Origin of the sequence: Klebsiella grimontii (genome assembly GCF_900200035.1) — a bacterium.
GTDB classification, from domain to species: Bacteria; Pseudomonadota; Gammaproteobacteria; order Enterobacterales; family Enterobacteriaceae; genus Klebsiella; species Klebsiella grimontii.
This window is the reverse complement of sequence record NZ_FZTC01000023.1, coordinates 1-113,018: the sequence shown is the minus strand read 5'-3', so window position 1 is coordinate 113,018 and position 113,018 is coordinate 1. Positions and strand designations below refer to the sequence as shown.

107 protein-coding genes and 1 riboswitch (1 of these 108 running past the window's edge) are annotated in these 113,018 nt (G+C 58.2%); of the genes, 60 read left to right on the top strand and 47 right to left on the bottom strand.

All coding sequences use genetic code 11. The features are described from left to right. Together KOSB73_RS23640 and KOSB73_RS23635 are read right to left on the bottom strand one after the other, a co-directional pair. A protein-coding gene (locus tag KOSB73_RS23640; RefSeq protein WP_004134544.1) for a tyrosine-type DNA invertase crosses the window boundary here: on the bottom strand, positions 1 to 514 show its 5' portion. The gene continues 92 nt to the left of window position 1, outside the view; the window shows 514 of its 606 coding nt (coding positions 1-514); its start codon is at positions 512 to 514; its stop codon lies off the left edge, out of view. Between the two features lie 534 nt (positions 515 to 1,048). After that, positions 1,049 to 1,660 carry a LysE family translocator gene (locus KOSB73_RS23635; protein ID WP_024358575.1) on the bottom strand — a complete coding sequence of 204 codons (612 nt, stop codon included), beginning with the start codon at positions 1,658 to 1,660 and terminating at the stop codon, positions 1,049 to 1,051. A 149-nt stretch (positions 1,661 to 1,809) separates the two neighbouring features. On the opposite strand from KOSB73_RS23635, the gene KOSB73_RS23630 reads away from it, so the two are divergent. Continuing rightward, a complete protein-coding gene (locus tag KOSB73_RS23630; RefSeq protein ID WP_004134548.1) occupies positions 1,810 to 2,271 on the top strand; it encodes an Lrp/AsnC family transcriptional regulator in 462 nt (153 codons plus the stop codon). An 85-nt stretch (positions 2,272 to 2,356) separates the two neighbouring features. Here KOSB73_RS23630 and KOSB73_RS23625 read toward each other — a convergent pair whose 3' ends face one another. After that, positions 2,357 to 2,863 carry a MarR family winged helix-turn-helix transcriptional regulator gene (locus KOSB73_RS23625; protein ID WP_024358574.1) on the bottom strand — a complete coding sequence of 169 codons (507 nt, stop codon included), beginning with the start codon at positions 2,861 to 2,863 and terminating at the stop codon, positions 2,357 to 2,359. Between the two features lie 80 nt (positions 2,864 to 2,943). On the opposite strand from KOSB73_RS23625, the gene KOSB73_RS23620 reads away from it, so the two are divergent. After that, positions 2,944 to 3,834 carry an EamA family transporter gene (locus KOSB73_RS23620; RefSeq protein WP_004134552.1) on the top strand — a complete coding sequence of 297 codons (891 nt, stop codon included), beginning with the start codon at positions 2,944 to 2,946 and terminating at the stop codon, positions 3,832 to 3,834. Between the two features lie 394 nt (positions 3,835 to 4,228). Here KOSB73_RS23620 and KOSB73_RS23615 read toward each other — a convergent pair whose 3' ends face one another. Beyond that, entirely contained in the window at positions 4,229 to 4,438 is a 210-nt protein-coding gene (locus KOSB73_RS23615; RefSeq protein WP_014226701.1) for a YdgH/BhsA/McbA-like domain containing protein, read from the bottom strand. A 382-nt stretch (positions 4,439 to 4,820) separates the two neighbouring features. On the opposite strand from KOSB73_RS23615, the gene KOSB73_RS23610 reads away from it, so the two are divergent. The 7 genes from KOSB73_RS23610 to KOSB73_RS23580 all read left to right on the top strand — a co-directional run bounded on the left by KOSB73_RS23610 (position 4,821) and on the right by KOSB73_RS23580 (position 11,875). Next, positions 4,821 to 5,138, top strand: coding sequence for an antibiotic biosynthesis monooxygenase family protein (locus tag KOSB73_RS23610; protein ID WP_024358573.1), 318 nt, complete (start codon positions 4,821 to 4,823; stop codon positions 5,136 to 5,138). Between the two features lie 39 nt (positions 5,139 to 5,177). Then, positions 5,178 to 5,900, top strand: coding sequence for an ArsR/SmtB family transcription factor (locus KOSB73_RS23605; RefSeq protein ID WP_098141083.1), 723 nt, complete (start codon positions 5,178 to 5,180; stop codon positions 5,898 to 5,900). Between the two features lie 394 nt (positions 5,901 to 6,294). After that, positions 6,295 to 6,900 carry a type 3 fimbria major subunit MrkA gene (gene mrkA, locus KOSB73_RS23600; RefSeq protein ID WP_004124717.1) on the top strand — a complete coding sequence of 202 codons (606 nt, stop codon included), beginning with the start codon at positions 6,295 to 6,297 and terminating at the stop codon, positions 6,898 to 6,900. 124 nt (positions 6,901 to 7,024) lie between these two features. Next, entirely contained in the window at positions 7,025 to 7,726 is a 702-nt protein-coding gene (locus tag KOSB73_RS23595; protein WP_004135011.1) for a fimbrial biogenesis chaperone, read from the top strand. 11 nt (positions 7,727 to 7,737) lie between these two features. Then, a complete protein-coding gene (locus tag KOSB73_RS23590; protein ID WP_064343176.1) occupies positions 7,738 to 10,224 on the top strand; it encodes a fimbria/pilus outer membrane usher protein in 2,487 nt (828 codons plus the stop codon). After that, positions 10,215 to 11,210 carry a fimbrial protein gene (locus KOSB73_RS23585; protein ID WP_024358571.1) on the top strand — a complete coding sequence of 332 codons (996 nt, stop codon included), beginning with the start codon at positions 10,215 to 10,217 and terminating at the stop codon, positions 11,208 to 11,210. Before KOSB73_RS23590 ends, KOSB73_RS23585 begins: the two co-directional genes overlap by 10 nt. A 14-nt stretch (positions 11,211 to 11,224) precedes the next feature. Further along, positions 11,225 to 11,875: a fimbrial protein gene (locus KOSB73_RS23580; RefSeq protein ID WP_024358570.1), complete on the top strand. Its 651-nt coding sequence runs from the start codon at positions 11,225 to 11,227 to the stop codon at positions 11,873 to 11,875. A 57-nt stretch (positions 11,876 to 11,932) separates the two neighbouring features. Here KOSB73_RS23580 and mrkJ read toward each other — a convergent pair whose 3' ends face one another. The 6 genes from mrkJ to KOSB73_RS23550 all read right to left on the bottom strand — a co-directional run bounded on the left by mrkJ (position 11,933) and on the right by KOSB73_RS23550 (position 17,283). Next, a complete protein-coding gene (mrkJ, locus tag KOSB73_RS23575) occupies positions 11,933 to 12,649 on the bottom strand; it encodes a cyclic-di-GMP phosphodiesterase MrkJ (RefSeq protein ID WP_004135019.1) in 717 nt (238 codons plus the stop codon). Positions 12,650 to 12,786: 137 nt separating this feature from the next. Next, positions 12,787 to 13,371, bottom strand: coding sequence for a helix-turn-helix transcriptional regulator (locus KOSB73_RS23570; protein WP_024358568.1), 585 nt, complete (start codon positions 13,369 to 13,371; stop codon positions 12,787 to 12,789). Between the two features lie 4 nt (positions 13,372 to 13,375). After that, positions 13,376 to 14,077 (bottom strand): flagellar brake protein, encoded by a 702-nt coding sequence (locus KOSB73_RS23565; RefSeq protein WP_004135026.1) that lies wholly within the window; start codon positions 14,075 to 14,077, stop codon positions 13,376 to 13,378. A 388-nt stretch (positions 14,078 to 14,465) separates the two neighbouring features. Beyond that, complete coding sequence (locus tag KOSB73_RS23560; RefSeq protein ID WP_024358566.1) at positions 14,466 to 15,338, bottom strand: aldo/keto reductase family oxidoreductase; 873 nt, start codon at positions 15,336 to 15,338, stop codon at positions 14,466 to 14,468. Between the two features lie 116 nt (positions 15,339 to 15,454). Further along, entirely contained in the window at positions 15,455 to 16,684 is a 1,230-nt protein-coding gene (locus tag KOSB73_RS23555; RefSeq protein ID WP_024358565.1) for an amino acid permease, read from the bottom strand. A 110-nt stretch (positions 16,685 to 16,794) separates the two neighbouring features. Next, a complete protein-coding gene (locus KOSB73_RS23550) occupies positions 16,795 to 17,283 on the bottom strand; it encodes a multidrug/biocide efflux PACE transporter (RefSeq protein ID WP_049085593.1) in 489 nt (162 codons plus the stop codon). A 96-nt stretch (positions 17,284 to 17,379) separates the two neighbouring features. On the opposite strand from KOSB73_RS23550, the gene KOSB73_RS23545 reads away from it, so the two are divergent. The 3 genes from KOSB73_RS23545 to KOSB73_RS23535 all read left to right on the top strand — a co-directional run bounded on the left by KOSB73_RS23545 (position 17,380) and on the right by KOSB73_RS23535 (position 20,498). Beyond that, positions 17,380 to 18,252 (top strand): LysR family transcriptional regulator, encoded by an 873-nt coding sequence (locus KOSB73_RS23545; protein ID WP_004135031.1) that lies wholly within the window; start codon positions 17,380 to 17,382, stop codon positions 18,250 to 18,252. Positions 18,253 to 18,382: 130 nt separating this feature from the next. After that, the gene (locus KOSB73_RS23540) at positions 18,383 to 19,558 is read left to right on the top strand and encodes an acetyl-CoA C-acetyltransferase (RefSeq protein ID WP_098141081.1); all 1,176 of its coding nucleotides are present in this window, start codon (positions 18,383 to 18,385) and stop codon (positions 19,556 to 19,558) included. Positions 19,559 to 19,802: 244 nt separating this feature from the next. Next, a complete protein-coding gene (locus tag KOSB73_RS23535; protein ID WP_024358563.1) occupies positions 19,803 to 20,498 on the top strand; it encodes an oligogalacturonate-specific porin KdgM family protein in 696 nt (231 codons plus the stop codon). A gap of 231 nt (positions 20,499 to 20,729) precedes the next feature. Here the strand turns inward: KOSB73_RS23535 and KOSB73_RS23530 are convergent, their stop codons facing one another. Further along, complete coding sequence (locus KOSB73_RS23530) at positions 20,730 to 21,905, bottom strand: oligogalacturonate lyase family protein (RefSeq protein WP_049088221.1); 1,176 nt, start codon at positions 21,903 to 21,905, stop codon at positions 20,730 to 20,732. Between the two features lie 542 nt (positions 21,906 to 22,447). Between KOSB73_RS23530 and kduD the strand changes: the two genes are divergently transcribed. Together kduD and araE are read left to right on the top strand one after the other, a co-directional pair. Beyond that, positions 22,448 to 23,209 carry a 2-dehydro-3-deoxy-D-gluconate 5-dehydrogenase KduD gene (gene kduD, locus KOSB73_RS23525; protein WP_004124661.1) on the top strand — a complete coding sequence of 254 codons (762 nt, stop codon included), beginning with the start codon at positions 22,448 to 22,450 and terminating at the stop codon, positions 23,207 to 23,209. 311 nt (positions 23,210 to 23,520) lie between these two features. Then, positions 23,521 to 24,939 (top strand): arabinose-proton symporter AraE, encoded by a 1,419-nt coding sequence (araE, locus tag KOSB73_RS23520; RefSeq protein WP_004132105.1) that lies wholly within the window; start codon positions 23,521 to 23,523, stop codon positions 24,937 to 24,939. Here araE and KOSB73_RS23515 read toward each other — a convergent pair whose 3' ends face one another. Beyond that, entirely contained in the window at positions 24,940 to 25,935 is a 996-nt protein-coding gene (locus KOSB73_RS23515; RefSeq protein ID WP_004132104.1) for a LacI family DNA-binding transcriptional regulator, read from the bottom strand. A 240-nt stretch (positions 25,936 to 26,175) separates the two neighbouring features. Between KOSB73_RS23515 and KOSB73_RS23505 the strand changes: the two genes are divergently transcribed. The 3 genes from KOSB73_RS23505 (at position 26,176) to KOSB73_RS23495 (ending at position 30,325) form a co-directional block, all read left to right on the top strand. Continuing rightward, on the top strand, positions 26,176 to 27,417 hold the full coding sequence (locus KOSB73_RS23505) for an MFS transporter (protein ID WP_004124655.1): 1,242 nt from the start codon (positions 26,176 to 26,178) through the stop codon (positions 27,415 to 27,417). 18 nt (positions 27,418 to 27,435) lie between these two features. Continuing rightward, positions 27,436 to 28,869 (top strand): glycoside hydrolase family 32 protein, encoded by a 1,434-nt coding sequence (locus tag KOSB73_RS23500; RefSeq protein ID WP_165775028.1) that lies wholly within the window; start codon positions 27,436 to 27,438, stop codon positions 28,867 to 28,869. A 112-nt stretch (positions 28,870 to 28,981) separates the two neighbouring features. Continuing rightward, entirely contained in the window at positions 28,982 to 30,325 is a 1,344-nt protein-coding gene (locus KOSB73_RS23495) for a carbohydrate porin (RefSeq protein ID WP_049088219.1), read from the top strand. A gap of 322 nt (positions 30,326 to 30,647) precedes the next feature. Here the strand turns inward: KOSB73_RS23495 and KOSB73_RS23490 are convergent, their stop codons facing one another. The 6 genes from KOSB73_RS23490 to KOSB73_RS23465 form a co-directional block, all read right to left on the bottom strand. Then, positions 30,648 to 31,775: an oligogalacturonate lyase family protein gene (locus KOSB73_RS23490; protein ID WP_098141077.1), complete on the bottom strand. Its 1,128-nt coding sequence runs from the start codon at positions 31,773 to 31,775 to the stop codon at positions 30,648 to 30,650. 71 nt (positions 31,776 to 31,846) lie between these two features. Next, complete coding sequence (locus tag KOSB73_RS23485; protein ID WP_098141075.1) at positions 31,847 to 33,133, bottom strand: ABC transporter substrate-binding protein; 1,287 nt, start codon at positions 33,131 to 33,133, stop codon at positions 31,847 to 31,849. A gap of 16 nt (positions 33,134 to 33,149) precedes the next feature. Beyond that, entirely contained in the window at positions 33,150 to 34,277 is a 1,128-nt protein-coding gene (locus KOSB73_RS23480; protein WP_004132950.1) for an ABC transporter ATP-binding protein, read from the bottom strand. Between the two features lie 12 nt (positions 34,278 to 34,289). Next, complete coding sequence (locus tag KOSB73_RS23475) at positions 34,290 to 35,192, bottom strand: carbohydrate ABC transporter permease (protein ID WP_024358558.1); 903 nt, start codon at positions 35,190 to 35,192, stop codon at positions 34,290 to 34,292. Continuing rightward, the gene (locus tag KOSB73_RS23470) at positions 35,185 to 36,075 is read right to left on the bottom strand and encodes a carbohydrate ABC transporter permease (RefSeq protein WP_004115132.1); all 891 of its coding nucleotides are present in this window, start codon (positions 36,073 to 36,075) and stop codon (positions 35,185 to 35,187) included. Before KOSB73_RS23470 ends, KOSB73_RS23475 begins: the two co-directional genes overlap by 8 nt. 493 nt (positions 36,076 to 36,568) lie before the next feature. Further along, a complete protein-coding gene (locus tag KOSB73_RS23465) occupies positions 36,569 to 36,895 on the bottom strand; it encodes a cupin domain-containing protein (protein WP_049131162.1) in 327 nt (108 codons plus the stop codon). A 135-nt stretch (positions 36,896 to 37,030) separates the two neighbouring features. On the opposite strand from KOSB73_RS23465, the gene KOSB73_RS23460 reads away from it, so the two are divergent. Beyond that, positions 37,031 to 37,723, top strand: coding sequence for an aspartate/glutamate racemase (locus tag KOSB73_RS23460; protein WP_024358557.1), 693 nt, complete (start codon positions 37,031 to 37,033; stop codon positions 37,721 to 37,723). Here the strand turns inward: KOSB73_RS23460 and KOSB73_RS23455 are convergent. Beyond that, positions 37,710 to 38,636 (bottom strand): LysR family transcriptional regulator, encoded by a 927-nt coding sequence (locus tag KOSB73_RS23455; protein WP_004132958.1) that lies wholly within the window; start codon positions 38,634 to 38,636, stop codon positions 37,710 to 37,712. The genes KOSB73_RS23460 and KOSB73_RS23455 overlap by 14 nt on opposite strands. Before the next feature lie 135 nt (positions 38,637 to 38,771). Here KOSB73_RS23455 and lysA point away from each other — a divergent pair, with 135 nt between their 5' ends. Next, positions 38,772 to 40,034, top strand: coding sequence for a diaminopimelate decarboxylase (gene lysA / locus KOSB73_RS23450; RefSeq protein ID WP_098141073.1), 1,263 nt, complete (start codon positions 38,772 to 38,774; stop codon positions 40,032 to 40,034). 125 nt (positions 40,035 to 40,159) lie between these two features. Here lysA and KOSB73_RS23445 read toward each other — a convergent pair whose 3' ends face one another. Next, the gene (locus KOSB73_RS23445) at positions 40,160 to 41,161 is read right to left on the bottom strand and encodes a LacI family DNA-binding transcriptional regulator (protein ID WP_162685340.1); all 1,002 of its coding nucleotides are present in this window, start codon (positions 41,159 to 41,161) and stop codon (positions 40,160 to 40,162) included. Between the two features lie 304 nt (positions 41,162 to 41,465). Between KOSB73_RS23445 and KOSB73_RS23440 the strand changes: the two genes are divergently transcribed. The 4 genes from KOSB73_RS23440 (at position 41,466) to KOSB73_RS23425 (ending at position 45,556) form a co-directional block, all read left to right on the top strand. Next, positions 41,466 to 42,803, top strand: a complete 1,338-nt coding sequence (locus tag KOSB73_RS23440) for a PTS sugar transporter subunit IIC (protein WP_098141071.1) — start codon at positions 41,466 to 41,468, stop codon at positions 42,801 to 42,803. Positions 42,804 to 42,810: 7 nt separating this feature from the next. Beyond that, positions 42,811 to 44,238 (top strand): glycoside hydrolase family 1 protein, encoded by a 1,428-nt coding sequence (locus KOSB73_RS23435; protein ID WP_024358554.1) that lies wholly within the window; start codon positions 42,811 to 42,813, stop codon positions 44,236 to 44,238. 68 nt (positions 44,239 to 44,306) lie between these two features. Continuing rightward, positions 44,307 to 45,080: a GntR family transcriptional regulator gene (locus KOSB73_RS23430; RefSeq protein ID WP_004105268.1), complete on the top strand. Its 774-nt coding sequence runs from the start codon at positions 44,307 to 44,309 to the stop codon at positions 45,078 to 45,080. Continuing rightward, positions 45,077 to 45,556 (top strand): GNAT family N-acetyltransferase, encoded by a 480-nt coding sequence (locus KOSB73_RS23425; RefSeq protein WP_098141069.1) that lies wholly within the window; start codon positions 45,077 to 45,079, stop codon positions 45,554 to 45,556. The genes KOSB73_RS23430 and KOSB73_RS23425 overlap by 4 nt, the downstream gene beginning before the upstream one ends. On the opposite strand, the gene galR is transcribed toward KOSB73_RS23425, so the two are convergent. Continuing rightward, positions 45,517 to 46,533 (bottom strand): HTH-type transcriptional regulator GalR, encoded by a 1,017-nt coding sequence (gene galR / locus KOSB73_RS23420; RefSeq protein ID WP_049090132.1) that lies wholly within the window; start codon positions 46,531 to 46,533, stop codon positions 45,517 to 45,519. The two genes, KOSB73_RS23425 and galR, sit on opposite strands and share 40 nt — an antisense overlap. Before the next feature lie 622 nt (positions 46,534 to 47,155). Between galR and aas the strand changes: the two genes are divergently transcribed. Further along, positions 47,156 to 49,315, top strand: a complete 2,160-nt coding sequence (gene aas / locus KOSB73_RS23405) for a bifunctional acyl-ACP--phospholipid O-acyltransferase/long-chain-fatty-acid--ACP ligase (protein ID WP_098141067.1) — start codon at positions 47,156 to 47,158, stop codon at positions 49,313 to 49,315. Next, on the top strand, positions 49,308 to 50,501 hold the full coding sequence (gene lplT / locus KOSB73_RS23400; protein WP_024358551.1) for a lysophospholipid transporter LplT: 1,194 nt from the start codon (positions 49,308 to 49,310) through the stop codon (positions 50,499 to 50,501). The genes aas and lplT overlap by 8 nt, the downstream gene beginning before the upstream one ends. A gap of 204 nt (positions 50,502 to 50,705) precedes the next feature. Here lplT and KOSB73_RS23395 read toward each other — a convergent pair whose 3' ends face one another. The 4 genes from KOSB73_RS23395 to mutH form a co-directional block, all read right to left on the bottom strand. Continuing rightward, complete coding sequence (locus KOSB73_RS23395) at positions 50,706 to 51,746, bottom strand: NADP(H)-dependent aldo-keto reductase (protein ID WP_024358550.1); 1,041 nt, start codon at positions 51,744 to 51,746, stop codon at positions 50,706 to 50,708. A 236-nt stretch (positions 51,747 to 51,982) separates the two neighbouring features. Beyond that, positions 51,983 to 52,201 carry a YgdI/YgdR family lipoprotein gene (locus tag KOSB73_RS23390; protein WP_004105255.1) on the bottom strand — a complete coding sequence of 73 codons (219 nt, stop codon included), beginning with the start codon at positions 52,199 to 52,201 and terminating at the stop codon, positions 51,983 to 51,985. A gap of 124 nt (positions 52,202 to 52,325) precedes the next feature. After that, positions 52,326 to 53,039: a TerC family protein gene (locus KOSB73_RS23385; protein WP_004132983.1), complete on the bottom strand. Its 714-nt coding sequence runs from the start codon at positions 53,037 to 53,039 to the stop codon at positions 52,326 to 52,328. 85 nt (positions 53,040 to 53,124) lie between these two features. Next, complete coding sequence (mutH, locus tag KOSB73_RS23380) at positions 53,125 to 53,817, bottom strand: DNA mismatch repair endonuclease MutH (RefSeq protein ID WP_098141065.1); 693 nt, start codon at positions 53,815 to 53,817, stop codon at positions 53,125 to 53,127. A gap of 682 nt (positions 53,818 to 54,499) precedes the next feature. Between mutH and rppH the strand changes: the two genes are divergently transcribed. The 12 genes from rppH to recD all read left to right on the top strand — a co-directional run bounded on the left by rppH (position 54,500) and on the right by recD (position 72,920). Then, positions 54,500 to 55,030: an RNA pyrophosphohydrolase gene (gene rppH, locus KOSB73_RS23365; RefSeq protein ID WP_004124593.1), complete on the top strand. Its 531-nt coding sequence runs from the start codon at positions 54,500 to 54,502 to the stop codon at positions 55,028 to 55,030. 12 nt (positions 55,031 to 55,042) lie between these two features. Next, positions 55,043 to 57,289 carry a phosphoenolpyruvate--protein phosphotransferase gene (ptsP, locus tag KOSB73_RS23360; protein ID WP_024358549.1) on the top strand — a complete coding sequence of 749 codons (2,247 nt, stop codon included), beginning with the start codon at positions 55,043 to 55,045 and terminating at the stop codon, positions 57,287 to 57,289. Positions 57,290 to 57,516: 227 nt separating this feature from the next. Further along, positions 57,517 to 58,392 (top strand): prolipoprotein diacylglyceryl transferase, encoded by an 876-nt coding sequence (gene lgt / locus KOSB73_RS23355; RefSeq protein WP_004124587.1) that lies wholly within the window; start codon positions 57,517 to 57,519, stop codon positions 58,390 to 58,392. A 6-nt stretch (positions 58,393 to 58,398) separates the two neighbouring features. Next, on the top strand, positions 58,399 to 59,193 hold the full coding sequence (gene thyA, locus KOSB73_RS23350; RefSeq protein WP_004124584.1) for a thymidylate synthase: 795 nt from the start codon (positions 58,399 to 58,401) through the stop codon (positions 59,191 to 59,193). A gap of 218 nt (positions 59,194 to 59,411) precedes the next feature. Further along, entirely contained in the window at positions 59,412 to 59,879 is a 468-nt protein-coding gene (locus tag KOSB73_RS23345) for a prepilin peptidase-dependent protein (RefSeq protein ID WP_049099731.1), read from the top strand. Beyond that, the gene (locus KOSB73_RS23340; protein ID WP_004132688.1) at positions 59,870 to 60,433 is read left to right on the top strand and encodes a prepilin peptidase-dependent protein; all 564 of its coding nucleotides are present in this window, start codon (positions 59,870 to 59,872) and stop codon (positions 60,431 to 60,433) included. The genes KOSB73_RS23345 and KOSB73_RS23340 overlap by 10 nt, the downstream gene beginning before the upstream one ends. Then, the gene (locus tag KOSB73_RS23335; RefSeq protein ID WP_024358547.1) at positions 60,430 to 60,837 is read left to right on the top strand and encodes a DUF2509 family protein; all 408 of its coding nucleotides are present in this window, start codon (positions 60,430 to 60,432) and stop codon (positions 60,835 to 60,837) included. Before KOSB73_RS23340 ends, KOSB73_RS23335 begins: the two co-directional genes overlap by 4 nt. Continuing rightward, positions 60,822 to 61,145 (top strand): prepilin-type N-terminal cleavage/methylation domain-containing protein, encoded by a 324-nt coding sequence (locus KOSB73_RS23330; RefSeq protein WP_004132691.1) that lies wholly within the window; start codon positions 60,822 to 60,824, stop codon positions 61,143 to 61,145. The genes KOSB73_RS23335 and KOSB73_RS23330 overlap by 16 nt, the downstream gene beginning before the upstream one ends. A 12-nt stretch (positions 61,146 to 61,157) precedes the next feature. Next, a complete protein-coding gene (recC, locus tag KOSB73_RS23325) occupies positions 61,158 to 64,532 on the top strand; it encodes an exodeoxyribonuclease V subunit gamma (protein WP_004132693.1) in 3,375 nt (1,124 codons plus the stop codon). A 128-nt stretch (positions 64,533 to 64,660) separates the two neighbouring features. Further along, positions 64,661 to 67,546, top strand: a complete 2,886-nt coding sequence (gene ptrA, locus KOSB73_RS23320) for a pitrilysin (RefSeq protein ID WP_098141063.1) — start codon at positions 64,661 to 64,663, stop codon at positions 67,544 to 67,546. Further along, on the top strand, positions 67,543 to 71,088 hold the full coding sequence (gene recB, locus KOSB73_RS23315; protein ID WP_098141061.1) for an exodeoxyribonuclease V subunit beta: 3,546 nt from the start codon (positions 67,543 to 67,545) through the stop codon (positions 71,086 to 71,088). The genes ptrA and recB overlap by 4 nt, the downstream gene beginning before the upstream one ends. Continuing rightward, entirely contained in the window at positions 71,085 to 72,920 is a 1,836-nt protein-coding gene (gene recD / locus KOSB73_RS23310) for an exodeoxyribonuclease V subunit alpha (protein WP_098141059.1), read from the top strand. The genes recB and recD overlap by 4 nt, the downstream gene beginning before the upstream one ends. Positions 72,921 to 72,960: 40 nt before the next feature. Here the strand turns inward: recD and argA are convergent, their stop codons facing one another. After that, complete coding sequence (argA, locus tag KOSB73_RS23305; protein ID WP_004105227.1) at positions 72,961 to 74,292, bottom strand: amino-acid N-acetyltransferase; 1,332 nt, start codon at positions 74,290 to 74,292, stop codon at positions 72,961 to 72,963. Positions 74,293 to 74,519: 227 nt separating this feature from the next. Between argA and amiC the strand changes: the two genes are divergently transcribed. Next, entirely contained in the window at positions 74,520 to 75,773 is a 1,254-nt protein-coding gene (amiC, locus tag KOSB73_RS23300) for an N-acetylmuramoyl-L-alanine amidase AmiC (RefSeq protein ID WP_004124560.1), read from the top strand. Positions 75,774 to 75,790: 17 nt separating this feature from the next. Next, the gene (cobD, locus tag KOSB73_RS23295; RefSeq protein ID WP_098141057.1) at positions 75,791 to 76,870 is read left to right on the top strand and encodes a threonine-phosphate decarboxylase CobD; all 1,080 of its coding nucleotides are present in this window, start codon (positions 75,791 to 75,793) and stop codon (positions 76,868 to 76,870) included. Positions 76,871 to 77,390: 520 nt separating this feature from the next. Here the strand turns inward: cobD and KOSB73_RS23290 are convergent. The 21 genes from KOSB73_RS23290 to pduA form a co-directional block, all read right to left on the bottom strand. Next, the gene (locus KOSB73_RS23290; protein WP_004133635.1) at positions 77,391 to 78,257 is read right to left on the bottom strand and encodes a GHMP family kinase ATP-binding protein; all 867 of its coding nucleotides are present in this window, start codon (positions 78,255 to 78,257) and stop codon (positions 77,391 to 77,393) included. A 91-nt stretch (positions 78,258 to 78,348) separates the two neighbouring features. Then, entirely contained in the window at positions 78,349 to 79,563 is a 1,215-nt protein-coding gene (locus KOSB73_RS23285) for an acetate/propionate family kinase (protein ID WP_004133637.1), read from the bottom strand. Beyond that, complete coding sequence (gene pduV / locus KOSB73_RS23280; RefSeq protein ID WP_004133638.1) at positions 79,548 to 80,000, bottom strand: propanediol utilization protein PduV; 453 nt, start codon at positions 79,998 to 80,000, stop codon at positions 79,548 to 79,550. The genes KOSB73_RS23285 and pduV overlap by 16 nt, the downstream gene beginning before the upstream one ends. A 4-nt stretch (positions 80,001 to 80,004) precedes the next feature. Further along, positions 80,005 to 80,355: a propanediol utilization microcompartment protein PduU gene (gene pduU / locus KOSB73_RS23275; protein WP_000441103.1), complete on the bottom strand. Its 351-nt coding sequence runs from the start codon at positions 80,353 to 80,355 to the stop codon at positions 80,005 to 80,007. Continuing rightward, the gene (gene pduT / locus KOSB73_RS23270) at positions 80,355 to 80,909 is read right to left on the bottom strand and encodes a propanediol utilization microcompartment protein PduT (protein ID WP_004124543.1); all 555 of its coding nucleotides are present in this window, start codon (positions 80,907 to 80,909) and stop codon (positions 80,355 to 80,357) included. The genes pduU and pduT overlap by 1 nt, the downstream gene beginning before the upstream one ends. Before the next feature lie 2 nt (positions 80,910 to 80,911). Continuing rightward, positions 80,912 to 82,267, bottom strand: coding sequence for a cobalamin reductase PduS (gene pduS, locus KOSB73_RS23265; RefSeq protein ID WP_064343163.1), 1,356 nt, complete (start codon positions 82,265 to 82,267; stop codon positions 80,912 to 80,914). After that, positions 82,264 to 83,376: a 1-propanol dehydrogenase PduQ gene (gene pduQ, locus KOSB73_RS23260; RefSeq protein ID WP_024358540.1), complete on the bottom strand. Its 1,113-nt coding sequence runs from the start codon at positions 83,374 to 83,376 to the stop codon at positions 82,264 to 82,266. Before pduQ ends, pduS begins: the two co-directional genes overlap by 4 nt. A gap of 11 nt (positions 83,377 to 83,387) precedes the next feature. After that, complete coding sequence (gene pduP / locus KOSB73_RS23255; protein WP_004133639.1) at positions 83,388 to 84,779, bottom strand: CoA-acylating propionaldehyde dehydrogenase PduP; 1,392 nt, start codon at positions 84,777 to 84,779, stop codon at positions 83,388 to 83,390. Further along, positions 84,776 to 85,786 (bottom strand): two-domain cob(I)yrinic acid a,c-diamide adenosyltransferase PduO, encoded by a 1,011-nt coding sequence (gene pduO / locus KOSB73_RS23250; protein ID WP_064343162.1) that lies wholly within the window; start codon positions 85,784 to 85,786, stop codon positions 84,776 to 84,778. The genes pduP and pduO overlap by 4 nt, the downstream gene beginning before the upstream one ends. 9 nt (positions 85,787 to 85,795) lie before the next feature. After that, positions 85,796 to 86,071, bottom strand: a complete 276-nt coding sequence (pduN, locus tag KOSB73_RS23245; RefSeq protein WP_004133641.1) for a propanediol utilization microcompartment protein PduN — start codon at positions 86,069 to 86,071, stop codon at positions 85,796 to 85,798. A 3-nt stretch (positions 86,072 to 86,074) separates the two neighbouring features. Continuing rightward, on the bottom strand, positions 86,075 to 86,566 hold the full coding sequence (gene pduM / locus KOSB73_RS23240) for a microcompartment protein PduM (RefSeq protein ID WP_064410863.1): 492 nt from the start codon (positions 86,564 to 86,566) through the stop codon (positions 86,075 to 86,077). Then, positions 86,563 to 87,195 (bottom strand): phosphate propanoyltransferase, encoded by a 633-nt coding sequence (locus KOSB73_RS23235; protein ID WP_049090121.1) that lies wholly within the window; start codon positions 87,193 to 87,195, stop codon positions 86,563 to 86,565. Before KOSB73_RS23235 ends, pduM begins: the two co-directional genes overlap by 4 nt. After that, positions 87,195 to 87,677 carry a BMC domain-containing protein gene (locus KOSB73_RS23230; protein WP_098141055.1) on the bottom strand — a complete coding sequence of 161 codons (483 nt, stop codon included), beginning with the start codon at positions 87,675 to 87,677 and terminating at the stop codon, positions 87,195 to 87,197. Before KOSB73_RS23230 ends, KOSB73_RS23235 begins: the two co-directional genes overlap by 1 nt. A 3-nt stretch (positions 87,678 to 87,680) precedes the next feature. Further along, positions 87,681 to 87,956 carry a propanediol utilization microcompartment protein PduJ gene (gene pduJ / locus KOSB73_RS23225; protein WP_001057755.1) on the bottom strand — a complete coding sequence of 92 codons (276 nt, stop codon included), beginning with the start codon at positions 87,954 to 87,956 and terminating at the stop codon, positions 87,681 to 87,683. 19 nt (positions 87,957 to 87,975) lie between these two features. Beyond that, the gene (gene pduH, locus KOSB73_RS23220) at positions 87,976 to 88,326 is read right to left on the bottom strand and encodes a propanediol dehydratase reactivase beta subunit PduH (RefSeq protein WP_029669736.1); all 351 of its coding nucleotides are present in this window, start codon (positions 88,324 to 88,326) and stop codon (positions 87,976 to 87,978) included. Then, positions 88,316 to 90,148, bottom strand: coding sequence for a propanediol dehydratase reactivase alpha subunit PduG (gene pduG / locus KOSB73_RS23215; RefSeq protein WP_049087289.1), 1,833 nt, complete (start codon positions 90,146 to 90,148; stop codon positions 88,316 to 88,318). The genes pduH and pduG overlap by 11 nt, the downstream gene beginning before the upstream one ends. Before the next feature lie 15 nt (positions 90,149 to 90,163). Next, the gene (gene pduE / locus KOSB73_RS23210) at positions 90,164 to 90,685 is read right to left on the bottom strand and encodes a propanediol dehydratase small subunit PduE (protein ID WP_004133648.1); all 522 of its coding nucleotides are present in this window, start codon (positions 90,683 to 90,685) and stop codon (positions 90,164 to 90,166) included. A gap of 14 nt (positions 90,686 to 90,699) precedes the next feature. Then, positions 90,700 to 91,359, bottom strand: coding sequence for a propanediol dehydratase medium subunit PduD (pduD, locus tag KOSB73_RS23205; RefSeq protein ID WP_004124509.1), 660 nt, complete (start codon positions 91,357 to 91,359; stop codon positions 90,700 to 90,702). Between the two features lie 10 nt (positions 91,360 to 91,369). After that, entirely contained in the window at positions 91,370 to 93,034 is a 1,665-nt protein-coding gene (pduC, locus tag KOSB73_RS23200) for a propanediol dehydratase large subunit PduC (protein ID WP_024358534.1), read from the bottom strand. Between the two features lie 18 nt (positions 93,035 to 93,052). Then, complete coding sequence (gene pduB, locus KOSB73_RS23195) at positions 93,053 to 93,865, bottom strand: propanediol utilization microcompartment protein PduB (protein WP_004133650.1); 813 nt, start codon at positions 93,863 to 93,865, stop codon at positions 93,053 to 93,055. After that, positions 93,862 to 94,146 carry a propanediol utilization microcompartment protein PduA gene (gene pduA / locus KOSB73_RS23190; RefSeq protein WP_001183618.1) on the bottom strand — a complete coding sequence of 95 codons (285 nt, stop codon included), beginning with the start codon at positions 94,144 to 94,146 and terminating at the stop codon, positions 93,862 to 93,864. Before pduA ends, pduB begins: the two co-directional genes overlap by 4 nt. A 524-nt stretch (positions 94,147 to 94,670) precedes the next feature. Between pduA and pduF the strand changes: the two genes are divergently transcribed. The 21 genes from pduF (at position 94,671) to cobT (ending at position 112,899) form a co-directional block, all read left to right on the top strand. After that, a complete protein-coding gene (pduF, locus tag KOSB73_RS23185) occupies positions 94,671 to 95,471 on the top strand; it encodes a propanediol diffusion facilitator PduF (protein ID WP_004105118.1) in 801 nt (266 codons plus the stop codon). A 188-nt stretch (positions 95,472 to 95,659) separates the two neighbouring features. Further along, on the top strand, positions 95,660 to 96,571 hold the full coding sequence (gene pocR, locus KOSB73_RS23180) for a transcriptional regulator PocR (RefSeq protein ID WP_004133653.1): 912 nt from the start codon (positions 95,660 to 95,662) through the stop codon (positions 96,569 to 96,571). Between the two features lie 250 nt (positions 96,572 to 96,821). Then, a riboswitch (cobalamin riboswitch) is annotated at positions 96,822 to 97,026 on the top strand. Between the two features lie 88 nt (positions 97,027 to 97,114). Next, the gene (locus KOSB73_RS23175; protein WP_049085269.1) at positions 97,115 to 98,494 is read left to right on the top strand and encodes a cobyrinic acid a,c-diamide synthase CobB; all 1,380 of its coding nucleotides are present in this window, start codon (positions 97,115 to 97,117) and stop codon (positions 98,492 to 98,494) included. After that, positions 98,491 to 99,450, top strand: a complete 960-nt coding sequence (gene cbiB / locus KOSB73_RS23170; protein WP_004133656.1) for an adenosylcobinamide-phosphate synthase CbiB — start codon at positions 98,491 to 98,493, stop codon at positions 99,448 to 99,450. Before KOSB73_RS23175 ends, cbiB begins: the two co-directional genes overlap by 4 nt. 10 nt (positions 99,451 to 99,460) lie before the next feature. Continuing rightward, positions 99,461 to 100,093: a cobalt-precorrin-8 methylmutase gene (locus KOSB73_RS23165; RefSeq protein WP_004133657.1), complete on the top strand. Its 633-nt coding sequence runs from the start codon at positions 99,461 to 99,463 to the stop codon at positions 100,091 to 100,093. Next, complete coding sequence (cbiD, locus tag KOSB73_RS23160) at positions 100,090 to 101,229, top strand: cobalt-precorrin-5B (C(1))-methyltransferase CbiD (RefSeq protein ID WP_098141053.1); 1,140 nt, start codon at positions 100,090 to 100,092, stop codon at positions 101,227 to 101,229. Before KOSB73_RS23165 ends, cbiD begins: the two co-directional genes overlap by 4 nt. Continuing rightward, entirely contained in the window at positions 101,223 to 101,828 is a 606-nt protein-coding gene (locus KOSB73_RS23155) for a cobalt-precorrin-7 (C(5))-methyltransferase (RefSeq protein ID WP_004133663.1), read from the top strand. The genes cbiD and KOSB73_RS23155 overlap by 7 nt, the downstream gene beginning before the upstream one ends. Beyond that, positions 101,818 to 102,387: a decarboxylating cobalt-precorrin-6B (C(15))-methyltransferase gene (locus KOSB73_RS23150; protein WP_004133665.1), complete on the top strand. Its 570-nt coding sequence runs from the start codon at positions 101,818 to 101,820 to the stop codon at positions 102,385 to 102,387. Before KOSB73_RS23155 ends, KOSB73_RS23150 begins: the two co-directional genes overlap by 11 nt. Beyond that, positions 102,380 to 103,153, top strand: a complete 774-nt coding sequence (locus KOSB73_RS23145; RefSeq protein ID WP_004124472.1) for a cobalt-precorrin-4 methyltransferase — start codon at positions 102,380 to 102,382, stop codon at positions 103,151 to 103,153. The genes KOSB73_RS23150 and KOSB73_RS23145 overlap by 8 nt, the downstream gene beginning before the upstream one ends. Beyond that, complete coding sequence (gene cbiG / locus KOSB73_RS23140) at positions 103,134 to 104,189, top strand: cobalt-precorrin 5A hydrolase (RefSeq protein WP_004133670.1); 1,056 nt, start codon at positions 103,134 to 103,136, stop codon at positions 104,187 to 104,189. The genes KOSB73_RS23145 and cbiG overlap by 20 nt, the downstream gene beginning before the upstream one ends. Continuing rightward, positions 104,189 to 104,914: a precorrin-3B C(17)-methyltransferase gene (locus tag KOSB73_RS23135; RefSeq protein ID WP_004124467.1), complete on the top strand. Its 726-nt coding sequence runs from the start codon at positions 104,189 to 104,191 to the stop codon at positions 104,912 to 104,914. Before cbiG ends, KOSB73_RS23135 begins: the two co-directional genes overlap by 1 nt. Beyond that, positions 104,911 to 105,690 carry a cobalt-precorrin-6A reductase gene (locus KOSB73_RS23130; protein ID WP_004133679.1) on the top strand — a complete coding sequence of 260 codons (780 nt, stop codon included), beginning with the start codon at positions 104,911 to 104,913 and terminating at the stop codon, positions 105,688 to 105,690. The genes KOSB73_RS23135 and KOSB73_RS23130 overlap by 4 nt, the downstream gene beginning before the upstream one ends. 10 nt (positions 105,691 to 105,700) lie before the next feature. Beyond that, positions 105,701 to 106,495, top strand: coding sequence for a sirohydrochlorin cobaltochelatase (gene cbiK / locus KOSB73_RS23125; protein WP_004133681.1), 795 nt, complete (start codon positions 105,701 to 105,703; stop codon positions 106,493 to 106,495). After that, positions 106,492 to 107,205, top strand: a complete 714-nt coding sequence (locus tag KOSB73_RS23120; protein ID WP_004133682.1) for a cobalt-factor II C(20)-methyltransferase — start codon at positions 106,492 to 106,494, stop codon at positions 107,203 to 107,205. Before cbiK ends, KOSB73_RS23120 begins: the two co-directional genes overlap by 4 nt. Beyond that, positions 107,202 to 107,939 (top strand): cobalt ECF transporter S component CbiM, encoded by a 738-nt coding sequence (gene cbiM / locus KOSB73_RS23115; RefSeq protein WP_004124457.1) that lies wholly within the window; start codon positions 107,202 to 107,204, stop codon positions 107,937 to 107,939. The genes KOSB73_RS23120 and cbiM overlap by 4 nt, the downstream gene beginning before the upstream one ends. Before the next feature lies 1 nt (position 107,940). Next, positions 107,941 to 108,222 carry an energy-coupling factor ABC transporter substrate-binding protein gene (locus KOSB73_RS23110; protein ID WP_004133685.1) on the top strand — a complete coding sequence of 94 codons (282 nt, stop codon included), beginning with the start codon at positions 107,941 to 107,943 and terminating at the stop codon, positions 108,220 to 108,222. Next, entirely contained in the window at positions 108,209 to 108,886 is a 678-nt protein-coding gene (locus KOSB73_RS23105) for an energy-coupling factor ABC transporter transmembrane protein (protein ID WP_049085251.1), read from the top strand. Before KOSB73_RS23110 ends, KOSB73_RS23105 begins: the two co-directional genes overlap by 14 nt. Before the next feature lie 8 nt (positions 108,887 to 108,894). Next, complete coding sequence (locus tag KOSB73_RS23100; protein ID WP_004133686.1) at positions 108,895 to 109,710, top strand: energy-coupling factor ABC transporter ATP-binding protein; 816 nt, start codon at positions 108,895 to 108,897, stop codon at positions 109,708 to 109,710. Beyond that, positions 109,707 to 111,230: a cobyric acid synthase gene (locus tag KOSB73_RS23095; RefSeq protein WP_098141051.1), complete on the top strand. Its 1,524-nt coding sequence runs from the start codon at positions 109,707 to 109,709 to the stop codon at positions 111,228 to 111,230. Before KOSB73_RS23100 ends, KOSB73_RS23095 begins: the two co-directional genes overlap by 4 nt. After that, positions 111,224 to 111,769, top strand: coding sequence for a bifunctional adenosylcobinamide kinase/adenosylcobinamide-phosphate guanylyltransferase (gene cobU, locus KOSB73_RS23090; protein WP_024358522.1), 546 nt, complete (start codon positions 111,224 to 111,226; stop codon positions 111,767 to 111,769). Before KOSB73_RS23095 ends, cobU begins: the two co-directional genes overlap by 7 nt. A gap of 74 nt (positions 111,770 to 111,843) precedes the next feature. Continuing rightward, positions 111,844 to 112,899: a nicotinate-nucleotide--dimethylbenzimidazole phosphoribosyltransferase gene (gene cobT, locus KOSB73_RS23085; protein WP_049085253.1), complete on the top strand. Its 1,056-nt coding sequence runs from the start codon at positions 111,844 to 111,846 to the stop codon at positions 112,897 to 112,899. Positions 112,900 to 113,018 lie beyond the last annotated feature (119 nt).

Sequence of the window (113,018 nt, the reverse complement as noted above, 5' to 3'; positions counted from 1 at the left end):
GGCGGATGTTGCGGTGACCCAGGTAGTCCTGGATAAGACGAGTATCAATGCCCATATTGGCCAGGGCGAAGCCACATGAATGGCGGAGCATATGCGGGTGAATTTCGAGCGATAGCCCGGCATTATCGCCAGATGCGGAAATAATCTGATAAAACTGCTGGCGAGACAGAGGATTACCTTTTCGCGAAAGAAATAGCCATTCACTGTCGGATTGCGGGTATGCGGCGCGGACCTGTAGCCAGTTTTTTAATGCACGGATTTCTTTATTCAACAAAGGATGCGTTGTCGAAAATCCATTTTTGAGGCGGTGAATATAGATGCATTTAGAACTGAGGTCGATATCGGAAATTTGCAGGCGGCATATTTCACTGGCGCGTAATCCGTGAATAAAACACAATAATGTCAAACAATAATTACGCGTGGCATGTGCGCCACTGTTGGCCGCTTTGAGTAATGACTCAATTTCGTTGTGAGTCAGGAAGTTCCTTTTTTTTAAAATAGCATTGCTTTTCATTGAGTTCCCTTTATTATGCAGTCGGCTAACGCATTTTTTGGCCGTTATCAGGTAATGATTAAGCTCGTCTGCATGTGCATTATTTATTGCTGCTGCGGGCAATATTTAAGCGATGTGACTTCTTTTGGATAGGCAGTTTTTATATTTATATTTTTGTTTGGCGTTACTCTTTGGGATAGGGCCCATATCCTGCTCATTGTTTTCTCCTTAAGTGGGTATACAGCAGTATATAACTTCTAATATTGTTAACCATACTGCAAAAACCTTCTTATGAATAGGGGAAACAGGAAGCACAAGAATTCTGGCGGATGGTAAGAGTTATTTTATTTAAAGTGAGATAAACCTTAGCTGCTGCTAAGAGGATTATATCGGAAGGGCGCATAATCAAAAATGAGGCTGATAAGGATCCCGGAGTCGCGTGTGGGCTAATTTAAAGTGAGGTTATGGCTGATGAAAAAATAGCCGTGAAGCGGGGCGTTTTTTTAATAACGCAGTGGCGAGAGCAGACCGGCCGCTCACGCCTTATACTTCCCCCTACCTCAACTGCTCCACGAACAGCAGGGCGGCTACGGCGACCATCATCACGCCGGAAGCCATACTGACCTTTCGTGCGATTTGAGGCCGGGTCGCCAACAGCGCTCTGGCGCCGTAGCCGACCAGTAAATAGACCAGCGTGCAGGTCACCAGATGTATACCGCCCAGCGCCGACATCTGCTGGGCCAGAGACCAGCTCCCCTGGGGGTCGGTAAACTGCGGCAGCAGGGCCAGAAACAGAAGAAAGACTTTTGGGTTCAGACCGCTAATGCATAGCCCCTTAATCGCCCAGCGATTCCAGCTATCCGCGCTGTATTGCTGGCTGCCTGGCGTTGGCGGATGGCGCAAAACAGCGATCCCCAGCCACATCAGATAGCCTGCGCCCAGCAGGGTAATCGTCGACAGCGCCAGCGGGTGGCCGGCGATTAACACGCCGATTCCGGCGACGACGATCAGCGTGGCCAGCAGGTGGCCAGACATGAGTCCCGCGACGGCGGGTATCACGCGGCGTCCGTTGATTCCCGCGCTGATGGTATAGGCCCAGTCAGCGCCCGGCGTGATGATCAGCAGAAAGGAGACCAGCCAAAAGCTGGCGATAAAGCTCATTTCCATGGTCAGCGCACCTCTGCGTGGTAACGGCAGTTTCTCATCATTTTCCCTCGTTAAGCGGCGGTTGTTTGAGGGAAAGAATATCGAGTTTATTGCGCAATGAGCTTTCAATGTTATGCTCTTAAGCGGTCTTCTGAGGGAAAATATTCCAAATGGATAGCATCGATCGAAAAATTCTTGCTGAGCTCCAGGCCGACGGGCGACTGTCGATAACCGAGCTGGCCGAGCGGGTGAATCTCAGCCTTTCGCCCTGTCATCGACGGCTGCGGACGCTGGAGCAGGAAGGCGTCATTACCGGCTACCGGGCCAATCTGGATCCGGCCAAAATGGGCTTCAACTTCCTGGCGATTGTCTTCGCGACGTTAAAAGAAGGCGATAAGAAAGCGGTGAGCGCGTTTGAGGACGCGGTAGAAGAGATCCCGCAGATCGTGCTGGCGCAGCGCCTGTTTGGCGATCCGGACTACCTGATGCACGTGGTGACGCGCGATCTCCCGGCGTTCCAGAAACTGTATGATGACAAGCTCTCGGCGATGCCGGGCGTGCAGCACCTGCGCTCTACGCTGGTGATGAAGACGGTTGTGCAGGATCGCCCATTTCCGCTCGGTAAGGGGTGAGCGTAACACGGAGGACAGATGCGCAGCATCGCCTCCGGGAAAGTAATGGCAACAATGTCAGCGACTTATTCCAGGCCGGCGTGGGTTAACCCTTTTCCAGCAGGCGCATAAAAACCGTCAGCGCTTCATCCAGCTGCTGGCGCTGCGTTGCGGAAAGCCCGCTCAGCAGCTGCCGCTCATTCTCCACGTGGCTTTCCACCGCCTTATCGATAAGCTCTCGTCCCGCTGGCGTTAGCGCCACCAGCATACTGCGGGCATCTTCCGGGTTCGGCTGGCGGCTTATCAAGCCCCGTTTTTCCAGCGCCTTCAGACGATGGGTCATGGTGCCGGAGGTGATCATTAACGTTGAAAAGAGCTGGGTTGGCGACAGCATGAACGGATCGCCCGCCCGGCGTAACGTCGCCAGCATATCAAACTCCCAGCGCACCAGATCGTGGCGCACAAAGGCCGCTTCGATGCGCGGCTCCAGCAGCATCGTGCAGCGTTTCAGGCGGCCGATCGGCCCCATCGGGCTGCAATCGAGATCGGGGCGCTCCCGTTTCCACTGTTCAAGAATGCGATCCACGGCGTCGGTCTGCGGTGATTTGTCCATTAATGCTCACTTGTCTTGATATCAAGATAATTGTCGGTACATACTTAGTCCACAATTTACCTTGATGTGAAGATAAAATCATGGCCTTTGTTTCACGTAATTTGATCGTTGATTTACTGCTGACCGCGCTGGCGCCCGTCATCTGGGGCAGCACCTATATTGTGACCTCGCAGTTTCTGCCGCCCGATCGGCCGTTTATCGCCGCGCTGCTGCGGGTTCTGCCGGCCGGGATCGCTCTGCTGATCTGGAGCCGCCGTCTCCCGCTGCGCGCCGAGTGGTGGAAGCTGATCGTCACCGGGATCCTCAATATCGGCGCGTTTCAGGCGCTGCTGTTTATTGCCGCCTATCGGCTGCCGGGCGGTCTGGCGGCGGTGATCGGCGCCATTCAGCCGCTGCTGGTGATGCTGCTGGCCTGGTGCGTCGATCGTCAGCGATCGCCCTGGCTGGCGGTGCTCTCGGCATTGATGGGGATCGCAGGGATGGCGATGCTGCTGCTGTCACCGCAAACCACCCTTGAACCGCTGGGGATTACCGCCGCATTTCTGGGGGCGATGAGTATGGCGCTGGGAACCTGGCTATCGCGCCGCTGGGCGATCGCTTTGCCGGTCGTCGCGCTAACCGGCTGGCAGCTGCTGATTGGCGGTATCGTACTGGCGCCGATGGCGTTTCTGGTCGATCCGCCGCTGCACCATGTGACGCTGACTCAGGCGGCGGGCTATCTCTGGCTGTGCGTTGCCGGGGCGATGCTGGCATACGGCCTGTGGTTTCGCGGCATCGGCCGCCTTTCCCCGGTGGCGGTGTCGGCGATGAGCCTGCTGAGTCCGGTGACGGCGGTGCTATTAGGCTGGATCTTCCTTGGACAAAAAATTGAGGGAATGGCGCTGGTAGGGTTGGTGATTGTGCTGCTCAGCGTGCTGTCGATTCAGCGTGCGTTATCGAATAAGAGAGCCGTAGTGGATCGCAGACGGTAATGAACCTGTAGCCCGGGCAAGGCGCGTCAAGCGCCGCCCCCGGGTTCAAAGCGCAGAGTCGCTGAATTTCCCGGAGGCGATGCTGCGCATCTGTCCGGGCTACCGGACTGCAGACGGTAATAAACCTGTAGCCCGGGCAAGGCGCGTCAAGCGCCGCCCCCGGGAGCAGAGCGCAGAGTCGCTGAATTTCCCGCAGGCGATGCTGCGCATCTGTCCGGGCTACCGGACTGCAGACGGCGGCGAACTCGCCGCCCGGGCTGTGGGTTCACTGTTCGCCAGCAACAAAAAAAGCCCCATTAAGGGGCTCGACATTGCTGCGTGCTTATTATGTGGCGGGAGCCAGACCAGCCGCCGTCAGGCGACCTGTCCGGCAGCTCCCTCTGCAACCATTCGGTTATTTAGACAGCTCGGCGGTCATATGAACCTGATTACCGGTATACGCTTCGGTAATGTGGTATGACTGGCCCTGATCTTTAGCAATGGCGGCGATTTTGGCTTCGGCGTTGTCCAGAGTGTCTGCGGTTACGCTAACAGGCTGAGCGAAGCTAGCGAAAGAGACCAGAGACAGCATACCGGCAGCGGCAAGTAATTTTACGTTTTTCATGGTGTTTATCCTTTTAACTTTTATGGTGGAAAGCGTGTTTGCTTTCGATGGACTTATAATAAGGCTGCTAACTATAACGTGCGTTGCAAAAAGTGCGATTAAGATCACATTTTTATGACAACACGATGACGGGTGACTAAACTTTTGTTTTTTATTTTCAATAAAAACAAATGGATGAGTTAGCATGAACGTGTTTTTCGTCACGGAAAATAATCTGACCAGAAACGCAATTTTCCTGCTTCGGCTCATTAATCATTGTTTTTGTGAATGCAATGGGCGCTTTTTGAGCAAATAGGGCGGCTATATTTCGCCCGTCAACGAAGCATTGGGCTCGGGTAAAAAGCTACTGTGACTCTCACACTGATTGCGTGAGGACGACGAAATGATTGCAGTACTCTTTGAAGCCGAGGTCACTCCGGCGAGCCAGGAGCGTTACCTGGCGCTGGCGGCAGAGCTGAAGCCGCTGCTGAGCAACATTGACGGCTTTATCGCCATTGAGCGTTTTCAAAGTCTGAGCACGGCGGGGAAAATTCTGTCGCTCTCCTGGTGGCGGGATGAGGACGCGGTGCTGGCATGGAAACGCAACCTTTGCCATCAGGCTGCGCAGAAAGAGGGGCGGGAGAGTATTTTCGCCTGTTATCACATTCGGGTGGCTCAGATGCTGCGCGAATACCGTTCTTCCCATTCCGATCCCCTGTAATATGGCTACGGTTTGCGGGGGGAAAATAAGCGAGGCGCTATGTTAAAACCTGTTGAGCTGATTGAAGACGACGAGTCGCTGGCCGAGGCGATGGCGACAGTGGCGTCGGCGATGGCCGATGCCTCGCGGCTAAAGATCCTTTGCGCCTTAATGGATGGCCGGGCGTGGACGGCCACCGAGCTTTCCGCCGTGGCGGATATTTCCCCCTCGACCGCCAGCGCGCATCTTAGCCGCCTGGTCAACAGCGATTTATTGATTTGCCTGGCCCAGGGCCGCCATCGCTACTACCGTCTGGCCGGTAGCGACGTCGCCGGTTTGCTGGAGAATATGATGACCATGGCCGGCAAGCGCGCGGTGACGCTCTCAACCAGCACGTCGGTGAATTTGCGCGTTGCGCGCACCTGTTACGATCATCTGGCCGGAGAAGTGGCGGTATCGCTATATGATTTTATGCTGCGCGAAGCGTGGATAGCGCCTGACGGTACGGCCCTGACGCCCGCCGGAGAAACGCATTTTGCCCGCCTGGGGGTGACGGTGAAGCGCACCTCGCGGCGTAAAGCGTGCTGCGGCTGTCTGGACTGGAGCGAACGCCGCCTTCACCTTGGCGGGGCGGCTGGGGCGGCGCTGCTGCAGCACGGTCTGCAGAAAGGCTGGTTTACCACCACCGCGGGATTTCGCGAAGTGACGATTACGCCGGCAGGGTGGCGCGCGTTGCATCTGCATTTTCAGCTGGCGGAAAGATCGTCGCGGATGATTAATTAAGCGTGTTCTCTATGGGGAGAAATAGCCTTTTATGGCAAGATAGGTTGCTGTTTTGTTAATTCCATATCGCCTTTCCCCGTTCAATGTAAATAACAATGCCTTTGTTTCTTGCTATCAATCCCCCGCAATTAATAGTTGTGAGCTATCTGTTACATTGATTAACAGCTCGTGAACATATGTATATTTGTCAGCGAAAAATAGCATTCTTTGACGCCGACAGCCTCGACGAATTCTTTCATTGAATTCGTTCCTGACGCCTTAAATATTGCGGCTTCCGGTCAGTCGAAGTTTCTATTAACAGTTGCACAAGTGAGCATCGCAAATCGCTTCTGACTTTTGTGCGAATTAACTGTTTGCTCATTGATACTTAATTCACTCTGACAAGGAAATGGCAATGAAAAAGGTTCTTCTCTCTGCTGCAATGGCGACTGCGTTTTTTGGTATGGCTGCAAATGCTGCTGATACCAATGTAGGCGGCGGTCAGGTTAATTTCTTCGGTAAAGTTACCGACGTATCTTGTACTGTTTCCGTAAACGGCCAGGGCAGCGATGCGAACGTATACCTGTCTCCGGTTACTTTAACTGAAGTTAAAGCCGCCGCGGCGGATACCTATCTGAAACCGAAATCTTTCACCATCGATGTTTCTGACTGCCAGGCTGCTGATGGTACTAAACAGGATGATGTGAGCAAACTGGGCGTGAACTGGACCGGCGGTAACCTGCTGGCTGGCGCAACCGCTAAACAGCAGGGCTACCTGGCTAACACTGAAGCCGCTGGCGCGAAGAATATCCAGCTGGTTCTGTCTACCGACAACGCGACCGCGCTGACCAAAAAAATCATCCCGGGCGACAGCACTCAGCCTAAAGCGGTCGGCGACGCATCTGCCGTTCAGGATGGCGCGCGCTTCACTTACTACGTCGGCTACGCGACCAGCACCCCGACGACTGTTACCACCGGTGTGGTTAACAGCTATGCGACTTACGAAATTACCTACCAGTAATATCGACTGAGAGATAAAGCCGCCTCGCGCCGGGGCGGTTTATACCCGTCATTCAAATTATTCAGGGTATACAACAATAATAAAGCGGCCACTGCTGCCGCTTATTTTTTATTCTGAGGTCAGCATGAAGCGTATTGCCCTTTTTTTCTGTTTCATTTTTAGTTTTGCGGCCCACGCCAATAATATTATTGTCAACGGCACCCGCTTTATTTATCCAGGAAATGAAAAAGAAATAACGGTGCAGCTCTCTAACACCGCCGACCGTCCGGCGCTGGCGCAAGCCTGGCTGGACAACGGTAATGCCGACGCGACGCCGGATACCATTACCACGCCATTTATTATCACGCCGCCTATTTCCCGCGTAGATGCGAAAAGCGGTCAGACTCTGCGTATTAAACTCGGCAGCAGCGCGGGTCTCGCGAAAGATAAAGAGACGCTGTGGTGGCTGAACCTTCTGGAAATACCGCCGGTTGAGGCCAGCCAGAAGAATGAAGGGCAAAATATTCTGCAGCTGGCGATTCGTTCGCGCTTTAAGTTTATCTATCGTCCCAGCGGATTAGGCAATCGCGACGCCGCGGCAGAGAAATTAGCGCTCTCCGCTAACGGCAGCAGCCTGTCCGTCAGTAACCCGACGCCCTTTTATATCACCGTAAGCCGTATCTCCCGTAACGGCGGCAAAGCGCTCAACAGCAAAACGGTCATGTTTGCCCCACAGTCCAGCCAGACCATCGCCCTCTCTTCCGCAGTGAGCAAAGGCGAGATCCTGACCGTTAACAACATTAATGATTATGGCGCAGATGTCGCAGTGAAAGTTACCGTCAAATAAGGGAAACGATCATGAAGCAGAGGTCAATCTGCCCGGGAAGATTAAGCACGGCTATCGCGGTTGCGCTGTGCTGCTTTCCGCCATTTTCCAGCGGACAGGAAAACCCGGGAACGATCTATCAGTTTAACGATGGTTTTATCGTCGGCAGTCGCGAAAAGGTCGACCTGTCGCGTTTCTCGACCAGCGCGATTAGCGAAGGCGTCTACTCCCTTGATGTGTATACCAACGGCGAGTGGAAAGGGCGCTACGATCTGAAAATCACCGCCGGTAAAGATGGCAAAATGGGCATCTGCTACACCAAAGCGATGCTGATGCAATATGGGATCTCGCCGGAAAAGTTTAACCCGCAGCTCAGCGAAAAAGCGGGATTCTGCGGACGCCTGCAGGAGTGGCGCAACGAGGCCAACGTCAAAGACACGCTGATTCAGTCCTCCCTGAGACTGGATATTGCCGTACCGCAAATCTACGAAGATCAGCGCCTGAAAAACTTTGTCAGCCCGGAATTCTGGGATAAAGGCGTTGCGGCGCTGAATTTAGGCTGGATGGCCAACGCCTGGAACAGCCATATCTCCTCGGCCAACGGCTCCGATAACAGCAGCGCGTATCTTGGCGTTAACGCGGGCCTGTCGTGGGACGGCTGGCTGCTCAAGCATATCGGTAACCTGAACTGGCAGCAGCAGCAGGGGAAAGCGCACTGGAATAGCAACCAGACCTATCTGCAGCGGCCGATTCCGCAGATTAACTCGATAGTCAGCGGCGGGCAGATTTTTACCAACGGCGAATTCTTTGACACCATCGGCCTGCGCGGGGTTAACCTGGCGACCGATGACAATATGTTCCCCGACGGGATGCGCTCCTACGCCCCTGAAATTCGCGGCGTGGCGCAAAGCAACGCCCTGGTGACGGTGCGTCAGGGCAGCAATATTATCTATCAGACCACGGTGCCGCCGGGGCCGTTTACCCTGCAGGATGTCTATCCTTCCGGCTACGGTAGCGACCTTGAAGTGTCGGTTAAAGAGGCCGATGGCTCGGTCGAGGTATTCAGCGTGCCTTACGCCTCGGTGGCGCAGCTGCTGCGTCCGGGGATGACCCGCTATGCGCTCTCCGCCGGTAAAGTCGACGATAGTTCGCTGCGTAATAAACCGATGCTCTACCAGGGAACCTGGCAGCACGGTATCAATAACCTGTTCACCGGCTATACCGGCGTCACCGGATTTGATGACTATCAGGCGTTCCTGCTGGGGACCGGGATGAATACCGGCATCGGCGCGCTGTCATTCGACGTCACCCATTCGCGGCTGAAGAGCGATACCCTCGACGAGCACGGCCAGAGCTATCGCGCCACCTTTAACCGCATGTTTACCGAAACCCAGACCAGCATCGTGCTGGCGGCGTATCGCTACTCCACCAAAGGCTACTACAACCTGAACGACGCTCTGTACGCCGTCGATCAGGAGAAGAACTACAGCAGCAACTACACCGTATGGCGGCAGAAAAACGGGATGACGTTTACCGTCAACCAGAACCTGCCGGACGGCTGGGGCGGCTTTTACCTGAGCGGTCGGGTAGCGGATTACTGGAACCGTTCGGGGACGGAAAAGCAGTATCAGTTTAGTTACAACAACATGTACGGTCGGCTCTCGTGGTCGGTCAGCGCCCAGCGCGTCTATACCCCGGATAGTTCCGGCCACCGCCGCGACGATCGCGTTTCTCTCAACTTTAGCTACCCGCTGTGGTTCGGTGAAAACCGCACCGCTAACCTGACGTCGAATACCTCGTTTAATAATTCGCGTTTCGCTAGTTCGCAGATTGGCGTCAACGGTTCGCTGGATAGCGAAAACAACCTCAACTACGGCGTGTCGACGACCACCTCCACCGGCGGCCAGCACGATGTGGCGCTGAACGGCAGCTACCGTACCCCATGGACGACGCTGAACGGCAGCTATAGCCAGGGTGAAGGCTATCGCCAGAGCGGCGTGGGCGCCAGCGGGACGCTGATCGCGCATCAGCACGGCGTCGTATTCTCGCCGGAAAGCGGCACCACCATGGCGCTGATCGAAGCGAAAGACGCCGCGGGCGCGATGCTGCCAGGTTCGCCGGGGACCCGTATCGATAGCAACGGCTACGCCATTCTGCCGTATCTGCGGCCTTACCGGATTAACGCCGTTGAGATTGACCCGAAAGGCAGCAACGACGATGTCGCCTTCGGCAGTACCGTGGCGCAGGTTGTGCCGTGGGAAGGCAGCGTGGTCAAGGTCTCCTTCGATACTACGCTGCAGAACAACATCACTCTGCAGGCGCGCCAGGCAAACGGCCTGCCGCTACCGTTCGCCGCGACGATTTACAACCCGTCCGGGAAAGAGATCGGCGTGGTGGGGCAGGGCAGCATGATGTTTATCAGCGACGCCAGCGCGCCGAAGGCCACGGTTAAGTGGAGCGGCGGACAGTGCTCGGTGGAATTAAGTCAGGAAAAAACAAAGGAAACGCTATGTCGCTAATGAAAAAAATGACGCTTTTTATTGGCTTAATGGCGATGGGGACCACGTCGGCATGGGCGTACTGTACGCGCCTGTCGCAGCCGACGGTAAGCCTCGACATGGTAGTGGGCCGGGTGGTGGTTCCACCGGATCTGCCGGTAGGGTCGGTGATCGTTTCCCGCGACTGGACAATGTCGGCGCCGGGCGGGGCCAGCTATAGCTGTAGCAGCGGCACTAACCGCTTTGTGGCCAAAATCGTCGCCCCCGGGGCGACCGATCTGGGCAATAAAATTTATTCCACCAACGTGCCAGGTATCGGCCTGCGGTTTAGCCGCGGCGGGGCGACGGTCAATATCATCTATCCTGGCGCTTACTCGAGCTACGTTAGCAGGACCACGAATTATTCGCTGGAAGGCTCCCGCTTTACGCTGGAGGTGATTAAAACCGCGAGCGTGACCGGCAGCGGTACCCTGGCGGCAGGTAAGTACACCTCTTATGACTGGGAGAACGGCAATAACCCGATCCTCGAAACCCGCCTGAGCGCCAACGCCATCACCGTGGTATCGCCCTCATGTACCATCCTGAGCGGCAAAAATATGAACGTCGATGTCGGCACCATCAAGCGCAGCGATCTTAACGGCGTCGGCACCACCGCGGGCGGGAAGGATTTTAATATTGAGCTGCAGTGCAGCGGCGGGCTAAGCGAGTCGGGATACGCCAATATCCAGACCTCTTTCTCCGGTACGCTGGCGAGCGGCACTACGGTGAGCCGGGGCGCGCTACTGAACGAAAAAGCCGGCTCCTCGCTGGCGAAAGGGATTGGTATTCAGGTTCTGAAGGATGGCGTACCGCTGGAGTTCAATAAGAAATACAGCGCCGGGACGCTGCGCACGCAAGAAACGCGCTATATCACCCTGCCTCTGCACGCGCGCTTCTATCAATATGCGCCGACCACCAGTACCGGTGAGGTGGAGTCGCATATGATCTTTAACCTGACGTACGATTAATTCGGGAGGCGGGTATGCGTGATTCAGCACAATTGAAAAATAGCAAACGACTCATTCAACTGGCCCTGATAAGCGGGATGCTGATTGCCTCCCCGGCGTCGGCTTTTGAGACCAACTACGATCGGGGACGGGTGGATTTTGCCGGACGGGTTACCGATATCTCATGCAGCGTGGCCCTTAACGGCGGCAACAACGCCGGGAGCGGCAGCGTCTGGCTGGCGCCGGTCAGCCTGGCGGAAGTCCACGAACGGGGCGCCGGGGCATTTATGAAACCGCAGCCCTTCACGCTGGAGCTCTCGAACTGCCAGCTGCGACACGACGGCGGCGCGGCGGATAAAAACGCGATCCGCCTGGTTAACGTCCGCTGGGTTGACGGATTTACGGTCAATGCGGTCAGCAATGAAAATGCTGGTTATCTGAGGAATACGCGGGCGGACGGCGCCAGCCATATTTTCCTCGCGCTGTCGACTAATGACAATAATACGCTGGATAAAAGCAATAAAATTGTTCCCGCCGACCCCTTACAAAACCGGGTGCCGCTGGTAGAAAAAGCGGTGGATGGCGGCGTATTTACCTATTACATTGGCTACGTTACGCCAGCGCCGGAAAAAGCAACCAGCGGTCCGTTGACCAGCTGGGCGACCTGGGAACTTGTTTATAATTGAAGGGTTGATGGTCTTGCGCAAATGTTACAATAAATGCCGGAATCATCCGGCATTTATTTAAACGGTGAGACCTTCTTTAACCAGTTGTTCAATGCTGACTTCTTTCCAGTAGTGTCCCTGAATAGCAAACCACTCCATCCCCTGTAACCACGCCTTATGCGCTTCGCTTTCTACGCCTTCAATAATTACGTTATGGTGGTTGCGGGCAAGAAAGGTGACCAGCGCATCCATTAACGGTCGGCCGGAATCTTTTTGCATTAAAAGCCAGAAGAAGTCTTTATCGATTTTGACATAATCGAAATGATAGTCGCGAATGGCGCTAATACCGGCGTTGCCAGAACCGAAATCATCAAGCCAGAGCGTGGTGCTTTGCGGATTGCTCCAGGCGGCGAGTGCATTATTTAATAATTTATTGGAGTTCTCGGTAACTTCAAAATGGACGCAGCCGATATGGTTGACGAGCGCTTTAATCTCCGGGCGTAGCAATACGTTAAGTATATGGTCATCAACGTTGATAGTCGCCGAGATGCGATTTTGCTTAAACCACTGTTTATGTTTTTCAATGAGTGCCAGCTGTTCCATAAAAATGCTTTCACGTAATCCGGTATTGGCGTAGCGAAAGAAGTTTTCCGGCGATATGGACATGCGGTCAAAACGGCTCAGGCATTCCACGGCGACGAGCGTACCTTCTGGGGAAAACATTTTTTGAAAGACATAACGAACGGATATATCGCTACGTGATAAATTATGGTCGGAAAACAGAGTGGCGTTCATTATCTCTCGTCAAAAATATGGTCAGAGGTAAAGAGAGGAGGATATTATAGGTGACCTTTCTGCCGATGGGAATGATTATTAATGGCTTGTTGCCAATAAATTATCGGCTTTGATTGGTCACCCACATATTTTTAGTTTTAACACTGATACATATTGACTATGCTTTTGTTCATTATCCGCGAACTATTCATTCCTAGTTTTTTCATAATATGTACCTTATGGCTGTGGACCGTTTTATGATCGATGTCGAGAAGCACTGCAATCCTTTTATTGTTGTTGCAGGCAATTATTAACTCCAGCACCTGAAGCTCCCTGGCGGTTAGCTTTCTGCGGGTGCACAGACCCTGGCAGCCCTCGGCGGTTAAGGGCCTGCTGAGGATGGCTGAATACGCTGACAAAGAGGATTTTTCTGTGAGAATCAATAGGTTTTCCAGATCAAGCAGTTCCCGGAACAGGCTGGAAAGCTCGCTTTTGACTATCAGAACCAGCATGGCGCAATGCGCGAGGCGATTGCGCAAAGTGTTCAGTAAGGCAACCGTTGTGGCCGCTGAGATATCTTTATGGATGATATTGATAATAACGGTCGCTGTCGGGGGAGCGCAGACTCCTTTCACTATATCCTGAAAGTTCAGGGTCGTGATGTCCGTGGCGTGATCGATCAAGTAATCATGAACTGATTGTCCGATGATATTATCATCAGTGTAAAGCAATATACTGTCCAATGGTTCAGACTCTCTTTTTTCTCTTGGCTTCCATAATCAAGTCGAGCAGCACTTTCTCTATTCTCTTCTTGTTATCAAGATGACGAAATTTAAACTGGCAGGAAATTTGGTAGTAGCTATCCGACTCCTCGTTATCATCTAACGTCACCATGACAACGTTTTTTATAACTAAATCTACGGTCACTTCGCCATATTCAGCGAGGGCCAGAATGGCGTTCTTAAGGATGGCGTTATGGCTGAGGAATTTCAGATTGGGGCTCTTGGTCATCAGAGCACAACCGCCATCCGAAATGTCTTTGATTTCGAATAGATAGTTTTCTCCATTTTTATGTCGACCGTGACAGAAGAATTCGTGCTCGTGGCGCAAACGGAATCGGGGATCGCGCCGACGTTGTACCACCTGGATACATTCCGGCAAGGTAAAAGCGACCTTGCGGCATTTTCCTTCGCCGCCGGCGTAGCTTTTCTTTAGCGTGGAGCAAAACTCGATTTTTCCTGAATCGCTATGCAGAATAAATTTAACTTTATGCCCGGTGGGGATTTTGCTGGTAGTTAAGATATGAAACTCGGCAAAATCCACCCGCGCTAGCTGGGTTATAGTGCTTTTGTTATTAACAAAAACTTCTATCTCCGCCTGCTTTCGGAGCTCTTCCCTGAAAATAGCAATGATTTCATACTTACTGGTCTTTATCGTTCCCTCTGTCATGTGCAATCCTTGTAAATTGTTATTGTGTGTGGTTGATTTTTTATATAGCAATGCAAACATTCTGATTGTGTTAACCAGATGTTTTTATGAGCGTTTGATGTTGTTAGCTATCTTTGCAGCTAAATTGATTTGTATAATCTTTGAATGAGATATTGTTTTTCCTGTAATCAAGACTCCGAAAATTTGGGCGAGACAAAAACGACAGAAGCCTCCAATTAGGAGGCCAGTCGGAAAAGTATAAAGCTATGCTTTGCATAGGGTTATCCGCAAGAGAATAAAGCAGATAACGCCTAATTTGTAGGATGTATAGTGCCAGCGGCGTTAAGGTAATTCCAGGCAAATATTGAGATGAAGGCTTCTGCGAATATCCATCCGCAGAAGCCTGAAATCAGGCGTGGGGCTGGAGATTATCGAGGGTGGCCAGCGCTTCAGGCGGAAGCGTTAATTGCGCGGCGGCGAGATTTTCATGCAGATGCGCTAGCGAAGAGGTGCCCGGAATGAGCAGGATATTCGGCGAGCGCTGAAGCAACCATGCCAGCGCCACCTGCATCGGGGTCGCGTCCAGCGAAGCGGCGACATCGTTAAGCTCCCGGGCCTGTAGCGGCGTAAAGCCGCCGAGCGGGAAAAAGGGCACCCAGGCGATATGCTGCGCCGCCAGCTCGTCGATAAGCGGGTCATCCTGACGGTTCGCCACGTTGTATTGGTTCTGAACGCAGACGATGGGCGTCATTTTTTGCGCATCGCTCACCTGTCTGGCGGTAACGTTGCTCAGCCCGATATGGCGAATCAACCCGCGCTCTTTAAGCTCCAGCAGGGTGGATAAAGGCTCCTCCAGCGACCCTTCTGCCGGGCCGTGAGTGCCGAGCATACTGCGTAGATTCACCACCTCGAGCACGTCAAGGCCCAGATTGCGCAGATTATCTTCCACCGCCTGAGTGAGCTCCGCGGGAGACATCGCGGGGAGCCAGTTGCCTTTTTCATCGCGGCGAGCGCTGACTTTGGTCACGATGCACAGATTGTCGGCATAGGGATGCAGCGCCTGGCGAATGAGCTGATTCGTGACGTGCGGGCCATAAAAATCGGAGGTATCGATATGATTGACGCCCGACTCGACCGCTTCCTGCAGGACGCGGATAGCGGTTTGCGGATCTTTTGGCGGGCCGAAGACGCCGGGCCCCGCAAGCTGCATCGCCCCGTATCCCAGACGATAAACCTGACGATCGCCTAACGTTGCGGTACCGGATAATTTTACGCTGGACATATAAACCCCTGCTCTAATGGTATGCAAGGGATCAGTGTATGTCCGTCAGGGAGATTGGGGGGATGAGAATGTTGGCAGAACGTGCGGCGAGCAAGACACTCGCCGCAGAGAAAGGATCAGCTAAAAAACATCACCGATACGCAGAGCAAACCGACAACCAGGGTAATGAAGTTACCCACCGAGCGGTAGGGCTTCAGCGTCGGAATAAGGTACGTGGAGAGGGTCGGCATGATGAACAGGATCATCGCAATAAGCGGGCCGCTAATGGCGTAAATCATTGAAATGGCATTGGGATTGATAAAGCACACCACGAAGGTCAGCGTCGATACCAGCAGGATCGACATCGCCCGGTTGAACGCGCGGCTTTTACGAATACCCGCCTGGGCGAGCGAAGTTTTGACGATTTCGCTGGCCCCTTCAATCACGCCAAAATAGGTACCGAGGAACGATTTTGACATCGCCACCACCGCTACAATAATTCCGGTGACCGCCAACCACGCCGGCGACCCCGGCATCATCGACAGGGCGGAAAGAATGGTGACCCCCTGATTGCGCGCGGTTTCGATATAGCCCGCCGGTATCGACAGCAGGCAGCTGAAGACGAAAAACAGCACGCTGGCGCAGATGAGGGTGTAGGCCACCTTCATGATTTTTTTGCATTTACCCATGGCCTGCTCGCCGTATTTTTCCTGCTGATCGATAGCAAAAGTCGAGATGATCGGCGTATGGCTAAAGGCGAAAACCATCACGGGAATGGAGATCCAGATTTGGTGGAACGTGTGCGGGGTCAGCTGCATCTGGCTGGTCAGGTAAGCCGGCTGCCAGCTACCCATTAAATAGATGGAGAGGAACAGGAAACAGGCGATCAGCGGGAAGACTAAAAAGCCCATCACCTTGATGGTGACGTGGCGGCCCATTAAAAAGATCAGATTCAGCACCAGCACGACGGCCAGGCTGAGCAGCGCCCGTACCTGCGAGGTGATGGGGACATGCCGGGATAGCTGCTCCGCGAGCGAGTTAGTAATGGCGACCGCGTAGATCAGCACGACCACGAAAAAGGCGAGGAAATAGAGACCGGTAATCAGGCTGCCGATCTTTTTACCGTAGTAGTGGTTAACGGCGCCGGTAATCCCCTCGCCCGGGGCGATGTTGGCGGAGAGAATAAACTGGCTCAGCGCTTTATGCGGCCAGTAGGTCAACGGCCAGGCGACCAGCGCGGTGATGAAAAGAACAATGGCGCCCGCGGATCCCAGTTGGATCGGCAAGAATAACGTGCCAGCGCCTACAGCAGTGCCATATAAGGCGAAACTCCAGAGAGTTTCTTCTTTAGACCAAATTTTAGACATTATGCGACTTTATCAACCAGAAAACGAACAAAAAGGAGTGCAATTTATCACATTTATGAATGGGCTGCGGCGATAGTTTCTGGCTAATAAGTGAAGCGGCGGGGCGCCCGTCAATCAATCGGGCGATCCGTGCAGGATGAGCGGCGGGCGGCGATTCGCTGCTGGCGAACCTTCATCACGCGCTCGCGCAGCGTATCCCACGCCCAGTTGAAGGCCATGGTATAGGGCAGGAAGAACAGCATAAAGCCGATTTCCAGCATAAACGCCTGCATCAGCGAGACGCCCAGCACCAGCGCGACCATGGTGACGCCAATAAGAATAAAGCCTGACTCAAAGCCGATCGCGTGCAGCGCGCGGACCCGCAGGTTGCGGACGACACGGGAAACCGGCCACAGGCGGTCAAACAGGGCGTTATAGATAATGTTCCAGACCATCGCCAGCGTCGCGAGCAGGATACTGAGCCCGCCCATTTCGACCACCGAACGCTGCATTAGCCATGCGGCGGTCGGGGCGAGGATCAGCGTCGCCAGACCTTCAAAGCTGATAGCGTGAATGACCCGTTCCGTCAGCGTTTTGCGCTGGGCGTTGACTTGTTGCATGGCTTGTTGCCTCCGGACTTTATAAGAAATTACCCGGCATTTTATGGATAAATATGATAAACAAAAGATAGTATCCATCGATAAAGTAGATAGTTCATGCGCTATTCTCCCGAAGCTTTAACCGCTTTTGTCGAATCCGTGGCCTGCGGTTCGTTCTCTGGCGCGGCGCGGCGGCTGCGTAAAAGCCAGTCCACCATCAGCACCGCAATCGCCAACCTGGAAGCCGATCTTGGCGTGACGCTGTTCGATCGCACCTCCAGGCAACCGACGCTGACGCCGCAGGGCGAACAGGTGTTGAGCTATGTGAAGGCGATTCTGGCGGCCAGCGACAGGCTGGATGAACTGGCCATTTCGCTGTCTGGCAACACCGAAGCGCGCCTGACCTTTGTGCTCTCCGATACGCTGCATCCCGATGTGCTAGAAGATCTGCTGGCGCAGTTCGATCGCCGTTTTCCGCATACCGAATTTGAGTGCCTGATTGGCGAAGATGACGACGTTATCGACCTGCTGCAAAAGGAGCGGGCGCAGGTAGGGCTGATTGAGGCCAGGGAGAGCTACCCGACAGAAATAGGCAGCATCCGCCTGCCGATGCAAACCGAAATGGCTATTTTCGTGGCGCCCCGGCACCCGCTGGCGGCTCAGGGTAGAGTCACCCGTGACGAGCTGTTCAGCTGGCGCGAACTGCGCCTGAGCACCTATCTGGACAATTCGGCTGAACCGGCGCGCGGCCTGGTCTGGTCAGCGCCAAACTATCTGCTGCTGTTCAGCATGGCGGCTCAGGGGCTGGGATGGTGTATTTTGCCCAGCGCGCTGGTGGAGGAGTTTGCCGGCAGCGGAAGCCTGGTGGCGCTGGATATTGCCGGCTGGCCGCGGACGATCTCTACCGATTTGCTGTGGAATAAAAAAGCGCCGCCGGGCGAAGCCGGAAGCTGGTTGCGTCAGCATCTGCAGGGGCATGGGCGCAAATAGGGGCCATTTTTGCCATCGCCGACGATCTTTGTGATTCCCCTCACTTTTTTTAAACAATTGCGAAATTTTTTGATAACAATTCACTACTATGATGCTGTTTCTTTGCGCAGAGGCGGAGCAGAGGTAGAGGATGAAAGATGTCGTAATCGTCGGCGCGTTGCGAACGCCAATCGGCTGTTTTCAGGGCACGCTATCGCGTCATTCTGCGGTGGAGCTGGGCAGCGTGGTGGTAAAGGCGTTAGTGGAGCGCAGCGGCGTCGATCCGCAGAGTATTGATGAGGTGATCCTCGGCCAGGTTCTGACGGCAGGAACCGGACAGAATCCGGCGCGTCAGTCGGCGATACGCGGCGGGCTGCCTAATACCGTTTCTGCCATTACCATCAACGACGTCTGCGGTTCCGGGCTGAAAGCGCTGCACCTGGCGACTCAGGCGATTCAGTGCGGCGAAGCGGATGTGGTGATCGCCGGAGGGCAGGAGAATATGAGCCGCGCCCCGCATGTGCTGACCGATAGCCGGACCGGCGCGCAGCTGGGCAATAGCCAGCTTATCGACAGCCTGGTCCACGATGGCCTGGGGGATGCGTTTAATGACTACCATATGGGCGTGACGGCGGAGAACCTGGCGCGCGAGTACGGTATTAGCCGTGAATTGCAGGACGCGTGGGCGCTTAGCTCGCAGCACAAAGCGCGGCGGGCGATTGACTCCGGCCGTTTTCGCGATGAAATCGTTCCGGTGACCAGCGAACTCAACGGTATTCCGCGGCTGGTGGATACCGATGAGCAGCCGCGCGTCGACCCCAGCGCTGAAGCGCTGGCCAGCCTGCTGCCGACTTTTGACCAGCAGGGCTCGGTCACCGCGGGCAATGCCTCAAGCATTAACGATGGCGCGGCGGCGGTGATGATGATGAGCGAGACCAAAGCCGAGGCGCTGGGGCTGCCGATTCTGGCGCGGATCCGCGCCTTTGCCAGCGTGGGCGTCGATCCGGCGCTGATGGGCATCGCCCCGGTCCATGCTACCCGCCGCTGCCTTGAGCGCGCGGGCTGGAAGCTGGATGAAGTCGATCTTATCGAAGCCAACGAAGCCTTTGCCGCCCAGGCCATTTCGGTGGGTAGGGTGCTGGAATGGGACGAGCGGCGGGTGAACGTCAACGGCGGCGCCATTGCGCTGGGCCACCCGATCGGCGCTTCCGGCTGCCGGATCCTGGTTTCCCTGGTGCATGAGATGATCAAACGCGACGCCCGCAAAGGGCTGGCCACGCTGTGTATCGGCGGCGGCCAGGGCGTGGCGCTGGCGGTTGAACGTTAATAAGCCCTTTCTGATATCAGTTTAGTGAGCCTCCGCGCGGAGGCTTTTTTGTTTTTGTCGCCTGGCCTTTTTCCCTCACAAAATCCCTCCCTGGCGCGCTATTTTGTTGAGCGTTGTCACGTCTTTCTGTGCCACCTTTTTTGAAACAAATAATTACGATCGCGATCACTAAAACATTATTGCCTAAAAAATAAAATACGGTTTTATAAAAACGAAACGATATTTTAATTATGAGGGGTAATTTATGTTCGCAAGATCTCTGGCCCTTGCTGCACTCTGCGGCATGTCTTTCGCGGCTTCAGCTGTCACGGTAGATTTACGTCACGAATTCATCGATGGGGGGAAGTCGGACAAGAGCAACGCCGACCGCGTTTCCGTCTCCCATCGTTTTGATAACGGCTTTGGCTTCTCCGTTGAAGCGAAGTGGAAATCGGGTGGCGATAACGCCAGTCAGCCTTATTCGGATGTTGTCGGTAATGGTCATGAAGAGACCATTAGCTGGCGCTGGAAGGCGGATAAGAACTTCGCGGTAACGCCGGGATTTGTTATTGAAAGTAACGATAGCCGTTCAATCTATAAGCCTAATCTGCATGTGCAGTACAGTTTCGATAATGGTTTCTACGTTGCCGCCCGCTATCGTTATGAATACACGCGCTATCCGGCGAGTGCAGGAAAAGATGACGATAAGGTTAACCGTGGTGATGCCTGGGCCGGTTTTGTTTTAGGCGACTGGCGTACCGAGCTGAACTATGTTTATGCGCGGAGTTCGGAAGGGGTTAATCGTAACGACAATAAACCGTACTCGCAGGAGTACAACCTTAAGGTTGCCTATAAGCTGGATAAAAACTGGGCGCCGTACGGCGAGCTCGGCAACGTTGGCGTCAACGATCGCAGCGACCGCCAGACCCGTTTCCGCGTAGGTGTCGCCTACTCGTTCTAACTTAAAAAATATCCTCATCGTTTTCCCCCGGAGCGGTCAGCCGGGGTTTTCTGTTGGTATGAATCCCTCTTCCCGGAGGCGGCGCAATGCGCCTCTCCGGGCTACCCCCTATGCACGTCATGTAGCCCGGATAAGCGCAGCGCAATCCGGGGAAAACGGCGGGCACAAAAAAGCCCTCCAAAAGGAGGGCAAGGCCAGTTACAGAAACACTAACTCAAACAGTGGCTAACGCTATGCCTTCAGCATCTCAGGCTGTGACGGCAGCTTCGCGATATACACGGCAGGTTTACCGTCTTTATCGGAACTGAACAAAATGGCGCTATCGTCCGGCGTAAAGGACGGGTGCGGGTGGGTCACCTGGCGACTATTGGCTACCGTTGCCCAGGAGGTATCGTGACGCGCGACGCGGAAATAGGCCTGCTTCGCGACATCGAAAGCGTACAGATACGGGTCGTTATCAATGGTGTAGCCGCTGGTGTCTTTGACGTCCACCGGGGTACCGGAGCCATCGCCAACCAGCATCGTGCCGTCAAAATTACTCATCAGATGCGAACAGGCCGGCATCTGCATCACCGCTTCATTGACGCCGGTATCGGGGTTGAAGCTATAGATAGTTCGCCCCTGCTGGCCCTTCAGATAAGAGACGTACACCAGCGCGGAGCCGTTCGGGACCCAGAATTCGTGGGTGCAGCTTTCGCCCTCAGCATGCGCTTTGACTTTACGCACGTTGCTGCCGTCTTCATTCACCATCCACATCCGCGCATCGACCAGGTCGTGCGGGCCTTCATGGCAGAAGGCGACGGTATTGTCATCGAACGGACGATAGATCGGGTGGCCCAGCCATTTTTTCTCTTCGTGGATCACGCGGCTTTCGCCGGTTTGCAGATCGACGCGCAGCAGGCGGCAGCGGGGGCCTTTGTGGAAGAAATCGTGGAAAATCTGCCAGTCGTTAAGCGGCGTCCAGTCGCTTTTGGCAATCTCGATGCCGACCAGCTTGGTGCAATCGCTGTTGGCCACCCAGGTGCCGTAGCCAACCCAGTCATCGGCGACGCGATACACTTCGCGCTCTTGCAGCGTCGTGAGGTTAACTTCCAGCAGCGTCCGGTCGTTCTTCACGTAATAAAGGGATTTATCATCCGGGGAAAGGAAACCGCCAAACGTGTTATCACCGGCGCCTTCCGTTAGCTGCACCGCCTCGGCTTTTTCGAGGTCCAGCAGATAATAGTTCCAGTTGCCGTCGAACTCGCCGGCGAACAGCAAATGGCTGCCATCGTTAAAAAAACACTTCTGATAGAAATAGTTACGATGACAGGTCACTTCCGGTGGGGTTAAACGGGTGATCTCCGCGCCGGTGTCCGGATCGCGGCTGACTTCATAATTCAGTTTAACCCGCATGCCTTTAGCCATGATGTACTCCTTTGCCTTCCTGAGATGCCGCTCGCCTGCGTTGACCGGCCAGTGGAAGTAGAATTAAAAGATAGGTGTTAATTTATCAAAACATCGTTTCATTATTTGTGATGGCGGACGCAATTCGCAACAACTTCTTGCTGCAGATCGCGTTTTTTGCGCGACGTGCGGCACGCATCCCGGCGGTCTTTGATTTCTTGTCGATTTTCTTCAATCTATGGTCTTTTTTTAAAGTTAACTATAACTGACTGTATTTTAATGAATTAAATCAACATTTCCGGATTAATCCTCCGGCGCTTCGTGATCTGTTTTGCATTTTTAACATTTATCAGTCTTAAAATTGAAACGATGTTTTAATAATAATTGAAAATGACTTTAGCCGGGGCTAAGATGTGCTCACAGTAAAACGGAACTCTGTTTTATTTTTAGAAGGGTCAATCCCTGAGAGTTCTTCAAACCATAAGGGTCTGCACAAGCAGCAGGCTGGACTATCAGAACCTTGCCTGTACCTACACAGGCTCTGAAAGATTAAGGAACCAAGTATGATTCTCGACGCATTCTCCCTGCAGGGCAAAGTGGCCGTGGTCAGCGGCTGTGATACGGGTCTGGGCCAGGGTATGGCGGTGGGCCTGGCGGAAGCCGGCTGCGATATCGTGGGTATCAATATTGTTGAACCGACGGAAACCATTGAGCGCGTCACGGCGCTGGGCCGCCGTTTTCTCAGCCTGACCGCCGATCTGCGCCAGATTGACGGCATTCCACAGCTGCTGGAGCGTGCGGTAGCGGAGTTCGGGCATATCGATATCCTGGTTAACAACGCCGGTCTGATCCGTCGCGAAGACGCGATTGAATTCAGCGAGAAAAACTGGGACGACGTGATGAACCTGAATATTAAGAGCGTATTCTTTATGTCTCAGGCGGCGGCGAAGCACTTTATCGCTCAGGGTACCGGCGGCAAGATTATCAATATCGCCTCGATGCTCTCTTTCCAGGGCGGGATCCGCGTACCGTCCTACACGGCGTCTAAAAGCGCGGTGATGGGCGTGACCCGCCTGCTGGCGAACGAGTGGGCGAAGCACGGCATCAACGTCAACGCGCTGGCGCCGGGCTATATGGCGACCAACAATACCCAGCAGCTGCGCGCCGACGAACAGCGCAGCAGCGAGATCCTCGACCGTATCCCGGCGGGACGCTGGGGTCTGCCGAGCGACCTGATGGGGCCGGTAGTCTTCCTGGCCTCCAGCGCTTCTGACTACATCAATGGCTACACCGTGGCGGTGGATGGCGGCTGGCTGGCGCGCTAACGTTTGCCGCGTTATCAGCGCAAAATGGAACCCTGCTGCGGCAGGGTTTTTTTATGGCTCAATATCAATTGTCCATATGATGAAATTGAAATAGTCCATATGGTTTACTTGTTTCCTGGCAGAGTATCTATGTTTAGCAAGGGCCGATGAAGTTGAAATGCTTATTTTCTGTTCTTTGGAAAGTTGAATGTCCATCACAAAACCATTGCCTGTAGCAACTTAATCCATATCTTTGGCTTGTCACGCCTGACACCTTGCGCCGCCGATCCCGTAGTTTCATCGTATCTCTTACTTCGTCTGGCGGGAAAAAAATGACCTCAATCAGTCACGACTCTACAACCATGCCGCGTACGCAGCGCGATACCCGGCGCATGAATCAGTTTGTCTCGGTTGCCGCCGCGGTGGCAGGATTGCTGTTTGGCCTTGATATCGGCGTAATTGCCGGGGCGCTGCCCTTTATTACCGATCATTTCGTTTTATCCAGCCGCCTGCAGGAGTGGGTGGTGAGCAGCATGATGCTGGGAGCCGCTATCGGCGCGTTATTTAACGGCTGGCTCTCTTTTCGCCTCGGGCGCAAATACAGCCTGATGGTGGGCGCAGTGCTGTTCGTGGCCGGTTCCGTGGGCTCCGCTTTTGCCGGCAGCGTCGAAATGCTGCTGGCGGCGAGGATCGTTCTCGGGGTCGCTGTGGGGATCGCCTCTTATACCGCGCCGCTGTATCTGTCGGAAATGGCGAGCGAAAACGTACGCGGCAAGATGATCAGCATGTATCAGCTGATGGTGACGTTGGGGATCGTGATGGCGTTTCTCTCCGATACCGCGTTCAGCTACAGCGGCAACTGGCGAGCGATGCTTGGCGTACTGGCGCTGCCGGCGCTGGTGCTGATTATTCTGGTGATCTTCCTGCCGAACAGCCCGCGCTGGCTGGCGGAAAAAGGGCGTCACGTAGAAGCGGAAGAGGTGCTGCGGATGCTGCGCGACACGTCCGAAAAAGCCCGCGACGAGCTGAATGAGATCCGTGAAAGCCTCAAGCTGAAGCAGGGCGGCTGGGCGCTGTTTAAGGTCAACCGCAACGTGCGGCGGGCGGTATTCCTTGGCATGCTGCTGCAGGCGATGCAGCAATTTACCGGGATGAATATCATCATGTACTACGCGCCGCGCATCTTCAAAATGGCCGGCTTCACCACTACCGAGCAGCAGATGGTGGCGACCCTGGTGGTCGGGTTAACCTTTATGTTCGCCACCTTTATCGCCGTCTTTACCGTCGATAAGGCCGGGCGTAAACCGGCGCTGAAAATCGGCTTTAGCGTGATGGCCATCGGCACGCTGGTGCTGGGCTACTGCCTGATGCAGTTTGATAACGGCACCGCCTCCAGCGGTCTCTCCTGGCTGTCGGTGGGGATGACCATGATGTGTATCGCCGGCTATGCGATGAGCGCCGCGCCGGTGGTGTGGATCCTGTGTTCGGAAATTCAGCCGCTGAAGTGCCGCGATTTCGGTATCACCTGCTCAACCACCACCAACTGGGTGTCGAACATGATTATCGGCGCGACCTTCCTGACGCTGCTGGACGCTATCGGCGCGGCGGGAACCTTCTGGCTATATACCGCGCTGAACGTCGCCTTTATCGGCGTGACTTTCTGGCTGATCCCGGAAACCAAAAACGTCACCCTTGAGCATATTGAACGCAAGCTGATGTCCGGCGAGAAGCTGCGCAATATCGGCAATTAACTATAAGGACTCGCGCGGCAGCCACGGGCTGGCAACCCGTACCGTCTCCCGGTGGCTGTCGCCGTTAATAATGTGCAGGGCGCTCAGGCGCCCAATATCATAGTGCGGGAGCTGCACCGTTGAGAGCGGCGGAAAAAACAGATCGCCGATCCCCACCATATTGTCGTAACCCACCACCGCCACATCCTGCGGAATGCGCAGCCCTTGCGCCAGTAGCGTCTGATAGACCATAAACGCGATGCGGTCGTTGCCGCAAATCACCGAGTCGAATGGCAGCGTGGGTTGCTGAATATGCGCCAGCACGACAGCGGGAATATCGCGATAGTGCTCATCGCCATAGGCCATATAGCTGTGGTCGAGCGTATCCGGGTCAATCCCCGCTTCCCGGCAGGCGCGTTCCAGCCCCTGACGGCGGCGGACGGTCGCCAGATGATTCGCCGGCAGATGCAGGCACAGCGGACGGCGGTAGCCCGCGGCCAGCAGGGCCTGCACCGCCGTATACTGACCCTGTTCGTCGTCCGGGATATAGCTGGCCACCGGATCGTGCAGGCTTTCGCAGTTGGCCAGCACGCAGGGGAGGGTTAACAGCTTGGCCGGAAGCGGCACCTGGCGCAGGCCCATCGTGGTATAAATAATCCCGTCCGGACGGTGGGAGAGCAGCAGGTCGACAATGGTTTCCGGGCTATCGTCAGAGAACATGTTGACCACGAAGCTGTTCCAGCCGTGCGCCCGCGCGGTCTCTTCGATGGAGAGCGTAATCTCCACCGAGAACGGCGTGGTGACGGTATCCAGCGCCAGCACCCCGATGGTGTTTGGCGTCGCGTGGGCGCCGCGAATTTTCTTCGCCGACAGGTCGGGGACGTAGTTAGTCTCTTCGATAGCCGCCTGGACCCGAGCCAGGGTTTCTGGCTTGAGTCTTTCTGGGCTGTTTAGCGCCCGGGAGACCGTCATCAGCGACACATTCGCCAGCTTTGCCACATCTTTCAGAGATGCCATATTAAGTGCTCCACCCCTGCCGTCGGCAACGGGTTTTACTAAGTTACTGATGTAAAAGGATCATACGATATTCTATCGTACACCCGGTGCCGATGCAGACGAGGAATATTTGATCGCGATCGCACTCTCGTTATGTTAACGTTAACTTTTGTGATTAACATCATGAATCTCAGCAAAACGACATGAGATTCGTTTTTTGTTAACGTTACCATATCAGCATTACTCCTACATGAGAATGTCATGATGAAAGCGCACCCCTCACAAAGCTATCCGTTACTCAGCGCGTTACTGTTTTTCTTTTTCGTGACCTGGTCCTCTTCAGGTTCGCTGCTCTCGATCTGGCTGCACCAGGAAGTGGGCCTTAAACCGGGGGATACCGGGATTATCTTCTCGGTGCTTTCCGTCTCGGCGCTTTTCGCGCAGGTGTGTTATGGCTTTATACAGGACAAACTCGGCCTGCGTAAAAATCTGCTCTGGTACATTACCGTTCTGCTGATCCTCTCCGGCCCGGCCTATATGCTGTTTGGCTATCTGCTCAAAATTAACGTCTTGCTCGGCAGCATCTTCGGCGGGATTTATATCGGACTGACCTTCAACGGCGGTATCGGCGTACTGGAGTCCTACACCGAGCGCGTCGCGCGCCAGAGCCAGTTTGAATTCGGCAAAGCGCGGATGTGGGGCTCGCTGGGCTGGGCGGTGGCGACATTCTTCGCCGGTTTGCTGTTCAATATTAACCCGCATTTAAACTTCGCGGTGGCCAGCTGCTCCGGACTGGTCTTTTTTATACTACTGGCGCGACTGCGGGTCTCTTCCGCGCCGCACGCCATGCAGGAGGCGGTATCGGGCGGTAAAGTGACGCTGGAGGATGCTCTGCGTCTGCTGACCCTGCCGCGCTTTTGGGCGCTGGTGTTCTTCGTCATCGGCACCTGTATCTACGGCGTTTACGATCAGCAGTTCCCGGTCTACTTCTCTTCCCAGTTCCCGACCTTACAGGAAGGCAACGAGATGTACGGCTACCTGAACTCGTTCCAGGTGTTCCTGGAAGCCGCCGGTATGTTCTGCGCGCCGTGGCTGGTTAACCGTATTGGCGCGAAAAACGGTCTGATCTTCGCCGGGATGGTGATGGCGATGCGGATGGTGGCGTCCGGGCTGGTGGAAGGGCCGCTGCTTATCTCCATTACTAAACTGCTGCACGCGGTCGAGCTGCCGGTGCTGCTGGTCTCCATCTTTAAATACAACAGCCTGAACTTCGACAAACGTCTCTCCTCAACGCTGTATCTGGTGGGCTTTGCCTGCACCAGCTCGGTTATCGCGACGGTGCTGTCGCCGCTGGCTGGCTATAGCTATGAGAAATACGGCTTCGCCCAGTCCTATCTGATTATGGGACTGCTGGTGTTCTGCACCACCTTTATCTCCATCTTCTTGTTGCGTTCCAGTAAGTCCTCTTCGGACCCGCTGATGCCGCAAACTTCCGCTATCTGAATCAAAAGAGTAATCAATATGACGTATTCCATTCCCCGGGCCGAGCAAGAACTGCAGGCCAAACATGAAGAGCTGAACCTGCGCTGGTATCCGCGCTATCACCTGGCCGCCCGCGCGGGTTGGATCAACGATCCCAATGGCCTGGTCTGGTTCGACGGCTGGTATCACGCTTTTTACCAGCACCATCCGTATTCCACCCAATGGGGACCGATGCACTGGGGTCACGCGCGCAGTAAGGATCTGGTGCACTGGGAGCATCTGCCGGTAGCGCTGGCCCCGGAAGGCCCGGAGGATAAAGACGGCTGCTTCTCCGGCTCCGCGGTGGTGGATGGCGATACGCTGGCGCTGATTTATACCGGGCATAAATTCCACGGCGATCCCAGTGATGAAGCCAACCTGTATCAGGTGCAGTGTCTGGCGACCAGTCGCGACGGGATTCACTTCGAGCGCCAGGGGATCGTGGTCGACACCCCGCCGGGCATGCACCATTTCCGCGACCCGAAAGTGTGGCGAGAAGGGGACAGCTGGTACATGATCGTCGGCGCTCGCGATGGCGATACCGGCCAGGTGCGGCTGTATCGCTCAGCCGATCTGCGCCAGTGGCAGGACGCGGGCGTGCTTGATGAAGCGGAAAAAGAGATGGGCTATATGTGGGAATGCCCGGATTTCTTCGCCCTCAATGGCAAACATATCCTGATGTTCTCCCCTCAGGGGCTGGCGGCGAAAGGCTATCGCAACCGCAACCTGTTCCAGAGCGGCTATCTGCTCGGTGAGTGGCAGCCGGGGCAGGCGTTTGTACGCGAGGGGGAGTTTGTCGAAATGGATCACGGGCACGATTTCTACGCCCCGCAGAGCTTCCTCACGCCCGATGGTCGCCGCATTGTCATCGGCTGGCTGGATATGTGGGAATCGCCGCTGCCGGAGCAGCAGGACGGCTGGGCGGGCATGCTTTCGCTGCCGCGGGAGCTGAGCCTGAGCGCCGATAACCGTCTGCAGATGCGTCCGGCGAAAGAGGTTGAGAGTATGCGCGGCGCCAGCTTCCCGTGGCCGGTCACGACGCTGAAGAACCAGCAGACCACGACGGTGGAAAACTGCGAGGCGATGGAGGTGATCCTGCACTGGGACTGCGCCAGCAGCAGCGCTGAACAGTATGGCCTGAGCTTCGGCGATGGTCTGCGCGTTTACGTGGATGCGCAGATGCAGCGCCTGGTGCTTGAGCGACACTATCCGCAGTATGGCCTCTGCGGCACCCGCAGCGTCCCGTTGACCGAAGGCGCCGATCTGAAGCTGAGGATATTCTTCGATAGCTCTTCGGTAGAGGTGTTTGTGAATGATGGCGAGGCCTGTCTCAGCAGTCGTATATATCCTGACGCCGCTCGCCGTGAATTAGCGTTATTTTCCTGGAGCGGCTCTGCATATTTAAAAGAAGCAGGAGCCTGGCAGCTGGGATAAGTTTTACTGAATAGTTGTTAATAACCCGTCTTCGACGGTGGACGGGTTATTATTGTCGAGCTTTACCCATAAATAAAAAATACTATTTAACTAAATAATAAAGGGTTTTCCGATGAATAAAATCTGGGTCGGTTGTGTTCTGACGTCTTTATTTACCCCTCTGGCTAATGCTCAGGCGCCGTTATCCCTTGAGGAGCGGCTGGCACAAATGGAACAACGCCTGAAGGCGACCGAACAGCGGGCGGCCAGCGCGGAGGCGGAGATTCGCGCGTTGAAAAACCAGGAGGCGCCGGCGACGGTGGCGAGCGTCGTGCCGGCTAAGCCCGCTTTGCAGCTTAATGATTATGGTGAGTTAAAATTCTATGGCGACGTTGAGTTTAATATGGACGGCGCCAGCCGTACCGGTAGCCTGACGTCGGTAAAAACCAGCGCCAATAAAAACTGGGCGCCGGGGGATAAAGAGCGCTGGGATATTAACGGACGTATTCTTCTCGGCTTTGATGGATTACGCAAAGGGGCTAACGGTAAATATGCCGGATTCAGCGTGCAGCCGCTGGCGGATATGAATGGCAAAATGAATCTTGATGACGCGGCCTTTTTCTTTGGTCAGCAGGATGACTGGAAAATTAAAATCGGTCGCTTCGAAGCCTACGATATGTTCCCGCTTAATCAGGATACGTTTATTGAATATTCCGGTAATACGGCGAACGACCTGTATAGCGACGGCTACGGCTATATTTATATGATGAAAGAGGGGCGCGGACGCAGCAGCAGCGGCGGCAACTTCCTGCTCAGTAAAAATCTTGATAACTGGTACTTTGAGGTCAATACGCTGGTGGAGGACGGCAGTTCGCTGTTTGTGGATCAGCGCTATCACGGCAACGCGCTGGATAACAGCAAAAACGTGGTTTATGTGCGCCCGGTCGCTGCCTGGCAATCCGGTCCCTGGTCGGTGGCCGCGGCGATGGAGAGCAACCTCGTCAATAACGCTTATGGCTATCAGACTCAGAACGGGCGCTGGGTCGATCAGTCCAGCCGTACCGGCTACGGTATGACAATGAGCTGGAATACGCTGAAAACTGATGCCGAGGACGGGGCGGTGGTGAACGTAAGCACCGCGTATCTGGATGCGGCGGACGAAAAGGATTTCAGCGCCGGTATCAATGCGTTATGGCATCGCGTGGAGCTGGGCTACATTTACGCGCATAACAAAATCGACCAGTTTAATATGTCCGGCGTCAACGCGGAGTGCGATGGCGACTGCGCCATTCTGGCGCCGGGGCGCTACGACATTCACACCCTTCATACCTCATGGCATCTGCCGAATATTATGGATATGCCGAACTTTAATATCTATCTCGGGGCCTATGCGTCATGGCTCGATTCATCGGCGGCGAAAAGCGGCAATACTGATGAACGCTACGGCGCGCGGGTGCGGTTTAAATATTTCTTCTGACGATTTTTCCCGGGTCGCGGCGTAAACGCCTTACCCGGGCTACGGGATCGCAGGCTGCGGTGAACTCGTAGCCCGGGCAGGCGCTTTGCGCCGCCCCCGGGGAAGCCGGGGGATAAGTCCCGGAGGCGATGCCGCGCATCTGTCCGGGCTACCTGTCCGCAGACGGCAGTGAACCTGTAGCCCGAGCAGGCGCTTTGCGCCGCCCCCGGGGAAGCAGGGTGATAATTCCCGGAGGCGATGCCGCGTATTTGTCAGGGGCTAGGGGATCGCACACGGCGGTAGCCCGGCTAAGCACCGCGCGAGCCGGGACGTTGCCGAATCACTACACCTCCGCCAGATACAGCGCGGGCATGCCCTCTTTATCGGAGGTAAACAGCACCCAGCGGTTGTCCGGTGAAAATGACGGATGCGGATGCGTCGCCTGGCGCTCGCCCTCAATCACTTTCCAGGTGGAGTCGTGGCGGCACACCGCGGTCTGCTTATCGGCGGCAATATCAAACATCCAGATAAACGGATCGTTAAACTGGATATCGCCGGTGCTGTGCGGCGCGCCGTCACCGACCACCAGCGAGCCATCGTGATTGCTCATCAAATGTGAACAGGGAGGAATGGCCATCAGCTGGCGGTTCTCCAGGGTTGCCGGGTCGGCGCGATACAGATAGCGATGCGGATCGTTTTCCTGATGCGCGACATAGTAAAGCGCGGAGCCATCCGGTACCCAGAATTCGTGCGTAAAGCTCTCACCCGGCTGGTGCTGGCGCACCTTGCGCATGTTGCTGCCGTCAGCGTCGATCAGCCACATTCTGGCATCGATAGCATCGCGCGGACCTTCATGGCAGAAGGCGATGGTGCTGTCGTCAAACGGGCGGTAAATCGGGTGGCCGAGCCAGCGTTTTTCCTGCGATACCACGCGCTGTTCGCCGCTGCGCAGATCGATATTAATCAACCGGCACTCCGGCTCGGTGAAGTAGAATGCGCGGAACTTGCCCCAGTCGGTCAACGGCTGCCAGTCGCTTTTTTTGATTTCGATTCCGACCATCTGACTGCAATCGCTATTGGCGACCCAGGTTCCGTAGGCTACCCATTGGTCATCCACCTGATATACGACCTGTTCCTCCAGCGAGGCCAGATCCACGCGGCGCAGCTGCTGGTTGTTTTTCACATACCACAGCGACCGGTCGTCGGCGGAAAGGAAACCGCCAAAGGTGTTATCGCCCGGCCCGTCGGTGAGCTGGGTCGCCTGCTGGCCGGCGATATCGAGTAAATAGTAGTTCCAGTGGCCTTCAAACGCGCCGCCGAAAATCAGCTTGCCGCCATCCCGGGTAAAGCATTTTTGATAGAAATAGTTGCGATGGCAGATAACATGCGGTGGCGTCATCCGGATCACCTGGTGACCGGTTTCGCTGTCCTGCGTGTGCAGAAAGCTCAGCGGGATGATTTTGCCTTTCATGATTCGATTCACTCCTTGCTAAAAAAATACCCCGCAGCCGGAGCTGCGGGGTAGATACGGATAGCGGTCAATTAGCGCATCGCGCGGCGCAGGATACGGTCAGACTGACGCTGGAAGTCAATTGCCGTCTCTTCCACGGTTTTCTGCCCGTAGTCGATGTACTGCAGAGAGGTACCGAACTGGGCGACGATCTGCGGGTCGTCAAAGTACGGCGACACCGAGAGTTTGGCCGGCAGGGACTGCGCCAGACGCAGGCCAGATACCGCCGGATCGTCCTCTTTGATCGTGCCGTTTTCGGTCAGGTACTGCACCGCGACTTTGCTCAACGGCACGCCGCGCTCCAGGCCCAGCGTCTCAACCCCTTCTTTGCTGTTCAGCAGGAAGTTGATCACCTTCGCCGCCGCTTCCGGGTTTTTAGTCGATTTACCAATCGAGAGCATTTGCGCAGGTTTAAAGAACAGACCCGCGTCGGTGGCGCCCGGCAGCATCGGATAGCTGCCCAGTTCCAGCTTCGCCGGCGGCTTCAGGTTGTCGGAGTATTTGTTAATAGTGGAGTTCCACATATAGGTCCCCGCCCACTCACCCTGAATCCACGGCTTCATTTCATACATGTTGCTCTTACCGAACGAGGCATAGTACTTGGTGTCCGGCATCACGTGGCTGTCGATAAGCTTTTTATACATCTGGAAAAATTCGACCCACTGCTCTTTGCTGTAGGAGAATTTTTTGGTTTTTTCATCGATAGCCGGCTGGTTGTACTTCTGAATCATATATGAATTCAGCAGCGCCAGGGTATCCTGGTGCTCCAGCACGACCGGGTAATACTGTTTACCCAGCTTGCTCTCGAAGGTTTTACCCGCCGCCATCAGCTCGTCCCAGGTTTTCGGGTACTCGACGCCCGCTTTTTTCCAGGTCTCGTCGTTGAAGTAGAACACGCGCGCGGTGACGGAGATCGGAATACCGTTAAGCTTGCCGTCCACCGTAGTGGACTGCAGCTCTTTGGCGTCAAACTGGCTCAGGTCGATCACGTCCTTCATCTTATTCAGATCGTAGAAGCCTTCGCCGTTTTTCGAGAAGATCGGCAGCCAGTTCCAGTTGGTTTGCATCACGTCCGGCTCGGTGCCGCCGGCGATTTGCGTGGTCAGACGCGAAAGGTGACCGTCCCAGCCGGTATATTCCGCCTTCACGTTGATATCCGGATTGAGTTTATGGAACTCTTCCAGCGCCTTCAGGGTCACCTGGTGGCGGCCGTTGCCGCCCCACCATGACATACGCAGGTCGACATCCTTCGCCATGGAAGGTAACGCGGTAAGGGCCAAAGTTGCGGAGATTGCGGCGCTTAAAAGCACTTTTTTCATTTTAATACTCCAGGGTTCACAGAGAGATGTTCTGTTCAGTTTTGGCGTCAAAGATATGACACTTGTTGAGATCGAATTTGAAATGCACCTTGCGATGCAGCCCTTTCTCAATCATGGGCTTCGCTTCATCTGACGGCACGCGGGCGGTCAGTTCATAATCGGCGACCTTCAGATAGACGAAGAATTCATGGCCCATGTTTTCCACGCGTACCATTTCGCCGGTGCATGAACCTTCGGCGAACGGTTCATCGGAAATGGAGACAAACTCCGGGCGCACGCCGAAGAACACCTGCTGGTTCTTGTGGGTGTCGACCTTGCTCTGCAGCCTGTCGTTGAGCGGCAGCAGGCCATCGCCAACGGTCAGATGCAGGCGTCCCGCTTGCTCAACCAGCTGGCTGGGACGAATATTCATCTCCGGCGCGCCGATAAACCCGGCCACAAACATGTTTTTCGGCTTGTGGTAGAGGTTGTCCGGGGTATCCACCTGCATGATATGGCCCAGCTTCATCACGCAGATGCGGTCGCCCATGGTCATCGCTTCGGTCTGATCGTGGGTAACGTAAACGGTGGTCGCCGGTTTACCGGATTTCTTCAGCTGCTTGTGCAGGTCGGAAATACGGATACGCATCGAAGCGCGCAGCTTGGCGTCGAGGTTGGACAACGGTTCATCGAACAGGAACACATCCGGCTTCTTCACAATTGCGCGGCCAACCGCCACGCGCTGGGCCTGGCCGCCGGAAAGCTGGCGCGGCAGGCGGTCCAGCAGCTCTTCCAGCTCAAGGATTTTCGCCGCTTCGTTAACCTGGGCTTCAATTTGATCCTTCGGCAGCTTGCTCAGCTTGAGGCCGAAGGCGAGGTTCTCGCGCACCGTCATATGCGGATAGAGCGCGTAGTTCTGGAACACCATCGCGATACCGCGCGCTTTTGGCGCGAGGTTGTTCACGATTTTCTCGCCGATCCGCACTTCGCCGCCGCTGATGGTTTCCAGACCGGCCAGCATGCGCAGGGTGGTGGATTTGGCGCAGCCGGACGGCCCAACGATAACCATAAACTCGCCGTCCGCGATTTTCAGATCGATACCATGTACCGCCTTGAAGCCGTTGGAGTAGACCTTTTCCAGTTTGTTGAAAATAACTTCAGCCATGATATTTCCCTCTTAACCTTTAATTCCGCTGCTGGTAACGCCCTGTACGAAGTAGCGTTGTGCCAGGAAGAACACGATGATGGACGGCAGAATGGAGATGCTCGCCATTGCCAGAATTTCGTTCCACGGAGCGCCTTCCGTGACGTCGATGGACATTTTCAGCGCCAGCGCGATCGGATATTTATCCACGCTGTAGACGTAAATCAGCGGACCGATAAAGTCGTTCATCGACCACATGAACTGGAACAGCGCCACCGAGATAATCGCCGGTTTCAGAATCGGCACCACCACGTACCACAGCACCTGAATGGAGTTACAGCCGTCGATCTGCGCCGCTTCTTCCATGTCGCGCGGAACGCCGCGCAGGAACTGAATCAGCATGAAGACGAAGAACCCCTGGGTGGCGAAGGCCAGCGGCAGGTACAGCGGCAGATAGCTATTCAGCATGCCCATTTCACGGAACATCAGGTACTGCGGGATCAGCAGTACGGTGCTCGGCAGGAGCATGGTGGTGATCAGCGTGGCGAACCAGAATTTCTTCCACGGAATTTCGAAGCGGGCAAAGCCGTAGGCCACGATGGTAGAGGAGATAATGGTCAGCAGCACTTTCGGGATCACATACTTGAAGGTGTTCAGCATGTAGTGGCCGAAGTTGTACTCGGTGCCGGTTTTCCAGCCGTTGATAAAGCCATCCCAGGTCGCGTGGGCAGGCCACAGGCTCAGGGTGGTGAAGATCTCGTGGTTCGGTTTGAACGACGCCGAGAACATCCAGACCAGCGGGTAGAGCATCAGCAGGCCGACGAACAGCAGGATCACATAGCGGATACTGGCGTTGATTTTCTCACGACGCAGCGTCCTCGCGACTTCGCGTTCGGCGATGTCCCTTGCTTCAGACATGTGTTGGATATCAGCCATTTTTGCCTCCCTTATCGGCGGAGTAGAACACCCAATATTTCGAAGACTTAAACGCGATGGCGGCAAAAACTGCGACCACCAGGAACAGCACCCACGCCAGCGCCGCGCCGTAGCCCATATCGAAGTACTTAAAGGCGGTGTCGTAGATATAGAGCGAGAACAGATAGGTGGAGTAGGTCGGGCCGCCGCCGGTAATGACGTACGGGCCGGTAAACTCCTGGAACGCCTGAGTGGTCTGCATGATGAAGTTGAAGAAAATCACCGGCGTGATCAGCGGCACCGTGACCTTCATAAACATCTGCCATTTTGACGCGCCATCGATCATCGCCGCTTCATATTGTGATTGCGGAACGTTCTGCAGCGCCGCGAGGAAGATAACCATGGCCGAACCGAACTGCCAAACGCGCAGCAGGGTAACGGACATCAGCGCCAGCGAGGGCTCGCCGAGCCAGTTGACCGGATCGAAGCCGAGCACGCCAATAAAGCTGTTCAGCAGGCCATCGATAGCAAACAGCGCTCGCCACAGAACGGCAATCGCCACCGAGCTACCGAGGATGGACGGGATATAGTAGGCGGTACGGAAAAAACCGATGCCGCGCAGCTTAAAGTTGAGGACAAAAGCGATCCCCAGGGCGAAAGCCAGTTTTAACGGGATGGTTAAAAAGACATACGCGAACGTCACGCCCATGGATTTCCAGAAGAGGCCATCTTCGGTCAGCATGTAGCGATAGTTTTCGATGCCGTTAAACACCGGTGGACTCATCAAATCGTACTCAGTGAAACTGAGGAAGAAAGATGAAACAAAGGGAAAGGCGGTAAAGACTATCAGCCCTATGATATAGGGCGATATCCATGCCAATCCCAGCATTTTGTTTTCATTCATACATACCTACCTGGCTTGCGAGTTTGTAATACGGATTCGGGGTTACTGCCTTTCCCGCGGCCCGTGCCGCCGGAAAGTTAATGCGTTCCTGGTATGTCAGCGGTAAATCCTTCCCTGGCGATGGTTGATTGGTTGAAACTTTTCTTTCTTCTTATCCCTGAAGAACATGTGTTTTTTGATTTTGTCTTACCCGGCGTCCTGATTTTGTAAAACGCCGTTTTAATTTTATTTTATTGCTATTTATTACGGAGTCATTCGGTTGATCGCGGAAATGTGATCAAAGTCGAAACGATGTTTCAAAAAGGTGCTGGAGCGCGCATTTTGCAGAGATGAGAGGTCAGAGATACGGATGAGAGTCCGACGGAGAGAGGCTAGTCAGGCGAGATTGCTTGCGCTGCTAATCATTGCGGTGCGACATACTTTATGACAATTATTTGTAGCGGAAAAGTTCAGAAAATGGTGGGCATGCGCGGCATGCCCCGGGGAGGAGAGATTACTGTTGCAGAAAATCCTGACGAACGGGGGTAAAGGTATCAAGCAGCGTACCCGGCTTCAGGCACACGCAGCCGTGCATAATGTTCGGTTTCTTGTAGAGCGTATCGCCGGCGCTGACCACGTGCTTTTCATCGCCGATGGTGAACTCAAATTCGCCGGAGAGCACATAGGTGAGCTGCTCATGCGGGTGATTGTGCATCGGCCCGATAGCGCCCGCTTCAAAGTTCACTTCAACCGCCATCATCTTGCCATCGTGCGCAAGGATGCGGCGGGTGACGCCATTGCCCAGATCTTCAAGGGTGGTCTCTTTATGAAAAATAAACATCCGCTGGTCCTGTAATTAAATGAAACAATGTTTCATTTAATCTATCGCATAATCTTCTAAAAGGAAACGATCGCCTGGAGAAGTGGAAAGTCGATCACAACTTTGTTTTACTGAAACTTCACGCACGGAGGGATGATGAAAACGATTGGTCTGTTAGGCGGCATGAGCTGGGAATCGACGATTCCTTACTATCGTCTTATTAACGAAGGGATTAAAACGCGCCTCGGCGGGCTGCACTCCGCCAGCCTGCTGCTGCATAGCGTGGATTTCCACGAAATTGAAGTCTGCCAGTCCAGCGGCGACTGGGAGCGGGCGGGTGAGATCCTCGCCCGGGCGGCGCTCGGGCTACAGCAGGCGGGCGCCGAGGGGATTGTCCTGTGCACCAACACCATGCATAAGGTCGCGCAGGCCATTGAAACGCGCTGCGATGTGCCGTTCCTGCATATTGCCGATGCGACCGGCCGGGCGATTACCGCGAAGGGCCAGCGCCGCGTGGCTCTGCTGGGGACGCGCTATACCATGGAGCAGGATTTTTATCGCGGCCGCCTGCAGCAGCAGTTCGCTATCGACACGCTGATTCCAGAGGCGGAAGATCGTGAACGTATCAACCAGATCATCTTCGACGAACTGTGTCTGGGAACCTTTAGCGCAGACTCGCGCGACTACTATCTTCAGGTTATTGAGCTGCTGGCGGAGCAGGGGGCGGAAGGGGTGATTTTCGGCTGTACCGAAATCGGCCTGCTGGTGCCGGAAGAGAGCAGCCCGCTGCCGGTATTTGATACGGCCGCGATTCATGCGGCGGACGCGGTGGAATTTATGCTGTCGTAAGTACCGCTTCGAGCGGGGTGAGGATGCGCGGCATGCTCTCTTGCAGATGGCGAGCGAAAGCATCGACCAGCGCGGAGCCGGGACGGTGCAGCGGGCGCACCAGGCTAACGGTAAAAGGCACTTCAACGCTAAAACGGCGTACCACCACGCCGTTCCCGGCATAATCGAGGGCGGTGAGCGGGTTAACCACCGAAATGCCGACCCCGGCCCGCACCATCGCGCAAATGGAGGCGGCGCTGTGCGTCTCCACCACCATCCGCCGTTTGACCTGATGTTCGACAAACAGGGCATCGAGCAGCTGGCGATAGCTATCGGTGCGCGACAGGCTAATATAGTTTTCGCCGTGAAAATCCACCGGCGTCAGCGCTGGCTTTGCCGCCAGCGAATGGCCCTGCGGCAGTACGCACACTTCATTGAGGGTCAGCAGCGGCGTACGCTCGGTTCCGGCGGGGGTATGCAGGGTTTCCGTTAATCCCAGATCGTGGCGCTGGGCCGATAGCCACTCCTCCAGCAGCGGTGACTCCTGAGGGACGATTTGCAGGCTGACGTCAGGGTAGCGGGCTAAAAACGGCGCCAGCAGTAGCGGCAATAGCGATTGGGAGAAGACCGGCAGACAGGCTATCGACAGCTCCCCCTGGCGGAACTCGCGCAGGCTTTCCGCGGCGCTGACGATTCTGTCCAGGCCATACCAGGAGCGCTGGACCTCTTCAAACAGACGTAATCCCTGAACCGTAGGCTGCAGGCGCCCGCGGGTACGGGAGAATAGCGTCAACCCCAGCACCTTTTCAAAACGCGCCAGCTCGCGGCTAACGGTGGGCTGCGAGGTATGCAGCATGCGCGCGGCCTCGGTCAGATTGCCGGTGGTCATCACCGCATGGAAGATTTCAATATGGCGCAGGTTGACGGCGGGCATGGGTGTTCCTTAAGTGGCGCAAGCCATATCATTTTTGCATAGACTGGTAATAAAACGATATTTTTTATTACGTACGCGCTGTGGCGTAATCGTAAAAAACAGAGATAACGCACACACACAGCACCGGAGTTCTTTATGCCACACTCGCTTTACGCCACCGATACCGACCTGAGCGCAGAAAACCTGCTGCGTCTGCCCGCCGAGTTCGGCTGCCCGGTTTGGGTTTACGACGCGCAGATTATCCGCCGCCAGATTGCCCAGTTGAGCAAGTTCGACGTGGTGCGTTTTGCGCAGAAGGCCTGCTCCAATATCCACATTCTGCGCCTGATGTGCGAGCAGGGCGTGAAGGTCGATTCGGTGTCGCTGGGCGAGATCGAGCGCGCGCTGGCGGCGGGGTACGATCCGCATCAGCATCCGGACGATGTCGTCTTTACCGCTGACCTGATCGACGACGCGACGCTGGCGCGGGTTAAAGAACTGCAGATCCCGGTCAACGCCGGATCTATCGATATGCTGAGCCAGCTGGGCGAAGTTTCTCCTGGCCATCGCGTCTGGCTGCGCGTTAACCCGGGCTTCGGCCACGGCCATAGCCAAAAAACCAATACCGGCGGCGAAAACAGCAAGCACGGGATCTGGCACAGCCATTTAACGGCGGCGCTGGAAGTGATGCGCCGTTACCAGCTCCAGCTGGTGGGTATTCATATGCATATCGGTTCTGGGGTCGACTATGGCCACCTGGAACAGGTTTGCGGCGCGATGGTGCGACAGGTGGTTGAATTCGGCCAGGATCTGCAGGCGATCTCCGCCGGCGGTGGGCTGTCGATCCCGTATCACGAAGATGAAGAGGCGATCGACACCGATCACTACTTCGGCTTGTGGAACGCCGCGCGCGAGCAGATCGCTAAACATCTGGGTCATCCGGTGAAGCTTGAGATCGAGCCGGGTCGTTTCCTGGTGGCGGAATCCGGGGTGCTGGTTTCTCAGGTTCGCAGCGTGAAGGAGATGGGCAGCCGCCACTTCGTGCTGATTGACGCCGGGTTTAATGATTTGATGCGCCCGGCGATGTACGGCAGCTATCACCATATTACCGCTCTCGCTGCGGATGGTCGCGATCTGCGCGCCGCGGCGCAGATTGAAACCGTGGTGGCCGGGCCGCTGTGCGAATCGGGCGATGTCTTTACCCAGCAGGAAGGGGGGAAAGTGGAAACCCGCCTGCTGCCTGCGGTGGCGCCGGGGGATTATCTGGTGCTGCACGATACCGGCGCTTACGGCGCGTCGATGTCTTCTAACTACAACAGCCGTCCGCTGCTGCCGGAGGTGCTGTTCGACAACGGCAAAGCGCGGCTGATTCGTCGTCGCCAGACCATTGAAGAGCTGCTGGCGCTTGAGCTGCTGTAAAGTGGTACCCGAAGGCCTTTTGCGTTTCTGTCGGGTGGCGGCTGGCTCCTTACCCGCCCTACAGGGGATTGCGGATTTTTGTAGGCCCGGTAAGGCGTTAACCGCCACCGGGCGATTCCAGCTAATTATGTGTAATACGGGCCGGTTGTCACCGACTCGCGCAGCACCAGCTTGCCGGTAAACGGCGGTATGGTCTCGATCGGCTGACCGTTGGCAAGCTTAATGGCCTGATCGATAGCGGTGGTGATCATGTTGTCGATCGGCAAATAGACCGTCGATAGCCCCGGCTCCAGCCATTTCGCGCTCGGCGCGTCATCAAAACCAAACAGCGAAATATCCTGCGGGATCCGCAGCCCTGCCTGATGCAGCGCTTTCGACGCGCCCAGCGCCATATCATCGTTACAGGAAAACAGCGCGCTAAACGGCGTCTTCTCTTCCAGCAGCTCGCAGCACAGCTCATAGCCGCGGCTCATGGTGGAGTCACCGTATTTCACCTTCGCCGGATCCCACTTGATGCCGTGCTTTTTCAGCGCGTTACGATACCCTTCCAGGCGGGCTTTGCCCGTCGGCGTGTGCATCGGCACGGTTAAACAGGCAATATCGCGATGGCCCTGGGTAATCAGGTACTCCACCGCCTGGAACGCCGCATCCTGCTGTTCGAAGAACACGCAGCGCTCCCGCGCCTGGCTAACGTCGCGGTTAATCACCACCAGCGGCATGGCGATGGACTCAATCAGCGACATGATCTTCTTTTCGCTCATATGGCGGGTGTAGAGCACGATGGCGTCGCACTGGCGATCGGCCAGCATCTGCACCGCCTCTTCTTCACGCTCCGGCGCATCGTGGCCGTCGGTGACGATCAGCTGTTTGCCCCAGGCTTCCGTCTGGCGGGAGGCCTGCTGCAGCAGGCGACCAAAATAGAAGCCGTCAAAGGTGGAAACCACCAGACCGATGCTGTTGCTGGTGCGGTTCGCCAGCGAGCGGGCGAGAAAGTTAGGCCGATAGCCCAGCTCTTCCATCGCCTTAAAAACCTGTTGGCGGGTGCTCTCTTTCACCTGACCCGTGCCGTTCAACACGCGGGAAACCGTCGCTTTAGAGACGCCTGCGCGAATTGAGACATCCAGCATTGTAGCCATTCATCCGATTCCTGATATCACGTGGTAACCCGCAGTTTATCACAGACATTCAGGGGGATATGGCCTCATGGCGCGGCAAAAAAACCATCGCGATCACGCTTTTACAGGAATTGATCGGGTGGAAAGTAAAACCGCCAATGCGGTATGCCAATTATCGCCTTTCTGGAATACCAATGAGCGGGTTGGGAGCTTAATCACAGAACTTATTTTCACCAGTCGCTATTTTTTGGTATGCCAATAGGTGTTTGGCTGTACACCTGGTGCGCTATAAGCCCTTAAACCTGAGGTATCCTCTATGGCATTGCAGGACAAACTGATCGACTCACTGGGGAGTTTCGCCACGAAATTCAACAGCTACCGCTATATCATGGCGATAAAATCCGCTTTTATTACCCTGATGCCGGTGATCATCGTTGGCGCCTTTTCGGTGCTGATTTCCAATATGGTGCTGGATCCGAAAAACGGGCTCGCCAGCTTTCAGGCGCTCTCGTTTCTGGCGGCGCTGAAACCCATTACCAGCGCCATCAATTACGCCACCCTTAACTTTCTCAATATTGGCGCGGTCTTTCTTATCGGCATCGAACTGGGGCGGATTAACGGCATCAAGAGCCTGTTCCCCGGTCTGCTGGCGGTGATCTGCTTTATCTGCGTCACGCCGACCACCGTCGAGATGATGGTCGACGGCCAAATGCATGAAGTGAAAGATGTGCTGCTGCGCCAGTTTTCTGATACCCGCAGCCTGTTCCTCGGCATGTTTATCGCCATTCTGTCGGTGGAGATCTACTGCTGGCTGGAGGGCCGCAAGGGGCTGAAGATCAAGATGCCGGATACCGTGCCGCCCAACGTCTCGGCGTCATTTTCCGCGCTGATCCCGGCCATTATCACCACCACGGTGATTGCCACCTTTGGCTTTATTTTCCATCAGGCCACCGGCATGTACCTGTATGACGCGGTCTATCAGGTGGTGCAGCAGCCGCTGGAACGCGTGGTGCAAAGCCTGCCGGGGATCCTGCTGCTGATGTTTGTCGCGCAGCTGTTCTGGGTTATCGGCATCCACGGCAACCAGATGATCAAACCGATCCGCGAACCGCTGCTGCTGGGAGCGATCACCGTCAATATGAGCGCCTTTGAGCAGGGCAAAGAGGTGCCGAATATCATCACCATGCCGTTCTGGGATGTTTATATGAGCATTGGCGGATCGGGACTGACGATTGGCCTGCTGATCGCGGTGATGATTGCCACCAAACGTAAAGAGATGAAAGAGATCGCCAAGCTGTCGATTGGACCGGGCCTGTTCAACATCAACGAACCGGTGATTTTCGGCATGCCGATCATGCTCAACCCGATCCTCGCGATCCCCTTTATTATCACGCCGCTGGTGACCGGCAGCATCGGCTACTTCGCAACCGCCGCCGGTTTTGCCGGTAAAGCGGTGGTGATGGTGCCGTGGACCACCCCGCCGCTGATCAACGCCTGGCTCTCCACGGCGGGTTCGATGGGCGCGGTGGTGACGCAGCTTATCTGCATTCTGACCGCGGTGCTGATCTATCTGCCGTTCGTCAAAATTGCCTCCCGACGCGCGGAAAACGCCCAGCGCCAGGCGGAAAACACTCCCACCAGCCAACAGATATGAGGACACGATGACGACAGTAAGGATGGCGATCCCCCACGACTTTATCCTCGGCGCCGCCGCTTCGGCGTGGCAAACCGAGGGCTGGAGCGGCAAAAAAGAGGGCCAGGACTCCTGGCCGGATCTGTGGTACAAAAACGACCGCCACGTCTGGCATAACGGCTACGGCCCGGCGGTGGCGACCGATTTTATAAACCGCTTTCGCGAAGACGTGCAGTTGATGAAGCTGGCGGGGCTGACCCACTACCGCACGTCGATTAACTGGTCGCGCTTTCTCACCGACTATGAAAACGTCACGGTCGATGAAGACTATGCGGCGTACTACGACCAGCTCTTCGATGAACTGCTGGCCAACGGCATCGAGCCGATGATCTGCCTTGAGCATTATGAACTTCCCGGCTATTTGCTGGAGCAGTACGGCGGCTGGGCGTCGAAAAAGGTGGTTGAGCTGTTTGTGCAGTACGCGGAGAAAGTGTTCGCCCGCTATCACCACCAAGTCACGCGCTGGTTTACCTTCAATGAACCGATCGTCGTGCAGACCCGCGTTTATCTGGATGCGCTGCGCTGGCCTTACGAGCAGAACACCGGCACCTGGATGCAGTGGAATCACCACAAGGTGCTGGCGACGGCAAAAGTGGTCCGGCTGTTTCGCGAGAAAGGCTATCGCGGCACGGTCGGCTGCATTCTTAACCCGGAGGTCACCTACCCGCGTTCAAACGCGCCGCACGACGTTCGCGCCGCCGAACGCTACGATCTGTTTTATAACCGGGTTTTCCTCGATCCGCTGGTCCACGGCGTCTACCCGCCCGAGCTGTTGACCCTGCTCGAACAGCACCACGTCTCATGGGATTATGACGCGCAAGAGCTGGCGCTTATCCGCGAAAACACCGTCGATGAGCTGGGGATTAACCTTTACTACCCGCATCGCGTCAAAGCCCCCTCGCGCGCCTGGCATCCGCAGACGCCGTTCCACCCGGCTTACTATTATGAGCCCTTTGAGCTACCGGGGCGGCGGATGAATAGCTCTCGCGGCTGGGAAATTTATCCGCAAATCGTTTTTGATATGGCGATGCGGATCAAGCAGGACTATCGCAATATTCCGTGGTTTGTGGCGGAAAGCGGCATGGGCGTGGAAAACGAAGGGCAGTTTCGCAATCGCGAAGGCGCCATCGCCGACGACTACCGGATCCGTTTTATCAGCGAGCATCTGTGGCAAACGCTGCGCGCGAGGGAAGCGGGGGCCAACTGTCACGGCTACATGCTGTGGGCCTTTACCGACAACGTTTCGCCGATGAACGCGTTTAAAAATCGCTACGGGCTGATTGAAATCGATTTACAAAATAATCGTGCCCGGCGGCCCAAGGCTTCCGCCAGCTGGTTCCGTAAGCTAGGCGAGAGTCGCGAATTGACGCTGGATATTGACGATGAGTGGCGCTAGGCGGACGGAAATTTTGCTAAGATAGCGGCCGATATTGACTCGCAGGTTCATAACGCACAGGTGATATTGTGGAGAAGGCTATCATTCCGCCGGAAAAGAAACCCTACCAGGAAATAGGTGATGATTTACGCGCACAGATTGCGCAGGGGCGCTACCCCATCGGGTCGCGCCTGCCGCCGGAACGCAATATCGCCGAGACCTACGGCGTGAGCCGGACCATCGTCCGCGAAGCGCTGCTGATGCTGGAGCTGCAGGGGACGGTCGATATTCGCCAGGGCTCCGGGGTGTATGTCATGCGCATCCCGCACGAGGACGATAGCGAGGAAGAACAGATGCTGAGTAGCGACGTCGGGCCGTTCGAAATCCTGCAGGCCCGCCAGCTGCTGGAGAGCAATATCGCCGCCTTTGCTGCCAAAATGGCGACCCGCGCCGATATCGATAACCTGAAGCGCATTATCGAGCAGGAGCAGCGGGCCATTGCCGCCAACGATACCAGCCAGGATAACGCCCGTCTGTTTCACCTGGTGCTGGCCGGGGCGACGCAAAATCAGATGCTGCTGGCGACGGTCGAGCGTATCTGGCTGCAGATGGACAGCAGCCCGCTGTGGCAGCAGTTCAACGTGCATATCGCCAGCCGGGCGTACCGGCTGAAGTGGCTCGGCGACCGGCAAACGCTCCTCGCCGCTCTGCGCCGACGCGATGTGATGGGGGCCTGGCAGGCAATGTGGCAGCATCTTGAAAACGTCAAAAACAGCCTGCTGGAGCTCTCCGATGAAGACGCGCCGGACTTTGACGGCTATCTGTTTGAATCGGTCCCAATTTTTCAGGGGAAGCTGGTGTGATCATTCAGCCCCTCCACGCCGCGCCGCAGCACGCTTCACGGGTGACGGAATGGCTATGGCAGGCTTTTGGCGGTGAAACGCTGCCGCAGGCGTTCTTCGCCAGCATTGTCGGGCATAGCCAGACCCCGGGGGCGCTGCCGATAACCTTTATTGCCGCTGAAGGGGAGATGCTGCTGGGCACCGTCGGCCTGTGGCGCTGCGATTTAATCAGCCGTCAGGATCTCTATCCGTGGATGGCGGCGCTCTACGTGGCTCCTGAAGCGCGCGGGCGGGGGGTGGCGGGGAAACTACAGCAGCACGTTATCGGCTATGCCCGAACGCAGGGCTATAGCGAGCTGTTTCTCTACTCCGCCTGCCGCGATTTTTATGAACGTTTCGGCTGGCAGTATATCGGCGAAGGCCTGGATTATCCGGCCGTCGCCGTCAGTTTATACCGCTACGATTTATCGCTCTCGAGAGGCGCAATCACCGAGTGACGGCGGACCAGCGTGGGGCTGAAAAGGTGGGTAATCTCCGGCGGCGGGCGATGTTCCGCCAGCGCTAACGCCAGCTCCGCGGCCTGCGTCGCCATGGTGACAATCGGATAGCGTACGGTGGTCAAACGCGGGCGCACGTAGCGCGAAATCAGCACATCATCAAAGCCAATCAGCGAAATCTCGCGCGGCACATCAATCCCGTTATCGTTTAATACGCCCATTGCGCCGGCGGCCATTGAGTCGTTATAGCAGGCGACGGCGCTGAAGTTTCTGCCGCGGCCCAGCAGCTCGGTTATGGCCTGTTCTCCGCCGCTCTCATCGGGTTCGGCAAAGGTCACCAGGCGATCGTTACACGGCAGATCGCTCTCTTTTAACGCCGCGTAGTAGCCCTGCAGGCGGTCTTCGGCATCGGAAATAGCGTGGTTTGAGCAGAGATAGCCGATGCGGGTGTGCCCCTGCTGAATCAGGTGGCGGGTCGCGAGCCATGCGCCGTAGCGGTCATCCAGCGCAACGCAGCGCTGCTCGAAGCCGGGGAGGATGCGGTTAATCAGCACCATGCCGGGAATTTGCTTCATCAGCGAGGCCAGTTCGTCATCGGGGATGATTTTGGCGTGGACCACCAGCGCGGCGCAGCGGTGGCGAATCAGCTGTTCGATCGCCTGGCGCTCTTTATGGAGGTTGTGATAGCCGTTACCGATCAGCAAAAAATTACCGGTATTGTAGGCGACCTGCTCGACGGCTTTCACCATCGCGCCGAAGAAGGGGTCGGAGACATCACCTACCACCAGGCCGACGGTTTCCGTTGACTGCTGCGCCAGCGCGCGGGCGTTGGCGTTGGGATGATAATTTAGCGTTTCCATCGCGGCGCCTACCGACTGGCGCGACGCTTCGCTGGCTTTCGGTGAATTGTTGATAACGCGGGAGACGGTAGCGACGGAAACTCCTGCGAGCCGGGCTACATCCTTAATAGTCGCCATACCAGGCCTTTTTTAGGGTAAGCGTTTACATAACGTTTATGTTACGGGAAAGCGCGGCAGATTCAAGGCTTGCGACTTTTGGGTTCATGCAATTGTGACGCAGATTAGCGTTGCGGGTGAAATAGTTACCCACAGGCGAGCGGAGAATGATTCCGGGAAACGACAATTCACACCTTTGCTTACACTTTGCGATTGGCTGTTGCGAATGTTCGCTGGTTTACCCATTCATTGCATTGATACTCTGGCTATCCCAGAGGTATTGATAGGTGGAGTCAACTTCAGGTTGACCACTTAATTACACCAGCCTGCGCAGATGCGCAGGTTTTTTTTTGCCCGCCGTTGGCCATTGTTACAGTTCGCGAAAAAAGTAATAACTGGTTGCACTTAGGCTCATTCACTTGCGTTTTATGGCTGGCGCCAGCGGCGGAAAAAACGAGACAATCAGGATCCCAGAGGTATTGATTGGTGAGTTTTTTAAGTACGCTTTTCGTACTGATTATCTTGCACCGACCTGCGCGGATGCGCAGGTTTTTTTTGTCCTGAATTCCGCTCCTCCTGGTGCATTTTCCGCCCCTTCTCATGTAACCTGCTTTGACTGATTAACCGGTCAAACGGAGTTGTTATGCTTTTGGGATTTTTTAGACTGCTTTTCAAAGGATTGTATCGGGTAAGGCTTACCGGTGACACGCAGGCGTTGTACCAGCAAAAGGTACTGATCACCCCAAACCATGTCTCTTTTATTGACGGCGTACTGCTGGCGCTTTTCCTGCCGGTGCGCCCGGTCTTCGCGGTCTATTCCTCAATCAGCGATCGCTGGTTTATGCGCGCGCTAAAGCCGATTATTGATTTTGTGCCGCTGGACCCGACCAAACCGATGTCGATAAAGCATCTGGTCCGCCTGATTGAGCAGGGGCGTCCGGTGGTGATTTTCCCGGAAGGGCGAATCTCGGTGAGCGGTTCACTGATGAAAATTTACGACGGCGCCGCCTTTGTGGCGGCGAAGTCACAGGCGACTATTGTGCCGCTGAGAATCGAAGGTGCTGAATTAACTCCCTTCAGCCGCCTGAAAGGGCTGGTCAAACGCCGTCTGTTCCCGCGCATTCAGCTGCACCTGCTGCCGCCGACGCATCTGCCAATGCCCGATGCGCCTCGCGCCCGCGAGCGGCGTAAAATTGCCGGTGAAATGCTGCATCAGATCATGATGGAAGCGCGGATGGCGGTGCGCCCGCGCGAAACGCTGTATGAGTCGCTGCTGGCGGCCCAGGACCGCTTCGGCGCGCGCAAAAACTGCGTGGAAGATATCAATTTTCAGCCGGACACCTACCGTAAGCTGCTGACCAAAACCCTCTTCGTGGCGCGCATTCTGGAAAAATACAGCGCCCAGGGCGAAAAAATCGGCCTGATGTTGCCGAACGCCGGAATTAGCGCGGCGGTGATTTTCGGCGCGATTGCCCGCGGGCGGATCCCAGCGATGATGAACTATACCGCCGGGGTCAAAGGCCTGAGCAGCGCCATTACCGCCGCGGAAATCAAAACCATCTTTACCTCACGCACCTTCCTCGATAAAGGCAAACTCTGGCACCTGCCGGAGCAGCTGACCCAGGTGCGCTGGGTGTTCCTCGAAGATTTAAAAGGCGACGTCACCGCCGTCGATAAGCTGTGGATTTTTGCTCACCTGATGATGCCGAAGCTGGCTCAGGTTAAGCAGCAGCCGGAAGACGCGGCGATGATCCTCTTTACCTCCGGCTCGGAAGGCAATCCGAAAGGGGTGGTGCATAGCCATAAAAGCCTGCTGGCCAACGTCGAACAAATTAAAACCATTGCCGACTTTACCGCGAACGACCGCTTTATGTCGGCGCTGCCGCTGTTTCACTCCTTTGGCCTGACGGTTGGCCTACTGACGCCGCTGTTTACCGGCGCGGAAGTGTTCCTCTATCCCAGCCCGCTGCATTATCGCGTGGTGCCGGAGCTGGTGTACGACCGAAACTGTACCGTGCTGTTCGGCACCTCCACCTTCCTTGCCAACTACGCCCGCTTCGCGAATCCGTATGATTTTTACCGCCTGCGCTACGTTGTCGCCGGGGCGGAGAAGCTGCAGGAGAGCACGAAGCAGATCTGGCAGGACAAGTTTGGTCTGCGCATTCTTGAAGGCTACGGCGTCACCGAATGCGCGCCGGTAGTCTCGATCAACGTGCCGATGGCGGCGAAAGTGGGCACCGTTGGCCGCATTCTGCCGGGGATGGATGCGCGTCTGCTGGCGATGCCGGGAATTGAAGAAGGGGGCCGTTTGCAGCTTAAAGGGCCAAACATTATGAACGGCTATCTGCGGGTGGAAAATCCTGGGGTACTGGAAGCGCCAGCGGCGGAAAATCAGCACGGCGAAGTTGAGGCCGGCTGGTACGACACCGGAGATATCGTCAGCTTTGACGAGCAGGGCTACGTGCGGATTCAGGGCCGCGCGAAGCGCTTTGCCAAAATCGCCGGTGAGATGGTGTCGCTGGAGATGGTCGAACAGGTGGCGCTGGCGGTTTCGCCGGACAAAATGCACGCTACGGCGATTAAACAGGATGCCAGCAAAGGCGAGGCGCTGGTGCTGTTTACTACCGATAATGAAATGAATCGTGAAAAACTGCTGCGCTATGCCCGTGAACACGGCGTACCGGAGCTGGCGGTACCGCGCGACATTCGCTGGCTCAAGCAGCTCCCGGTTCTGGGCAGCGGCAAGCCGGACTTTGTCACCCTTAAAGGCATGGTTGAACAGACGGAAGATTCGGATGAGTGAGTCAGTACACACTAACGGTTCGCTGTATTCGAAAGGGATGATGGCGGTTATCTGCGCCCAGTTTCTTTCGGCGTTTGGCGATAACGCGCTGCTGTTCGCTACCCTGGCGCTGATGAAGCAGCTGTTCTATCCGGAGTGGAGCCAGCCGGTATTACAGATGTTGTTTGTGGGCGCTTACATTCTCTTCGCGCCGTTTGTCGGACAGTTTGCCGATAGCTTTGCCAAAGGGCGGGTAATGATGGCGGCTAACGGCCTGAAGCTGGTCGGCGCGGGCTGTATCTGCTTCGGCGTGAATCCGTTTATTGGCTATACGCTGGTGGGTATCGGCGCCGCCGCCTATTCTCCGGCTAAATACGGCATTCTCGGCGAGCTGACCACCGGCGATAAGTTAGTGAAAGCGAACGGCCTGATGGAGTCATCGACCATTGCGGCGATCCTGCTCGGCTCAATGGCGGGCGGTATCCTCGCCGACTGGCACGTCGTGGCGGCGCTCAGCGTCTGCGCGGTGGTGTACGCCGGGGCGGTGGTCGCCAACCTGTGGATCCCGAAGCTGCCGGCGGCTCGCCCCGGACAGTCGTGGCGCTTCAGGCCGATGACCCACAGCTTCTTTAGCGCCTGTACGACGCTATGGCGCAACGGTGAGACGCGCTTTTCGTTAGTCGGCACCAGCCTGTTCTGGGGGGCGGGCGTGACGCTGCGCTTTCTGCTGGTGCTGTGGGTCCCGGTGGCGCTGGGCATTACCAGCAACGCCATGCCGACTTACCTTAACGCGATGGTGGCGGTGGGGATCGTACTGGGGGCCGGCGCGGCGGCGAAGCTGGTGACGCTGGAAACGGTGTCGCGCTGTATGCCTGCCGGGATATTGATTGGCGTGGCGGTTATCTTTTTCGCCATCCAGCAGGCGCTGCTGCCGGCGTTTGCTCTGCTGCTGCTGCTCGGGGCGTTCGGGGGCTTCTTTATCGTGCCGCTGAACGCGCTGCTTCAGGAGCGCGGCAAACATACGGTCGGCGCGGGTAACGCTATCGCGGTGCAAAACCTCGGTGAAAACGTGGCGATGCTGCTGATGCTGGGCCTCTATTCGCTGGCGGTGAGCATCGGCATTCCTGTCGTCGGCGTGGGGATTGGCTTTGGTACGGTGTTTGCTCTGGCGATCGCCGCCCTGTGGATTTGGGGACGGCGTAAATAATCTCCCGGAGGCGGCGCGTTGCGCCTGCCCGGGCTACAAAACCGCACGAACGTGTAGCCCGGACAGATGCGCAGCATCGCCTCCGGGAAAGCGGCCAGCGCGGTTGCGCAATTTCGTCGCCCGGGTACGGGAAATATCCCCGGCTAAGCGCAGAGGGAGTAGCCCGGATAAGGAGTTAGCCGCAATCCGGGCGCTTTTACGGCCTTACGGCGCCGGGTAGGTATAAACCTGATGCACCGCTTCAATCTCGGCTAAAACCTCTGCGCTCAGATCCAGATGCAGGCTTTCGACATTGGTCTTAAGCTGCTCCATGGTCGTTGCGCCGAGCAGGGTGCTGGCGACAAAAGGCTGACGACGCACGAAGGCCAGCGCCATCTGCGCCGGATCAAGATTGTGCCGCCTGGCGATATCGACATAGGCCGCCACTGCTTTTTGCGTTTGCTCGCCGCTGTAGCGCGTAAAACGGCTGAACAGCGTATTGCGCGCGCCCGCCGGTTTCGCGCCGTTGAGGTATTTCCCGGTCAGCGTACCGAACGCCAGACAGGAATAGGCCAGCAGCTCAACGCCCTCATACTGGCTGACTTCCGCCAGCCCCACTTCATAGCTGCGGTTCACCAGGCTGTACGGGTTCTGAATCGTCACGATGCGCGGCAGATCGTGCTTATCCGCCAGATGGAGATAGCGCATCACGCCAAACGCCGTTTCGTTGGAGACGCCAATATAGCGAATCTTACCGGCGCGCTGGAATTCGGCCAGCGCGTCCAGCGTATCCAGCAGGGTGACGACCGGCGCGGAATCGGCCCAGGTGTAGCCCAGCTTGCCGAAACAGTTGGTCGGGCGCTGCGGCCAGTGGACCTGATAGAGGTCGAGATAATCGGTCTGCAGACGCTTCAGGCTGTCGTGCAGCGCATCGCGGATGTTTTTGCGATCCAGCTTGTGGTCAGGACGAATGCTGCTGTCGTTATTGCGGGCAGGGCCGCTGACTTTAGAGGCGACAACCAGCTTTTCGCGATTGCCGCGCTTCGCCAGCCAGTTGCCGACGTAGGTTTCCGTCAGGCCCTGGGTTTCCGGGCGCGGCGGGACGGGATACATTTCAGCGACATCAATCAGGTTAATGCCCTGACTAACCGCGTAATCAAGCTGCTCGTGCGCGTCTGCCTCGCTATTCTGCTCACCAAACGTCATTGTGCCCAGCCCCAGCGTGCTGATCTCAAGAGAACTGTGTGGGATACGGTGATACTGCATAGCCGGCTTCCTTTTTTTATCAACAAGGTCAGGCGTTCCCCGACAAAGGAATATAAAAATGGCAGAGGGGGAGAAAAAGGGGAAGTAAAAAATCAAAAAAGCCGGGTTGACGCGCTCCGGCCCGCTTAATCCTGGCGGGCAGATCCGGTATGTCCCGACTCTTTTCTTAAATCTGAAGAATAATGAAAGCTGCTCAACCCGGCGATAAAGGAGACATCGCTGCCTGTCGGCGGGTCTTAACGTTTAATAATCTGCGAAACGTCGTCACGATTGATCTGCATTTTATTACCCTGCTGATCTTCGTAGCTGATAAGGCCGGTATCGTCATCTATGGCGGGCTTACCGTCGGTCAGAATCATGCGACCATCTTTGGTTGCCATGACGTAATCGCTGCTGCAACCGGAAACCGAGAACGCCAGTCCTACGGCGGAAATCAATACTGCCCATTTTTTCATCGTTATCACCCCTATTATAGCCGCACCTCGTACCAGTATATTAATAGCCTGATTTATGAGACATAAAAAGCAGTTAAGTCTTAAAAAAGGATTGCAGCCCGTTTCAGGGCTGCATTTTAGCGGGCTACAGCGGATTTTTTTTATTGCGCAGCAGGTTGAGACTTTCAACCGCAATCGAAAAGAACATCGCGAAATAGATGTAGCCTTTCGGCACGTGCACGTCGAAACTTTCGAGCATCAGCGTGAAGCCGACGAGGATCAAAAACGACAGCGCCAGCATTTTCACCGACGGATGGCGGTCAACAAAATCGCCTATCGGACGGGCGGCGACCATCATCACCAGCACCGCGATGACCACTGCCGCCATCATGATAAACAGATGGTCTGATAGCCCGACGGCGGTGATCACCGAATCAAGACTGAAAATAATATCCAGCAGCATAATCTGCACGATGGCGCCCATAAAGGAATGGACGTTGGTTTTCAGCCCTTCTTCTTCACCTTCGATCGATTCGTGAATCTCTTTACTCGCCTTCCAGATCAGGAACAGCCCGCCCAGCAGGAGGATCAGATCGCGAAACGAGATCTCCTGGCCTAGCACGGTAAAGAGCGGATTGGTGAGCTTGACGACCCACGCGATTGACGCCAGCAGCGCCAGACGCATGATCATCGCACCCATTAGCCCAATGCGGCGAGCGTGAGCCCGTTGCGCCGTGGGCAGCTTAGCGACCACCAGAGAGAGGAAAATAATATTATCGATCCCGAGCACTATCTCCAGCAGCGTCAGCGTACCAAGCGCCAGCCAGGCGTTAGGATCGGTTACCCATGCAAATAACATCGTTCAAAGTCCTGCAAAATAGAAAGATGCGATTATATGCAACCGTCACGACAGAACAAAAAAATAATCATCTGCAGGCCGTTATTTAGGAGGAGAGAAGAAAATGGCGGGCCAGCAGGGCGGCGGTAAAGTTTTTCTTCAGGTAGAAACCGCGCGGTAAGGTGAGGATCGGCTCGCCGCGGGCGCCTACGGCCTCGGTCAGCGCTTTGCTGTTTGCCGCTTTCGGGCGCAGCTGCAGCACTTCGCCGTGGCGGGCGGTAATGCGTTCGACCTGGCCAAGCACGATCAGATCCATCAGCTCTTCCCAGTCCATCCGCAGTTGGCGATCTTCTTCTTCGCTGGGGCTCCACAGCAGCGGAGCGCCGACGCGGCGATCGGCCAAAGGGATCGTACGCTCGCCCTCTACCGGCACCCACAGCACGCGCTTGAGCTTATGGCGCACGTGGCTGCTCTCCCAGGTCACGCCGCTGTTGCCGGTGAGCGGCGCGACGCAGACGAAGGTGGTTTCCAGCGGGCGGCCTGAAGAATCGATGGGGATCGTTTTCAGCTCGACGCCGAGGGCGGCGAAATCCTGCTCCGGCTTGCTGCCTGCGCTGGCGCCCAGCCATATCTCCAGCAGAATGCCGATCCAGCCTTTATCGCGTTTTAAATCGAGCGGAATCGGAATCCCGGCAAGCTGGGCCAGTTCACCCAGCGAATAGCCTGCCAGCTGCTGCGCCTGAGCCAGAAGCTGCTCCTGGCTTTGCGGAGGGGATAAGAGCGGCGCGATGGTCGGCATAACGTAAAACCTCTGACTAAAAAGTGAGCAGTAATTTCATCCGTTGTGGATAGAGTTTACCTTTTCTTGAGTAAGTATGACAATTTGATGATTCGTATGACTTTTTTTTCGTTTTTTTGCCGCGGTGAAAATGGTGAAACGGGGTTTTCCAGAACTGGTCACCGACAATGAACAGGATCTTACACCCTGTTATCCACAGAAAAATGGGATAACTGGGGAAAAGCCCCACTACTGTTTCCATTTACAGCCTTGACGTGAGAGGAAAATCGAGTTTTTAGACAAAATATGCCCAGCTCGCTTGCGTAATCTGTGGATAAAACCAACATTGCTCGATCTTTCATCAGTTCCAGGATCGCTTATGTGATGATCATCACGTTATACTGTGAATTATGAAATTTAAACATGCTAACATAATGAAAATTAGGTCATTATTATTAAGGGTTATGACTACGCCGTTCGGATGATTCCGGGTTTTCCCTGGTTAATTCCATACTTCTTCACAACTCTATCCACAGAAAAAGTGAATAAAATCGTCCGGGTATGGCTTTCGCTGTTTATAACTCTGGGTATTACTGTGAGTTATTCAAATGTTATTCGAACTCATCGCTCTCACAGAGTGGTTTACCGTTTCCAGCGAGTGTGAAACAATCATTCACATTGAAGCTTATTTTGAGGTAGTCCGGTGATTGATGACGATGGCTACCGCCCAAATGTCGGTATTGTAATCTGTAATCGCCAGGGCCAGGTTATGTGGGCCAGGCGCTATGGTCAGCACTCGTGGCAGTTCCCGCAAGGGGGCATAAATCCAGGAGAATCAGCAGAGCAGGCGATGTATCGGGAATTGTTCGAAGAAGTGGGGTTAAGCCGTAAAGATGTGCGGATCCTTGCTTCAACCCGTAACTGGTTGCGTTACAAATTGCCTAAACGTTTGGTGCGTTGGGACACAAAGCCGGTATGTATCGGCCAGAAACAGAAGTGGTTTCTCCTGCAATTGATCGGCAGCGATGCGGATGTCAATATGCAAACCAGCAGTACACCTGAGTTTGATGGCTGGCGATGGGTAAGCTACTGGTACCCGGTGCGCCAGGTGGTGTCGTTTAAGCGCGACGTATACCGCAGGGTGATGAAAGAGTTCGCCAGCGTCACAATGGCGCTGGCGGAAAGCACGCCTAAGCCGCAAAGCGCGCCTGCATATCGACGTAAAAGAGGTTAAGCCACGCACATTATGCTCACTCGGTTGCGAGAAATAGTCGAGAAGGTCGCGAGTGCGCCGCGTTTAAACGAGGCGCTGGATATCCTGGTCACCGATATCTGCGCCGCGATGGAGACGGAAGTCTGTTCGGTTTATCTGGCTGACAATGACCGACGCTGTTATTACCTGATGGCGACGCGCGGGTTGAAAAAGCCCCGCGGGCGCATCGTTGCGCTCGCTTTTGACGAAGGTCTGGTGGGCCTGGTGGGCCGCCTGGCGGAACCCATTAACCTCGCCGACGCGCAAAAGCACCCCAGCTTTAAATACATTCCCGCAGTAAAAGAGGGCCGTTTTCGCGCCTTCCTCGGCGTGCCGATTATCCAGCGGCGTCAGCTGCTCGGCGTGCTGGTCGTACAGCAGCGCGAACTGCGCCAGTTTGATGAAAGCGAAGAGTCATTTCTGGTCACCCTGGCTACGCAAATCGCCGGCATTCTCTCTCAGTCCCAGCTAAACGCGCTGTTTGGTCAATATCGTCAGACCCGCATCCGCGCGCTGCCCGCTTCGTCAGGCGTGGCGATTGCCGAAGGCTGGATGGACGTCAGCCTGCCGCTGATGGAGCAGGTGTATGAAGCCTCGACGCTCGATACCGCTTCCGAGCGCGAGCGGCTGACTGGCGCGCTGGAAGAGGCGGCGAACGAATTTCGCCGCTACAGCAAGCGCTACGCTGCCGGCGCGCAAAAAGAGACGGCGGCCATCTTTGACCTCTATTCGCACCTGCTTTCCGACGCGCGTCTGCGCCGCGAACTGTTCGCCGAAGTCGATAAAGGCGCGGTGGCCGAATGGGCGGTGAAGAAGATTATCGAGAAGTTTGCCGAACAGTTTGCCGCGCTCAGCGACGGCTATCTGAAAGAGCGCGCGGGCGATCTGCGCACGCTGGGCCAGCGGCTGCTTTTCCATCTTGATGATAGTATTCAGGGGCCAAACACCTGGCCGGAGCGTATCGTACTGGTGGCGGATGAACTGTCGGCCACCACCTTAGCGGAGGTTCCTCAGGATCGTTTAGCCGGCGTGGTGGTGCGCGATGGCGCGGCCAACTCGCATGCCGCGATTATGGTGCGCGCGCTGGGGATCCCGACGGTAATGGGCGCGGATATTCAGCCTTCGCTGCTGCACGGGCATACCCTGATTGTCGACGGCTATCGCGGCGAGCTATTGGTCGACCCGGAGCCGGTGCTGCTGCAAGAGTATCAGCGCCTGATCAGCGAAGAGAACGAGCTTAGTCGCCTGGCTGAGGACGATCTTGAACGCGCTTCTGAACTGAAAAGCGGCGAGCGGGTAAAAGTGATGCTCAACGCGGGCCTCAGCCCTGAGCACGAAGAAAAGCTCGGCAATTTCGTCGACGGTATCGGCCTTTACCGTACCGAAATCCCCTTTATGCTGCAAAGCGGCTTCCCGTCTGAAGAGGAGCAGGTTGCCCAGTATCAGGGCATGCTGCAGATGTTCAACGAGAAATCGGTCACCCTGCGCACGCTGGATATCGGGGCGGATAAACAGCTGCCGTATATGCCGATCAGCGAAGAGAATCCGTGCCTTGGCTGGCGCGGAATTCGGATCACGCTCGATCAGCCGGAGATCTTTCTGGTGCAGGTCCGCGCGATGCTGCGCGCCAACGCGGCGACCGGAAACCTCAGTATCCTGCTGCCGATGGTCACCAGTCTCGATGAAGTGGATGAGGCCCGTCGCCTGATCGATCGCGCCAGCCGCGAAGTGGAAGAGATGATCGGCTACGCCATTCCCCGTCCGCGTCTCGGCGTGATGCTGGAAGTGCCGTCGATGGTGTTTATGCTGCCGCAGCTGGCGAATCGCGTCGATTTTATCTCCGTTGGCACCAACGACCTGACCCAGTACATTCTGGCGGTGGATCGCAACAATACCCGGGTCGCCAGTATGTACGACAGCCTGCATCCGGGCGTTTTGCGGGCGCTGGCGATGATTGCCCGCGACGCCGAGCGTTTTGGTATCGACCTGCGCCTGTGCGGCGAAATGGCGGGCGATCCGATGTGCGTGACGATCCTGATCGGGATGGGCTATCGCCATCTGTCGATGAACGGTCGTTCGGTGGCGAGGGTGAAATATCTGCTGCGGCGTATCGATATTAATGAGGCTCAGGAGCTTTCCCAACGTAGCCTGGACGCGCAGATGACCGCCGAAGTGCGCCATCAGGTCGCGGCTTTTATGGAGCGACGCGGACTCGGCGGCCTGATTCGCGGCGGCCGGTAGCGGAGTCTACAGTTTGCGGGTTGGGTAGCCCGGACAGGCGCAGCGCGCCGCCTCCGGGAATGCTCAGCCGCGTATTCGCATTCGTATACATATCTTTTACATGTCCGGCGCGGATCGCCCTTCGCGCTTATGCTATCATTCGCAGCCTTTGGAGCGCCCGTTTCAAACGCGCGCGAACGATCCCCGCTGTCCACTTTCGGCGGAATAACAAGTGTTTATGGTGACAGATGAATAGTGGCTACCTGCATTTTCCGGAGTTTGATCCGGTAATTTTTTCCATTGGACCGGTCTCCCTCCACTGGTACGGCCTGATGTACCTGGTCGGGTTTATTTTTGCGATGTGGCTGGCCACCCGTCGGGCCAATCGTCCGGGCAGCGGCTGGACAAAAAACGAAGTGGAAAACCTGCTGTACGCCGGCTTCCTCGGGGTTTTCCTCGGCGGGCGTCTTGGCTATGTCTTCTTCTACAACCTGCCGGTGTTCCTCGACGATCCGCTCTATCTGTTCCGCGTCTGGGACGGCGGTATGTCCTTCCACGGCGGCCTGATCGGCGTGATTCTGGTGATGATCATTTTCGCCAAACGCACCAAGCGCACCTTCTTCCAGGTTTCCGACTTCATTGCGCCGCTGATTCCGTTTGGCCTCGGCGCCGGGCGTCTGGGCAACTTTATTAACGGCGAACTGTGGGGCCGCGTCGATCCGAACTTCCACTACACCATGATTTTCCCCGGCTCTCGGGCGGAAGATCTGGCGCTGCTGCCGTCGCATCCTGAGTGGCAATCGCTGTTCGATACCTACGGCGCGCTGCCGCGTCACGCTTCGCAGCTCTATGAGCTGGCGCTGGAAGGCGTCGTGCTGTTCCTGATCCTGAACCTGTTTATCCGCAAGCCGCGTCCGGCCGGTTCGGTTTCCGGTCTGTTCCTGATTGGCTACGGTCTGTTCCGCATCATCGTGGAGTTCTTCCGCCAGCCCGATGCGCAGTTCACCGGCGGCTGGGTACAGTACATCAGCATGGGGCAGATTCTTTCGATCCCGATGGTGCTTGCGGGTATCATCATGATGGTCTGGGCGTACCGTTGTCGTCCGCAGCAACAAAATTCTTGAGGAACCATGAAACAGTATCTTGATTTGATGCAGAAAGTGCTCGACGAGGGCACGCAAAAAAATGACCGCACCGGTACCGGCACCGTCTCTATCTTCGGCCACCAGATGCGTTTTAACCTGCAGGAAGGATTCCCGTTGGTGACGACCAAGCGCTGTCATTTACGCTCCATCATCCATGAACTGCTGTGGTTCCTGCAGGGTGACACCAACGTGGCGTATCTGCACGAAAACAACGTCACCATCTGGGACGAGTGGGCGGATGAAAACGGCGATCTGGGGCCGGTCTACGGCAAGCAGTGGCGTTCCTGGCCCGCGCCGGACGGCCGTCATATCGACCAGATTAGCACGGTGATGGAACAGCTGAAAAACGACCCGGATTCGCGTCGGATTATCGTCTCGGCATGGAACGTCGGCGAGCTGAACAAAATGGCGCTGGCCCCGTGCCACGCGTTCTTCCAGTTCTACGTCGCCGACGGCAAGCTCTCCTGCCAGCTCTATCAGCGCTCGTGCGACGTGTTCCTCGGCCTGCCGTTTAATATCGCCAGCTACGCGCTGCTGGTGCATATGGTGGCGCAGCAGTGCGACCTCGAAGTGGGCGACTTTGTCTGGACCGGCGGCGACACGCACCTGTACAGCAACCACATGGAGCAGACGCACCTGCAGCTGAGCCGCGAACCGCGCGCGCTGCCGAAGCTGGTCATCAAACGCAAGCCGGCTTCGATTTTCGACTACCGTTTTGAAGACTTCGAAATCGAAGGCTACGACCCGCACCCGGGGATTAAAGCGCCAGTGGCGATTTAACCCGGAAGTGACGACGAAAACCGGCGCCTGCGAGCGCCGGTTTTTTTATGCGCCAGCCAGGCCAAACGGCGCGGTAACCCACTGCCAGACGGCGTTTTTGCGAGCAGGTTTCCTGCGTCTCTGCAACCCGTTGCAATACCATAAATACTCTCCGAAGCGCGACGCAAACCCGTATTTTACCGTTCGAATAAAGCCTCAATGCTGCGCATACTCGGGCCATGAACAGAGAACATGGCTACACCCTGATTGAAACCCTGGTCACGATGGTCGTGGTCGTCATTCTTGGCGCCAGCGGGCTGTACGGCTGGCAGAGCTGGCAACGGCAGCAGCGCCTGTGGCAAACCGCCTGTCAGGTCCGCGACTACCTGGTGCTGCTACGCGATGACGCCAACTGGCACAACCGCGATAGAGTGTTAAGCATCGGCCAGGGCGCGGCGGGCTGGTGCCTGAGCGCCAGCGGGCCGATGGCCGACTGTAGCGTCAGGAACGCTTTCACGCTGCAACCGCTCTGGCCGGAGGTTTCGCTCAGCGCGATGACGCCGGGGCTGGGATTTTATGGCCTGCGTAATACCGCCTGGGCCGGACATATCCGCCTGCAAAGCGCGGCCGGCGGCTGGAACATAATCGTTTCAAATTGGGGACGAATCCGCCTCTGTCGCGGCGAGGAGACGGCATCATGCCTGTAACATGCCGCGGTTTTTCGCTACCGGAAACGCTGATCGCGATGGCTATCAGCTCCGTGCTGCTGCTCGGCAGCGCGCGTTTTCTCCCGGCGCTGCAGTGGGCTACGCTTCGCCAGACCCGCCAGCAGTCGCTGGAAAACGAGCTCTGGCAGCGAATCTACACCGTAGCGAAGCATCTGCAGCGCGCCGGCTATTGCCGTGGCTTCTGTCGCGGGCAGGCGCTATATATCGCAGGCGGCGGTGATTGCCTGCTGGTGAGTTGGGACGGCAACAGCGATGGCGTCTGGAATAGCGCGCCGCCGTCGGAAGCGGATACCACCGGGTTCCGCCTGCGCGACGGCGCGCTGGAAACCCTGCGCGGAGCTAGCGCCTGTAGCGGTAAGGGCTGGGAGAAAATGACCAACCCGGCGGCGATTCAGGTCACCGCGTTTCAGGTGACGCGCCTGGAGAGGGCGGGCTTCTCGCCGGAATTATCGATTACGCTGGCGGCGCACTCGGTCGCCGACCCGCAAATCCGCGCGCGGGCGGAATACGCCGTGACGGGATATAACCTGTGAATCGCCAGCGCGGGCTCTCTTCGCTACTGATGGTGCTGCTGCTGTTAGCGCTCGGCAGTTTATTACTCCAGGGGCTGAACCAGCAGCAGCGTTCGCTGTTAGCGCAGACGGCCAGCGAAACGCAGGCGCTTCGCGATGCCGCCGGCGCGCATTCCGCGCTGCAGTGGGGGAAGGGGCTCTCCTGGCCGCTGCGGGAAGCGGTGAGCTGTCAGCAGGAGGTCGCGCTCGGCTGGCGCGCCTGCCTGCGGATCTTCAGCGACGCCTCGGTGTTGCTGATCGGCGGCAGCGGCGACATGCTGCTGTGGCAAACCGGCGCGGTTGAACAAAACAGGGTCCGCTTTTCGCCTCACGGCTGGAGCGATTTTTGTCCGTTAAAGGAGGCGAGCTTATGTCAGATGCCCTGAGGCGGCAGAGAGGGTTTAGCCTGCCGGAAACGCTGCTGGCGCTGGTGCTGCTGATCGTGACCGTGACCGCGCTGGCGGGCTATCAGCGCGGGCTGGCCAACGGCTTTATGCAGCTCAACCAGTACCGTCAGCTGTGGCGCGATGCGTGGCGATTCGCTCAGCTTAGCCCACCGGTGATTCCCGCGAATCGCCAGATATCCCGTATGCAGACATCGGTGCAAAGATGTGTCAGCATCACGGTAACGATCACCATGCCCGCAGCCAGGCGGGCGCAGATGACCCGGCTGCATTGCCCGGTCAGTCAGTAGCCAGGAGCGAATATGTTAAGGGTGTACCACTCAAACCGTCTGGATGTGCTTGAAGCGTTGATGGAGTTTATCGTCGAGCGCCAGCGGCTGGATGACCCTTTTATGCCGGAAATGGTGCTGGTGCAGAGTACCGGGATGGCGCAGTGGCTGCAGATGACGCTGGCGCAGCGCTTCGGCATCGCGGCCAACATTGAGTTCCCGCTGCCCGCCAGCTTTATCTGGGATATGTTCGTGCGGGTACTGAAAGATATTCCCGGAGAAAGCGCGTTCAGCAAGCAAAGTATGAGCTGGAAACTGATGACCCTGCTACCGCAGCGGCTTGATGATGAATCCTTTACGCTACTGCGCCACTACCTGCACGACGATAGCGACAAGCGTAAGCTGTTCCAACTGGCCGCCAGAGTCGCCGATCTCTATGACCAGTATCTGGTTTATCGCCCCGAGTGGCTGATGCGCTGGGAGGCCGACCAGCGCGTGGACGGCCTGGGCGATGCGCAGGAGTGGCAGGCGCCGCTGTGGAAAGCGCTGGTGGAATATACCGCCGAGCTGGGCCAGCCGCTGTGGCATCGCGCCAATTTGTACCAACGCTTTATCAGCGCGCTTGAAGCGGCCGAAGAGCCGCCTGCCGGGCTGCCGTCGCGAGTCTTTATCTGCGGGATTTCGGCGCTGCCGCCGGTATACCTGCAGGCGCTACAGGCGTTGGGTAAGCATGTCGACGTCTATGTCCTCTTCACCAACCCGTGTCGCTATTACTGGGGCGACATTAAAGACCCGGCATTTCTCGCGAAGCTGCTGTCCCGCCAGCGGCGCCACCACCGCGAAACGACGCGGGCGTTGCCGCTGTTTCGCGATACGGAACAGGCTCCGGGGCTGTTCAACGACGCCGGGGAGCAGGATGTGGGTAATCCGCTGCTGGCCTCCTGGGGCAAGCTGGGGCGCGACTATATTTATCTGCTGGCGGGTCTTGAGCGCTATGAAGAGCTGGACGCCTTTGTCGATATCGCGCCGGATAACCTGCTGCATAATCTGCAGGCGGATATTCTTGAGCTGCGCAATGCGGCGGTGGCCGGGCGCAGCGCCGAGGAGTTTGCCAACAGCGGCAGCAAGCGGCTGCTGGCCGCGGACGACCGCAGCCTGACGATTCATGTCTGTCACAGCCCGCAGCGCGAGGTTGAGGTGCTGCACGATCGGCTGCTGGCGATGCTGGAAGAGAATCCCGAACTCACCCCGCGCGATATTATCGTCATGGTGGCGGATATCGATAGCTACAGCCCCTATATCCAGGCGGTCTTCGGCAGCGCCAGCGGCGAGCGCTGGCTGCCGTGGGCGATATCCGACCGGCGCGCCCGCGAATCGCATCCGGCGCTGCAGGCGTTTATCACTCTCCTTTCGCTACCCGACAGCCGCTTCGCCAGCGAAGACGTGCTGGCGCTGCTCGACGTTCCGGTACTGGCCGCGCGCTTTAACATCGACGAAGAGGGGCTGCGCTACCTGCGCCAGTGGGTTAACGAATCCGGCGTACGCTGGGGAATGGATGACGACAACGTGCGTGAGCTCGACCTCCCGGCGACCGGCCAGCATACCTGGCGCTTTGGTCTGACGCGTATGCTATTGGGCTACGCCATGGACAGCAGCGAAGGGGAGTGGCGCTCGGTTCTGCCTTATGATGAGTCGAGCGGGCTTATCGCCGAGCTGGTGGGCAACCTGGCGTCGCTGCTGATGCAGCTCAATCTCTGGCGTCGCGGGCTGGCCCAGGATCGCCCATTAGCCGAGTGGCTGCCGGTATGCCGCGACCTGCTAAACGACTTCTTCCTTCCGGACAGCGAAACGGAGGCCGCGTTGGCGCTGATAGAACAGCAGTGGCAGGCGGTGATTGACGGCGGCGTCGACGCGCAGTATGGCGAAACGGTACCGCTGTCGCTACTCCGCGATGAGCTGTCCCAGAGGCTCGATCAGCAGCGTATCAGCCAGCGCTTTCTTGCCGGCCCGGTCAATATTTGTACCCTGATGCCGATGCGTTCGATTCCTTTCAAGGTGGTCTGCCTGCTGGGGATGAACGACGGCGTTTATCCGCGCACCCTGGCGCCGCTGGGCTTCGATTTAATGAGCCAGAAGCCGCAGCGCGGGGACCGTAGCCGTCGCGATGACGACCGCTATCTGTTTCTTGAAGCCCTGATGTCGGCCGAGCAGAAACTGTACATCAGCTATATCGGCCGTTCTATTCAGGATAACAGTGAACGCTATCCCTCCGTTCTGGTCCAGGAGCTGGCGGACTACATCGGCCAGAGCCACTGCCTGGAAGGGGACGAAGAGCTGGACTGCGATGCCAGTGAACGGCGGGTCAAAGAGCACATCACGCATCTGCATACACGCATGCCTTTCGATGCCGCTAATTTTCTGGCCAATGAAGATCAAAGCTATGCCCGGGAATGGCTGGCGGCCGCAAGCCAGCAGGGGGAAGCGCACGGCGCGTTCATCCAGCCGCTGCCGACGCCGGACATCGATCACTTACCTTTCGAACAGCTGCTGCGCTTCTGGCAGCACCCCGTTCGCGCCTTCTTTCAGCAGCGGCTGCGGGTGAATTTCCGCTCGGAGGAGAGCGAGATCCCCGACGATGAACCTTTTATCCTCGAAGGGCTGAGCCGCTATCAGCTGAACCAGCAGCTGCTCAACACCCTGATTGAAGAGCAGGACGCCTCGGTGATGTATCGCCGTTTCCGCGCCGCCGGCGAGCTACCCTACGGCGCTTTCGGCGAGCTGGCCTGGGAAACCCAGCGTCAGGAGATGCAAAACCTGGCCGAACGGGTAATCGCCTGCCGCCAGCCGGGGCAAAGCATGGAAATCGATCTGCAATGCAACGGAGTCAACATAACTGGCTGGCTGCAGCAGGTACAATCCGACGGTTTGCTGCGCTGGCGGCCTTCGCTATTAAGCGTGGCCCAAGGGATGCAACTTTGGCTGGAGCATCTTGTCTATTGTGCTAGCGGCGGTACCGGCGAAAGTCGGCTGTTTGTGCGTAAAGAGGGCGAGTGGCGTTTTCCTCCGCTGGCGCAGGAGCAGGCCCAGGGCTACCTCAACGATCTGGTTGACGGCTACCTGCAGGGAATGTCCAAACCGCTGCTGCTGCTGCCGGAAAGCGGCGGCGCATGGCTAAAAGTCTGTTATGACGCCGAAAAGGATGTCATGTTAATGGACGAAGAGACGCAGCAAAAAGCGCGCAGTAAATTTCTTCAGGCTTATGAAGGGAACATGGTGGTCAGCGGTGAAGGCGCCGACGTCTGGTATCAGCGCCTGTGGCGCACCCTGGAACCAGAATACTATGAAGAGATCCTGACGCAAACGCAGCGTTATTTGTTACCGGTGTTTCGTTTCCATCAGTCCGAATAACATTGTAATAGTATAAAAATTGCGCACTGGACGGCTGTTCATTTATGATGCGCAACGAATCACGGACTGATGTTTTATAAAGGCTGCCTATTGTGCAGCGCCAGGTTTGTTAATGATGAGGTCCGTGAATGCCCCGCAGTTTATGGTTCAAGGTTATTGTTTTACTGGCCGCCCTCTGGGCGCCGTTAAGTCAGGCAGACACCGGATGGCAACCGATCCAGGAAACCATCCGTAAAAGCGACAAAGATACCCGTCAATATCAGGCGATTCGCCTCGATAACGGCATGGTGGTTTTGTTGGTTTCCGATCCCCAGGCGGTAAAATCGCTGTCGGCGCTGGTCGTTCCCGTGGGATCGCTGCAGGATCCCGCCGAGCATCAGGGGCTGGCCCACTTCCTGGAGCATATGACGCTGATGGGGTCGAAAAAGTATCCCCAGCCTGACAGCCTCGCCGAGTTTCTCAAAATGCACGGCGGCAGCCACAACGCCAGCACCGCGCCGTATCGCACCGCCTTCTATCTTGAAGTGGAAAACGATGCCCTCGACGGCGCGGTCGATCGCCTGGCCGACGCCATCGCCGCGCCGCTGCTGGATAAAAAATATGCCGACCGCGAGCGTAATGCGGTCAATGCCGAGCTCACGATGGCGCGTACCCGGGACGGGATGCGGATGGCGCAGGTTAGCGCGGAAACCATCAACCCGGCGCACCCCGGCTCGCAGTTTTCCGGCGGTAACCTTGAAACGCTGAGCGACAAGCCCGGCAAACCGGTGCTTGATGCCCTGCACGCTTTCCGCGATAGCTGGTATTCCGCCAACCTGATGAAAGCGGTGATCTACAGCAACAAGCCTTTGCCGGAGCTGGCGAGCATCGCGGCGGCCACCTACGGTCGCGTACCGAACCACGATATCAGCAAACCGGAGATTACCGTTCCGGTGGTGACCGATGCGCAAAAGGGCATCATCATTCACTACGTCCCGGCGATGCCGCGCAAAGTGCTGCGCGTGGAATTCCGCATTGATAACAATAGCGACAAGTTCCGCAGCAAAACCGATGAGCTGGTGACCTACATGATCGGTAACCGCAGCCCCGGCACGCTCTCCGACTGGCTGCAAAAGCAGGGGCTGGTTGAAGGCATTCGCGCGGACTCCGACCCGGTGGTCAACGGCAACAGCGGGGTGCTGGCTATATCCGCGACCCTGACGGACAAAGGGCTGGCGCACCGCGATGAAGTTACCGCGGCCATCTTCAGCTACCTCAATCTGCTGCGCAGCCAGGGGATTGATAAACGCTATTTTGATGAACTGGCCCACGTGCTGGCGCTCGACTTCCGCTACCCGTCCATCAACCGCAATATGGATTACGTCGAATGGCTGGCGGACACCATGATCCGCGTGCCGGTCGAACATACCCTGGACGTGGTCAACATTGCCGATCGCTACGATCCGCAGGCGATAAAAGACCGCCTGGCGATGATGACGCCGCAAAACGCCCGCATCTGGTACATCAGCCCGAAAGAGCCGCATAACAAGACCGCCTACTTTGTCAATGCGCCCTATCAGGTGGATAAAATCAGCGAGCAGACCTTTGCCGACTGGCAGCAGAAGTCCAGCGCCATCGACCTCAAGCTGCCGGTGCTGAACCCCTATATTCCGGATGATTTCAGCTTAATCAAAAGCGACAAGGCTTACCCGCATCCGCAGCTGATCGTTGATGAACCGACGCTGCGGGTGATTTACGCGCCGAGCCAGTATTTCGCCAGCGAACCGAAAGCGGATATCTCGCTGGTGCTGCGCAACCCGCAGGCGATGGACAGCGCCCGCCGCCAGGTGATATTTGCGCTCAATGATTACCTGGCGGGTATCGCGCTCGACCAGCTCAGCAACCAGGCGGCGGTCGGCGGCATCGGCTTCTCTACCGGCGCGAATAACGGCCTGATGGTTAACGCCAACGGCTATACCCAGCATCTGCCGGAGCTGTTTAACGCCCTGCTCGACGGCTACTTCAGCTATACGCCAACCGAAGAACAGCTGGAGCAGGCCAAATCCTGGTACGCCCAGATGATGGATTCGGCGGATAAAGGCAAAGCCTACGATCAGGCGATCATGCCGATTCAGATGGTTTCGCAGGTGCCGTACTTCCAGCGTGAAGAGCGGCGGGCGCTGCTGCCGTCGATCGCCCTGAAAGAGGTGCTGGAGTACCGCGCTAATCTCAAAGCGAAAGGGCGACCGGAGCTGATGGTCATCGGTAATCTCACCGCCGATCAATCCACCGCCATGGCGCGGCAGATCCAAAAACAGCTGGGCGCCGACGGCAACGAGTGGTGCCGCAACAAAGATGTGCTGGTCGACCGCAAACAGCTGGCGATTTTTGAAAAAGCGGGTAACAGCACCGATTCCGCGCTGGCCGCCGTCTTCGCGCCGCCGAACGTTGACGAATACGCCAGCTCCGCCGCCAGCTCGCTTCTCGGGCAAATCGTCCAGCCGTGGTTCTATAACCAGCTGCGTACGGAAGAACAGCTGGGCTACGCGGTCTTCGCCTTCTCGATGAACGTTGGCCGCCAGTGGGGGATGGGCTTCCTGCTGCAAAGCAACGATAAGCAGCCGGCTTACCTCTGGCAGCGTTTCCAGGCCTTCTTCCCCACGGCGGAAGCCAAACTGCGGGCGATGAAGCCGGAAGAGTTTGCGCAGATTCAGCAGGCGGTGATTGGCCAGATGCTGGAGGCGCCGCAGACTCTCGGCGATGAAGCATCGAAGCTGAGCAAAGATTTCGATCGCGGTAATATGCGCTTCGATTCACGTGATAAAGTAGTGGCTCAGATTAAACTGCTGACGCCGCAAAAGCTTGCCGACTTCTTCCATCAGACGGTGGTGGATCCGCAGGGCATGGCAATTCTCTCCCAGGTTTCCGGTAGCCAGAATGGCAAGGCGGAGTACGCGCATCCTCAGGATGGCAAAGTCTGGGAGAACGTCAGCGCATTGCAGAAATCCTTACCCCTGATGCGAGAGAATGAATGACCGACACCGCTGAGTCTCTTGACCCCCTGCGCTTGCCCCTGACGGGCGAGCGTTTGATAGAAGCCTCTGCGGGCACCGGAAAAACCTTTACCATCGCCGCGCTCTATCTGCGGCTGCTGCTGGGGCTGGGCGGTGAATCCGCCTTTCCCCGGCAGGTCAGCGTGGAAGAGCTGCTGGTGGTGACCTTTACCGAAGCGGCGACCGAAGAGCTGCGCGGGCGTATTCGCAGTAACATCCATGAGCTGCGTATCGCCTGCCTGCGCGACAGCGCCGACGACCCGCTTTACGCCGGGCTGCTGGCGGAAATTGCCGATAAAACCCAGGCCGCGCAAACGCTGCTGCTGGCCGAACGCCAGATGGACGAAGCGGCGGTGTTTACCATTCACGGCTTCTGCCAGCGAATGCTGAGCCTCAATGCCTTTGAGTCCGGCATGCTGTTCGAACAGCAGCTGATTGAAGACGAATCCCGCCTGCGCTATCAGGCCTGCGCCGACTTCTGGCGTCGCCACTGCTACCCGCTGCCGCGCGAAATCGCGGCGGTTATCCACGAAGCGTGGAAAGGGCCGCGCGACCTGCTGAAATCCATCGACCGCTGGCTGCAGGGGGAGGCGCCGCAGCTTAAATCTCCGCCGTCGGCTGATGAAACGCTGGCCGAACGCCATCAGCAAATTATCGAGCGTATCAACGCGCTGAAGCAGCAGTGGCTGGCGCAGGTGGGCGAGGTTGAGGCAGTGCTGGAAAACTCGGGCCTCGACCGGCGCAAATTCAATCGCGGCAATCAGGGGAAATGGCTGGAGAAAGTGACCGCCTGGGCCGAGGAAGAGACCCTGAGCTACCAGCTTCCGGATGCGCTGGAAAAGTTCTCCCAGGCCTTCTTGCTTGAGCGCACCAAAGCCGACGGCGCGCCGCCGGTACACCCGCTGTTCAGCGCGGTAGAAGCGCTGCTGGCGTCACCGTTAACCTTGACCGATCTGGTGATCGCCAGGGCGATGGTTGAAATCCGCGAAGCGGTCGCGCGGGAGAAGCGCCGCCGCGGCGAGCTGGGCTTTGACGATATGCTCAGCCGCCTGGATGACGCTCTGCGCGGGGAGAGCGGCGAAGCGCTGGCCAGCGCGATTCGCCAGCGCTTTCCGGTGGCGATGATCGACGAATTTCAGGATACCGACCCGCAGCAGTACCGCATCTTTCGCCGCATCTGGCGGCGTCAGGCGGACACCGCGCTGCTGCTGATTGGCGACCCCAAACAGGCTATCTATGCCTTCCGCGGCGCGGATATTTTCACCTATATGAAGGCGCGCGGGGACGTCACCGCCCATTATACGCTCGACACCAACTGGCGATCCGCGCCGGGGATGGTTGACAGCGTCAATCGCCTGTTTAGTCTCAGCGATAACCCCTTTATGTTCCGCGAAATCCCGTTTATGCCGGTGAAGTCGGCCGATAAAAACCAGGGGCTGCGCTTTACCGTCGATGATGCTGCGATACCGGCGATGAATATCTGGCTGATGTCGGGCGAGGCCGTGGGCGCGGGGGATTACCAGACGTTTATGGCTCAGCTCTGCGCGGCGCAAATCCGCGACTGGCTCAGCGCCGGCCAGCAGGGCAAGGCGCTGCTGTGGCGCGGTGAAAAAGCCGAGCCGGTGCGGGCTTCAGACATCACGGTGCTGGTGCGTAATCGCCAGGAAGCGTCTTTAATCCGCGATGCCCTCCAGCTGCTGTCGATTCCTTCCGTGTACCTCTCCAATCGCGATAGCGTGTTTGAAACGCCGGAGGCGCAGGAGCTGCTGTGGCTGCTACAGGCGGTGCTGGCTCCCGAGCGCGAAAATACGCTGCGCAGCGCGCTGGCGACGTCGATGTTTGGCCTTAACGCGCTGGATATCGAAAATCTCAATCACGACGAACGGGCGTGGGATGAGCTGGTTGAGGAGTTTAGCCGATACCGGCAACTCTGGCGGCAGCGGGGCGTCATGCCGATGCTGCGCGCGCTGATGAGCGCGCGGCGCATCGCTGAAAATCTGCTGGCAACCAACGGCGGCGAGCGACGCCTGACCGATATTCTGCATATCAGCGAGCTCCTGCAGGAGGCGGCGAACCAGCTGGAGAGCGAACATGCGCTGGTGCGCTGGCTGGCGCAGCATATCGCCGAACCGGACAGCAACGCCTCCAGCCAGCAGATGCGGCTGGAAAGCGACAAGCATCTGGTGCAGATCGTCACCATCCATAAATCGAAAGGGCTGGAGTATCCGCTGGTCTGGCTGCCGTTTATCGCGCGGTTCCGTAAGCAGGATCAGGCGTTTTATCACGACAGAAGCTCCTTTGCCGCCGTTCTTGACCTGGGCCAGGATGAGGGCAGCATGGCGCTGGCGGAGGCCGAGCGTCTGGCCGAAGACCTACGTCTGCTTTACGTCGCGCTGACCCGCGCGGTCTGGCACTGTAGCCTTGGCGTGGCGCCGCTCAGCACCCGACGCAGCGACAAACCCGGCGCCAGCGATTTTCATCACAGCGCGCTGGGCCGCCTGCTGCAGGATGGGGAAGCGATGGATGCCGCGGGGCTGATGGCGCGCCTGCAGGCGTTCTGCAGCGGGGACATTGCACTGCAGCTGCCGGATATGGCGGCGCAGACGCCGTGGCAGGCTCCGCAGGCGGCGCTGCCGCCGCTTTCAGCCCGTATGCTCGAGCGGTCGGTGACCGATGACTGGCGGGTCACCAGTTACTCCGGCCTGCAGCAGAATGGACACAGCGCGGCGCAGGATCTTCTGCCGCGACTGGACGTCGATGCCGCCGGCGTCGGTGAGGTCGTGGAGGAGCCGCAGCTTACGCCGCACCAGTTCCCGCGCGGTGCGTCGCCGGGGACGTTTCTGCACAGTTTGTTCGAAGATCTCGATTTTACCCAGCCGGTTCCCGCCGACTGGATGGCGGAAAAACTCCAGTTGAGCGGCTTCGAGGAAAAGTGGACGCCGGTGTTGACCGCATGGCTCGACGGCGTGCTGCGAACCCCTCTGCCTGGCGCGGAGATCGCCCTCAATCAGCTTAGCGCGCGCGATAAACAGGTGGAGATGGCGTTTTATCTGCCCATCGAACAGCCGCTGGATCCCCTGCGTCTGGATGCGCTGATTCGGCAGTACGATCCGCTCTCCGTCGATACCCCCACGCTCGATTTTCGCCAGGTGCGCGGTATGCTGAAAGGCTTTATCGACCTGGTGTTTCGCCACAACGGCCGCTACTACCTGCTGGATTACAAATCCAACTGGCTTGGGGAAAACCGCGAGGCCTATACCCAGGAAGCGATGAGGCAGGCAATGTGTTCGCATCGTTACGATTTGCAGTATCAGCTCTATAGCCTGGCGCTGCACCGCTATTTACGCCACCGTATTGCCGATTATGATTACGAACGCCATTTCGGCGGCGTTATTTATCTCTTTTTGCGCGGCATGGACGGGCAGGACGGCGGGCAGGGGATCTTCACCACCCGACCGGCGCTGCCGCTGATTAACGGCCTCGATGCGCTGTTTGCCGGGGAAACCCAGGAGGTTGTGCTATGACCATGGATGAACTGTTGCTGCAGGCGGTTGAGCAGCGCCTGCTGCGCCCGCTGGACGTTCAGTTTGCGCTCATGGTGGCGCAGGAGGCGCACCCGGCGGTGAAGCTGACCGCCGCCATTCTCAGCCGCGATGCCGGAGAGGGGCACGTCTGCCTGCCGATTTCACGTCTTGCCGACGATGAGCTCCTGAGCGCAAAGACAACGGCTCTGAGCGAGCAAATCCTTGAACTAACCGGCGCTGCGGAGAGCTGGTTGCCGCTGCTGCTCGATTCGGAAGCGGTGAGCCGCGGTGAGCGGCCGACGCCGATGATCCTCTGCGGCGAGCGGCTCTATCTCAACCGCATGTGGCGCAACGAATTAACCGTCGCGCGCTTCTTTAACGAAGCCAATCAGGTGCTGGAGGTAGATGAAGCCCGGCTGGCCTCGACGCTCGACGCGCTGTTTCCGCCAGGGGATGAAATCGACTGGCAAAAGGTCGCTGCCGCGGTTGCCCTGACCCGACGGATTTCGGTGATCTCCGGCGGCCCCGGGACCGGTAAAACCACCACCGTCGCCAAACTGCTGGCGGCGCTGATTCAAACCAACGCCAGCCCGCGCTGCCGTATTCGTCTGGCGGCGCCGACCGGTAAAGCCGCCGCGCGCCTGACCGAATCCCTCGGCGCGGCGCTGCGCCGCCTCCCTCTTACCGACGAACAAAAGGCGCTGGTGCCGACCGAAGCCAGTACCCTCCATCGCCTGTTGGGCGCGCAGCCGGGGAGCCAGCGGATGCGCTATCATGCCGGGAACCCGCTGCATCTTGACGTGCTGGTGGTGGATGAAGCCTCAATGATTGACCTGCCGATGATGTCGCGTCTGATCGACGCGCTGCCTGAACACGGGCGGGTGATTTTCCTTGGCGACCGCGATCAGCTGGCTTCGGTAGAGGCCGGCGCGGTGCTGGGAGATATTTGCGCGTGGGTTAATGCAGGGTTCACCCCGGCGCGGGCGGCGCAGCTTGGCCGCTTGACCGGTCAGCCGGTGCCGGCAGGCGAAAGCGAGATTGCCGGCGCCCTGCGCGACAGCCTGTGCCTGCTGCAAAAAAGCTACCGTTTTGGCCGCCACTCCGGTATCGGCCATCTGGCCTGGGCGGTGAACAGCGGTGAACGCCGCGCGGTCAGGGAGACGCTGCGTCAGTCGTTCGACGATATCGCCCTGCATCCGCTGAGCTCCACCGAGGAGTATGAAGCGATGCTCGTTCAGGCGCAGGCGGGCTACGGCCGTTTTCTGCAGCTGCTGCGTGAACGGGCCGAGCCCGCAGAGCTGATTGCCGCCTTTAGCGAGTTTCAGCTACTGTGCGCGCTGCGCGATGGCCCTTATGGCGTCAGCGGCTTGAACGAACAGCTGGAGCAGATGCTGAACCGCAAGCGGGCGATTGCTCTGCCGCGCCATTCGCGCTGGTATGAAGGCCGTCCGGTGATGATTTCCCGCAACGACAGCGCGCTGGGGCTGTTTAACGGCGATATCGGTATCGCGCTGGAAAGAGACGATGGCCTGCGGGTGTGGTTCCCGATGCCCGATGGCAGCATCAAGTCGGTACAGCCAAGCCGTCTGCCGGAGCACGATACCGCCTGGGCGATGACGGTGCATAAATCGCAGGGGTCGGAGTTCGATCACGCGGCGCTGATTCTGCCATCGCGCAGCGTGCCGCTGGTGACCCGCGAGCTGGTTTATACCGCTATTACGCGTGCCAAACGGCAGCTGTCGATCTATGCCGATGAGCAGGTGCTGACCCAGGCAGTTGTCGCACGTACCGAACGGCGCAGCGGCCTGGCGGATATCTTTTCCGCCCGGTGATGTTATCCCCGGTCAGCCGTGCGCTTTCCGGGGGAGAGAATCAGGCCAGGTCGGCCATCAGCACCTTGGAGCGGCGCTGATAGTTGTACATCTCTTTTTTGCTTTCCGGCAGCAGGTCGACGTCGACCGGCGTAAATCCGCGCTCCTGGAACCAGTGAATGCTGCGGGTCGTGAGCACAAACAGCTTGCTGAGGCCCATTTGCTTCGCCTGCGCGGCAATACGCTCGAGCAGCACTTCGCCGCGCGATGAGCTGCGGTAATCCGGATGCACCGCCACGCAGGCCATTTCGCCGATCTTCTCTTCCGGGAAAGGATAGAGCGCGGCGCAGGCGATAGTGGTGTTGTCGCGCTGAATAATGGTGAATTTATCGATTTCCATCTCCAGCTGCTCGCGCGAGCGCCGCACCAGAATGCCCTGCTGTTCCAGCGGGCTAATCAGCTCGAGGATGCCGCCGATATCGTTAATGGTGGCGCGGCGGATCTGCTCGGCGCTCTCCATCACTATCTGGGTGCCGATACCGTCGCGTGAGAATAACTCCTGCAGCAGGGTGCCGTTTTCCTGGTAGCTGATCAGGTGGCAGCGACGCACGCCGCTGCGGCAGGCTTTTACCGCGCCGCGCAGGAAGCGCACGGTGCCGGAGCTGTAGTCTTCGTCCGCTTCCATCTCTTCAACCCGCGCCTGGGCTTCGTTGGGGAACAGCTCGGGGACGATCTCGCCATCCTGGTTGTAAACGCCCTGCGATGAACAGAAGCCAATCATTTTTTCGGCTTTCAGCTTAATCGCCAGCTGGGTGGCAATCTCTTCGGAGGTCAGGTTAAAGCTTTCGCCGGTGACCGACACCGCAACCGGGCCCATCAGCACGATCGCGCCGTTATCCAACTGGCGGTGAATAGCTTCTTCATCAATGCGGCGAATGCGCCCGCTGTGGCAGTAATCCACGCCGTCATCCACGCCTAACGGCTGCGCGATAATGAAATTGCCGCTGACCACGTTGATGTGGGCGCCCTGCAGCGGCGTATTGTTGAGGCTCATCGACAGGCGCGCGGTAATTTCCAGCTGCAGCATACCCGCCGCCTGCTTAACCAGCTCAAGCGTTTTGGCGTCAGTCACTCGGGTTTGTTTGTGATAAACCGGCTCATGGCGATGCTCCGCCAGGTTGGCGTCAATCTGCGGACGAGCGCCATAGACCACCACCAGGCGAATGCCCAGACTGTGAAGAAGACCAATGTCGTTGACAATACTAGAGAAATTATCATGCTCAATGGCTTCTCCGCCCAGCATGATGACAAACGTTTTACCCCGATGGGCGTTAATATAGGGGACAGAATGGCGGAATCCCTCTACCAGTTCGGTGCGACGTTCCTTCACCATGACACAACCTCAATGCATGATTATTCGTAATTACTGTATTTTTATTCTGTTTTACCGGCAAACGCAAGCCCCAATTTTGGGCGGAGCCAGGAAAAAGGTGTGAGCCAAATCAGGGTGTCAAAGATTGTTTACCCTTTTATTGATGACAGGTTATACGCCTTTCGTTAAAGTTTCCGGTCAATCTGTTTGTTTTCAATACGAATGATTTCTTACTGCTTGGGAGTGGCATGTCGGGATACAAGTCAGGATTAAGCCGCCGCCGTTTTTTACAAGGGGCGGGCGCCATGTGGTTAATGAGTGTGAGCCCGGTTGGCCTGGCTGCCGCGGCGCAGGTGGTTGCCGTACGCGTCTGGCCATCGTCGACCTACACCCGCGTGACCGTGGAGTCCAACCATATCCTGAAATATCGGCAGTTTGCGCTCAGCAATCCTGAACGGCTGGTGGTGGATCTGGAAGGGGTTAATCTCAACTCCGTACTTAAAGGCATGGGGGGGCAGATTCGCGGCGACGACCCCTATATTCAATCCGCCCGCGTGGGGCAATTCGATCCGCAAACCGTGCGCATGGTGTTTGAGCTAAAACAGAATGTGAAACCGCAGCTGTTCGCGCTGGCTCCGGTCGCCGGGTTTAAAGAGCGTCTGGTTATGGACCTCTATCCCGCTAACGCCACCGACGTACAGGATCCGCTGCTGGCGCTGCTTGAAGATTACAACAAAGGCGATCTTCAGCGGCAGGTTCCGCCGGCGGAGAGCGGGCCGAAACCGGGTAAAGCCGGGCGCGATCGGCCCATTGTTATCATGCTCGATCCCGGCCACGGCGGCGAAGACTCCGGCGCGGTGGGGAAATACCGCACCCGCGAGAAAGACGTGGTGCTGCAGATTGCCCGACGGCTGCGCGCGCTGATCGAGAAAGAGGGTAATATGAAGGTCTATATGACCCGCAACGAGGACGTTTTTATCCCGCTGAAGGTCCGCGTCGCCAAGGCGCAGAAGCAGCGCGCCGACCTGTTTGTCTCTATTCACGCCGATGCCTTTACCAGCCGTCAGCCCAGCGGATCGTCGGTGTTTGCCCTGTCAACCAAAGGGGCCACCAGTACCGCGGCTAAGTATCTGGCGCAGACCCAGAACGCCTCGGATCTGATCGGCGGCGTCAGCAAAAGCGGCGACCGCTACGTCGACCACACGATGTTCGACATGGTGCAGTCGCTGACCATCGCCGACAGCCTGAAGTTCGGCAAGGCGGTGCTGGAAAAGATGGGCAACATTAATAACCTGCACAAGAATCGGGTTGAGCAGGCGGGCTTCGCGGTGCTGAAGGCGCCGGATATTCCATCGATTCTGGTGGAAACCGCGTTTATCAGTAATGTCGAAGAAGAGCGTAAATTGAAAACGGCGAAATTCCAGCAGGAAGTAGCAGAGTCGATTCTGGCAGGGATTAAAGCCTACTTCGCCGACGGCGCGACGCTGGCAAGGCGAGGGTAACGCAACAGGAAAGGTACATGGCTCTACTGAAGAGCGCCCACGGCGGCAATATCCGCGAGGCCGCCGCGCTATTGGGCATCTGTGCGGAACAGCTGCTGGATTTTAGCGCCAATATCAATCCGCTGGGGATGCCGGAAAGCTTAAAGCGCGCCATCATCGACAATATGGCCTGCGCCGAACGCTATCCTGACGTTGAGTATCAGCAGCTGCACCTCGCGCTGGCGGAACACCATCACATCCCCGCCTCGTGGATCCTCGCCGGAAACGGCGAAACCGAAGCGATCTTTACGCTGGTTCAGGGCCTGAAGCCGCGCCAGGCGATGATCGTCACCCCCGGCTTTGCCGAATACCGCCGGGCGCTGCAGTCGGTGGACTGCACGGTGCGGGAGTTTCTGCTGCGTGAAGAGGATGGCTGGCAGCTCACCGGAACGATTCTCGACGCTCTGACGCCGGATCTGGACTGTTTGTTTCTCTGCACCCCGAACAACCCAACCGGTCTGCTGCCCGAGCGCCGTCTGCTGAAACTGATTGCTGAACGCTGTAAGTCGCTGGGAATCGCCCTGATTCTCGATGAAGCGTTTATCGATTTTATCCCCGATGAGACAGGATTTATTCCGCTACTGAGCCACAATCCGCACGTGTGGGTGCTGCGTTCGCTGACTAAGTTTTATGCTATTCCCGGTCTGCGCCTTGGGTATCTGGTCAATGGCGATGCGCGGGCGGTAGCGCGAATGCGCGAGCGCCAGATGCCGTGGTCAATCAACGCCTTTGCCGCGCTGGCGGGGGAAATCATTCTCCAGGATAGCGTCTATCAGAAGAAAACCTGGCGGTGGCTGGCGGAAGAGGGGCAGCGCTTTTACCATCAGCTGCGCCACGTTCCCGGTCTGACGGTCTATCCCGGGCAGGCAAATTATCTGTTTCTGCGCTGCGAGGTGCCGGATCTGGATCTGCAATACGCAATGCTGCAACAGCGCATCCTGATCCGCAGCTGCGCCAACTACCCGGGGCTTGACGGGCGCTACTTCCGCGTCGCGATCCGCAGCCAGCAGGAGAATACGCAGCTGCTGACGGCTTTCAGGCGGGTTTTTAACGGGTAGATGTTCCGAGCGTCTGCCGCCATTGTTCGTCTGCAGTTCTTCCCGGTAGCGCTGCGCTGACCGGGCTACGGGTTCACCGTCGTCTGCGGACCGGTAGCCCGGACAGATGCGCAAGCATCGCCTCCGGGGAACGCGCCGGGATTAATGCATCGGTGCGGCTTCTCCCCGGCTCGCGCTGCGCTTAACCGGGCTACGGGTTTACAGCCGTCTGCGGACCGGTAGCCCGGACAGATGCGCAAGCATCGCCTCCGGGGAATGCGTCGGGACTAATGCATCGGTACGGCTTCTCCCGGCTCGCGCTGCGCTTAGCCGGGCTACGGTTTACCGCCGACTGCGGAGCGGTAGCCCGGATAAGGCGCGCAGCGCCGCAACCCGGGGAATGCGGCGGGATTAATGCATCGGTACGGCTTCTCCCCGGCTCGCGCTGCGCTTAGCCGGGCTACGGTTTACCGTCTTCTGCGGACCGGTAGCCCGGACAGGCGCGCAGCGCCGCCTCCGGGGAGGTATGGCTGCGGCAGAGTTAGCGCAGTTCGACGCCGCCCTGCACCATGCGCAGCAGATGCTGCCGGGGCCAGAGCTCGCTAAGCCTCGTTTCCTGCAGCCGCCGCTGCAAATACTCAATATCGTGACGCTGGCGGTCGAGCATCAGGCCGACCACGCTGCCGCTGTGCGCCACGTTAATGCCGTATAAATCGCACTCTTCCACCAGCGCCCGCAGCGTATCAAACCCCGGCTTCGGCAGCAGATGCTGGCTGGCGATGGCGCTAAGCGTCGCCGCCTCGCCCATCCGTCGGGGGTCATTGGTCTGACAGGCCTGCTGAACTTTCTCCCAGGCCTGATGCAGCGCGGCGGAATGGGCGTGCAGCTTTTCAAGACGGGGAAGGCGGTGGTAATCGGTGGTCAGCAGCGTGGCGGGGCTTTCCAGCACCAGCAGATCGAGCTGAGGCTGGCAGCCGCAGGTAATTTGCGTGGCGGCGGTATTGTGATCGAATAGCGTCAACTGGCGGAACAGGGTGCTGTCGGTGGGCTCCAGGGAAACGCAGAGCCGGGCGAGGGTGGTTTCATCCAGCGGATGGCCGAGATGATGCGCGGTGGCCACCGCCGTCGCGGCGATATCCGCGGTGCTGCTGGCCATCCCTTTGGCGACCGGAATCGTGGAGCAAATATCGATCCGAATCTCTTTGCCTAGCTCCGCCGGATAGCGCCAGTAGCCCAGCAGCCGGTCGACCATCGCCCGCGACAGCGGGCGTTCATCTGCGCGAGGCGAACCGTAGTCCACCTCGACGGTGCTGTACCAGTCAACGGGGCAGGAGACCAGCTTCTCGCTGCCGAGGATCCAGCCCTGGATGAGTTCCCCACAGGAGGCGGGGCATTGCGCTACGGCCACATATTCACCTATTGCTCAGGTTTCCAGGGCGCATAGTGTCATGCCGATCCCGCTATTACCATGATTCACCGCAACTTGCCGGGCGGCGAAATCAGGCTGAAACGGTTAAGGTTTCCGCCGCGGGCAGCGCGAGGCGCATCACGTCGCGGGCAATCATCAGCTCTTCATTAGTATTAATGACCGCCACTTTGACCAGCGCATGCTCGGCCTGGATAAAGGTGGCGTTGTGCTGGTTTTTCTCTTCATCGACCGACAGCCCGAGGAAATTCAGGTTATGGCAGATGGCGCTCCTGGCGCGGGCCGAGTTTTCGCCGATGCCGCCGGTAAAAATTAGCGCATCAATTCCGCCCATCTGCATGATATAGCTGCCGATGGTAGCGCGAATGCGCTCGGCAAACAGCGCCAGCGCCAGCGCCGCCCGACGATTACCGCCGTCCGCCGCCTGTTCGACATCGCGATAATCGTGCGAGACGCCGGAAACCCCCAACAGGCCGGATTCGTTATTCAGCAGCTGATTCAGCTGCTCCGGCGTTTGCCCCTCATGCAGCGCCAGCCACGGTAAAATCGACGGATCGATATCGCCGCTGCGGGTGCCCATCATCACCCCGGACTGTGGCGTAAAGCCCATTGAGGTATTCACCGAACGCCCGCCTTTGATTGCGCAAACGCTGCTGCCGTTGCCGAGATGGCAGCACACCACGCGCAGGGCGCTCAGCGGCACGCCCAGCTTTTCCGCCAGCGTCGCGCTGACGTACTTATGGCTGGTGCCGTGGAAGCCGTAGCGGCGAATGCCCAGCTCGCTGTAGTAGCGCCACGGCAGCGGATAGATAAACGCGCGCTCATCCAGCGTCTGGTGAAAAGCGGTATCAAACACCGCTACCGATGGCGTATCGGGCAGCAGCTGGCGGAAGACTTTGATTCCCAGGGCGTTAACCGGGTTATGCAGCGGAGCCAGTTCGGCCAGACGCTCGATTTCCGCTAAGCTTTCATCGGTTACCGGCGTCGAATCTTTAAAGCGCTCGCCGCCGTGCGCCACGCGGTGGCCGACGCCGTCAATATCCTGCAAACTCTCAATAATGCGGTAGCCGAGGAGCTTTTCCAGCAGCAGCGTGACGGCTTCGCGATGATCGGCGATCGGCGCCGACTCCTGCCATTTCTGCGCCGGCGTTTTGAGGGTCACCTGAGCGTTTGCCATGCCGATACGTTCAATCAATCCCTGGCAGAGCGTCTCGCCCTGCGGCATCTCCAGCAGCTGGAATTTTAACGATGAGCTGCCGGCGTTAATGGCCATTATTTTGTAAGACATAAGGGTTCCTTCGAATTCAGAAAATCCAGCACCGCGTCGAGACCCGAATTGTTCAACGCGCTGGTAACAAAAATCTGCCCGGCGCCAGCCTGCGTAAGCCACTCCGCGATGAGCGATATCCGCTGAGGGTCGGCGAGGTCGGCTTTGGTGACCAGGCCAATCGTCGGGCGATTCATCGGGGCGGTAAACCCCGGAGAAAACGGCGACCACTGGGCGTCGGCATTCAGTACCAGCGCGATAACATCAGCCTCGCAGGCGCTGGTCAGCAGGGCGCTATACAGGCAGCGGTTCTCCAGATATTCCCCCGGCGTATCGATGGCCATCGGCGACCATTCAATGGCCTGGGTTTTCTTATAATGGAGCGCTTCGCCGCGCAGGCCCTGGGTTAGCGAGGTCTTGCCGCACTGACTCGGGCCGATAAACATCAGACGCTTCATCGCGCTACGTCCGGGTTATTGAGCAGGTAGTAAACTGCATCATCTCGCCCAGGGTGCGCGTCACCTGCTTGAGGGCATATTCCACGGCGGAAACGTCGCCGGTCAGCACCACGGCGCCGGTAAAACGGTCGAGAAAACCGATCTCCACCGCGCCGGATTTGGTGGCGATATCGCAGGCGATAATCGACGCCTCGCTGGGGGTAATGGTGAGGATGCCAATGGCGGAAACCGCATCCTGCAGACCGAGCTTCTTAAAGAGATCTTTCCCTGGGTTGGCAATCAGGTGCGCGAGGGTGACCTGTTTCCCCGGCACGTACTCCTGAATCATGCGATCCGTTGTCGGCTGTCTTTCCATTATCCCTCCACCATCTGTCGCCACATCGCTTCATGCGGGCGCGGGATCACCGAACGATAAACCAGCAGCCCTTTTTCGCCCGCGCTTTCGCTGGCGACCGTAACCGCGTTATTGACGTCGGAAACGTCGCCCGCCACCACCATGTAGCATTTACCGCCGATGCCGAAGGCCATATGCACCCGCACCAGGGTGACGTTTGAGCCTTTTACCGCCCGATCGGCGGCGCTGATGCAGGCCGCAACGCTCCAGGTTTCAACGATGCCGACCGCCTGGCGCTTGTCCACGCTGTTCAGGCCGCTGATGGCCGGCAGTACGCTGGGGTGAATATTCGCCAGCACCAGGCTGTCGACGAGCATTTCGCCGGCCTGCGACGCGCCGGTTTCAATGGCCTGTTGGATAGCGCCGATATCCCCGCCGAGCATCAGCAAAAACTTACCCGGACAGATAGTCTTGCTGACCAGCAGATTGACGTTGGCGCTTTTCAGCATCGCATCGCCGAGCTCCATTCCTTTGGCAATGCTGGTGAGTTCTAAAATTCCTATAGCCTGAGACATGGTTAACCTCTTACCACCGTGATGGCCTGTTCGCTGATGGCCGCAACCACGCCGTCGATGCTGGCGTGAATCGGCGCGCCTAACGCGCCTGCCGGGATATCGGCAACGCATTGCCCGCGCGTGACGCTTTCTCCCACTGCAACGTTGGCTACCGCGCTGGCGCCGATATGCTGGCGCAGCGGCAACGTTACGGTTTCGACCGCCGGTTCGTCTTCCACCAGCGGCGCCTCCTGATACCAGGGGCTTAGCCCCAGTTTGGCGATCAGCCGCTTCACCGGCACCAGGCGATACTTCGCCATCTCATCGGCCGGATAGAGCGGCCCTTCGTAGCGCTGGTTTTGCGCCCGCAGCTCGCGTTTCAGCATCCGGTTGATGCGCATCGGCGAGATCCCCACCGGGCAGGCCACGCTTTCGCAGACGTTGCATTCCGAGCAGGTGAGGGCGCTCAGCAGCAACTGCGGCGTGGCGGCCTGGTGAAAGTTCACCGCCCGCACCAGCAGGTGCGGAGAGAGTTCGTGGCCGATCAGATGTCGCGGGCAGAGATCGGTACACAGTCGGCACTGCTCGCAGACGGTGCGGGCGACGGAAAGTACCGTGCGCTCATCCTGCATCCGCCGCTGAATAAGCGGATGGCTTTTCGGCAGCACCAGCAGGCCGCCGGTGGTTTTGGTCACCGGATTATCGAGAGAGGTAATCAGCCCGCCCATCATCGGGCCGCCGTTAATAAAACCGGGGTCGTCGACCGTCGCGCCGCCCGCCAATGCCAGCACTTCGCGCAGCGGCATGCCGATAGGAACGGTGACGGTCAGCGGCCTGGCGACTGCGCCGTTAACGGTCAGCGTTCGGCGGGTGACCGGAAACTGCTGTTCGACCGCGCGGGCAATGTTAAGGACCGTTTGTACGTTATTGACCACCACGCCAACGCTGGCCGGCAGCGCGGCGGGCGCGACTCTGCGGCCGGTCGCCATCCAGATAGTCAGCACCTCATCGCCCGCCGGATAGACATCCGGCAGAATATGCAGGCGGATACCGGCAGGCAGCAGCGGGGTGAGGGCGTCGATAGCCCGGCGGTACTTCTCTTTCAGGGCGATCACCCCTTCGCGCGCGCCGGTTGCCGTCATTGCGTACTGCACGCCGCGGACAAGGCGCGAAGCCTGCTGCCACATCAGCTGCTGGTCGACCTTGAGCATCGGTTCGCACTCGGCGGCGTTGACCAGGAAAATTTCTACCTGCGCCTGTAGCTTCACGTGGGCGGGAAATCCCGCGCCCCCCGCGCCGACCACGCCCGCCGCGCGAACGCGCTCGCGGATGTCATCGGCGCTCAGGGCCATTTCAACAGCGTTGACGGCGCGACTCATAGCAGTTCCTCCAGCAGTTCCCGAATCTCCTCGGCGCTGGCCGGGCGAGGATTGGTGCGTAGCGTGACGTCAGCCAGCGCGGCCTGCACCATGGCCGGAATACGCGCGGAAAACGCGGTTCGTCCTTCTTTCAGCGCCACCGCCAGCGAAGGCAGCGCGCAGCGTTGCTTGAGTCGTTCGATTTGCTGGATCAGGGCATTGATCGCCGTGACGTCGTTGGCCTCTGCCGGGCAAAATCCACAGGCTTTGGCCAACCGCGCGTAGCGTTTGCCAGCACGGGGAACAGCGGCGTTAAAGCGGATAACCGTGGTTAACAGCAGCGCGTTGGCCAGGCCGTGCGGCAGATGAAACTGTCCGCCAAGCTGGTGCGCGATGGCGTGGTTAAGCCCCAGCCCCGCCTGGCTGAACGCCATGCCGGCGAGCGTCGAGGCGTTGTGCATTTTCCCGCGCGTCGCCACGCAGTCGCCTTTTTCCACCGCCGTGGGCAGATACTGAAACACCAGTTTGGCGGCTTTTTCCGCCAGCGCGTCGGTAAAGTCGCTGGCGTGCGGAGAGACCCACGCCTCCAGCGCGTGAGTTAACACGTCCATGCCGGTGTTGGCCGTAATCTGCGGCGGCACGCTGACCACCAGTTCCGGGTCAAGGATCGCCATATCCGGGTACAGCGCGTTGTTGAACAGCGGGTACTTGATGCCTTTATCCGGGTCGCTAATCACGCAGGCGCTGGTCACTTCTGAACCGGTACCGCTGGTGGTCGGTATCGCCACGCAGGTTTCGATGCTGATGCCGCTCTGCTGGCTGAACCAGACGATAGCTTTCGCCGCATCCATTGCCGATCCGCCGCCGAAGCCGATGACCACCTGCGGTTGCAGGGCCTGCATTTGCGCAATGCCCTGTACCACGGTGTGGATAGTGGGGTCCGGGGTTATCTCGCTAAAGACGCTAATGCGGTTATCTGCGGGCAACGCGTTGCGCAGGGTCTCCAGCAGCGGCGAGCGCGCAAGAAAGCCATCGCAGATAATCCAGATGTGCTTGTTGGTAAAGCGCTTGAGCGCCGCCAGGCTACCCTGACCGCTGTACAACCGCGTTTGTAGTGAGAAAGTCTTCATCGCCACCTCGGTTAGCGAATGGAAAAGCCGTTGGTCAGCACGCAGCGACGGGAACGGGCAAACGTGCGCGCCGAGGTTGTTCCTTCTCCGGTTGGCGTGGCAATAGTAAAGGTGGTAAAGCCTTCTCCACCGACGCCGATCCCGGCATAAGAGGGGCCGTTCTTAACGAATATCGAGGTTTGCAGAGTGCGGGCCGCGAGGTTCAGGCGCGAGACGTTTTGCGAGTGCATAATGGCGGTATGGTGCAGGCCTTCTTCAACCTTCAGCGCCAGCGCCAGCGCGCTATCGAAATCGCTGACTTTGACCACCGGCAGCATCGGCATCAGCTGTTCGCTGGTGACCCACGGATCGTCAGCGTTGACGATAGCGATCAGCAGGCGCGGCGCTTTCGCCGGAACGGCGATCCCGGCGGCTTCCAGCATCGCCGACGGGCTTTTGCCGACCAGCTTCTTATTGGCCAGGCCTTCAGGCAGGCAGGCGGCGCGGAGTTTATCGGTATCGGCCGGGCTCAGCAGCAGCGCGCCGAAGGCTTGCATTTGTTGCACCAGACGTTCGGCGACGCTCTCCACCACAATCAGGCTCTTCTCGGCAATGCAGGGCAGGTTGTAATCGAACGAGGCGCCGTTGATGATATCCTCCGCCGCTTTGACCAGATCCGCCGTTTCATCGACGATGCAGGGCGGGTTGCCCGCGCCGGCGCCAATCACTTTTTTACCGCTCTTCATGCCCATTGCCACAATGCCGGGGCCGCCGGTAATAGCGAGGACCGCAATGCGCGGATGGGCCATCATCTGCTGGGTGGCTTCAAACGTCGGTTCCGCCACGGTGACCACCAGGTTGCGAATGCCGCAGCAGCGGAAGGCAATCTCTTCAATCAGGCTGATGAGCTTGAGTGAGACCTTTTTCGCCCCCGGATGCGGGCTGAAGTAGACGCTGTTGCCCGCCGCCAGCATGCTGATGCTGTTGTTGATGATGGTCTCCGTTGGGTTGGTGCTCGGCGCGACCGACCCGATTACGCCAAACGGCGAATATTCAAACAGCACCATTCCGCCGTCGCCGGTCAGCGCGGTGGTGGTGAGATCTTCCACGCCGGGGGTGTTGTCCAGCGCAGCCTTGTTTTTCAGGTATTTGTCTTCTTTGTTGCCCATGCCCGTTTCATTGGCGCTCTCTTCCGCCAGCGCGGCCAGCAGCGGCGTCAGCTCCTGGCGCATTGCGCTGATGATGGCGCTGCGGGTTTTCAGCGGGCACTGCTGATAACGTAAGAACGCCTGGTGCGCAGCGTCGATAGCCTCGCTGACGGACTGAAATATCCCTTTGCCCTGCGGCTGCTCCGGCGTTTGCGCCGGGGTTAACTGTTCGCTAAGAATGGTGCGAATAAGGGTTTCGAGTTCAGAAGTATTCATTGATGAGTTCCCACGTTAATGGCCGCGATGGCGGTCCGTGCTATGTCCATGTCCTGCTCAACGCTGCCGCCGCTGATGCCAAGACCCCCGATTAATAAGCCGTCGCGCCACAGGGCGTAACCGCCGCCAAAGGTGACCACTTTTCCCTGCAAATGCGTTTCGAGGCCATAAAGCGCGGCGCCCGGCTGAACCACATCGTTCAGCTCATGGGTCGCCGTTTTCATCGCCACCGCGGTCCAGGCCTTTTTCGGCGCCAGTTCGCTGCTGACCAGCAGGGCGTCCGGCATCCGCCAGGTCACGGTTTCGGTGCCGTGGGCGTCAACGATGCTGATCACCACCGGCACCTGTAGCTGCTGCGCGCGCTCGACGGCGGCGCGGGTGAGCTGGTGTAGATCGTGGAATGAGAGGGCCACGGGCGTCGTCTCCTTGCTGCGGCTCGGCTGGCTGGCGGCCAGATAGCGCCGGCTTATTTCACGGATAAGGTTGTTCTGGTGCGCGTCGCTATCTTCGGCGCGGGCCAGGGCGTACAGGCAGTCTGATAAGCGATTGATGTAGCGCATCAGCACCTGGCGCACGTTGACTTCCGCCGCCAGCTCCACCAGGCGGCGTTCGGCCCGGCGGGCCAGCGTGCGGGCAAAATGCAGGCGGCTCGCGGCTTCGCAGCGGCCGGGTAAAATAAAGCTGTGCAGCGGTTCAACGCGGGCCATGGCCCGATCGATGGCGGCTTCCAGGGCGGAAATCTCTTCGCTGCTGATGTAGCGCTGTTTAGGCGACGGCCGTTCGCTGTCGCTGGCCAGCTCGGCGCTAAACCAGAAAATTTGCTGCTGGATGGCCTCGAGCAGGGCGCGGTGGTTTTCATCCGCGGCGGCGCAGGCGCACAGGCTCAGCGCGGCGTTCAGCTCGTCCAGCGTGCCGTAGGCTTCAACCCGCGGGTGGGTTTTGCTCACCCGCTGGCCGGTAAAGAGTGAGGTGGTGCCAGCGTCACCCGTTCGGGTATAAATCGCCATAGTCGCTCCTTAACGTGAAAGCGTATCGACAATGCCGACAACGGCGAGGTCGATGGCCTCGTTTGGCCCGGAAAAAACGTGCCTGGCGCTGGAGCCGCCGCTGAGCAGAACCAGCTCGCCGACGCCTGCGCCGACGGAGTCCACGGCGACTTCATCGCCGGAGGTGGGCGAGGCGGGAAGTTCGCCATCGGCGCTGACCCGCCGCACCAACAGAAGCTTTTTCCCGACCAGGGAAGGCGATTTTTGCGTGGAGACAACCGCGCCCGTGACTCGTGCCAGATGCATGATTTACTCCTGCTTAATTAATTGAATATTCCGCGCGCGCGCCGCGTCGCGCGCCAGGGCGGTCACGAGGCATTTGCGCTGAATAACCAGATGCCCCTGACCCAGCGGCGCGACGTCGCGATAGCTGAGCACCGAACCTGCGTGCAGAACCAGCGGCAGCCCGCGTTCATCGGCAAAGGTCAGCGGCAGGCGAGCCAGTTTTTTAACCGGGATAACCGGCAGCAGCTGGCCGTGCAGGGTGAGCTGCACGCGGATGCCGAAAGCCAGCGCGTCGTGAATGTTGCTGGCGGCGGCATCGTCGGTGTCCGCCTCCGCCAACTGGTTCAGCAGCGGCAGGTCGACGAGCAGAACGCGCAGCGACGCGTGCTGGCAGAACAGACTCCGGCAGTCGGCATCACGTAGCTGCGCCACGCTCAACGTCGCCGTGCTTTCGGCGCGCCGCTGCAGTCGGGAGACGATCGTCTCCACAATGCGCTGCAGAAGTTCGCCGTTCATCGCGGGCCTACCAGCCGGGCAAAGGCCTGCGGGCTATCGGCTCCAGCGGCGTTAGCCTCATCGGTATCAATGTGCATTTCGAGGCGCATGTCCGGCGAAACGCGAACCGCCACGTTGTTGAAGATCAGCCCGCGATCGTCGCCTTCAATGGCCACCGACACTCTGTCGCCGTGGGCGACCCGCAGGATCAGCGCATCGAGCGGCGACATATGAATATGCCGTTGTGCGACGATAACCCCTGACGTCAGCTCCAGCTCGCCAAAAGGGCTGACCAGGCGGATGCCCGGCGTGCCCTTCAGGTTGCCGGACATTCTCAGCGGCGCCGCAACGCCCAGGGTTCTGGCATCGGTACGCGAGATTTCCACCTGGCTTACCGAGCGCAGTGGGCCGAGCAGGCGTACATTTTTCAGCTGCCCCTTCGGCCCCACCAGAGTGACGGTTTGCTCCGCGGCGTACTGTCCCGGCTGCAGCAGCGCTTTTTTCTCGCTGATGGGATGGCCGGGGAACAGGCGTTCGTAATCCGCCGCGGACAGATGGATATGACGATTTGAAACCCCCAGCGGGATGGGCCGCAGGCGCATCTCGTCGAGAACTTTACTGACCGTTGATTCCAGAAGCTGTTTATCCATTACGCCTCACCTCGCTTGCCGGGATGAATGCAAAGCGAGCGCGGCTCGCCTTTCTGGCGCGGACATTTCGGGTCCAGACACAGGTTGCAGCTAACCAGCCCCTGTTCCTGCGGGAGCTCTTCTGCTGGCGCTTCAGAAACGACATCCGCCGTTTCTGACTCTTCAGGCTCAGGTTGCATGACGGAGAGCGGGGGCGTCTGCGCGCGCAGGATCCCTTCTCCTGGCCTGGCGATGACTTTGTGGGCCACCAGGCCGTTTCGCTGTTCGGCAAACTGCGCACCGGTGGTGATAGCCGCCTGCACGGAGGCCACATCACCGGTAATTTTAATCACCGTCCAGCCTGAACCATTGGTCTTTTCGAGGGCGACCAGCGTGATAGAAGCGGATTTCGCCATGATATCGGCGCAGCTGATAGCCAGTGCCAGACCACAAACTTCAAGTAATCCCAGTGATTGCTTCACGCGGTGCTCCTTATTCGCCATCAATCAGGCTGATTTCGGTAAAATGGCCTCAACGTCGCTGTGCGGACGCGGGATCACGTGGCAGGATTTCACTTCACCCACCACGCTTGCCGCCGCGCTGCCCGCGTCCACCGCCGCTTTAACCGCGCCGACGTCGCCGCGAACCATCACGGTCACCAGACCCGAGCCAATTTTTTCGTAGCCAACCAGCTGCACGTTGGCGGATTTCACCATGGCGTCGGCGGCTTCAATAGCGCCCACCAACCCTTTTGTTTCAACCAGTCCCAGTGCGTTATTCATTCTGCCGTTCTCCTGTTGCTTAGCGATTCAGATCCCGGAAAGGGATCCCTTTGACCAGCCGTGCCGCGTTATTTCCGGTGTTACGATGGGCCTGACTGTCCTGATGATGCATCAGCGTAAAAAGCGGCGCCGATGCGGGTAAATTCTTGTAGTGCACGACCAGCGTATGGCGGTCGCAGGCGATGCCCACCAGCAGCGGCGAGCTGCGCGCCGCCTGCCAGGCGCTGTCCACGACTTCTCCGGCCGGATGATGCTGGAGCAGGAAAGGGATGCCTTCCTCTTCAATGCCCAGCAGCACTTCGCGCCACAGGCCGTCGCAGCCGGCGATGGCGGTAATGACGATGGCCGGGGCGCTGTGATTACTGTCCATGCGCGAACTCCTTGTGCCAGGAGAGAATCAGCCCGGTGGCCACCGCGTTTCTCGGGCCTTCGCTGCCGCGAATATTTCCGCGCCCGGCAACCAGGCGGTAGTGCGCCAGCGCATCGGTGACCAGCTGCGGGACTTCGAAATCCAGCGACGAACCGCCCACCAGCACCACGAACGGAATATCGCGAATGTTGCCGGTGGGGCTGACCTGACGCAGCGCGCGCAGGGCGTTGGTGACAAAGACCCGCTCTTTGGCGCTACGGCGAATGGCACGCACTTTTTCCAGCGCTAAGTCGCCGGGCAGCGGCACCAGTTCGTCCGGCTTTACCACACAGACGCGGGCGAAGACGGCCGGGGGCAGCGGCGTAGAGAAAAACTGCACGCTGCCGTCCTCGTGGCGCAAATGGAACAGGCTTTCCACCTTAGCCAGCGGGAACTTCTTGATCTCTTCCGCCAGATAGCGGTCCTCCAGCCCCAGCTCACGGGCAATGATCATCGTCACCATATCGCCTGCTCCGGCGAGGTGGGTGGCGATGATTTCGCCTTTAGGGTTGATGATGGAGGCATCGGTGGAGCCCGCGCCGAGGTCGAGGATCGCCAGCGGTCGGGTGGTGCCCGGCGTGGTCAGCGCGCCCAGGATGGCGGCTTCGGCCTCGGCGCCGCCGATCTGCACGTCGATATTGAGCTTCTGCTCAATCTCGCGGGCGATCATCGCCATCTGCAGGCGATCCGATTTCACCATCGAGGCGATGCCGACGGCCTGCTCCAGCGAGAACTCCCCAGCCAGTCCGCCTGTGACGCTCACCGGTACCGAGGTATCGACGGCCAGCAGATCCTGAATGAAAATCTCGCTGCTCGGCTTGTTGGTCAGCTCGGCCATGGTCTGGCGCACGTGCTCCAGCATGCCGCCTATATTGGTGCCGGACTCACCGGTGACGTTATCGAGCCTGCCGCAGCCGTCGACCGCTTTCATGATGGCCTCGGCGCCGGCGGCGACATCCACGCGCACGCTGCGCCCCTGGGCCAGCAGCGCCAGGTTACCGGCGGGGATCGCCCGCGCTTTAACGTCGCCGGATGGCGTTTTGACCACCACGGCGGAACGATTGCCAATCAGCGCCCGGGCCATCGGGACGATGTTTTTGGTCTCCTCGGCGTTGAGGTTGAATACGGTGGCGATACCGTAAGGGTTGGAGAGGGTTTCGATAACCTTCCCCGGGACGGCGACCTCAATCGCCGCCAGCATTCCCAGCGGAATGCGGTCGATGTACAGCACTTCGTCAACGATCGGCAGCGGTTTTTCCAGCCGGTTGCTGACCAGCACGCCATCGTCGCGTTGCAAAATGACGCCGGTAATCTGATACCCGGCGCGCAGGGAGGCGTTGATAACGTTCGCGATATCGGCAAAATCGAAGGCCGATGACACCACCAGGATATAGGGGGCCTCCGCCGGGCGGGTTAACAGCTCCTGCGGCGTAATAGTGATGCCAACGCCAAGCCCCACGCCGCCGGGCGTTTTCGGGTTATGGCCGATCATAGTCGATTCGGTGATGATGGTTTCGGTAATGGTTTCCATCGCCACATCGCCAATCACCGGCGTGGCTTCGTTAATGCGAATGAGCGAAATATCGCCGACGCCGATCCCGGCGCGCTTTGCCACGAGGGCAAGCGCTTCCTGGATCCCGAACACGTTACGCAACGTGCCTTTGATCCCGGAGGTTTCCGCTAGCGCGCTATGCGTAATCGTCAGCGCGCCAGCCTCATCCAGAGTCGCCAGGGCGACTTCCGTCGATGAGTTGCCGATATCAATGCCAGCTATATATCGCATCACCGCCCCCTGTAGTTAATCGTCGCCTTTGAGTTTTTTACGCTCGACGTACAGCGTTGCCGCTTCGCGAACGAAAGCTGCGCAAATCTTCGCCTGATAGCGGCTTTCGAGATCGTCGGCGATAGCGAGCAGCTCCTCTTTCGTTGAACGGTAGGGGCGAAGGGCGTTGTAGATTTCAAGAATGCGATCGTCCGGTACCGCGGTCAGCTCGGCGGCGCGTTCGAAGTTCATCGCCAGCCGGTCGCGGCCCGCGTCTTTGGCGATCGACGCCTGTAAGCGCAGGGTTTCCGGGGTAATACGCATATCCTGAGCGGTGACTTTATTGCTCAGCACGTTTTCCAGCGTAAAGTCGTCCAGCGTTTTATTGGTGGCGGTTTTCACCCATTCCGGGTGCTTGTTCGCCAGCGGGTAGTCGCTGACCCTGGCGCTACGGGATGCGCCGCCAGCCGCCGGAGCCGCCGCTGGCGCCTCGCCCTGCAGGCTGTTCATGCGGCTCAATACGTCGCGAACCATCGATTCAATTGCGTCGGTATTCATGGAGTTATCCTTTATCAAAGCGCCACGCGCAGTTCCTGCGGGTTTTTACCCGTCACCACGTATTTGGTCTCTTTAATGTGCAAAATGGCCGATTTCGCCTGGTACTTCGGCCGCGCCATCTGGTCATTCAGCGTCGGGACCGGCTGCGGCGATTCGCGTTTCGCATAGCGGGCGGCGTTCTTACCAATCTGACGGTAGGTGTCCAGGGTCAGCAGCGGCGCCTGTGGGAACAGCTCCAGGTTGGAGAGCGGCGGCAGCCCCTGCTGGTGGATAACCGTGGTGCCTTTCGACTGGATGCCGATAGAGATGCCGGAGCCGCTCAGGCGATTGCCCTCAACGGCGACGAAGGCCACGTCGGAGGATTTAAAGCAGCGAATCACGCGCGCTTTAATGCCTTCTTCTTCAATACCGGCAATCACTTCGCGCAGAATGCTTTTGTGCGGGATGCCGACGATATTGACGGTCTGCGCCAGGCCGAACGCCGGGCCGACGGCGATAATCACTTCGTCCTGCTGGGTTCCCTGACGCGCTTCGCCCACTTCGGTCAGGAAACCGTCGCCAGCAGGCGCAGCGGAGGCCGCCGGCGCATTAAACGAGACCGGTTTATCGCTGCCCTTCATTTCGCTAAGCACGTCTTCAATTATCTGGCGCAGCAATTTTTCATTAATTTCCATTTCTCACCCCTTAATCAATCTCGTTGGGATCAAGAGCGCCAGGGATGTTTTTAATCTCTTCCCAGCGTTCGCCCTGCAGGCGATAGCCCGTTGCCGGACCGGCATAATCGTTAATGTCGTTGACGGCTGACAGCACCTGTCCGTCGCCGACGATAATCGCGGAGGTATGCAGATAGTCCCCGGTCAGCTTGGCCTTCTGGATGTTGAGCATGTCCTGGGCCACGTCGGTAAACCCGCCCTGCGCCAGCGCTTTCACCACTTCCAGACCGTTGCGGTTTTGATTGATGATTTCCTGGGCGAACTTGATGTCTTCGACGATATTGCGCTCCGGCATATCTTTCGAACCGTGGGCGTAGGTCGCGGCTTCAACTTCTTCATCGGTAATCGGCGGCAGCCCCATTCCGGCAAACACGGCCTGCAGCGCGCGGGCGGCTTTGTTACGGATGGCGATGACGTCCTCTTCACGCACCGGACGCAGACCGCCGTCCACCTTCAGGTCGCGCTGGATAACGTTGTAGTCGTCAAAGTCTTCGGCATCTTCGTTGGAGCCAGCGAACATGTTGTCGTAGTTCGGCACCGCGGAATAACCGGAAGAGATGAAGTCGGTTCCCGGCAGGAACTGCATCAGCAGACGCGCGGTGCGACGCATATCGGAGTGGGTAAAGGTCTGGTCGTTACTGGAGGCGCATTCCAGATCCAGCGACGAGCAGATCAGGTTTTCCGCCAGCACCGCGCGAATGCCTGACGGCACCGCGGACGGCACGCCGATGCAGCTTACCGAGCCGTTTTGCAGCCCCTGAACGCCGGCGGCTTTGGTGATGTAGATGCAGCGCGCTTCCAGATAAAGCATGGATTTGCCTTCGGCGTAGCCCATCTGCACTTCCGAGCCGGAGCCGGAGGTGAAGCGCATTTTCAGGCCGCGAGAGGCGTAGGACGAGGCCAGGAAGCCCTTCGACCACGGCGTGTCGTCGCCATCGGTAAAGACCGGCTCGGTGCCGTAGACGGAGATGGTTTCGGCGTAGCAGGTATGGCCCAGCATGCCGAGCTTCAGCTCGGTGGCTTCTTCCAGCGAGCACTGAGTCAGCACGCCCGGACGGCCTACCTGCGAGCCCACCAGCAGCGCGATGGCGTTGAACGGCGCATAGCGCGCTACCGCAACGGTGGTTTCCTGTTCGTCAAATCCGCGCCATGCGCCTTCGGCGGCGTCGGCGGCAATTTGTACCGGGTTATCTTTGACGTTGGTGACGTGGGCCTGCTGGGACGGGGTGCGGCGGGCGCGCATTTTCTGCATCGCCATCATCATCTCGACCACGTTCATATGCGAAACCACTTCGACGATTTTCGCCGGCGTCATCGCGGTGGTCAGCGGGACGATTTCGCTGCGTTTGACGTTCGGATCGCACAGCATATTGGCCAGCTTGACCGAATCCATCGCCATCACTTCTTCAGCGCGGTTCAGATTGATGCCGTAGCGGGCGATAAAGTGGTCGATCAGGTCGAATTCGCTTACCGGTTTCCCGTCCAGCTCGGTTACCGCGCCGTTAACGATTTTAATCGACGGTTTCGGGTCGTTCGGGCTTTCCATTGCGATAAAGCCTTCTTCGATCCACTCCTTAACGAAGCCGTCCTGATTCACAGGGCGTTTCGCCAGTGCTTCAAATCTTTTCGATCTCATGAATCAGCCTCGTGGGTATCAGATGTAGGACGGGCGATCGTTTTTCGGTTCAGCACCGAGGGTCGCAAGAACGGTTTTGCCGATTTCGCGCGCCGAGATGACCGCCTGGCGGACCGCGCCGGAGTCGCCGGAAATCACCAGAATGGCTTCGTTACTGAAGCTGGTGCCGTGCGCCGGGGAGCTATAGGCCACGACTTCAACGTTGGCTGACTTCAGCGCGGTATCGGCCATCAGCACGCCAACGGAGGCCGGAGCGCCAACGATGATGCCGCAGGCGCGGCCAATCGGCGCGCCGAACGCTTTTTCCAGGGCGTAGCTGGCGCGAGCGGTGTACTGCAGCTCGATATGCCCGGCTTCGTTGCCGTAAACATCGCCGAAGGTGCGGTCGAGCTCTTTCAGCGCGACTTCGATACCGCGCTTAACGTCGGAAACGTCGTTGCCGCCTAAAATAATCAGCGAACCGTGGCCCGCGCCGCCTTTGGTATCGCGCGGAAGCTCAATGCTGACCACTTCGGTGTTGGTGGCCTTCACCGCTTCATCCGCCGCCATAATGTGCGGGCCAGCGCCGGTGCGGGCGCCGAGAATGCCGATGGAGCGATAGCGTTTTTCCAGCTTCATCGCGTCCAGCAGGGCGGTATCGACGTTGGCGATCACCAGGCCCAGGGTGTCGCCAATGGCGGTCCCGACAAATTCCGTTAAACTGCAGCTTTTTTCTGCCATAGCCGTCTCTCGTATTGGATGGTTTTCAGTAGGGATGGCCTGTTGTTCCGGCGTTGCCACACGGGCAATCACCTGAGCCATGATCTGTTCAACCAGCTCATTGCTGCTCATTGGCTAATTCCCTTCGGTAAGATTTTTTCTACATCGGTGTGAGGGCGTGGGATGACGTGTACGGCTTTCACTTCTCCCACGTTACGTGCGGCGGCGGCACCGGCATCGGTGGCCGCTTTTACCGCGCCAACGTCGCCGCGCACGATGACGGTGACCAGCCCGGAGCCAATCTTTTCATAGCCCACTAACATCACATTGGCTGACTTCACCATTGCATCAGCGGCCTCTATGGCTGCGGTTAAGCCTTTGGTTTCTACCATTCCTAGTGCTTCTTGTTGCATAAAGACCTCACATGGAGTGTTCCGATAGTTGGGACTATAAGAAGATGCGAGGAAAAAGAATGGCTGACTTGAATTTGATGATGAAAAAATAGTGGGTGTTGGATAATATAAAATTGTCGTTTATAAATTTAATATGATGATTTTATTATCTATTTTTATTTTATTTTATGTGATTATCTTGTTTTGTATATTCCATATTTACAAATTTGTTCATGACGGATTAAATTTTATCTGCTATGCGAGGAAAACGAATTTGTGATGTTTGTTGGAAAAAGAGGAGTTGGTTTTAGCAATATTTTTGCATGCCAAAGGGACCGGTTAATTACAGAATCTACGCGTCAGCGTAGCTTTCCCGGCTTATTCCATGACAATAATTTGTTATTGATGCCCGAATTTTCCGGGGCCGCCGTCGGCAGGTTGCCAACAATTTGTGGAGCGGAGTTCATATAGTGATGCTCGTTGTACTCTACTGCCAGCAGGAGGTTGGCTGGTCAGGACACGAACTCTGCTAAGAAGGTGTCACCATGAATGATTCGTTAAAAGCGCAATGTACCGCCGAGTTTCTGGGCACCGGGCTATTTTTGTTTTTCGGCATCGGCTGCCTGAGCGCGTTGAAAGTGGCGGGCGCGAGCCTCGGGCTATGGGAAATATGCATTATCTGGGGGCTGGGGATCTCGCTTGCCGTCTATCTGACGTCGGGAATATCCGGCGGCCATCTCAACCCGGCGGTGACCGTGGCTTTATGGCTATTTGCCTGCTTTCCCGGACGTAAAGTTTTCCCCTATATCGTTTCACAGGTCGCAGGCGCCTTTGGCGGCGCGGTGCTGGCCTATGTGCTGTACAGCACTATGTTTACCGAGTTTGAATCCGCCCACCATATCGCTCGCGGCAGCGTAGAGAGCCTGCAGTTGGCGAGTATTTTCAGCACCTACCCGGCGGCGTCGCTGAGCATCTGGCACGCGGCGCTGGTTGAAGTGGTGATCACCTCCATGCTGATGGGGATGATTATGGCGCTGACCGACGACGGCAACGGCGTACCGAAAGGGCCGCTGGCCCCGCTGCTGATCGGCCTGCTGGTGGCGGTGATTGGCGCCTCAACCGGGCCGCTGACCGGCTTCGCGATGAATCCGGCGCGTGATTTTGGACCGAAGCTGTTTACTTGGATGGCGGGCTGGGGCGATATCGCGATGACCGGCGGAAGGGATATTCCGTATTTTATCGTACCGATTATTGCGCCGCTGATCGGCGCCTGCCTCGGCGCGGCGATCTATCGTTATCTGATCGGGAATAACTTACCGTGTAATACCTGTAAATTAGAGGATTAATGTATCGGCTGAAATAGCTAAAAAATTTCATGAACCGGTATCACGAACTGGCCAAAAACGTCTCCCACGGATGGGAGACTTTTGCTATCGTAATATTCTTTTATCGTTGGCGGTAAATGATGATGAAAGGAAGTGAATATTAAAGAAATGTTTTATTTATAACAAAAAATTAACTGAGAGGTTTTATCATGATTTCTGCGAGCACACTGAACTCAGAACTCATTAATAAAATCGCACAGGATTTTGCGCAGGCCACCAGTCTGGCGGTTGTGGTTGTCAATATTCACGGTGATGAAATATCCGAACTGTTTAATTTCACCCCTTTCTGCCAGCTGATGCGCCAGCATCCCCAGCACAGCACCCGCTGCCGAATGAGCGACCGCTGCGGCGGCCTCGAGGCCTCGAAAACCGATGCGCTCTGTATCTACCGCTGCCACGCCGGGTTAACCGATTTTTCCATTCCGCTGGTTATCGCCGGACACCTTGTGGGCTTCGTGCTTTGTGGCCAGGTGCGCTTAAGCAATGACGTTGAGCTGGTGGATATCCTCAACGTCGACGACCGCTGGCAGGCTGACCCCGAGCTGCTTAAAGCGTTCCGCGACGTGCCGGAGATGGACTACTCAAGAGTGATTGCCTCCGCGGATTTACTGAAGCTGATCGTCGAGAACTGCCTGAAAAAGCAGCTTAATTTTGTAGTGATTAAAGACAATCCGCAGCAGCCTGAACCCGCGCGCGCCAGCCGGGCGGTGAGTCCTCACGACAGTAAAATGAAGAAGGCGCTGCGCTACATTGACGCCCATTTATCCGACGAGCTGCGCCTGGAAGACGTCGCCGCCCACGTTTATCTCAGCCCCTACTATTTCAGTAAGCTGTTCAAAAAATATCAGGGAATCGGCTTTAACGCGTGGGTGAACCATCAGCGGATGGTGAGCGCCAAAGAGCTGCTTTGCCACAGCGACTGGAGCATCGCCAGCATCGCGCGAAATTTAGGATTTTCGCAAACCAGCTATTTTTGCAAAGTTTTTCGCCAGGCTTATCAGGTGACTCCGCAGGCCTATCGCCAGCAAATTAACGCCAGATCACAAACTGAGTCAATTTAAATGACAATATTTTGTTATTGCCGATTTTTGATATGTCCGCGTATCTGGCTCATTATAAAATGAAAATATCTCATTCAGAGCAATAAATTGTCATAGCGCAACAAAATAATAATGAGTGAGCGATAAGCTGCACCAGTTTTTATTTATTTGATGGGATAGAGTGATACCTGAAACGATTTTCAGAGCGCCATCGGCGTAATGAAGCATCCTTTGCAAACGACGGGAGTCATCCAGCTTCCGTAAGATGTACATGAAAGCATTCGAGCCGGGCAGTCCCGCTCGAATCGCGACGGACTAAACCGACAGGCGCCAGGGAAGGGGGTGTGAATCCCCCGCAGCCCCCGCTGCTGTGATGCTGACGAACCCATATTTAGCCACTGATCCGCTTACCGGATTGGGAAGGATGGGGGAGGACGACGCTAAGCCAGAAGACCTGCCTGTCGGTAATAATCAACAACTTCGGTGGGAAGTGGGTTGCTCAGATGCGTACAGTCGAAAGACTGGGAATGCACGCAGCCCTACCACCCGGCACAGGATCGGGGTATGGCAGCCAGGCAGCACGCATTTATTCTCGCAGGTACCGGCAGCGGTTGTGGTAAAACCACCGTTACGCTTGGCCTGCTCAGCCTGTTGAAGCAGCGCGGCATGCGGGTGCAGCCGTACAAAGTCGGCCCGGACTACCTCGACACCGGCTGGCACACCGCCGTCAGCGGCGTCGCTTCATGCAACCTCGACGGCTTTATGCTCCCGGAACCGGTGCTTAACGCGCTGTTTTGCGAACGGATGCAGCGGGCGGATATCGCGGTTATTGAAGGCGTAATGGGGCTGTATGACGGCTTCGGCGCCGACCCCGGCTACTGCAGCACCGCCGCGATGGCCAAACAGCTCGGCTGTCCGGTTATTCTGCTAGTGGATGGCAAAGCGGTTTCCACCTCTATCGCCGCCACGGTGATGGGATTTCAGCACTTCGACCCCAGCCTGAACATCGCGGGCGTTATCGTCAATCGCGTCAACAGCGAAACCCATTATCAGCTTCTCAAAGGCGCCATTGAACGCTACTGCGGGCTGCCGGTGCTCGGCTACGTACCGCGAGTGGAAGGGGTGGCGTTACCCGAACGCCATCTGGGGCTGGTTACCGCCCGCGAGTCGCTGGTGAACCAGCAGCCGTGGCGCGATTTTGCCCACATGCTGGCGCAAACCCTGGATATTGAAAGACTTCTTACCCTCAGCCAGCTCAGTTCATTACCCGCCGGGGAGTGGCCGCCGCTGCCGCGCTCTGATGCTGGCGCAGGCCTGACGCTGGCGCTGGCCGACGACGAAGCCTTCAACTTTTACTACCCGGATAACCTCACGCTGCTGGAGCGCTGCGGGGTGAATATCGTGCGCTTCAGCCCGCTGCACGATAGCGAGCTTCCTCCGTGCCAGATGATTTGGCTCGGCGGCGGCTATCCGGAAATTCACGCCGCCGCGCTGGCGGCCAATACGCCGATGCTGGCGCAGCTGCAGGAGGCGCACCGACGTGGCGTGGCGATTTACGCCGAATGCGGCGGTCTGATGTATCTCGGCAGCACCCTTGAAGATGCCAGCGGTGAGATCTATCCAATGGCCAACCTTATTCCCGGCCATAGCAAAATGGGCAAACGGCTGACCCGCTTTGGCTACTGCGAGGCGCGGGCGATGCGGCAAACTCTGCTGGCGGCGCCCGGCGAAACCCTGCGCGGGCACGAGTTTCACTACTCGGATTTTACCCCCGAGTCCCCGGCGGTCCTGGCCTGCCGCAAAGTCCGCGACGGCATCACCCTTCAGCAGTGGTCGGGCGGCTGGCAGGTGGGCAACACGTTCGCCAGCTATCTGCACCTGCACTTTGCGCAGCGTCCCATGATGCTTAACCACTGGCTGGCTGCGGCAAGGAGCGCGCTATGACGCTGCTGGCCTGGGGCGTTGCCTGGCTCCTTGATTTTATTATCGGCGATCCGCAGAGCTGGCCGCACCCGGTGCGCTGGATTGGTAACCTGATCGCCGCCGTTCAGCGCGGCGTGCGCCGCTACTGTCACAGCGATGTGGCCCTGCGCCTCGGCGGCGCGGTGATGTGGCTGGTGGTGGTCGGGCTGACGTGGGGCGTCTCCTGGGGCGTGCTGACCCTGGCGCAGGCGGTCCATCCGTGGCTTGGCTGGCTGGTTGAAGTATGGATGATTTTCACCGTGCTGGCCGGACGCTGCCTGGCGCAGTCGGCGCGGGACGTAGAGCATCCGCTGCGCGCGGGCGATCTCGCTGAAAGCCGTATCAAACTCTCCTGGATTGTCGGGCGCGATACGTCGCAGCTTGAAGCGCGGCAGATTAACCGCGCGGTGGTGGAGACGGTGGCGGAGAACACCGTCGACGGCATTATCGCGCCGCTCTTCTTTCTGCTGCTGGGCGGCGCGCCGCTGGCGATGGCCTATAAAGCGGTCAATACCCTGGACTCGATGGTTGGCTATAAGCACGAAAAATATCGCGCGATCGGCATGGTCAGCGCCCGCCTCGATGATGTCGCCAACTTTATCCCCGCGCGCCTGAGCTGGCTGCTTATTAGCCTCGCCGCTCTCCTCTGCGGTGAAGCGGGCGGCCGCGCGCTGCGCATCGGCTGGCGCGACCGCTACAACCACAGCAGCCCGAACTGCGGCTGGTCGGAAGCGGCGGTCGCCGGGGCGCTCGGCATCCGGCTTGGCGGCCCTAACGATTATTTTGGTCAGCGCGTGGAGAAGCCGTGGATCGGCGACGCGACGCGCGATATTTCCGTAGACGATATTCCCCGAACGATTCGACTGATGTGGGTGTCTTCGACCCTGGCGCTGGCGCTGTTTATGGCGGTCCGGTACTGGCTGGTCGGCGCAGCCTGAGGACAAATGAATGCACTATATCCAGCAACCGCAGGCGATTGAGGCGAAAAGCTTCGACATTATTGGCGACATTATTGCGCAGACCCGCCCGGACTACCGCTTTGCCAGCCCGCTGCACGAAGCCATTATCAAGCGGGTGATCCACACCACCGCCGATTTTGACTGGCTGGATATTCTGTGGTTTTCGCCCGACGTTCTTCCGCGCTTGAGCGCCGCCCTGAGCCAGCCCTGCACGCTTTATACCGATACCACCATGGCGCTCTCCGGGATCAATAAAACCCTGCTGGCGAAATTCGGCGGCGAGTGCCGCTGCTATATCAGCGATCCGCGGGTGGTGGCGGAGGCCAAGGCGCAGGGGATGACCCGCTCGATGGCGGCGGTCGATATCGCGGTCGCCGAAGAGGGCGAGAAGGTGTTTGTTTTCGGCAATGCGCCCACCGCGCTGTTTCGTTTGCTGGAGCATGACGTCGCGGTCAACGGCGTGATTGGCGTGCCGGTCGGTTTTGTCGGCGCGGCGGAGTCGAAAGAGGCCCTGACGCAGAGTGGCCTGCCGGGTATCGCCGCGCTGGGTCGTAAAGGCGGCAGCAACGTCGCCGCCGCCATCGTCAACGCCATTTTGTACCACTTACAGGGGGCGCGATGAGCGAGCAATCCTTTGACGCCCCGGTGTGGCATAACGGCAAGGCGCTGCGCAAAGGCTATACCACCGGATCCTGCGCGACGGCGGCAGCCAAGGTCGCAGCGCTGATGGTGATGCGCCAGCATCTGATTCATCAGGTCTCCATTGTTACCCCTTCCGGCGTCACCCTGTGCCTTAACGTCGAGTCGCCGCACGTCGAAGGGCAGCAGGCGATCGCCGCCATTCGTAAAGACGGCGGCGACGATGTTGACGCCACCCACGGGATGCTGATTTTTGCCCGCGTGACGCTCGACGATTCCGGCGAGATTACCCTGCGCGGCAGCGAAGGCGTCGGCACGGTCACCCGCAAAGGCATCGGCCTGCCCATCGGCAGCCCGGCGATTAACCGCACTCCGCGCCATACCATTGAGTCGGCGGTGCGCGAAGCGATAGGCCCGTCGCGCGGGGCCGAAGTCGAGATTTTCGCCCCGGAGGGCGAGGCGCGGGCGCAGAAAACCTATAACTCGCGGCTCGGGATCCTGGGCGGCATCTCGATTATCGGTACCACCGGTATCGTGACGCCGATGTCGGAGGAGAGCTGGAAGCGTTCGCTGTCGCTGGAGCTGGAAATTAAGCGCGCGGCGGGGCTGGAGCGGGTGGTGCTGGTGCCGGGCAACCACGGCGAGCGCTTCGTCCGCGAGCAGATGGGCATCGATTCGCAGGTGGTGGTCACCATGAGCAACTTCGTCGGCTACATGATTGAAGAGGCCGTGCGCCTCGGGTTCCGCCAGATTGTGCTGATCGGCCACCCTGGCAAGCTGATTAAAGTCGCCGCCGGGATCTTCCACACCCACAGCCATATCGCCGATGCGCGGATGGAAACCCTGGTCGCGCATCTGGCGCTGCTGGGCGCGCCGCTGGCGCTTTTGCAGTTGGTGAGCGAATGCGATACCACCGAAGCGGCGATGGAGCACATCGACGCGTACGGTTTTCAGCATATCTATCACCATCTTGCCGAACGCATCTGCCTGCGGGTGATGCAGATGCTGCGCTTTACCAAAGCGCCGCCCGTCTGCGACGCCATCATGTTCTCCTTTGATAACAAGGTCCTCGGCAGCAATCGGCCGATCGCCGAGATTGCGCGGGAGATGTCATGTTAACGGTGGTTGGCATGGGCCCGTCGGGCCTGCATCTGATGACGCCGGCGGCGCGGGACGCGGTCGCCAGTGCGGACGCGCTGGTGGGCGGCAAGCGGCATCTGCAGCAGTTCCCTGAGTTTGACGGCGAACGGTTTGCACTGGGGGCCAATATCGCCGAACTGCTGGTCTGGCTCGGCGAGCGTGACGCGCAGAAGGTGGTGGTGCTGGCCTCCGGCGACCCGCTCTTTTACGGCATCGGTACGCGGCTGATAGCCCACTTTGGCATCGATCGCGTGCGCATTATTCCCGGCATCAGCGCGGTGCAGTATCTCTGCGCGAAGGCCGGTATCGATATGAACGATATCTGGCTGACCAGCAGCCACGGGCGAGACGTCTGTTTTGATGAGCTGGCGCGCCAGCGCAAGGTGGCGATGGTGACCGACGGGCGCTGCGGGCCGCGGGAAATCGCCGCCCAGCTGGCGGCGCGGGGAAAAGGGTATCGCTGGATGGTGATTGGCGAAAATCTGGCGATGGATAACGAGCGGATCCGCTGGCTACCGGTCAGTGAGGTCGACGGTGAATATGAGATGAACGCGGTGGTGATCCTCGATGAAAGATGAGCTTTTTCTGCGCGGCGAGAAGGTGCCGATGACCAAAGAGGCGGTTCGCGCGCTGGCGCTGGCCAAACTTGAACTGCACCGGGCAAGCCACCTGATTGATATCGGCGCCGGTACCGGCAGCGTGTCAATTGAGGCGGCGCTGCAGTATCCCTCGCTGCAGGTGACGGCGGTCGAACGCAACCCCGCGGCCCTGCAGCTGCTGGACGAAAACCGCCAGCATTTCGCCTGCGGCAACATTGAGATCCTGCCCGGCGAAGCGCCGATGGTGATCACCGAACGCGCCGATGCCATTTTTATGGGCGGCAGCGGCGGCCGCCTCGACGCGCTCATTGACTGGTCGTGGCAGCAGCTCTACCCCGGCGGTCGTCTGGTGATGACCTTTATCCTCCAGGAGAACCTGAACGCCGCTCTCGACTATCTGCGGCTGAAGGGAATCGAACAGGTTGATTGCCTGCAGCTGAACGTTTCAGCGCTGACAACGCTTGGCAGCGGCCACTATTTCAAACCGAATAATCCCGTTTTTGTTATCGCCTGTCAGAAGGAAGAAAACCATGGCTGAGACATTTGATCCCCGTAGTGTGTGGTTCGTTGGCGCAGGGCCGGGCGACCGTGAGCTGATTACCCTCAAGGGCTACCGCTTGCTCCAGCAGGCCCAGGTGGTGATCTACGCCGGGTCGCTGATAAACACCGAGCTGCTGGAGTATTGTCCGCCTGGCGCTGAGTGCCACGACAGCGCCGAACTGCATCTGGAGCAAATTCTCGACCTGATGGAAGCCGGGGTTAACGCCGGGAAAACGGTGGTGCGTTTACAGACCGGAGACGTGTCGCTGTACGGCTCGGTACGCGAGCAGGGCGAAGAGCTGACTAAACGCGGCATCGACTGGCAGGTGGTGCCGGGCGTCAGCGCGTTTCTGGGCGCCGCGGCGGAGCTGGGCGTCGAATACACCGTCCCGGAAGTCTCCCAGAGCCTGATTATTACCCGCCTCGAAGGGCGTACGCCGGTGCCGGAGCGCGAGCAGCTTGAGTCGTTTGCCAGCCACCAGACCTCGATGGCGATTTACCTCTCCGTGCAGCGTATTCATCGGGTAGCGGAGCGCCTGATTGAAGGCGGTTACCCGGCAACCACGCCGGTAGCGGTGATCTATAAAGCGACCTGGCCGGAAAGCCAGACCGTACGCGGCACCCTGGCGGATATCGGCGACAAGGTGCGCGAGGCGGGGATCCGCAAAACGGCGCTCATTCTGGTCGGGAATTTCCTGGGCTCTGAGTATCACTACTCAAAACTCTACGCGGCGGACTTTAGCCATGAATACCGTAAAGCCTGAATCAATCGCGCTTTTTTGCCTGACCCCAGGCGGCGTCCGGCTGGCGAAACGGCTGGCGGCGATGCTGCCGTTAACCTGTTTTACCAGCGAGAAGCTGCTGGAGGAGGGGTTTCTTCCCTTTGAAAACGGTTTTGCCAGCGCCGCGCGCGAGGCCTTCAGCAGCTATTCGGCGCTGATCTTCATCGGCGCCACCGGGATCGCGGTACGCGTGCTGGCCCCGCTGGTGAATGACAAGTTCAGCGACCCGGCGGTGGTGGTGATTGACGAGCGCGGCCAGCACGTTATTAGCCTGCTTTCCGGCCACGCGGGGGGCGCAAATGCCCTGAGCCGCTATCTGGCCGGGATGCTCGGCGCCGATCCGGTGATCACCACCGCCACCGACGTCAACGAGATGGCGGCGCTGGATACCCTGGCGTTCCAGCTTAATGCCCGAATGGTCGACTTCCGCGCGGCGGTGAAAACCGTCAACCAGATGTTGGTCAGCCATCAGCGCGTCGGCCTGTGGTGGGACGACGAGCTGGATGAAGACGTCAGCCGCTGCGACCGGCGTGGATTTATCACCGTGACCGATTTGCACCAGCTTCCTGAGCTGGACGCGCTGGTCTGCGTCACCCTGCGCAACGAACTGCCGGCGATCGCCGTGCCGCACTGGAAGCTGGTACCGCAGCGGGTGGTCGCCGGAATTGGCTGCCGTCGCGATACGCCATTCCCGCTGTTAGCGACGCTGCTGGCGCGCCAGCTTGAGGCGCAGCGCCTCGATCCGCTGGCGCTGAAAGCCATCGGCAGCGTCACGCTGAAGAAGCACGAGCAGGGGCTGATTCAGCTGGCCTCCTGCTGCCGCGTGCCGTTTGAAACCTTTACCGCTGATGCGCTGCGCGAGCATGAGCATCACTTTCCCGCTTCATCGTTCGTCAGAAACACCGTCGGCGTGGGGAGCGTATCCGGCCCGGCGGCCTGGCTGCTGAGCCATGGGCAACTGTTGGGCGAAACCCTGCGCGAACAGGGCGTCACTATTACTTTGGGAGTTTCACACTGATGTTAAGCGTAATCGGAATCGGCCCTGGCTCGCAGTCAATGATGACCATGGAGGCCATTGAGGCGCTGCAGGCGGCGGAAATCGTCGTTGGCTATAAAACCTACACCCACCTGGTGAAAGCCTTTACCGGCGATAAGCAGGTGATCAAAACCGGGATGTGCAAAGAGATTGAACGCTGCCAGGCGGCGATTGAGCTGGCGCAGGCCGGGCATAACGTGGCGCTGATCAGCAGCGGCGATGCCGGTATTTACGGCATGGCCGGACTGGTGCTTGAGCTGGTCAGCAAGCAGAAGCTGGATGTGGAAGTTCGCCTGATCCCGGGGATGACTGCCAGCATCGCCGCCGCCTCGCTGCTGGGCGCGCCGCTGATGCACGACTTCTGCCATATCAGCCTCAGCGACCTGCTGACCCCGTGGCCGGTGATTGAAAAGCGCATTGTCGCCGCCGGGGAAGCCGACTTCGTGATCTGTTTTTACAACCCGCGCAGCCGCGGCCGCGAAGGGCATCTGGCGCGCGCTTTTGAGCTGCTGTCGGCCAGCAAAAGCGCGCAGACCCCGGTGGGGGTAGTGAAGTCCGCCGGACGTAAAAAGCAGGAGAAATGGCTGACCACCTTAGGGGAAATGGATTTTGAACCGGTCGATATGACCAGCCTGGTGATCGTCGGCAATAAAGCGACCTATATCCAGGATGGCCTGATGATCACCCCGCGGGGCTACGTGCTGTGAGTGAGGTGCTGGTGATCGGCGGAACCAGCGACGCGCGGGCGCTGTGCCAGCAGCTTGACGCGGCGCAGGTTCGCTACACCCTGTCGGTGGCGACGCCGACCGGCCAGCAGCTGGCGGGCGATATTCGCGGGCGGGTGCGCTGCGGGCGTCTTGAGCCGGAGGAGATGATCGCCTGGCTGAAGGCCAACCGGACCCGCTGGGTGATCGATGCTTCGCACCCCTACGCCGAAGCGGTAAGCCGCAATATCGTCCGGGCCTGTGAAACCGCCGGCGTGCTGCTGAGCCGCTATCAGCGCCCTGAACAGCTGAGCGGCCTGACGCATCCGCTGCTCTATACCGTGGAGAGCATTGAACAGGCCTGCGAGGTCGCGCGGCGCTTCGGTCCGCGCGTGCTGCTCACCACGGGCAGCAAAGATCTGGCGCGCTGGCGGGCGGGATTAGGCGAAAAAACGCTGCTGGCCCGGGTGTTGCCGGTAGCCGATGTCATCGCGCAGTGCGCCGCGCTGGGGTTCGGCGTTGGCGAGATCTTCGCCCTGTGTGGGCCGTTCAGCGCCGAGTTCAACGCCGCTTTCTACCGCCAGTGCCGGGCCGATGTGGTGATCACCAAGGCCTCCGGCGCCGAGGGCGGCTATCAGGAAAAAGTACAACCCTGTCTGGATGCCGGTATCCCCTGCATCGTGATTACGCGCCCGGCGCCGCTGGTGACCGGTGAAGAATTACTGGAAAGTCAGGCTGCCTTTGCCCGGCGCTTAGCGCGCTGGCTGGCCGCTGCTTAAGGAGTCAGAAATGAAAAAAGCGCTTCTGGTGGTCAGTTTTGGCACCAGCTATCCCGACACCTGTGAAAAAAACATCGTCGCCTGCGAGCGCGAGCTGGCGGCCAGCTGCCCGGACCGCGACACGTTTCGCGCCTTTACCTCCGGGATGATTATCCGCAAGCTCAAACAGCGCGACGGCATTGAGATTGATACCCCGCTGCAGGCGTTGCAGAAGCTGGCCGAGCAGGGCTACCAGGATGTGGCGATTCAGTCGCTGCACATTATCAACGGCGATGAGTATGAAAAGATCGTCCGCGAAGTGCAAAGCCTGCGCCCGCTGTTCCTCCGCCTGACGCTGGGGGCGCCGCTGCTGAGCAGCCATAACGATTACGTCCAGCTGATGCAGGCGCTGCGCCAGCAGATGCCGCCGCTTGCCGCCGATGAAACGGTAGTTTTTATGGGACACGGCGCCAGCCATCACGCTTTCGCCGCCTACGCCTGCCTGGACCATATGATGACGGCGAAGGGGTTTCCGGCGCGGGTCGGCGCGGTCGAGAGCTATCCGGAGGTCGATATTCTTATCGACAGCCTGCGCCAGCAGGGGGTGAAGGGCGTGCACCTGATGCCGCTGATGCTGGTGGCCGGCGATCACGCCATTAACGATATGGCCTCGGACGAAGAGGATTCCTGGAAAACGCTGTTCAACGCCGCCGGTATCACGGCGACGCCGTGGCTGAACGGACTGGGAGAGAATCCGGCGGTGCGCGCGATGTTTGTCGCCCACCTGCGGCAGGCGCTGAGCCTGGCGATGGAGGAGGCGGCATGAGCGGCAAACTGTACGCCCTGAGCACCGGCCCCGGCGCCGCCGATCTGATCACCGTGCGCGCGGCGCGGGTGCTGGGCACGCTGGACATTCTCTACGCGCCCGCCGGACGTAAAGGCGGCGACAGCCTCGCGTTCTCCATCGTGCGCGAATATATCGGCGAACAGACCGAAGTGCGCTGCTGCCATTTCCCGATGAGCGCCGACAGCGCGGAAAAAGAGGCGGTGTGGGACGAGGTCGCCGCCGCGCTGGTTCAGGAAGTGGAAGCGGGCAAGCAGGTCGGGTTTATTACCCTTGGCGACGCCATGCTGTTTAGCACCTGGGTGTTCTTACTCCAGCGCATCGGCTGCCCGGAGTGGCTGGAGATTGTGCCCGGCGTCACCTCTTTCGCCGCCATTGCCGCGCGTTCAAAAACGCCGCTGGCCATGGAACAGCAGTCGCTGGCGGTGATCTCCTGCACCGCGCCGGAAACGGAAATCGAGCAGGCGCTGCGCCAGCATGAAAGCCTGGTGCTGATGAAAGTCTACGGGCGCTTTCCCCGCATCAAAGCGCTGCTGGCGAAAAACGGCCTGCTGGATGCCGCGCTGATGATGTCCGAAGCCACGCTGCCGGGCGAGCAGTGCTGGCGTCATTTGACTGAAGTCAGCGACGACCAGCCGCTGCCCTATTTCTCGACCATTCTGGTCAACAAACAGTGGGAGTATGCAGAATGAAACTTGAACAACAGCTAAAACAGCTGTCTTTCAGCGGCTTAGCTGCGGCGCTATTGCTGATAGTGGTGCCCGAAAAGGCTTTCGCGATGCACATCATGGAGGGGTTTTTACCGCCGATGTGGGCCCTGGCGTGGTGGCTGCTGTTTTTACCCTGCCTGTGGTACGGGCTGGTTCGCCTGCGCCGTATCGTGCAGGAAGATAATAACCAGAAGGTGCTGCTGGCGCTGTGCGGGGCGTTTATTTTTGTCCTCTCGGCGCTGAAAATTCCTTCCGTCACCGGCAGCTGTTCGCACCCGACCGGCGTCGGCCTGGCGGTGATTCTCTTCGGGCCGGGCGTGGTGGCGATCCTTGGGGCCATCGTGCTGCTGTTCCAGGCGCTGCTGCTGGCGCACGGCGGGCTGACGACGCTCGGCGCGAACGGCATGTCGATGGCGGTCATCGGGCCGGTGGTCGGCTATATGGTATGGAAAATGGCCTGCCGCGCGGGCATTCGTCGCGATGTCGGGGTGTTTCTCTGCGCCATGCTGGCGGATCTGGTGACCTACTTTGTCACCTCGGTCCAGCTCGGCGTGGCCTTCCCGGATCCGACTGCCGGCGCGACCGGCTCGATCGTCAAGTTTATGGGGATCTTCTGCCTGACCCAGATCCCGATCGCCATTGCTGAAGGGCTGTTAACCGTCATGATCTACGACCAGTTGACCAAACGTCAGCTAATTACCGCACAGGGGCATTAACATGAAAAAGACGCTGATATTGTTAGCCATGGTGGTGGCGCTGGTGATCCTGCCGTTCTTTGTCGATCACGGCGGCGAGTTTGGCGGCTCGGACGGCGAGGCGGAGAGCCAGATTCAGGTGGTCGCGCCGCATTATGAGCCGTGGTTCCAGCCGCTGTATGAACCGGCAAGCGGGGAGATTGAGAGCCTGCTGTTTACGCTCCAGGGCTCTCTTGGCGCGGCGGTGATATTCTATATTCTGGGCTACAGCAAAGGCAGACAGCGCCGTGATGACCGGGTTTGACCGACTCAGCTACCAGAGCCGCTGGTTTCACGTCGCGCCGGAGCGCAAGTTCCTGTTCTGGCTGCTGCTGATGGGGCTGGCCTTTACCCTGCCACCGCTGGGGCAGGGTATCGAAATGGCGCTGATTGCCGCCTTAACCTGCTGGCTGCTGCGGGTCTCGCCGTGGCGCTGGTGCCGCTGGATGGCGCTGCCGTTTGGCTTCCTGCTGATCGGGGTGTTGACCATTCTGTTTAGCGTCAGCCGCGATCCGCAGGATCTGCTGGTGAGCCTGCCGCTGGGCGGCGTCCGGCTGGGCATCACATCGGAGGGGCTGACGACCGCCAATCAGACCTTCTGGCGCAGCCTGGCGGCGCTGGCGTCCACCTTCTGGCTGGTGCTGAATCTGCCGTTCCCGCAGCTTATTGTGCTGCTCAAGCGTGGGCGGGTGCCGCGGCTGCTGACCGAGCAAATCCTGCTGACCTGGCGCTTTATTTTTATTCTGTTAGACGAAGCGCTGGCGATTCACCGTGCGCAAACATTACGTTTTGGCTACCGTAGCGTGCCGAAGGGCTATCGTTCGCTGGCCATGCTGGTAGGACTGCTGTTTACCCGGGTGATGATCCGCTACCAGCAGATGAGCACCACGCTGGATATCAAACTGTATCAGGGTGATTTTCACCTCTAAGGATAAGTATGCTTGCCACGACCGATCTCTGGTTTCGCTATCAGGACGAGCCGGTGCTGAAGGGGCTGACGCTGGATTTTTCCCATCACGCGGTGACCGGACTGGTGGGGGCGAACGGCTGCGGAAAATCGACGCTGTTTATGAATCTGAGCGGTCTGCTGCGCCCGCAGAGCGGGGCGGTGCAGTGGCAAGGAAAACCGCTGGACTACAGCAAGCGCGGCCTGCTGGCGCTGCGCCAGCAGGTGGCGACCGTTTTTCAGGACCCGGACCAGCAAATCTTCTATACCGATATCGACAGCGATATTGCCTTTAGCCTGCGTAACCTGGGGGTTGCGGAAGAGGAAATCGCCCGGCGGGTGGACGATGCGCTGACTCTCGTCGATGCCCAGGGGTTTCGTCACCAGCCGATTCAGTGCCTGAGCCACGGGCAGAAAAAGCGCGTGGCGATAGCCGGGGCGCTGGTGCTGCAGGCGCGCTACTTACTGCTCGACGAGCCGACGGCGGGGCTCGATCCCTCGGGGCGCGCGCAGATGATCGACATCATTAAGCGCATTGCCGATCGGGGCAACCACGTGGCGATCTCCAGCCACGATATCGATCTGATCTATGAAGTTAGCGATGCGGTTTACGTGTTACGCCGCGGCGAAGTGCTGGCGCACGGCGAACCCGGCGAGGTGTTTGCCCGCAGCGAACTGATGGCCCAGGCCGGGCTTACCCAGCCGTGGCTGGTGAAGCTGCACGCGCAGCTCGGGCTGCCGCTGTGTAAAACCGAAGAAGAATTTTTTACGCGGATGCGAAGCAACGCGATGAAGGAGGCGTCATGACGCTGGCAATTATGTTACAGGGCACCGCTTCTGACGTCGGTAAAAGCGTGCTGGTCGCGGGGCTGTGCCGTATTTTTTATCAGGACGGTCAGCGCACCGCGCCGTTTAAATCGCAGAATATGGCGCTCAATTCCGGTATTACGCCGGATGGCAAAGAGATGGGCCGGGCGCAGATTTTCCAGGCCGAAGCGGCGGGGATTACGCCGGATGTGCGCATGAACCCGGTGCTGCTCAAGCCGACCAGCGACCGCAAAGCGCAGGTGGTGCTGATGGGCAAGGTGGCGACCGATATGGACGCGGTGAGCTATCACGAATATAAGCCGCGCCTGCGCGAACAGATCCTCTCGGTCTATAACAGCCTGGCCGCCGAACATGATGTGCTGGTGCTGGAAGGGGCGGGCAGCCCGGCAGAGATCAACCTGCGCGATCGCGACATCGTCAATATGGGCATGGCCGAGATGGCGCAGTGCCCGGTGATCCTCGTGGCGGATATCGATCGCGGCGGCGTATTCGCCTCTATCTACGGCACCCTCGCGCTGCTGCACGGCCACGAGCGCGCGCGGGTCAAGGGGGTGATTATCAACAAATTTCGCGGCGACGTGGCGCTGCTCTACTCCGGGATCGAGCAGATAGAAGCGCTCACCGGCGTCCCGGTGCTCGGCGTGATGCCGTGGCTGGACGTCGATCTCGAAGATGAGGACGGCGTGGCGCTGCAAAAAGGTAAATATCTGCGCACCGACAGGCGCGACATTGAGATTGCCGTGGTTCAGCTGCCGCACATCGCCAATTTTACCGATTTCAACGCGCTGGCGGCGCAGCCGGACGTCCGCGTCCGCTACGTTCGCCAGCCGCAGGAGCTGGCGGGCGTGGATATGATTATCCTGCCGGGCAGTAAAAACACGCTCGGCGATCTGCGCTGGCTGCGCGAAAGCGGTATGGCGCACGCGGTACTGCAGGCCCGGCGTCAGGGCGTACCGGTGCTGGGGGTCTGCGGCGGCTACCAGATGCTCGGCGAAACCATTATTGATGAGGTGGAGTCGGGGCTTGGCACGCAGCCGGGGCTGGGGTTGCTCAATACCGTCACCCACTTTGCGCAGCACAAAACCACGACCCAGGTGACGGCGACCCTGGCCCTAGGGCTGCCGGCGTGGCTGGCGGCAACGGCGGGGCTGGCCGTACGCGGCTATGAGATCCATATGGGCGAAACCGAGCTTCGCGACGGCTGCCGTTCGCTGATGCAACTCCATAAAAACGGGCTGAGCGTAGCGGACGGCGCGGTCAGCGATGACGGCCTGGCGTTTGGCACCTATCTGCACGGCCTGTTTGATAGCGATGAATTTACCCGCGCGCTGGTTAACGGCCTGCGCCAGTGTAAAGGGCTGGCGGCGCTGGATAGCGATTTCGAATATGCGCAGTATAAATCCCGCCAGTTCGATCTGCTGGCCGACGCGATGCGCCAGTATATCGATATCGAAAAAATCTACGCCATCATGCGCCAGCATCAGGAGCCCATATGCTGACTTTAGTCACCGGCGGGGCGCGCAGCGGTAAAAGCCGTCATGCCGAAGCGCTGATTGCCCATGCGCCGCAGGTACTGTACATCGCCACCTCGCAGATCTTTGATGACGAGATGGCGGCGAGGATCCAGCACCACCGCGACGGCAGGCCCGCACACTGGCGTACCGCCGAGCGCTGGCAGCAGCTTGATGAGCTGATAACGCCGGATATCGCCCCGCAAGAGGCGATTTTGCTGGAATGCATCACCACCATGGTGACCAACCTGCTGTTTGCGCTGGGCGGCGACAGCGCACCGGACGGCTGGGATTATGCGGCGATGGAACGGGCGATCGACGCCGAAATCGACGTCCTGATCGCCGCCTGCCAGCGCTGTCCGGCCCGCGTGGTGCTGGTGACCAACGAAGTGGGGATGGGGATTGTGCCGGAGAATCGTCTGGCCCGCCATTTCCGCGACATCGCCGGGCGCGTCAACCAGCGTCTTGCGGCGGCGGCGGACGACGTCTGGCTGGTGGTGTCGGGCATCGGTGTGAAAATCAAGTAAATCAGGCGCTCCGTACCGGGAGTTATTCTTCCTGCTGGCTCTGCCCTGAGCCAGCCAACATGACGAGAACCTCTATGCAAAGCTTAACCTCTCTACTGGGTGCGATCCCTGCGCCTGATGAAAACGCGATGGCGCGCGCCCGGCTTCATATTGACGGCCTGCTGAAGCCGCCCGGAAGCCTTGGACGCCTTGAAGATCTTGCCGTACAGCTGGCGGGCATGCCCGGCCTTGACGGCGTCCCGCAGGTGAAAAAGAAGGCGCTGCTGGTGATGTGCGCCGACCACGGCGTGTGGGACGAAGGGGTCGCCATCTCGCCGAAAGCGGTCACCGCGATTCAGGCGGCGAATATGACGCTAGGCAAAACCGGCGTTTGCGTACTGGCGGCGCAGGCGGGCGCGAAGGTGCACGTCATTGACGTCGGGATCGATGCCGAGCTTATTCCGGGCGTTATCAACATGCGCGTGGCGCGCGGCTGCGGCAATATCGCCGTCGGTCCGGCAATGCGCCGCGGCCAGGCGGAAGAGCTGCTGCTGGAGGTGATGCGCTATACCCGAGGGCTGGCGCAGGATGGCGTGACGCTGTTCGGCGTCGGGGAGCTCGGGATGGCGAATACCACCCCGGCGGCGGCGATTGTCAGCGTCCTGACCGGCAGCGATGCCCAGGAGGTGGTGGGGATTGGCGCTAATCTGCCGTTGGCGAAAGTCGCTAACAAAGTGGAGGTGGTGCGTCGGGCAATTGCCGTCAATCGACCCGACCCGAATGATGGCCTGGACGTGCTGGCGAAAGTGGGCGGTTTTGATTTATTGGGGATGACGGGCGTGATGCTGGGCGCGGCCTCCTGCGGCCTGCCGGTGGTGCTCGACGGCTTCCTCTCCTACGCGGCGGCGCTGGCGGCGTGCCGAATTGCGCCGGAAGTGAAACCCTATCTAATCCCGTCCCACTATTCGGCGGAGAAGGGCGCGCGTACGGCGCTGATGCATCTCGAACTGGAGCCCTACCTGAATATGGGGATGCGTCTGGGCGAAGGCAGCGGCGCGGCGCTGGCGATGCCGATCGTGGAAGCGGCCTGCGCGATGTACCACGAGATGGGCATGCTGGCGGCGAGCAATATTGTTTTGCCGAAGGGCTGAGAAAGGCATTAGGGGGCGGCGCTGCGGCGTTCCCTGAATCAGGCATAAGATTTTGCGGAGCGCAGAAACAAAAAAACACCCTTGAGGGTGTTTATGATGTTGGTTGCGGGGGCCGGATT

Excerpts from the sequence above, each read along its gene's own strand:
- pduF (WP_004105118.1), top strand. The coding sequence starts at position 94,671 with ATGAATGATTCGTTAAAAGCGCAATGTACCGCCGAGTTTCTGGGCACC.
- KOSB73_RS23440 (WP_098141071.1), top strand. The coding sequence starts at position 41,466 with ATGGCATTGCAGGACAAACTGATCGACTCACTGGGGAGTTTCGCCACG.
- mutH (WP_098141065.1), bottom strand. The coding sequence starts at position 53,817 with ATGCCGACCATCGCGCCGCTCTTATCCCCTCCGCAAAGCCAGGAGCAG.
- ptsP (WP_024358549.1), top strand. The coding sequence starts at position 55,043 with ATGCTCACTCGGTTGCGAGAAATAGTCGAGAAGGTCGCGAGTGCGCCG.
- KOSB73_RS23540 (WP_098141081.1), top strand. The coding sequence starts at position 18,383 with ATGAAAGATGTCGTAATCGTCGGCGCGTTGCGAACGCCAATCGGCTGT.
- pduC (WP_024358534.1), bottom strand. The coding sequence starts at position 93,034 with ATGAGATCGAAAAGATTTGAAGCACTGGCGAAACGCCCTGTGAATCAG.
- KOSB73_RS23580 (WP_024358570.1), top strand. The coding sequence starts at position 11,225 with ATGCGTGATTCAGCACAATTGAAAAATAGCAAACGACTCATTCAACTG.
- KOSB73_RS23135 (WP_004124467.1), top strand. The coding sequence starts at position 104,189 with ATGTTAAGCGTAATCGGAATCGGCCCTGGCTCGCAGTCAATGATGACC.
- recB (WP_098141061.1), top strand. The coding sequence starts at position 67,543 with ATGACCGACACCGCTGAGTCTCTTGACCCCCTGCGCTTGCCCCTGACG.
- pduQ (WP_024358540.1), bottom strand. The coding sequence starts at position 83,376 with ATGAAGACTTTCTCACTACAAACGCGGTTGTACAGCGGTCAGGGTAGC.
- KOSB73_RS23590 (WP_064343176.1), top strand. The coding sequence starts at position 7,738 with ATGAAGCAGAGGTCAATCTGCCCGGGAAGATTAAGCACGGCTATCGCG.
- KOSB73_RS23495 (WP_049088219.1), top strand. The coding sequence starts at position 28,982 with ATGAATAAAATCTGGGTCGGTTGTGTTCTGACGTCTTTATTTACCCCT.
- KOSB73_RS23505 (WP_004124655.1), top strand. The coding sequence starts at position 26,176 with ATGATGAAAGCGCACCCCTCACAAAGCTATCCGTTACTCAGCGCGTTA.
- KOSB73_RS23285 (WP_004133637.1), bottom strand. The coding sequence starts at position 79,563 with ATGTCTTACAAAATAATGGCCATTAACGCCGGCAGCTCATCGTTAAAA.
- KOSB73_RS23550 (WP_049085593.1), bottom strand. The coding sequence starts at position 17,283 with ATGCAACAAGTCAACGCCCAGCGCAAAACGCTGACGGAACGGGTCATT.
- KOSB73_RS23475 (WP_024358558.1), bottom strand. The coding sequence starts at position 35,192 with ATGGCTGATATCCAACACATGTCTGAAGCAAGGGACATCGCCGAACGC.
- KOSB73_RS23390 (WP_004105255.1), bottom strand. The coding sequence starts at position 52,201 with ATGAAAAAATGGGCAGTATTGATTTCCGCCGTAGGACTGGCGTTCTCG.
- KOSB73_RS23605 (WP_098141083.1), top strand. The coding sequence starts at position 5,178 with ATGTTAAAACCTGTTGAGCTGATTGAAGACGACGAGTCGCTGGCCGAG.
- pduJ (WP_001057755.1), bottom strand. The coding sequence starts at position 87,956 with ATGAATAACGCACTGGGACTGGTTGAAACAAAAGGGTTGGTGGGCGCT.
- KOSB73_RS23385 (WP_004132983.1), bottom strand. The coding sequence starts at position 53,039 with ATGTTATTTGCATGGGTAACCGATCCTAACGCCTGGCTGGCGCTTGGT.
- cbiB (WP_004133656.1), top strand. The coding sequence starts at position 98,491 with ATGACGCTGCTGGCCTGGGGCGTTGCCTGGCTCCTTGATTTTATTATC.
- KOSB73_RS23630 (WP_004134548.1), top strand. The coding sequence starts at position 1,810 with ATGGATAGCATCGATCGAAAAATTCTTGCTGAGCTCCAGGCCGACGGG.
- KOSB73_RS23235 (WP_049090121.1), bottom strand. The coding sequence starts at position 87,195 with ATGGATAAACAGCTTCTGGAATCAACGGTCAGTAAAGTTCTCGACGAG.
- pduS (WP_064343163.1), bottom strand. The coding sequence starts at position 82,267 with ATGAGTCGCGCCGTCAACGCTGTTGAAATGGCCCTGAGCGCCGATGAC.
- KOSB73_RS23515 (WP_004132104.1), bottom strand. The coding sequence starts at position 25,935 with ATGGCATCTCTGAAAGATGTGGCAAAGCTGGCGAATGTGTCGCTGATG.
- lysA (WP_098141073.1), top strand. The coding sequence starts at position 38,772 with ATGCCACACTCGCTTTACGCCACCGATACCGACCTGAGCGCAGAAAAC.
- araE (WP_004132105.1), top strand. The coding sequence starts at position 23,521 with ATGACCTCAATCAGTCACGACTCTACAACCATGCCGCGTACGCAGCGC.
- KOSB73_RS23545 (WP_004135031.1), top strand. The coding sequence starts at position 17,380 with ATGCGCTATTCTCCCGAAGCTTTAACCGCTTTTGTCGAATCCGTGGCC.
- mrkA (WP_004124717.1), top strand. The coding sequence starts at position 6,295 with ATGAAAAAGGTTCTTCTCTCTGCTGCAATGGCGACTGCGTTTTTTGGT.
- KOSB73_RS23100 (WP_004133686.1), top strand. The coding sequence starts at position 108,895 with ATGCTTGCCACGACCGATCTCTGGTTTCGCTATCAGGACGAGCCGGTG.
- pduD (WP_004124509.1), bottom strand. The coding sequence starts at position 91,359 with ATGGAAATTAATGAAAAATTGCTGCGCCAGATAATTGAAGACGTGCTT.
- KOSB73_RS23455 (WP_004132958.1), bottom strand. The coding sequence starts at position 38,636 with ATGCCCGCCGTCAACCTGCGCCATATTGAAATCTTCCATGCGGTGATG.
- KOSB73_RS23530 (WP_049088221.1), bottom strand. The coding sequence starts at position 21,905 with ATGGCTAAAGGCATGCGGGTTAAACTGAATTATGAAGTCAGCCGCGAT.
- KOSB73_RS23095 (WP_098141051.1), top strand. The coding sequence starts at position 109,707 with ATGACGCTGGCAATTATGTTACAGGGCACCGCTTCTGACGTCGGTAAA.
- pduM (WP_064410863.1), bottom strand. The coding sequence starts at position 86,566 with ATGAACGGCGAACTTCTGCAGCGCATTGTGGAGACGATCGTCTCCCGA.
- KOSB73_RS23150 (WP_004133665.1), top strand. The coding sequence starts at position 101,818 with ATGAAAGATGAGCTTTTTCTGCGCGGCGAGAAGGTGCCGATGACCAAA.
- KOSB73_RS23610 (WP_024358573.1), top strand. The coding sequence starts at position 4,821 with ATGATTGCAGTACTCTTTGAAGCCGAGGTCACTCCGGCGAGCCAGGAG.
- pduA (WP_001183618.1), bottom strand. The coding sequence starts at position 94,146 with ATGCAACAAGAAGCACTAGGAATGGTAGAAACCAAAGGCTTAACCGCA.
- argA (WP_004105227.1), bottom strand. The coding sequence starts at position 74,292 with ATGGTGAAGGAACGTCGCACCGAACTGGTAGAGGGATTCCGCCATTCT.
- KOSB73_RS23470 (WP_004115132.1), bottom strand. The coding sequence starts at position 36,075 with ATGAATGAAAACAAAATGCTGGGATTGGCATGGATATCGCCCTATATC.
- KOSB73_RS23625 (WP_024358574.1), bottom strand. The coding sequence starts at position 2,863 with ATGGACAAATCACCGCAGACCGACGCCGTGGATCGCATTCTTGAACAG.
- KOSB73_RS23145 (WP_004124472.1), top strand. The coding sequence starts at position 102,380 with ATGGCTGAGACATTTGATCCCCGTAGTGTGTGGTTCGTTGGCGCAGGG.
- pduV (WP_004133638.1), bottom strand. The coding sequence starts at position 80,000 with ATGAAGCGTCTGATGTTTATCGGCCCGAGTCAGTGCGGCAAGACCTCG.
- pduH (WP_029669736.1), bottom strand. The coding sequence starts at position 88,326 with ATGGACAGTAATCACAGCGCCCCGGCCATCGTCATTACCGCCATCGCC.
- pduU (WP_000441103.1), bottom strand. The coding sequence starts at position 80,355 with ATGGAAAGACAGCCGACAACGGATCGCATGATTCAGGAGTACGTGCCG.
- KOSB73_RS23485 (WP_098141075.1), bottom strand. The coding sequence starts at position 33,133 with ATGAAAAAAGTGCTTTTAAGCGCCGCAATCTCCGCAACTTTGGCCCTT.
- KOSB73_RS23165 (WP_004133657.1), top strand. The coding sequence starts at position 99,461 with ATGCACTATATCCAGCAACCGCAGGCGATTGAGGCGAAAAGCTTCGAC.
- KOSB73_RS23490 (WP_098141077.1), bottom strand. The coding sequence starts at position 31,775 with ATGAAAGGCAAAATCATCCCGCTGAGCTTTCTGCACACGCAGGACAGC.
- KOSB73_RS23465 (WP_049131162.1), bottom strand. The coding sequence starts at position 36,895 with ATGTTTATTTTTCATAAAGAGACCACCCTTGAAGATCTGGGCAATGGC.
- KOSB73_RS23395 (WP_024358550.1), bottom strand. The coding sequence starts at position 51,746 with ATGCAGTATCACCGTATCCCACACAGTTCTCTTGAGATCAGCACGCTG.
- KOSB73_RS23345 (WP_049099731.1), top strand. The coding sequence starts at position 59,412 with ATGAACAGAGAACATGGCTACACCCTGATTGAAACCCTGGTCACGATG.
- kduD (WP_004124661.1), top strand. The coding sequence starts at position 22,448 with ATGATTCTCGACGCATTCTCCCTGCAGGGCAAAGTGGCCGTGGTCAGC.
- KOSB73_RS23620 (WP_004134552.1), top strand. The coding sequence starts at position 2,944 with ATGGCCTTTGTTTCACGTAATTTGATCGTTGATTTACTGCTGACCGCG.
- KOSB73_RS23435 (WP_024358554.1), top strand. The coding sequence starts at position 42,811 with ATGACGACAGTAAGGATGGCGATCCCCCACGACTTTATCCTCGGCGCC.
- KOSB73_RS23175 (WP_049085269.1), top strand. The coding sequence starts at position 97,115 with ATGGCAGCCAGGCAGCACGCATTTATTCTCGCAGGTACCGGCAGCGGT.
- KOSB73_RS23500 (WP_165775028.1), top strand. The coding sequence starts at position 27,436 with ATGACGTATTCCATTCCCCGGGCCGAGCAAGAACTGCAGGCCAAACAT.
- KOSB73_RS23480 (WP_004132950.1), bottom strand. The coding sequence starts at position 34,277 with ATGGCTGAAGTTATTTTCAACAAACTGGAAAAGGTCTACTCCAACGGC.
- KOSB73_RS23585 (WP_024358571.1), top strand. The coding sequence starts at position 10,215 with ATGTCGCTAATGAAAAAAATGACGCTTTTTATTGGCTTAATGGCGATG.
- KOSB73_RS23595 (WP_004135011.1), top strand. The coding sequence starts at position 7,025 with ATGAAGCGTATTGCCCTTTTTTTCTGTTTCATTTTTAGTTTTGCGGCC.
- pduO (WP_064343162.1), bottom strand. The coding sequence starts at position 85,786 with ATGGCGATTTATACCCGAACGGGTGACGCTGGCACCACCTCACTCTTT.
- lplT (WP_024358551.1), top strand. The coding sequence starts at position 49,308 with ATGAGTGAGTCAGTACACACTAACGGTTCGCTGTATTCGAAAGGGATG.
- ptrA (WP_098141063.1), top strand. The coding sequence starts at position 64,661 with ATGCCCCGCAGTTTATGGTTCAAGGTTATTGTTTTACTGGCCGCCCTC.
- pduG (WP_049087289.1), bottom strand. The coding sequence starts at position 90,148 with ATGCGATATATAGCTGGCATTGATATCGGCAACTCATCGACGGAAGTC.
- pocR (WP_004133653.1), top strand. The coding sequence starts at position 95,660 with ATGATTTCTGCGAGCACACTGAACTCAGAACTCATTAATAAAATCGCA.
- pduB (WP_004133650.1), bottom strand. The coding sequence starts at position 93,865 with ATGAGCAGCAATGAGCTGGTTGAACAGATCATGGCTCAGGTGATTGCC.
- recC (WP_004132693.1), top strand. The coding sequence starts at position 61,158 with ATGTTAAGGGTGTACCACTCAAACCGTCTGGATGTGCTTGAAGCGTTG.
- KOSB73_RS23110 (WP_004133685.1), top strand. The coding sequence starts at position 107,941 with ATGAAAAAGACGCTGATATTGTTAGCCATGGTGGTGGCGCTGGTGATC.
- KOSB73_RS23460 (WP_024358557.1), top strand. The coding sequence starts at position 37,031 with ATGAAAACGATTGGTCTGTTAGGCGGCATGAGCTGGGAATCGACGATT.
- KOSB73_RS23565 (WP_004135026.1), bottom strand. The coding sequence starts at position 14,077 with ATGACAGAGGGAACGATAAAGACCAGTAAGTATGAAATCATTGCTATT.
- cobD (WP_098141057.1), top strand. The coding sequence starts at position 75,791 with ATGGCTCTACTGAAGAGCGCCCACGGCGGCAATATCCGCGAGGCCGCC.
- lgt (WP_004124587.1), top strand. The coding sequence starts at position 57,517 with ATGAATAGTGGCTACCTGCATTTTCCGGAGTTTGATCCGGTAATTTTT.
- cbiM (WP_004124457.1), top strand. The coding sequence starts at position 107,202 with ATGAAACTTGAACAACAGCTAAAACAGCTGTCTTTCAGCGGCTTAGCT.
- KOSB73_RS23330 (WP_004132691.1), top strand. The coding sequence starts at position 60,822 with ATGTCAGATGCCCTGAGGCGGCAGAGAGGGTTTAGCCTGCCGGAAACG.
- KOSB73_RS23105 (WP_049085251.1), top strand. The coding sequence starts at position 108,209 with ATGACCGGGTTTGACCGACTCAGCTACCAGAGCCGCTGGTTTCACGTC.
- pduT (WP_004124543.1), bottom strand. The coding sequence starts at position 80,909 with ATGTCTCAGGCTATAGGAATTTTAGAACTCACCAGCATTGCCAAAGGA.
- cbiG (WP_004133670.1), top strand. The coding sequence starts at position 103,134 with ATGAATACCGTAAAGCCTGAATCAATCGCGCTTTTTTGCCTGACCCCA.
- cobT (WP_049085253.1), top strand. The coding sequence starts at position 111,844 with ATGCAAAGCTTAACCTCTCTACTGGGTGCGATCCCTGCGCCTGATGAA.
- KOSB73_RS23555 (WP_024358565.1), bottom strand. The coding sequence starts at position 16,684 with ATGTCTAAAATTTGGTCTAAAGAAGAAACTCTCTGGAGTTTCGCCTTA.
- KOSB73_RS23155 (WP_004133663.1), top strand. The coding sequence starts at position 101,223 with ATGTTAACGGTGGTTGGCATGGGCCCGTCGGGCCTGCATCTGATGACG.
- KOSB73_RS23560 (WP_024358566.1), bottom strand. The coding sequence starts at position 15,338 with ATGTCCAGCGTAAAATTATCCGGTACCGCAACGTTAGGCGATCGTCAG.
- cbiD (WP_098141053.1), top strand. The coding sequence starts at position 100,090 with ATGAGCGAGCAATCCTTTGACGCCCCGGTGTGGCATAACGGCAAGGCG.
- KOSB73_RS23230 (WP_098141055.1), bottom strand. The coding sequence starts at position 87,677 with ATGGCGAATAAGGAGCACCGCGTGAAGCAATCACTGGGATTACTTGAA.
- mrkJ (WP_004135019.1), bottom strand. The coding sequence starts at position 12,649 with ATGAACGCCACTCTGTTTTCCGACCATAATTTATCACGTAGCGATATA.
- pduN (WP_004133641.1), bottom strand. The coding sequence starts at position 86,071 with ATGCATCTGGCACGAGTCACGGGCGCGGTTGTCTCCACGCAAAAATCG.
- KOSB73_RS23535 (WP_024358563.1), top strand. The coding sequence starts at position 19,803 with ATGTTCGCAAGATCTCTGGCCCTTGCTGCACTCTGCGGCATGTCTTTC.
- KOSB73_RS23635 (WP_024358575.1), bottom strand. The coding sequence starts at position 1,660 with ATGGAAATGAGCTTTATCGCCAGCTTTTGGCTGGTCTCCTTTCTGCTG.
- KOSB73_RS23445 (WP_162685340.1), bottom strand. The coding sequence starts at position 41,161 with ATGCTGGATGTCTCAATTCGCGCAGGCGTCTCTAAAGCGACGGTTTCC.
- recD (WP_098141059.1), top strand. The coding sequence starts at position 71,085 with ATGACCATGGATGAACTGTTGCTGCAGGCGGTTGAGCAGCGCCTGCTG.
- aas (WP_098141067.1), top strand. The coding sequence starts at position 47,156 with ATGCTTTTGGGATTTTTTAGACTGCTTTTCAAAGGATTGTATCGGGTA.
- KOSB73_RS23615 (WP_014226701.1), bottom strand. The coding sequence starts at position 4,438 with ATGAAAAACGTAAAATTACTTGCCGCTGCCGGTATGCTGTCTCTGGTC.
- cobU (WP_024358522.1), top strand. The coding sequence starts at position 111,224 with ATGCTGACTTTAGTCACCGGCGGGGCGCGCAGCGGTAAAAGCCGTCAT.
- KOSB73_RS23340 (WP_004132688.1), top strand. The coding sequence starts at position 59,870 with ATGCCTGTAACATGCCGCGGTTTTTCGCTACCGGAAACGCTGATCGCG.
- amiC (WP_004124560.1), top strand. The coding sequence starts at position 74,520 with ATGTCGGGATACAAGTCAGGATTAAGCCGCCGCCGTTTTTTACAAGGG.
- KOSB73_RS23120 (WP_004133682.1), top strand. The coding sequence starts at position 106,492 with ATGAGCGGCAAACTGTACGCCCTGAGCACCGGCCCCGGCGCCGCCGAT.
- galR (WP_049090132.1), bottom strand. The coding sequence starts at position 46,533 with ATGGCGACTATTAAGGATGTAGCCCGGCTCGCAGGAGTTTCCGTCGCT.
- thyA (WP_004124584.1), top strand. The coding sequence starts at position 58,399 with ATGAAACAGTATCTTGATTTGATGCAGAAAGTGCTCGACGAGGGCACG.
- pduE (WP_004133648.1), bottom strand. The coding sequence starts at position 90,685 with ATGAATACCGACGCAATTGAATCGATGGTTCGCGACGTATTGAGCCGC.
- cbiK (WP_004133681.1), top strand. The coding sequence starts at position 105,701 with ATGAAAAAAGCGCTTCTGGTGGTCAGTTTTGGCACCAGCTATCCCGAC.
- pduP (WP_004133639.1), bottom strand. The coding sequence starts at position 84,779 with ATGAATACTTCTGAACTCGAAACCCTTATTCGCACCATTCTTAGCGAA.